The sequence below is a fragment of the Arthrobacter sp. EPSL27 genome (assembly GCF_001512305.1).
Taxonomy (GTDB): Bacteria; Actinomycetota; Actinomycetes; order Actinomycetales; family Micrococcaceae; genus Arthrobacter.
This window is the reverse complement of sequence record NZ_LNUT01000005.1, coordinates 347741-461006: the sequence shown is the minus strand read 5'-3', so window position 1 is coordinate 461006 and position 113266 is coordinate 347741. Positions and strand designations below refer to the sequence as shown.

The following is a 113266-nucleotide window of genomic DNA, read 5'->3' as shown; positions in this document are numbered from 1 at the left end:
CACCATCTGCCAATCCGCCTGCTCTGGCAATCAGATAGTCCCCAGCAGGCAGCTATTCGAATATATCTTCGAATAACTCCAGTCTACGACGGTGCCGGGCCAAAACCTAGATCAGGGGTGGACGGACGCAGGCACAGGTAGCAGGATTGAGCCATGAGCTCCCATAACGCACTCCTGAAGCACGTAAGCATCGCCGCCGAGGACGCATCCTTGGTGGCGAAGTTCGATATAGACGGAAATATCCCCGGCCAGGGTGCCTATGTGGTGGGGCTCGTCGCGGCAACCCCGGACCATTCCCACCAGCGGCGAATGGGGATCGAGTTCATGAACGGGGAGGCCGTCTCGTTCTACTGCTTCAGCCACGACGGCACGGAGGAGAACTTTGACCTCAAGGGCGTGGAGCACTCCGGCAACACCATTACCGGGTACTTCCCGCTCAGCACCGTCATGGGCCTGGCGAAGGGGCACCTCATGACAGCGTTCAGCGACTGCGACGGCCGCGAGTACCAGGCAAATGTCCCGGTGGAGGAAGCTCTCTAGGAGCTGGCTTTGTAGACTTCGAGTTCGAGCGTGATGAAAGCGTCAATCATCGCCCGGTAGGTCTTTTCCACGAGTTCGACGTCGATATCCTTCTGTTCCGCCGTGGCGCGGACGTGTTCGATGACCCGTTCGACGCGGCCCGGGGCGCGCACCTCGGCACTGTCCGCCTTAAGGGTTCCGGCGATTCGGATCAGGCGCTCGCGGCGTCCGATCAGGGACACGATCTGCTCGTCCACCTCGTCCACAGCCACCCGCACGGCGGCGAGCTGTTCACGGTCGGCCTTGGCCGCTTTATCGTCTTCGTGATTTGTGGACATGTCCATGACAGTATCGAAAGATGCAGCCACGAGTCGATTTAATTTCACTGGGTGTCCGCAGCGTTGACGCCTCCCGCAGTTTTTATGTCGACGGCCTGGGCTGGCCTGTCCACCGGGAAGTCCGGGGCGAGGTCCTCTTTATCCAGGCCAACCACGGCCTCGTCCTCTCCCTGTGGGATACCGGGCAGATGCAGGCCGAAGCCGCCACCGATCCCCCGGCCGGGGTCCCCTCCATCACCCTCAGCCACAACCTGGGCAGCGCGGCGGAGGTCGACTGGGTGATGGCGGAGGCCGAGTCAGCCGGAGCGCAGATCATCGCCGCCCCGAAGACCCAGCCCTGGGGCGGCTATACCGGCTACTTCGCCGACCCCGACGGCTACCGCTGGGAGGTGGCGTTCAATCCCAGCTGGGCGGTGGACGGCGCCGGCAAAGTCACGCTCTGACGGCTCACCAGCTCCGGACTACGGTGTTAGTGGAACTTTGGATCGTGACGAGCCGGCTCCCTTGAAGCCATGTTGATGGCCCAACTGCACGACGCCGAGAATCTGCGCTCGAGCAACGGCGGATCAAACCGGGCATCCTGCTTGGTCAGCCCGTCCGGGCACCAGCCATGCCGTTCGTAGAAGCGGATGGCGCGGCAGTTGCCGGCAGCGACCCAGAGATACGCACGTTCATAGCCCATGGTACGAAGTCCCTCCACCGATGCTTGGAATAGTGCCGGGCCCAGTCCGCGGGACCAATAGGCGGGCAGGACATTCAACGCATGCAGTTCCCCGGTTCCCCCAGGCACCTCATCTCGCGGCCTCCCAAATCCCGACCAGCCCACTGCTGTGCCGTCGACTGTCACGGCGAGACGACGGACATTCCGATCGGGATCCCCAAGAATCCGCGCCCAACCCGTGGTCAGCCGCTCGACATCCATCCCGGCGAGGTAGCCGGCATCAAGAATCCCTGCGTAGGCGGCACGCCAGGCCACAATCTGGGAGGTCGCAAAATCGGGAGCATCACCGGGAACGGCATCGCGAATCGCGAAATCGACATTCACTTCAAGATTCCCTGCCCTTGAGTCGGTCGGATAGTCGTGCCGCTCCTTCGCCAAGGGCACCATGGCCCTATTGCGGGTTTCGGCGCCGCAGCTAATGTGACAGAGAGTACACGGCGGCACGCAAATCGAGCCGGTGTGCAGTGAGCTGCGAAGCAGAAGTATGTCTAGCAGCTCTCCATGGTTTTCCCCTAGCCATCCGTCCGTAACCCAAGGCCAGGTCCGCGAGGACGTGCCCCGCCGATCGGCCTAGAACAGGCTTCCCACCGGCTTGATGAGCTCCGGGGAGTCGTTCTTCACGTTCCCGACGGCGGTGCCGACCGCATCAATGGTCCAGCCTTCCGCGACATCGTGCGCGCCGGCCCGGACCAGGTCCACCAGTCCGGCGGCGTCGTCAGCGTGGGGGTCCAGCCACGCCTGCATGGTGTCCCGGTCCATGGGCAGCGGCACCCTGTCGTGCAGGGCCGTGAGCTCGGCGAGCATCCCGCCGGCGTACCCCTCCGGCGGCGAGTCGGTGGTCAGGATGGACGTCGACAGCAGCCAGCGCTCCGGATCATCCTCGGCTTTGGAGTGGTCCCGCCACCATTCGTAGAGTCCGGCGAAGACGATCGGGCGGCCGTCCTTGGGGTGCACGTAATAGGGCTGCTTGCCGCGGCCCTCGCCCTTCCACTCGTAATAGCCGTCGGCGGGCACGGCGCAGCGCCGGGCGCGGGTGGCCTTCCGGAACGCGGGCTTCTCCAGCACGCTCTCGCTGCGGGCGTTGATCATCTTGGCGCCGATCCGCGGGTCCTTGGCCCAGGACGGCACCAGCCCCCACCGCGCCAGGTGCAGCTGCCGGACCTGCTCCCCGTCCACCAGCCGCTCCAGCAGGATCGGCACGTCCGCCGTCGGTGCCACATTCCACGACGGCGGAATCGCGACTTCTTCCTCGAGCCCGGCGTCGAACTCGGCCAGCAGGTCCCCGACGGCCCGGGCCATGACGTAGCGTCCACACATGGCACCAGCATGCCACCCGGCGCACCCGCGGGCCAGCGGCGGCCGTTCACCGGCCGCCGCTGCGGATCATGCGCCGTCGACCGAAACCACGATCTTGCCGCGCGTGTGCCCGTCCATGTTGAGCCGGAAGGCCTCCGCGGCCTGCTCCAGCGGGAAGGTCCGGGCGATCTCGACCCGGATGTTGTGCTCATCGACGAGCCCGGCGAGCGCCTGCAGGTCGGCGCCCACGGGGTTCACCCACATCCAGGTGCCCCCGTGCTCCTCCACTTCGCTGTCGGCAATGGAGGCATGCCTGCCGTCCGCGGCAAGGACGGCCAGGGTGGCTTCGAGGTTCCCGCCTGCGAAGTCCGCCACGACCTCGACGCCGCCGGGGCGCAGGGCGCGCACCCGCTCCGCGAGCCCGTCGCCGTAAGTAACAGGTTCGGCCCCGAGGGAGCGCAGGAAGTCGTGGTTCTTTTCCGACGAGGTTGCGATCACGCGGGCACCGAGCGCCGAGGCGATCTGAATCCCCAGGGAGCCCACACCGCCGGCGCCGCCATGGATCAGCACGGTTTCACCGGGCGCCACGCCCAGGCGGGTGAGCACCTGGTAGGCCGTCAGCCCGGCCAGGGGAAGGCCGGCGGCTTCGTCCCACCCCAGGGAGGCGGGTTTCCGGGCCAGCAGCCGCTCCGGCAGCGCAATGTATTCGGCGAAACTTCCGCCGTGGACGTAGTCCTTCCGGCCATAGGCGATGACCTCGTCGCCGGGGCTGAACTGCGGCGCGTCGATCCCGACGGATTCGACCACTCCGGCCACGTCCCACCCGGGGATGGCGGGGAACTGCAGGTCCGTGACCTGGTCCAGGTAGCCGGCCATGATTTTCCAGTCGACCGGGTTCACCGCAGCCGCCTTGACTTTCACCAGGACCATGCCCGGGCCGACCTTGGGCAGCGGCTGCTCCGTGACTTCCAGGACGTCGGGGCTGCCGTATTCGCTGTAGGTTATCGCTTTCATACAGGAAAGAACCGGGAGTTCCGGAGCGCTATTCCCGTGTGCCCGTACCGCAGGGATGGCTGCGCGGGAATAGCAGCCCGCGGGTTACGGTTATTGAGAGTGACGTATGAATTGTGCCGGCGGCTTCTGCCGGCAACGGCGCGGCACTGCGCGCCGCCGACCAGTTGAAGGAGAACTTCGTGGACTTCACCCCCGAATCCGGCACCATCACCATGTTTTCGACCACCTGGTGCGGCTACTGCAACCGCTTGAAGAAGCAGCTGGACGCCCAGGGCATCGGCTACACCGAGATCAACATCGAAGAAGTTGACGGCACCGCAGATCTCGTGGAGAAGCTCAACGGAGGCAACCGCACCGTCCCCACCGTCCTTTTCCCGGACGGCAGCGCGGCCACCAACCCCTCCGCAGCTGAGGTCAAGAGCCGCCTCGCGGCCTAGGGCCTTCCTGATAAACCGATAACGACGACGGCGCGGCCCACCTGAGGGGGCGGCGCCGTCGTCCGTTGTGCAAGCATGTTGTGGGGATACCCCGTGATCTAAGCAGAGGAGCTCTTTTCCATGGTCCATAAAGTCAAAGGCGCAGTAGTCCGCGCCAAGAATGCCGATGTCACCCTCGAAACCATCCTGGTTCCGGATCCCGGACCCGGCGAGGCCCTGGTGGACATCCTCACCTGCGGCGTCTGCCATACGGACCTGCACTACAAGCAGGGCGCCATCAACGACGATTTCCCGTTCCTGCTCGGCCACGAGGCCACCGGCGTGGTCAGCGCGGTGGGCCCGGACGTCACCGAGGTGGCCCCCGGGGACAGGGTGGTGCTGAACTGGCGCGCCGTCTGCGGTGAATGCCGCGCCTGCGCCAAGGGCCAGCCCCAGTACTGCTTCAACACCCACAACGCCACCCAGAAGATGACGCTGGAAGACGGCACGGAACTCACCGCCGCGCTGGGCATCGGCGCCTTCGCCGAGAAGACCCTGGTCGCCGCCGGCCAGTGCACCAAGGTGGACCCGGAGGCCGACCCGGCAGCCGTCGGCCTGCTCGGCTGCGGCGTGATGGCAGGCATCGGCGCCGCCATCAACACCGGCAACGTCAAGCGCGGCGATTCCGTCGCCGTGATCGGCTGCGGCGGCGTGGGCGTGGCCGCCGTTGCTGGCGCCGCGCTCGCCGGTGCCACCACGGTGATCGCCGTCGACATCGACCCGAAGAAGCTCGAGCGCGCCAAGGACCTCGGCGCCACGCACACCGTGGACTCCTCCGCCGTCGACCCGGTGGAGGCGATCCGCGAACTCACCGGCGGCTTCGGCGCCGACGTGGTGATCGACGCCGTCGGCCGTCCCGAAACGTACAAGCAGGCGTTCTACGCCCGCGACCTCGCCGGCACCGTGGTCCTGGTGGGTGTTCCCAGCCCCGAAATGACCCTGGAGCTGCCCCTGCTGGACGTCTTTGGCCGCGGCGGTTCGCTCAAGTCCTCGTGGTACGGCGACTGCCTGCCCTCGCGCGACTTCCCCATGCTGATCGACCTGTACCGGCAGGGCAAGCTGGACCTGGACGCCTTCGTCACGGAACGCATCACCATCGACCAGATCGAGGAGGCCTTCGGCAAGATGCACGCCGGCGCCGTCCTCCGCTCGGTGGTCGAGCTGTGACCGGCGGAGCTGTGGACAGCCTCCGGATCGACCGGCTGGTCACCTCGGGCACGTTTTCCCTCGACGGCGGCACCTGGGACGTCGACAACAACGTCTGGATCGTGGGCAACGACGCGGAATGCGTGGTGATCGACCCTGCGCACGATCCCGCCGCCGTCGAGGCAGCCGTCGCCGGCCGCAAGGTCACCTCGATCCTGCTGACACACGGCCACGATGACCACATCGCCGCCGTCGGCGACGTCCGCGGGCGCGTCAACGCCCCGGTGTACCTCAACCGTGCGGACTGGATGCTGTGGGAGAACGTCTTCCCGGGCACCGAGCCGGACCACGCCATTGAGGACGGGGACACGTTCGACGTCGGCGGCGCGCAGCTCGTGGCGCTGCACACGCCGGGCCACTCCCCCGGTTCCATGTGCTTCACACTGGCCAGCGAGGGCACCGTCTTCAGCGGCGACACCCTGTTCCAGGGCGGCCCCGGGGCCACCGGCCGGTCCTACAGCGACTTCCCCACCATCATCGAGTCGATCAAGACCCGGCTGCTGACGTTGCCGGCGGACACGGTGGTGCGGACCGGGCACGGCGATCCGACCACCATCGGCGCCGAGGCGCCGCAGCTCGATGAATGGATCGCCCGGGGGCACTAGCGGAGCAGGCTGCCGAAATCGCCGTAGTGCAGCGCGGCGTACCGGGCGTAGGTGTTGATCACGGCTGCTTCGATGGCGTCCACGTCCAGGTGCGGGACGAGGTCGTTGACGGCGCCCGCCGTCGCCGGGTCCCAGTCCAGGCCGAGGGCCGCGTAGCTGGCCTCCAGCACGGCACGGATCGGGGCCGAGTTCTCCACCACGATCACCGAGCTGAACAGCCAGCCGCCGGCCACCACACGCTGGGCGGTGCCGATCAGCTTGACCTGGTGCTGCGGAAACGCCGGATCCTGGCCGTGGACGCTGAATTCGCCGGGGCAGTACTCCCCGGGGATCTCCCCCACGGCGGCGTCGACGCCGGCGCTCCGCAGCGCCTCAGCCAGCAGTTCGCCGAAGAAGGAGAAGCGCCCCTTCGCCCCGGCGATCGCATCCCGGTCCGGTTCGAGGTGGTCGACCACCAGGGTGCCCTCATGGTACGCGGCGGCCCGGCCTCCGGCCTTGCGGACCAGGGGCTCGAAGCCCAGGTCGCGGCAGGCCTGCGCCGCGGCGTCGAAACCTGGCAGGTGCGTGTCCCGCTGCCCGAAGGCGACGGTGGGCGCCGGCCGGTAGAGCCGGAGCATGGGGCCGGTTTCGCCCGTCTTGACCTTGCGCAGCAGCTCCAGGGCAAAGTCAAGGTCTGCGGCGGCGCCCAGGGATTCCGTCTGCCGGAAAACCGTCAGCGTCCGCGGTGCGTCTGCGGCCTCCGGCATGTTGTTATGCTCCCTTATGGTCATCTTGCAGTTCCTCGTCGTAGCCGCCGCGTTCGCCGTAATCGATTCCGTCTGGCTCAAGTCGATGAGCAAGTTCTACCGGAGCCACCTCGGCCATCTCATGGCGGACAAGCCCCATCTAGGGTACGCCGTCGTCTTCTACGTCCTGTACATCGCAGGGATCGTCTTCTTCGCCCTGCAGCCGGCGCTCGACGGCGGCAGCTGGCTCACGGCGCTGGGCTACGGCGCAGCGCTGGGCACCTTCGCCTACGCCACGTATGACCTGACGAACGCCGCAACTCTGAAGAACTGGCCGCTGGCGATCGTCGTGGTGGACATCGCCTGGGGCGCTGTGCTGACGGGGCTCGCCACCGTGGTGGGGTGGCTGGTGTTCCACTAGCCCGCCGGCAGCCGCGCCCCGGCCGCTACGACTTGCGCAGGGTCAGGATCTGCTCGGCGCGGCCGAACGGGCCCGTGAGGTCGTGCAGCACGGTCGAGGTCAGGCCGATCCCGTCGGTGCCGAACGAGACTTCGTTATCCAGGCCCAGCCACTCCCCCTCGGGTCGCCGGTACATGTGGATCTGGAGGTCCAGGTTGGGGAAGGCGTAGCTGCCCTTGCCCGGCGGGACCCGCGCGGCGATGCCGTTGGCGGTGTCCACCAGGCCCACCAGCCGGGCGACGTCGCTGCTGTCCGCCTTGTCCGTCAGCGGGTGCTCGGTGTGCAGCCAGACCGTACCTGACCCGGCCCGGTGGCCCTCGGCAATGCGCATCTCCAGCGACGCGATATAGCCGCCCGGCCAGATGGTGGAGGCGTCGTAGGGTTTGCAGTCTTCAGGGGCGGGAATCCGCGGATCCTCGAAGGCCGCGATGGCGGTCGTATCGGAGGTGATCATCCGCCACGCCGTGGCGCGGATCGCGGTGCGCCCCTGCGCGGTCAGCTCGGCCTGGACCAGCTCGATAGTCCGGCCCGGGCGGAGGGTGGTGGTGACCACCTCGAATTCACCGCCCGGGATCAGTCCAAGGATCTCGTAGCTGAGGCGGGCCATCCGCATGTCGTCACGCGGCTCGTGCCGGTCCAGGCAGTCCGCCAGAATGCCCGACGCCGGCGCCATGTGCTGTTCGTGTTCGTTCCAGGCGCCCTGGGCGTGGATGGTGGAACGGAAGCGGCCGTCGCCCAGTGCCTCGTAGTAGAAGTTCCCCTCGGCAAGATCCGGCAGGTCAGCAGTCGTCATTGTCCGCCCTTTCACGTGGCTGGTAATCCCAGAACACCCTATCGCTTCACAGCGGCCGCAAAGGCCTGTCGTTGTTCCCCTCCGGCTGGCCGGACTGGGTAGACTCAGGATCAGACGTTCCGCGACTATCCACCGAAGAGGTGTTCCCCTGATTCGAGTCATCAGCTACAACCTGCGTAAGCACCATGCCAGCGGTGAGCTGGTTGATCTGGCCCGCAACTTTGAGATTGATGCCTTGTGCCTGCAGGAATGCGACACCAATGACCTTCCGGACACCATTGGCGACCTGCACCTTGCCGATTCCACGAAGGGCAACCGGCTGGGCCTGGCGATTTACTACCGCATGGACCGGTTCACGGCGTACGAAACGAAGACGTTCGCCCTGAAGAAGTCCCTCCACGACCGTGTGCTGACTCCTGCCCACGAGCGGCTGATCGGCACCCGGGTGGTGGACAACGAGACGGACCACGACCTGGTGATCGCGTCCTTCCACGCGGCTCCGCTGACGGCGTCGAACTCGCTGCGCCGCAACCAGATCCACGCCGCACACGCGGAGCTGATGAGCATGGGCGGCGGCCTGATGTCGCTCATGGTGGGCGACTTCAACTACCCGTTCTTCACCAAGAGCCTCACGGCGCAGATGAAGGATGCCGGCTACGACCTGACGCTCAGCGACCGGCGGACCTACACCCGCTACAAGGTGTTCAAGGGCCACTTCGACTTCGCCACCTCGCAGGGCCTCAACATCGAGAGTGTCGAAACCCTTCCGCGGGGCGCCTCGGACCACCTCCCCATCCTCATCTCGGCGGAGTACGGCCTGGACGCGCCGGCGGCCGGCGACGCCTCGTCCCCCGCCGCGTAGCCGGATAGCACCATGCGGGGAGCCCGGGCGTTGAAACTCCCCCCGGGCCTGACGATGGTGCGGGACTACCAGCGCCCGTGGCTCAAATCCGATCTGGCCGCGGGGGCTGCCCTCAGCGCGTTCCTCATCCCGGCCGGCATGGCGTATGCCGAGGCCGCCGGTCTCCCGGCCGTCACCGGCCTGTATGCGTCGGTCATCCCGCTCCTGGCCTACGCCGTGTTCGGGCCCTCCCGGGTGCTGATCATCGGCCCGGACTCCAGCCTGGCGCCCATGATTGCCGCCGCCGTCCTGCCCTTGGCCGGAACCGATCCGGACCGCGCCGTGGCCCTTGCCGGCGCCCTGGCCCTGGTGATCGGCAGTTTCCTGCTGGCGGGCAGGGTCTTCAGGCTGGGTTTTGTCACCGGGCTGCTGTCCAAACCCATCCGCGTCGGCTACCTCAACGGCATCGCCATCGTCATTATGATCAGCCAGCTGCCCAAGCTGCTGGGCATCTCCGGCCCCGGCGGCTCCCTGGTCAACACCGCCGCCGGCACCGCCCAGGCCATTGGCCAGGGCGGCGTCAATCCCCTCGCCCTGCTGTTTGGTGCCGGCAGCATCGCCGTGATTGTCGGGTGCCGTTTCCTGCCCGGGAAGCTCCCCGGTGTGCTGATCGCCGTCGTGGCCGCCACCGCGGTGACCGCCGCCCTGGACCTGACGGCGGCGCTGCCCACTGTGGGCGCCCTGCCCTCCGGCCTGCCCGCGCCGGCGCTCGACGGCGTCAGTCTGGCGGACGTCCTTGCCCTGCTCGCCCCGGCGGCCGGCATCGCCCTGATCGCCTTTGCCGACACGTCGGTCCTGTCCAAGAGCTTCGCGTCCCGGAGCGGGGTCCCTGTCGACGGGAACCAGGAAATGGGTGCCCTCGGCGCCGCGAACGTCGCCAGCGGCCTTTTCGGCGGCTTCCCGATTTCCGGCAGCACCTCACGCACCCCGATCGCCGTCGAGGCGGGGGCCAAGAGTCCGCTGGCGGGGGCTACCGCCGCCGTGCTGGTGGTGCTGTTTATGGTGCTGGCCCCCGGCCTGACCACGTTCCTGCCGTCCAGCGTCCTGGCCGGCGTGGTGATGGTGGCGGCGGCGTCCATCCTTGACGTGAAAACGCTCCGCCGCCTGCTCAGGATGAGCCGGACGGAGGCCGCCCTCCTGGTGACCACTTTCCTGGGCGTCGCTTTCGTGGGTGTCCTCGAGGGCATTGTGGTGGCGATCGGCCTGTCCCTGATCGCCTTTGTGCTCCGCGCCCTGGACCCCTACCGCACCGAGCTCGGCAGCGTGGGCGAGGTGCCCGGCTACCACGACCTGAGCCGCCATCCCGAGGGCCAGCGCATCCCCGGGCTGGTGATCGCCCGCTTCGACGCCCCGCTGTTCTTCGCCAACGGCGCTGTCTTCACCGACCACATCCGGAGACTTGTGGCGCGCGCGCCGGAACCCGTGCGGTGGGTGATTGTGGCGTCGGAGGCCATCACGGGCCTGGACACCACCGCGCTGGATGACCTGGTGGCACTCGACGACGAACTGGCCCGGCGCGGCATCAGCCTGGTCTTCGCGGAGATGAAGGGCCCCATCAAGGACCGCCTGATCCGGTTCGGCGTCAGCAGCCGCTTCGGCCCCGACCACTTCTTCCCCACCGTCACCAACGCGGTGCGGAGCTACAAGCGGGAGTTCGGACTGGAGTAGTGGCGACCCGGCCCGGTACAGCTAGCCCAGCAGCGGAATCACGTCGATGGTGCCGTCCGGGCTGACGGTTACCAGCACCCGGTTGCCGGTCACCCCCTCAAGCCGGCCGGCCAGTTCCCCGGCCAGCCGGCCGGCGTCGGGACCGGGACCCGTCCCGACGTCGGCCCGTCTCCACACCGTCACACCGGCGCCGGTGGCCTCCTCGATGGCCCGGTGCAGCGGAGCCGGATTCCCCCCGGTGACCAGGAGGACGTGCCCGATGCTGCTTTTCCGGACGGTGCCCGCCGCGGTGAGGACCGCGCGCTGGTGCCGCCACACCGCGAAGTGGTAGCCGGCCACCAGGCCCGTGGCCACCAGCAGGCCGAGCGGGGCGCGGATCCGCTCCACGAGGCTGCCGCCCGAGAGGTCGCCCAGGTAGTACTCGAACATCCGGAACCCGATCACCAGGAGGGTGATCACGGCAACCACGGCGCTCACTCCGAACACCACAATGAGGTAGACCCGCCGGGCGTTCAACCAGGCCGGGCCTCCTGCCGCGCCGGGTGCCGCCAGGGAGGTCCGGTCGAGCGGTTTCCACGTGAGCCACCAGACCGGGCCGCCCACCAGGAGTGAACTGATCCCGCCCAGCAGGAGGGTGCGCGCCCCGGAACCCGCCAGCGGGGTGGCGGCCATGGCCAGGGCGGCGTTCACGATCACGCCGATCCCGGAGGCGGCGGCCACCAGGGCCACCCCCGAGGTCACCAGCCGGCTGCCCTGGCGGATGGTCTCCGAACTGTCGCGCGCCAGACCGCGGTGGTACACCCACACGAGCGAGCCGACGGCGGCAGCGGCGACGGCCGGAGCCAGCGGCTCGAGCATTACATCCATCGCGTCGGTCCGGTCGAAGGCGAGCCGGAGCAGGACGAACAGCACAACGCCCGCACCTCCCAGCGTCAGGACCCCGGCGCCCAGCACCCCGACGGCGATGAGGGCCACATTGGCGAGTCCGCCGCGCAGCCGGCGGCCGCCGTCGTGCTTCCAGTGCCACCACCAGACCAGTGCGCCGCCGGCAGCCCAGATCAGGGACTGCAGGGCGGACACCCACCACGGTTTGCCCACTGTGGCGGCGGTTGTCGCCCCGCGGAGTGCGGCGTCGAACAGGGTGGACAGGGCCGCGATGGCGCCGCCGGCACCGATCACCAGCCCGAAGTATGCGCCCAGCAGCGTGGGCACCTCGGTCAGGTCGAGCGGCCGCTTGCGGGGATGCCGCCACATCCACCGGTGCCAGACCCAGACCCCGGCCCACACCACCCCGGCGGCCAGGGACGTGCGCCACTGCTGTGACTGGCCGGCGATCAGGGTGGACAGCGTGCTGAGCAGGTTGGTGGTCGCCACCACGAGGGAGACCACGTACGCGCCGGACACGTAGAGGCCCCAGCCGACGGAGGCCCGTTCCGTGTCATCGGCAAGGCGCCGCCAGACCACCCACCACAGGAGCGCGGCGAGGGGTCCGCCGATCAGGGCGAAGGCCAGCGAACGCGCCAGGCCGGCGACATCCGCCGTCGCCAGTTCGGTGCCCGCCACCAGCAGCCGTTCCAGCAACCCGCTCAGTCCGACGGCGGCGACCACCACCAGGGCGAAGAGCAGCAGGTACGTGATGAGCCGGCGCACTGTCCGCTGGGCCGATCCGGCAGCGGCGTCGGCTGTCATTACTTCGCCGCCGGAACCGGGCATACCGTCAACTGCCAGGGTGCGCTGTCGATGAGCCATTTGTCTCCCGTCTTGACCAGGTCAAAAACGTCTTCAATCTGGTATTCGGCGCTCCCGAACGGACCGCCGCCCTCGGAGACGGTGATAAGCACTCTGACGTCGGCGGAGGTGGGCCGTTCGGTGGTGGAGACGAGGGTGACACGGAGGTTGTCCCCGGGCATCCGCTCCATGTAGCCGCTGCAGCGGCTCTTTGCGGCATCCGTCAGGTAGGCCGCTGCGGCGGCCTCGTCCCCCTCGATGGCGGCGGCGGAGTACCGCTGGACCACCCCGGCCGGAGTGGCCTCGTCCACCGGTGCCGGCTCGCCGCGGGTGAACACAACGATCAGGGCAACCACCACCAGGACCGCGATGGCGGCGAGGATGGCGTAGAGGGTCCGGTCCGGCCGGTGGCGGGCGGGCTCCGTGGCTGCCGCCGGCTGGTTCGGCTGAGTCGGAGCGGGCTGTGGCGGCTGGTTCGACGCCGGCTCGGCCGGGTTTGGTCCGGGCTGGGCCGGTTCGGGTTCTCTCGCCTCTGGACTCATGCCGCCAGTATGCGGCAGGCAGGGCCCGCCGTCACGGTGTCTTTAGGCCCCAATCCGCCCTGACCTGCAGTTTCACCGCTGCGGGCCTCCGCTGACGGCGGTCCGGGCCGGGCGCATCGACGCCGACTCCGGCACGCACTACGCTCAAGAAATGGGAATCGTTCGGAAAGTCCTGGGTGCCGTCCTGCTGGTGGTGATCGGGCTTGCGGTCACCGGGCCGGCGGCCCTGGCCGTTCCGCCGGCCGCGATCGTCGTGGAGGACCGGGCCGGGGTGCTCGACCAGAACACGCTGCTGCCTGCCGTGCAGGCGATCGAGTTCTATGAACCCACCACGGTGGCCGTCTATACGTATAACGGCTCCGCCTCGGACAACCTCAACGAAGAGGTCCTGCGGTTTGCCCGTGCCGAACGCCCGGAGTGGATCAGCGCGGACGGGCAGAAATGGGCGGACGGGCTCTTCATCTTTGCCCTGGACCCCGTAGGCCGGCATGTGGGGACGTACATGGGCGAGGACCGCAAGGTCTCGCCCGAACAGCGGGAGGATATCCAGAACGCCTCCAAGGATCTCCTGCGCGATGCGCAGTGGACGGACGGCACCATAGCTGGCATCAAGCGCGGGGCGGAACTGATCAACCAGCCCTGGTACCGGTCCACGGCATTCCTGGTCACAGCGTGGACATCTGTGGCCCTTGCCGTGGGCGGCGCCGCCACCTGGCTGATTGTGCGCTGGCGGACCAGGGTGGACAGCCGAAGGGAACTGGCCCGCGGCGACGCCAGCTACGCCAACGTCAGCATGGATCTTCAGGTCACCGAGCTGAACGCGGGCACCATCCCGGCGGCCTCACGCTACGGCAGCACGGTGCTGGAGAAACACCGGACGTTCATGGCGAAGTACAACGCCGCCACCGCCCTCGCCAACCAGGTCCACGCCATGTCGCCGAAGGACCTCAGCAGGCGGGCAAACCTGAAGCTGGTCCGCAGCTACGCCGGCGCCGCCGCGGAGCTGGACGCACTGGACGACGTCATCGCCGACACCAATGCCCTGCTCAACCGCGGCTCCGCTTGGGCCCCCGCCTGGGACCGCCAGCTGGCCCCGTACCGCGCGGACCTGGCCGCCATCGAACAGATGCTGGCCCGGAAACATGCCGAGGGAGGCTCCGCGACGGCGGCAGCCCTGCGTGCCTTCCGGGACCAAAGCCACCGCGACCTGGAACGGTGGACCGCGGAACTGTCGGACGGGTCCATCACTCCGGAGACTGCCCTCGACCGGCTGCGGGATGCGCGCACCCACTTATCGGAGCTGCTCAAGAACCACGCCGACACGGTCATCGAGGGGTTCGCCAAAAACGAGAAGGAAGCCAAACTCATGCGCCGGGACATGGAGGACGCGCAGGCCGGCAGCAAGGACCGCTACGGGCGGACGTACGAACCCAGCATCCTGGGCACCGTCTACCCCGCGTACTACTTCTTCTCCGTGCCGACGTTCAACTCCGGCTTCAACACCGGCGTCGGCAGCGTCAGCAGCGCCCGCGGGGGCGGCGGCAGCACCACGGGCTACGGTGCCAGCGGCGGAAGCTTCTCCGGCTCCGGCAGTTCCTCGAGCTTCTAGCCCGGCCGGTCGATCGTGCCGGGCTAGCCTGCCGTGCCCTCGGCGGTACTGTGCTCTGCCGCGCTGTGCTGTCCCGCGCTGCGCTCGACGACGAAATCACCGCCGGGGAACAGAATGGTCTCGTGGCCGTCGTCGAACCGGACGTGGTAGGGCGGCGCTCCGTCCGCACCCCTAACCTCAAGGATTTCCCCGTGCCTGTCCGATGACTCCACCGTGGTGCCACGGATGATGATGCGGTCTCCCTGTGCTGCCTTCATGGCAATCACCTCCCTCCTTCAGACTACGAGCCGGGTCCTCTTTGGGGAACGGACCCGCTCGTCAAAAAGAGCTAAAAGAGTCCCGCGGTGACGGTGCTGGTGAGCTGGTGGATGACATTGGTCCGCGCAGCCATGTCGGACATGTCCCGGCCCTGTGTGTAGACCACAAAGACAAACGCCCGGTCCCCCTGCACCAGGATGCTGGCGTCGTGGAGGTTGCCGTTCAGCAGCCCGTATTTGTGGAAGACGTCCACTCCGGGGGGCGCGGCGGCCGGAATCAGGGTTTCGTAGTTGGTGTTCTGCATGTAGGACAGCAACTGGGCGGTGTTCTCGGCGTTGAGCAGCCGGCCGCTGTACAGCCCGGACAGGGTGGTCGCCATCTCGGCCGGAGTCAGGCCGTTAACGGTCCGGTCATAGGGGATGCCCATGGACGCGGCGTAGTTGGTGAGGCCTTTGTGGCCGACGGCGGCCAGGATGAGCGCCCACGAGTCGTTGTTGCTTTGCTGGACCATCTGCCGGATCTGCTGCCCGGCGGTGGACGCCCCCGTCTTGGCTCCCAGGGATGCCTTCCCCGTTTCCACCAAGTGGTAGTAGGCCTCCGCCGCGAGGATCTTGCCGGTGCTGGCGGCGACAAACTTGCTCTTGGTTCCGTACTCATGCACCTCCCCGTCACTCATGTCGACGAGGGCAACGCCCACCTTGTACACGCTGTTGGCCTGGATGACGGCGTTGATTTCGGCGTCGAGCGCCGGCCCGATGGCGGGCTTGGCCGGGGCTGGCGGCGCGGCGGCCGATGGGGAGACTTCCGCCGCCGGTGCGGCGTCGGTGGCGGTTGGGCCGGTGGCGGACAGCGGGCTGGCCTCCCCGCCCGCTCCCGGCGAGGCGGAGGCGGTAGCTGCGGCGCCGGCGTCGGCTGTACCCCTGGCCTGGATGGTGGCGTACACCGTCGCGGCAGAAATCAGCCCAAGGACGACAACCAGCACCAGCAGGACCTGCGGGCGGATCCCGCCAAGGCGCCAGGGCACGCCCCAGAGTCCACCGCTGGTGGCGTCACGTGCATGCCGGCTGCTGCTGTAGTGCCGGCCGGGCCCCCAGGACTTCATCCGACCTCATTCCCGGCGCTTCGTCGGGCGCGCAATAAGAGCTGCCGCAGACAAGTTCGCAGGCATTCTGTTCCTTGAAAAGTACAAAACCGCGGCGCGGCTTCAAATCTATCGCATTCTTCCCCGGGCGCCGCCCGAGTGCAAGGGGGCAAGCTTGTCGGTTCCCGCCGTATTCTGATAGCCCCGGCCGGAAGAACAGCAAAGGAGCTCCGATGCGCAAGGTCATTGTCATGATGCAGGTATCCCTTGACGGGTTCATCGAGGGCCCGGGCCATGACCTGAGCTGGCACCGGGTCGATGGCGAGCTGCACAGCCACTTCAACGAGGAGCTCCGGCAGATGGGGATGTTCCTGGATGGCCGCGTCACCTACGAACTGATGGCTGATTACTGGCCGACGGCGGACCAGGACCCGTCCAGTACGCCCACGGAGGCCGAGTTCGCCGCAATCTGGCGGGATATGCCCAAGATTGTCTACTCCTCGACCCTGCCGGCGGCGGGATGGAACACCGAGGTGGTGCGCGACGTCGTCGCCGAGGACATCGCGCTGCTCAAGGCCCAGCCCGGCGGGGACCTGGCCGTTAGCGGCGCGAACCTCGCGGCGTCCTTCCGTCGGCTTGACCTGATTGACGAGTACTGGATTTACGTTCATCCGGTACTTGTCGGACGCGGCACACCCATGTTTGCGGAGGCCGATGCCGCCACGCCGCTCCGGCTGCTGGAGACGCGGGCCTTCGGCAACGGCGTGGCGATGCTGCGGTACGCCGTGGAGCCGGTCACGGAACACGCAAAAGACCGGTGATCCGTTGCCCCCAAGGCAACCGATCCACCGGTCTTCTGCGTGCGGATGGCGGTAATGCTAGCCGGCTCGGACGAACGTCACGGGGCCGGTGGCGGTCAGCCAGGACAGCGGGTGGGTCATGGTGGCGTTGACGCCGTTCATGCCGCCGCTGATGGCCTGGCCGTTGCCGGCGTAGATGGCCACGTGGCCGGACTGGACAATGATGTCGCCGGGCTGCGGGGTGGAGACAACGGTGCCGTACTTCAGGAAGGCGGTGGGTCCAATGTCTCCGACCGGGATGCCGGCTGCGTTAAGGGCCTTCTCCACCATGGCGGTGCAGTCCTGGGTGATGCCGATCTGGCCGTATGCCATGGACAGCAGGGTGGCGTTGACTCCGCCGGCTGCCGGGGCAGCAGCGGCCGGGGCCGGCGCGGACTGGACCTTGACGGTGGCCTTGGCTGCGGGGGCCGGTGCCGCTGCGGGGGCAGGGGCTGCCGGGGCCTTCGGCGCGGCGACGGGCTTCGGAGCCTCGACCACGGGAGCCGGCGTCGTCTCGACGGCCGGGCGCTCGAAGCTGATCTGGACCGCGGAATCGGCCATGACCGGTGCTACCTGGCCCTGGACGTCTACGGTCGACGCCGGGGAGGCGTCGCGCTCGACCGGCGCGTCGGCTGCGTTGGCGGCCATGGCGCCGCTGAGCACCATGCCGGAAGCGGCGACGAGGACTGCGGCCTGGCGGCCGATGGTTCCGGCGGTACGGCGTTTGCTGCGAAGTTCGGCGCGTTTGGACGCACGGGTATTGCTAGAAGTCATTAAAAGAGCCTCTCCCAATGCCTGCGAGGTGAGCTGTCGGATTCGGATGGGAGGCACCCGGCCGCACTCGGGCCCGATCATGGCGGGCTGTGCGGCTTCACCCCAAGACCCCTGGAGAACAGCGGGTCAAATGTGGTTTCCCCGTCTCTGCCGGACGTTGCTGCGAGTTATCCCCTGGCCGCGGCAGAGTTAGGCAATCGGCTGGGGAGAGCCCGTCTCGGAAACAACAGGCACTTAACCACGGTAACGGAATGATCACGGAGTGTCACATCGAGGTAACGGCGGGGTGCCGGGCTGCCGGGTGATTTCCCCGTCGACGGAGGGGGCATCCGGCATAGGATGATGCCATCACCGTTCCCCCGAGGCGGAGGCCCGAACATGAACAATCCCGAGGTCAACAGGCATTGCGTCGCCCTGTGCCAGCTCCGCAGCGAGCCGCAGGAGGACTTCAGCGTCAACACCGAACTCCTGGTCCTGGAAAGTGGTGAAGTCCACGTTTCCACGTGGGACGCAGAGCCCCGCGACGGCGGATTCGACGCGCACGTGCTCAACGACCGGGTGGATGCGCTCGGCTTTATGGTGGTCACCGACTGGGAGTTCTTCGACGGGAAGGCCTACGCGGTGGTGGAGCGCCGGCCCGGAAGCTGAAGCGTTTCCTGGTCCGGCGTCGGGGCGCGAGGTTCAGAGCTGCAGCTCGGGCCGGCGTCGGGCCATTTCTTCGATCACAAGGGTGACCGCCTCCGCGGCGGCAGCACCGCCGTCGTCTTCCGCGTCCCGGACAAGCGGCGTCGCCAGCACCAGGCGCGCATGACGCGCGAACCGGGGCCAGTCCCCCGCCCCGGCACGCAGCGCGCGGAGCGGGGACAGCAGGGCGGCCCGGCGCAGCCAATCGTCAGGATCACGCGCCCACCGGTCCAGGACGCTGTCCGCGCGCACCCTCCGGACGACGTCGAGCCGCTCGACCAGGGGGCCCACGACGTCGGTGGACAGTGGGTCCACCAGCGCGGCCGTGTGTGCGCTCCGCACGAAGCCCTCGATCCGCGTCAGGTCCGTGTTGTTCAGGAGTCCGACGCTGGACTGCAGGAGGACGACGGCGGCGAGGCGGCGTTCGAAGACGGGCACCTCCCACAGTTCGGAACTGAGGGCAGTGATGTCGTCGTGCGTCAGGCCGGGGTGACGGCGGAGGGCATCGCGGACCGTGCCTCGGATTGCCCCGACAGAGGCTCCGTAATACCGGTGATTCCCGCCGTGCGTCGCCTCTAAGGCCTCCGCCCGCTCCCATGACGACTCGCGCTGGAGCGCTGTGTCTATGAAGTCGCCGGCATCGCTCATTTCTTCATTCTGTCGCATGCCGGCCGGCTTCCCGCGGTCTGGAGCCCGCCGGCTCGACGCCGGGTCGACTCCGGATCCCCGGCGGGCGGAGCTTGGGGCGTGATGCCTGTCTGGCCACGGTCTTGAGCATGCCGGCCCCTGTCGGCTCGACGCCGGATAGCGCCTGGGGCGTGTTGCCTGTCCGGCTTGGCTCGCCGCTAAATGTCGTAGGTCGAAAGTAGCCTTGAAACATGGAGAACAGGCGGGATCCAGAAGCACTTCTGCCGGCAGGCGGAACGGCCGCGGACGTGCCGCGGATTAGCCTCATCTATCCGGAAATGCTGGCGCCCCGCCATGCGGAACCTGTGGCCTCCTGCCTGTCTGTCTGGCTTGGTTCGCCGCTAAATGTCGTAGGTCGAAAGTAGCCTTCAATTATGGAGAACAGGCGGGATCCAGAGGCAGCTCGGCCGGCGGGCGGGACGTTCGCGGATGTACCGTCGGTGGGCGCCAGCCGCCGGGAAGTGCCGGGTCCGGGCGCGGGTGAGCCGGGCGGTGTCGGGCCGGAAAGCGCCCAGTCGACCGGCGCAAGGTTGATTGCTGAGATCCGGGCCCTGGAGGACGAGAAGTCTGCCCTGTCAGCCCGGCAGGCCCGCTTGTCCGTCGAGTTCGATCTGCTCCAGCGCCGGGAACAGGCCGCGGCCGGGGTGCCCGCGGCCGAACTCGGCACCGGGGTCGCGGCCCAGATTGCCCTGGCCCGGCGCGAATCCCCGGCCAAAGGCGGCCGGCTCCTGGGCCTGGCCAAAGCCCTCGTCACCGAGATGCCGCACACCCTGGCGGCGCTGGAGGCCGGGCAGGTCAACGAATGGCGCGCCACCCTAATCGTCCGCGAAACAGCCGCCCTGACCGCCGCGGACCGGACCGCCGTCGATGAGGAACTCGCCCCGGACACGGGCACGTTCGACGGCGCCGGGGACCGGGCCATCATCGCCGCGGCGCGGGCCGCGGCGTACCGGCGGGACCCCCGCACCGTCACCCAGCGCGCAGCCCACGCCGCGACCGAACGGACCGTCAGCCTCCGCCCGGCCCCGGACACCATGTGCTACCTCACTGCCCTGCTGCCTGCCTCCGCCGGGGTCGCCGTGTACGCAGCGCTGACCCGGCACGCCGACACCGCCCGCGCCGCCGGAGACCCCCGCACCCGCGGCCAGCTCAAAGCCGACGCCCTCGTCGAGGGGATTACCGGCACCCGCGGCGGGATCACCGGCATCGAAATCCAGCTCATCATGACCGACCGCACCCTCTTCCAGGGAGACGCGGAACCGGCCCGTCTCCCCGGCTACGGCGTTGTCCCCGCAGGCTGGACCCGAGAACTGATCAGCGGAGGAAAGGCAGCCGGCACCCGCCCCGGACCAGAAGTCACAGCAGGACCTGCCGGAGACCCAACAGCAACGACCGCCAGCACAGCAGAGGACCCGCACGCGGACCTGCGCCTCTGGCTCCGGCGGCTCTACACCGCGCCCGGGACCGGAGAACTGGTCGCGCTGGACTCCCGGGCCCGGCTGTTCCCGCCCGGGCTCCGCAGGTTCATCACCGCCCGGGACAACACCTGCCGCACCCCGTACTGCGACGCGCCCATCCGGCACCTGGACCACATCATCCCCTGGCATCACGGCGGACCAACCACCGCCGGCAACGGCGCCGGACTCTGCGAAGCCTGCAACCACACCAAAGAAACCCCCGGCTGGACCGTCAGGCCACGCCCCGGCCCCAGACACACCCTTCAAGTCACCACCCCCACCGGCCACACCTACCACTCCACCGCACCACCCCTCCCCGGCACACCCCTGACCGGCAATCCACGCACCGGCCCGGACCTCCCCGAAACACCACTGGCCGACATGCCACGAACCGGCACTTCTCGCTCCGGCCCATCCTTGCTCGACGCCGCCGCACCGGAATGCGGTGCCGCAAACACCCGTCGTATCCGCCGAAAACTCCGGCGGCGCGCCAAAACCCGCATGTTGGCCAGGTCCAGGCAAGGACAACCCGAACGATTGGTGCGGGCAGTGCCAGACTTCAGTTGGATCGCTAGTTTGCCCTCCAGCACTGAACTGAACTGACCTGAACGGAACTGACTTGGACGGAACTACGGTCCGCGCCCGGCCCACCGGCCTGCCCCCTTGTCCGGCACTGGACTCTGGCCAGCCCCGGACGCCATCCCACGATGGCCGCGAAATCCGGCACAAAGCCGGACCCGCAAACTTGATAGCCTCAGGCGGCCTTGGGCCGGACAACAAGGACGGGGCACGGTGCGTGGCCGATGACCTGGGTGGAGACCGAGCCCATGTGCAGCCCGTTGAACCCGCCGTGCCCCCTGGCCCCAACCACCACGAGATCTGCGTCCTTGGCCACGTCCAGCAGCGCCGACGCCGGAGAATCGCTGTGCACCACCTGTCCTGAGGCGGCCACCCCCGCATCCTCCGCTGCCTTGAGGGCTTCGGCCTGAACCGTCCCCGCCATCTTTTCGGGAGAATCCTCCGCCACGATTTCACCGGCGGCTGTTTCGAGCAGCGCCGGATACCAGGAAAGCGGCGGCTTGCTCCAGGCCGTGACCACGCGGAGCTGGCCGTTACGCTGGCGGGCTTCCTCCACAGCCCACGTCAGCGCAAGGTGCGAATTTTCGGAACCGTCAAAGCCAACCACAATCACAAATGAGCCTGTATCGGTCATTGTCTTTCCGTTCCCTTGCTTCGGTGAGCAGCCTGGACTTTTCAGTTTCCGCGCGGTCCAAAGTCAGTGTCAAGGCCGGGAGCAGCTGGCCAAACCTCTATGCCGTGGGGTCCGGAGCCTCTATTCTCTAGCCATGAGAGATGGGGGCGCGTTCTGGCGAGAGGAACCGTGCCGCCGCGCGCGGTGCTGCTGGTGAGTACCTCCAGCGCACAGCCTCCTGACAATTACGACACCTTCCTGTCGCGGCTGGACGCCGCCACCACCAGCCTCACCACCCGGGCTGCGTCGCTGGAGAAGGCCGTCGCGGCGGTCGGGCTGCTGCTGGCGCCCTATGAATCAGCTGTCCGGAAATGGGAACGACGGCGGCGCCTCGTCGGCGAGCACCTGGCCGGGCATACCGGGTCACCGCAGTCCCGCACTGCACTGACCGAGCTCCACGACGTGGCCGCAAAGATGGAATCGATGCTCCGCGGCCGAGTCCAGCTCATCCGGGACAGGCTGACGGTCATGCACGGCCGCCGCGAGGCCATCCACCATTCACTCCAGGAGCTGGAGTCCAGCAGGGCGAAATTGAACTCATCCCGCCTGCTCTCCCAGGACCGCGACAAGCTGAGCAGCATTTTTTCATCCCTCGCAGGCTCCACCCTTGCTGTTTCAGCCCTTCCGGACACCGGGCTGCTCAGCGATCTCCGGGAAGCCCGCGAGGCCATCATCCTGGCCGAGGCGCTTATGGAACTGAAGGGGAACTAGCCATGGAGAAATCACCGTCCAACCGGGTCCGTACCAGCACTGTCGCCCTGGTGCGGTGGTCCCGGAAGCCGGGTGAAAGCCCGGCAGTTAAGTTCGTGATGTTCAGTATCTTTGGGGTGGTCCTGTGCCTGGTCCTCATGATGTTCATCCCGAGCCTTCGGAGTGCCGGAGCTGTGGTGTTGTTCACGGTCTGCTTTGCGGCCCTCCTCACGGTCCCCACAGTCTCCGGCAGGAGGAAATTCATGCAGGGGCTGACCAAACGGGTGAACGGTACCCTCGCCGAGGTCACGCACAGCCCGGACGGCCAGCTGTCGGTAAAGGAATTCCAGCGCATGGTGAAGACCGGAGAGCGGCGATTGCTCCTGGTCAGCGGGGTGCCCGGACTGGGTCTCCATGTGGAACGGATGGCCACACAGGAGAAAGACGGCAACACCACGTGGGTGGCAGTGTTCTCCGTGCTCCCGCCGGAGAGCGGGACCGACAGCTTTGACCGCCTGGTGGCGGCGGCACTGCAGGAAGGTCGCGGCGCCGGCAACGCGTCCTAGCTACCCGGTCCGGCGACCAGTCCTTTGGCATACGCCGCCTGCCCCACGTGCTGCAGGCAATCGGCAATGGTGCTCACCAGCCGCACCCCAAGCGTGACGGGCGGGTCCCACCGGGTGTCCACAATCCGGTCAAAGTCCGCGCCGCCGAGGGTCTGCACGTAGTCCGCAGTCTGCCGGTGGACGGCGTCGTAGTAGTCGCGCAGGAGGTCCGCCGGGGCCTTCACGCTGTCCACCTGGCCGGTGGTGTGGCCGTAGCCGGTGTCGCGGCCCGAGAGTGGCAGATTGAAGCGGCCGGCAAACCCCTGCGCGGTCCAAACCTGTTCCAGGCCGGCGGCCGACGCGACCTGCGCGTCCTCCACCCGGCTGAGGTGCCAGATCAGCCACGCCATGGAATTTCCACTGCCGCCGGGCCGGCGTGCCAGATCGTCGTCGTTGACGCCGTCGAGGACGCGGGCCACGGTCTCATGGATCCTGCCAAAGGCGTCCAGCAGCAGTTCGTTGGATTGCATGGGGGTCCCTCACTGTTCACATCATCCGGTTATACAACCGGTGGGTTCCCATGCTGGCACGCGGACACGCCGGTGGAAAAGGGAAGGCGGGATTCAGCGTGACGGGGTGAGGACCATTGCCGAGCCCCCACCGCGCCGCACGGGTTCGGCCGCTGCGGTCATCCCTCCCCCGGGCAGGAACTCGATGGCGGTCGCCGCACCGATCTCTGCAGCTGAGGTGAATGCGTCGCCCGACGGGTTGAGCTTGTGTCCGTACCCCGTCAACTGCTCACCGAACGCATCGATGAACCCGGGCTCCGCGGTGACGGCGGCAGTGTTCCGCTGCGAGGCCCGCGGTGCTGCGATTGCCTCGGAGATGTCCATACCCAGGTCCACCCGGTTGAGGATGGTCTGGAGCACGGTGGTGATAATCGTCGACCCGCCGGGTGAACCGAGGGCCAGGAACGGCTTGTCGTCCTTGAGGATGATGGTCGGAGCCATGGACGAACGCGGACGCTTGCCCGGCTGGATCCGGTTCGGGTCTGAAGCGTCATACACGGTGGAGAAGTCGGTCAGTTCGTTGTTGAGCAGGAAACCGCGGCCCGGAACAACGATCCCCGAGCCGCCGGTCTGCTCGATGGTGAGCGTGTACTCAGCCACGTTCCCCCACTTGTCCGCGACGGTCAGGTTGGTTGTCGAGATGTTCTCGGTGTCCTTCTCGTCGGCGGCCGCTGCCGGGGCAGCCGGGCACACGCCGTCGTACGAGGACACATCCCCGGGCAGGACCGGCTTCGGGGCAGCCGTTGCCGGTTCGATCCGGCACGCGCGCTCCTTGCCGAACAGCGGATCCGTGAGCGCCTCGGTGGGGACGTCAACGAACGCGGGGTCGCCCACGTACTTGCCGCGGTCCGCGAAGGCCAGGGCGCTGGCCTCAAGGTAGTGGTGCAGGGCGGCGGGGCGGGACATATCGGAGAGGTTGAACGGCTCCAGGATGTTCAGCGCCTCGCCGGTGGTGGTGCCGCCGCTGCTGGACGGTGCCATGCCGTAGACATCCAGGCCGCGGTACTCCACGTGGGAGGGCGCCTGGTCCAGGGCCCGGTAGTCGGCCAGGTCCTTCGTTGTCAGATACCCGGCCGGGACAGGCAGGGCCGTGGCGGCCGCCTTGGGCGGAGCCTGGACAGTCGACGCGATCTCCCCCGCAAGCGGACCGCCGTAGAAGGCAGCCGTTCCCTCCTTCGCGAGGAGCCGGTATGTCGCGGCCAGGTCGTGGTTCTGGAAGACGCTGCCGACGGCGGGGGCGTCACCGCCGGGAAGGAAGAGGCTGCTGGTCGAGGTGAACGCGGCGAAGCGGGACTTGTTGTCCAAGGTCTGCTGGCGGAACGTCTGGTCCACTACGAAGCCGCGCGTCGCCACCTTGATGGCGGGCTTGAGGGCCTCGCCGAGGCTCAGGGAACCCCACCGGTCGAGGGCCCGCTCCCAGGTGGCGGGCGTGCCGGGAACGCCGACGGCGACGCCGCTTGTGACAAGGTCCGGAGTGAACCGGTAGGGCTGCCCGGTCGCCTTGTTGATGAAGGCATTGTTCGGCATCTTGGCCGGCGCCGTCTCCCGGCCGTCAATGGTGCCCACCTTGCCGGCCTCCGCGTCGTAGAAGACGAAGTAGCCTCCCCCGCCGATTCCTGCGCTGTACGGCTCGGTCACGCCGAGGGTGGCGGCGGCGGCGACCGCGGCGTCGGCGGCGTTGCCACCCTTACGGAGGACGTCGAGGGCAGCGGCGGAGGCCTCGGGATCCACCGTGCTGACAGCGCCGCCATAGCCGGTGGCGGTGGCTTCCTTCACCGTTTCGCGCGGGTCCGCGTGGGCGGGGCCGGCCACCGCGGCTCCTGTCACGCTGAGGGCCAGCGCTGCCGTGACGGACATCAATCGCCGCGTGACACATGTCATGATCGCTCCAGGGTGTTTGTATTGCGGATTGACATTTTCTGTCACGCTACTACGCGGCGGGTGGACACTCAATACGCACGCGGCCGGGATCGGGCTGTGAAGGACTTTCGCGAGACAAAGGTCAAGGGCCTGGTCACTCCGGCCAGCTGACCCCTTTGCGGCAGGCTGCCGCGAGGGCGTCGTGGTGCTCGTCCAGCCACGCGAGCCGCTGGTCCTCCAGCAGGATCTTGCCGTAGTCGTTGGCAGACAGGTTGTCCCCGTCCAGGGCGCGGTTCCGCCGGCCGAGGCCCCGCTTCAGCCGTTTTGCCTGCAGCAGCAGCGGCAGGGCTTCCAGCTCTCCCGCTGTGGGCTGCAGCTCCCTGCTGTAGGCGGCGAGCAGCTCGGTGACCCGGCCAAGGTCGAGCGCCACCTTGTTGTCCGGGTCGCCGGGGCGCGTGTAGACCTTGCCGACGTCGTGGACGGCCACGGCAAGGTCCAGGACCCGCACGTCAGCATGGGCGCTGTCGAAATCCAGGACGCCCACTACGTCGTCGCCGTCGAAGACGAGGCTCCCGCGCCGGGCGCCGCCGTGCACCACCACCCGCGGCAGCTCCGGCAGCAGGACCGCCAGCCGCTCGAGAATGAGTTCGGCCCGGGCCCGCAGCCCCGGATCCGTGTCCCGCGCAGCGACCCGGTTGCGCAGCTCGGTGAGCACCGCCGGCTCGGCCACTGCCGCGGGCTGGTCGGCCACCACCGAGTGGTAGCGGGCCAGCGTCCGGCCCAGGCCCCGCACGTGTGCCTGCGAGCCGCCGTCGAACGGCTTTCCCTCAATGCAGCGGGTGGCGATCCACCACCGGCCGGAGAGTTCAGCGTGGCCGGCGCCGGTGCGGCTGGGAACCACATCCGGCGCCGGGAAGCCCCGGTGTCGGAGCAGCCTCATGAGGCTCAGCTGCCTGAGCAGTTCGTCCCGCGGCTTGAGCCGGTGCGAGCGGCGCAGGTAGTAGATCCCGTCCGCCGCGGCCACGCGGAAATGCTCGTTCTTGCCGCCCGGCACCGGGCTCACGGAGGTCCAGCCGCCCAGTGGCCACTGGGCGGCGAGCTCAGCCAGCGGGAGTTCGTTTCCCGCCCGGTCCAGCAGCATGCCCGCCGGGATGGTCATGCCCCGGCCCGCCCCTCTGCCACCCGGTCGAACTCGTCCCGGTACAGCCGGAACTCGGCATCGCCGCCGTCCCGCCAGTCTGCCTCCCCGGACTTGATACTGCGGTTGACGCTGTGAAGGATGTAGCGCGCCCAGTGGAACCGCAGGTTCCGCAGCAGGTCCCCGCGCGTCGCCGCGTGGTAGGCGTCCAGGAAGGCGGCGCTCGGCGGGTCGGCGCGCCTGATGTCGCCGGTGGCGTCGTGCACACCGATGCGCAGGCGGTGTAGGAACTCGGCTGCATCGCGGGCGGGGTCGGCGGGCGCGCTGCGGTCGAGGTCGATGACGGTCACCGCGTCCTCGCCCAGGAAAACATGGATCGGCCGGTACTGACCGTGGCTCTGGGCCACGACGCCGTCGGCCGTGTCGTGCGTGAGGGCGTCGAGCCGTTCGAGCATGGCCAGCGCCGTGTCGACGTAGCCCGGGTTCCCGGCCGCCACCTTGGCCAGGCGCTTCGCCAGGCTGGTCAGCTCACCCGTGACTAGGAGGGACTGCGGCGCCCCGACCCGCAGGTCGGTACTGTGCAGGTGGGCCAGCCACCGCCCCGCGCGGGCGCAGGCTGCAGCGAGCTCGTCACCGTCCGCTGCGAGCAGGTCCGACAGCGCCCGGCCCGGCGCGCCCCGGCACAGGAGGACTTTTTCCTCCCCGTACCACGCCAGGGGTTCCACGGCCCGGTACGGGGAGCCCTCCCCCAGCCCGGCGCCGCGCAGGGCCTGCAGCTTCGCGTGCACAGCGGGGCCGTCCTCGAAGGGGAAAAGCTTCGCGAACACCGGAGGCCCGCCGTCGAGCTCCACCCGGACGGTGGCCGCCCCGGAGCCGTCGAGCTGGATCACCTGCGTTGTCCACGTCCCGCCGGCCGGGGCGTCCGGACCCATGTGGGGGCGGACGTAACGGTCGAGGAACTCCGGGGTCCTGACCCGTTCGGCACGGTCGGTCTGCTGCTCCATCACCCGGCGGAACTGGGAGTGGACCTGGACGCGGTTCATGCTTCCTCCTTCAAGGTGGCGAGGTGTTCGGGCAGTGATTCGCAGGAGCCGGCGGCGTGGCGGCCATAACCGGAGGTGCCGTTGAGGAATGCCAGCGGGCCGGTGATCCCCTGGAGAAGGCACATCTCGGTATAGAGGCCGCCTTCCGCGAGGAGGCTGCTGTGAGTGCCGTGTTCCACCACTCGCCCGGCGTCGAGCACCACAATCTGGTCCGCGGCCATGGCGGCCGCCATGCGGTGCGTAATGATCACCGTGGTCCGTCCGGAGGAGACTTCCCGCAGGGCGCGCAGGACGGCGTCCTCGGACCGGGCGTCAAGGCCGGTGGTGGGCTCGTCGAGCACCAGGATGGGGCACCCCTGCAGCACTGCGCGGGCCAGCGCAAGTCTCTGCCGCTGTCCGCCGGACAGGGTCGCCCCGCGCTCGGCCAGGACCGTCTCGTAGCCGTCCGGCAGCGCCTGTACGAACTCGTGGGCCTGCGCCGCGCGGGCGGCGCGCTCAATATCCGCCGCAGACGCGTCGGGACGCGCGTAGGCGATGTTTTCCCGCACCGACGCGCGGAACAGCAGGGCGTCCTGGGTCACCAGGCCCACCTGGGCGTGCAGGCTTGCGCCGGTCAGGTCGCGCAGGTCGGCGCCGTCCAGGAGCACGCGCCCGCTGGTGGGGTCCTGCAGCCGGCAGAGCAGGGCGGCAATGGTCGACTTGCCCGCGCCTGTGGGTCCGACGACGGCGAGGGTGCTGCCGACGGGCACGGTCAGGTCAACTTCCTGGAGGACGGGGCGGTCGGGCGTGTAGGAAAACCCGACGCCGTCGAGGCTCAGCTTCTCTTGTGGCCGGCCGGCGGGTTGCGCGTCGGGCTTGTCCTGAACTGCCGGGCGGCGGTGCAGGGTGTCGGCAATGCGTGCGGCCCGGACGCCGGCGCGGGTCAGCTGGGCGGGCAGTTTGGACAACGACCGCGTGGGTCCGAAGAAGTCACGCAGGTAGGACGTGAAGATCACCAAGTCGCCCGGCGTGAGGGCGCCCGCCAGCACCCGCTGGGCACCCAGCCAGACCAGGCCGGCGATGGCCACGGCCACCACGGCATCCACCGCGGCGCCGAACGCGCTGCTGGTGCGCGCGGAGCGCAGCACCGCCGCCACCGCGGCGTCCGAGCGGCTCCGGAAGCGGCGCGACTCCTGGTCTTCCCGTCCTGTGGCCTTGACCAGCTTCACGGCGACCAGCGACTCCTGCGCCAGCGCCGCCAGGTCCCCCTCGATGGCGCGGGAGTCCTCCTCCACCGCGCGGATGCGGGCGCGGAAGCTGGCCACCGTCAGCAGGAGCAGAGGCAGCACCAGCAGCAGCGCCACGCTGAGCTGCCAGTCCAGCACCAGCAGCACCCCTGCCATGCCGGCGAGCGTGAGCACGTTGGTGGCAGCGTCCACCAGCGTCACAGTGAGCAGCGCGCGCACCTTGTCGACGTCGCCGGTCAGGCGGGTGGTCAGCTCGCCGGTCGGCGTCCGCTCGTGGTAGCTGAGCGGCAGCCGCTGCAGGTGGTCGTACAGCTTGGTGCGGATCGCTCCGGCCACCCGCTCACCGACGACGGCCTGGGTGTAGCTGCGTGCTGCCCCGACCAGGGCGTCCAGGATGGCGATGCCGGCCAGCGCCAGGACCACCATGGCCAGGATGCGCTGCACGTCCTGGCCGCCCGAGCCGTCCGTGGGAAGCAGGACTTCATCGAAGAGGTACTTCAGCGGCCACGGCTTGAGGAGCGCCACCCCCGTCCCGGCAACGGCCAGCAACCCGGCCAGCAGGCAGCCTGGCCACTGCGGCCGCAGGAACGGCCCGAAGGTCCGCAGGATCACCCTGGCGCTCATGACGGGCAGGGCGGAAGCACCCGGCTGGTGCGCGGCAGCCGGGGCGCGCGGACGCCTGTACCGGGTGCCGCTCACCGGTACCCGCCCCCTGCCGCATCCGCAACCGCCGCTTCCCAACCGTCGAGCCAGTCCGGCACAAACGAGGGGTCTTTCACGGGGCGGACAACAAGCCGGTAGAAGAGGACCTCGGCGAAGGTGCGGGCCACATACGCCGGGGCTGCCCGGACGGCACCGGGGTCGCCGCCGGCGCCGGAGTAGCCGGCCAGGAACGCCTCCACCCAGGGCGCGGCGGCCGATAAGTCCCCATGCCGCGACGCGCCCATGGTCAGGGTCTGCCCGATGAAATGGCCAAGGTCCCGCGCGGCAGGGGCCAGGGCTGCACGGTCAAAGTCGATGACCACAATGCGGCGGGCGTCCAGGTGGATGTTCTTGGGCTGGAAGTCCCCGTGGGTCACCACGGTGCGCCCGGCGGTGCCGTCGCCTGCACGCTCCAGTGCCGCCAGGGTGGCGGCGGTGAGCTCGGCCAGCCGGCCGGCGTCGTGCTGCAGCAGCCGCGCCAGCGCCGCCGAGTACTCGCTGAGCTTGAGCCGCTCGAAGTCCGCAGCGAGGTCCGGTGCCTGCACGCCCCGGACAGCGTGCAGCCGGGCGAGCCAGCCTCCTGCCCGGCCGGCCTCGGGTGCGGCCGCGCGCAGGTCGCCGTCCAACAGCGAGTGGAGCGTGGCGGGCGGCGCTTCCTCCTGGGCAAGGAGCCGGCGGGCCGGATCAAAGCCGTAGGGAGCCGGGACCTGGTACCCGGGGTCATCGAAGCCGGCCCGGCGCAGGCTGTCCAGCAGCCGCCACGCCTGCTCGCCGCCGCCCGCCCGGTACCCCTTGCCGATCACCGCCAGCGGGGCCGGCGCCGGCGGGCCGCCGTCGAGCGCCACCGTCCACCTGACCACCGGGCGGCTGCGGGACGCGTGCACCACCGAGCGCGTGACCACGTGCACCGGGACCGATGGCACTGGGGCGGCCTCCCCCGGGTCCGCCTGCGGGTCGCTGGGCAGGCCATTGGGTAGGCCATTGTGCAGGCCGTTCAGCAGGTCTTCGAGCGGCGGCGGCGACGCCAGGAGGGACTCGGCGGCCGCGAGCCGCTCCGCCCGGGCAGCCCCGGAGGGTGTGGCGGCGACGGCACTCATTTCCGGCCTCCCACCCGGTCACGGGCGGCCGGGCCGGCCAGGCGTTCGCGGCCCGCGCGCAGGATCCGTGCCGCGTCGGCGTCGTCGACGTCCCCGACGCCAAGGAGCAGGTGGAAGGACCGGGCCCCGCCGCGCAGGCGCACCATGACACCGTGTCCGGGGTCGGGACCGGCGGAATCGCACCAGGCGGTCGCCTCGTCGTCGGCGAGTGCGATCCACACAGCGGCCCCGTGGTTGCGGGCGCCCCGCCACCACCGTCCGCCGTGGCGCTGCAGGCCGGCCGGGCCGTGCCGGAGCAGCCGGTAGTAGTCGGGTGACAGGCAGGTCTCCACGGTGATCCCGGATGCTGCCGCGGGGAGGTGGTAGGCCACCAGCAATGCGGGGCTGCCGGGCTCCAGGAGTATCTGCTTGCGGAGCCCCTGCAGCGGGCTGCCCATCTGGACGTTCGTCAGCTCCACCCGGACCTCGCCGTCCCCGCCAGAGATCCCCGCGACGTACCGGTCGTGGACGCCGCCGCAGTCGGCGAGCGCACCGGGATGGTTGCCGGGGACGTCCATGTAGCGGTTCATCTCCTCCTGCCGGTTCCAGTCGTCGGTGGGGTTCCCGATGACCAGCACGCCGCCGTCGGGACCGCGGCACGCCAGGTAGACCAGGCGCCCGCCGCAGTCCGGCGCCGCCACGGCAAACAGGTGCTCGTTGCGCAGGACCAGCTCCTCCGTGCCGTCGTCGTCGATGTCGGCCAGTTCCGCCCCGAGCAGGCGGTCGCGGCTGCCGAACCACCGGGCCGCGGCGGCAAGGACGCCGGCGGCGCGGCCGTGGCTCGCCACGGCCTTCGCCCAGGCGGCGGGCGGCCGCCCGGGGAGGTCCGTGTCGTGCCAGGCGGTTTCGTAGCCCGACGCCAGGAGGTGCTTCCAGGCCAGCGCGGTCAGCCGCGGCTCCGCGCCTGCCCTCTCCGCCACGGCCACGGCACGGCGGGCCCGGGCAAGGTAATCCTGGTACGGGCGCCAGGCCCGGTCCTGGTCCCAGCCCCGGTAGTCCTCCCCCGCGTGCCAGTCCTGGGCCAGCTCCACGAAGGTGCCTCGCTCCACCACCCGGACGCCGGGGACGCGCCTGCGCTGGCGCAGCCATGACGGGAGGTCCACCGGCACCAGCGTCGGCTGGGTGGCCAGCCAGCGCAGGAAGTCCTCGTACCGGCCGAGCGCGCTGGGGTGCCACGGGCCCACCCCGGCACTCTTTTCCATATCGTCGGCGTACACCAGCACAGTGTCATCGCCGGGGGCGGTGGGAAGTTCGGCCGCGCGGGACAGGCTCCGCCAGCGCTTCCGGTCGTCAGGGGGTATCCAGTACCGCAGCCGCGTGGACATCGGCACCACCTCCATGCCGTGGCCGCCCGCGATGCAGTACGGGCGCAGGGCGTCGGCCGGCGGCGGGCTGGCCGGGTCGGCACCGTCGAAATCGGCCCGGTCACCGCCGTGGTCGCCGTCGGTGGGATAAAGCAGCCGGTCATCGAGCAGGACGTACCGGTAGCCGCCGTTGGGAAGTGACGGGTCCGTGAGGATCCCAGCGAGCCGGTCGGTGTCCCACACGCGTTCGGGAATCCAGCAGATCTCCAGGTCCTGCGGCGCGCATCCCAGGTGGCGCTGGTAGAGCCAGAACAGCTCCTGCAGCTGCCGCCGGTTGTACTCCCGGTCGAAGGAGGTCAGGACATTCTCGGAGTAAGTCCCGCCGATCAGCGAAACGAGTCCGGCGTCGCGCAGGCGCCGGACTTCGGCGAGGAACCAAGGGTGGTGCCAGGCGGCCGCCTCGACCATGGTCCCGGACAGGTGCAGGGCAACCGGGGTGCGGTACTTTTCATGCAGTTTCAGCAGCTCCGCATAGCCGGCCACAATCGAGGTGAGGCCTTCCCTGTCCTGGTAACCGTCGGTGACAAGGTACTGGTTTGCGTGGTGGACGAGGGCCAGGGGAAGCGGCGCAGGACGCGGCCTGGAGCGGACCGGCTGGACGTCCGGCCGCGCGGAAGCGCCGACGTCGGGTTCCCGGCCGGCGTCGGGTTCCCGCCGCGAGCGCACGGCTTCCTCGTACAGGGCGGCGTACTCCCAGGCGGGGCCGCACCAGGAGAAGTCCGCCGCCATCACCCGCTGCTGTAGCCGGCGCCATTCGGGCACGCGCCGGTAGACCGCGAGCGCGCTGTCCACGGCCGACAGCAGCGACGCAACCCTGCGCTGGACGAAAACAAACCCCAGCCCCGACTCCGGATCCTCGGCATAGTCGCTCACCGTGTCCGCGAGGCCCCCGGTCCGGCGGACCACCGGAATGGTGCCGTACCGCAGGGCAATCAGTGGGGTCAGGCCGCAGGGCTCGAAAACGGAAGGGGCCAGGAAAAAATCGGCGCCGGCGTAGACCTGCCGGGCCAGGGATTCCCGGGACGTGGGGTGGTACGCCACGCTTCCGGGGAGGCGCGGTACCGCCGCCTGCAGCGCCCGCCGGTAGCGCGGCGCCCCCTCGCCCACCACCACCACCTGGGCTCCCCGAGCCACGATCTGGTCCAGCGCCGCGGACAGCAGGCCCACCCCTTTCTGCGATACTAGCCGGGCCACCATGCCGAACAACGGACGGTCCGGCACAGGCTCCAGGTTGCTGATCCGCTGCAGCACCTCCTTGTTCACGGCTTTCCCGGCGGCGTGGGAGCGGTCATAGCGGGTGGCGATCCACGGGTCCCGCCGGGGGTTGAACTCCTCGTAGTCGATGCCGTTGAGGATGCCCTTGGCGGTGTCCCCGCGGGCGCGCAGCAGATCATCCATCCCCGCCCCCAGGGCCGGGGTGCGGATCTCCTTCAGGTAGCTGGGGCTGACGGTGCTGACCCGGTCCGCGAAGGCAATGCCGCGCTCCAGCAGTGTGCCGGCCGGGGGCAGCCCGATCAGCCGCTCAGTGGCGGCTCCGACCCGCCCCTGGTAGGCGGCGTTGTGGATCGTGAAAACAATCCCGGTACGCGCCAGTTCCCGGCGGTACCGTCCCTCCCGGGCGTCCTGGGCCACCAGGCCGCAGTGCCAGTCGTTGCAGTGGATGACGTCGGGACGCCACGCATCCTGCACGGCAAGGGCCGTGACGGCCTTGGCGAACAGCACGAACGGCAGAACGTCGTCGTCCTGGTAGCTGTACGGGACATCCCGCTCGAACCAGCCTGGAATGCACAGGGCGAGGACTTCCACGCTGCCCAGCGGCTGCAGGCGCCGGACTTCGACGCGCTCCGCGACCGGGCCCAGCGGGACCTCGAAGGCCAGCACCGGGGTGCCACCCAGCCCGCGGTATCCCGGAATGACCAAACGGACATCGAAGCCGAGCTCGGCCAGCCGCTTGGGCAAGGCGCCGCTGACATCGGCCAGCCCGCCCACTTTGACGAACGGATACGCCTCGGCGCTGGCAAAAAGCACGCGCTGCGCCCGCCGCGGGCGGGAGCCGCCGGCTGGCGCGGTGTCCACGACAGGGGGCCGCAAGTATTCGAATGGAGCCGGAATCTGCATCGTCCCACCTCACTCCAAGGCGCTGGCAAAGGCCGCCGGAGTTTGTTGTGTGGAGCCAGTCTTGTCCTGCGCAAAGTGGGGTGTCAACAGACAATCCAAAGGTGATAGCGCCGTGTCCGCCGCCGGCCGGGACCATCCATTTCGGATGAGGCCCCGGCCGGCAGCACGCCCCTAGGGTCAGTGCATGGCTCGACCGCGACCTCCGCTGTCCAGGGCCCTTCGGGGGATACTGGCGTACGTCACTGTGAGCGTGGTCTGCGGGGTTCTTGCCGCCAGCCTGGTGGTGCCCGCCGTTGCCGGGGCCGGCGTCACCCTCCGGGAATCGGTGGGGTTCTTCAACGGCCTTCCCGGCGAACTGACCATCGAACCGCCGTCGCAGTCCACCACGGTCCTCACCGCGGACGGCAAGACCATCGCCACGTTTTACGCGGAGAACCGCGTGCGCGTCAGCCTGGCTGACATGTCGCCCTACATCAAGGATGCGATAGTCGCCATCGAGGACCGGCGCTTCTACGAGCACGCCGGCATTGACCCGCAGGGCATCCTGCGAGCGCTGGCGTCCAACATCACCAACGGCGGCAGGCAGGGTGCCTCCACCCTGACGCAGCAGTACGTCACCAACGTCCTCAACGAGTCCCTGGTGTCTGCGGACAAGGGCGACCGGATTGTCCTCAACGGGCAGAAGAGCATCGGGGACAAAGTCCGCGAGATGCGGCTGGCCATCGAGTTGGAGAAGAAATACACCAAGGCCCAGATCCTCGAGGGCTACCTCAACATCGTGTTCTTCAGCCGGGACGCCTACGGGATCGAAGCCGCGTCGCGCCACTTCTTCAACACCACGGCCAAGGACTTGACCCTGCCGCAGGCCGCCGTCCTGGCCGGGCTGGTGAAGAGCCCCAGCTTCTACAACCCCTCCCTGTATCCCGAGAACACCCTCCAGCGCCGCAACCAGGTCCTCGACGCCATGCTGGAACTGGGCCGGATTTCCCGGGCGGAGTACGACGCCGCTGTTGCCACCGGGATTGACCTGAACCTCAACCCGGGACGGCAGGGCTGTGCCGGCGCGGAAATGGCGCCGTACTTCTGCGACTACGTGTCCCATCTGATCCTGAATAACCCGGCGTACGGCGTCGACCTTCCCTCGCGCGTACGGAAGCTGTACCGGGGCGGCCTGACCATCACCACCACGCTGGACAGTCGGCTGCAGTCCGTGGCGCAGGCGCAGGTGGATGCCACGGCCGGGGCCAACCCGGACAAATGGGGCGCCTCGCTGGTGTCCGTCGCGCCGGGGACGGGGAAGATCCTGTCCATGGCGCAGAACACCGTCTTCCTCCCCGAGGAGGGGAAGTTCGACACCCAGTTGAACTTCAATGTCGATTCCAAGGACGCCAAAGGCAACGACCTGAACGGCGCCGGCGGGTTCCAGCCCGGGTCCACCATGAAACCGTTCACCCTGGCGGAATGGCTCCAGGAGGGCAGATCCCTGGCCGAGACGGTGGACGCTTCACGCCGGACGTACCCGCTCAACTTCAAGTGGCGGTCCAGCTGCGGCAAGGTGCTGGGCGCCTACAACTCAAGGGAGAAGAGCCTGGGCGCGGCGGACGACCTGCAGAACAACGACGCCGGCTACTACCGCCGGATGCGGGTGGACTACGGGCTGTACAACTCCATCAACACAGCGACATTCGCCGAAGCAGCCCAGCTGGACTTCTGCGGGATCCAGAAGATGGTGGACGCCGTCGGCATCCACAGCGGCCTGGACAACGCGCAGGTGAACATGCACCAGCTGGGCAACCTGCTGGGGGCGATCGGGGTGGCGCCGCTGGTTCTGGCCAACGCCTTTGCCACGTTCGCCAACGACGGCACCTACTGCGAGCCGATTGCCATCACGGAAGTGACCGACGCGGCCGGCCAGAACCTGGCGGCGCAGACCCCGTCCTGCCGGGAGGCCGTCAAGCCCAGCGTCGCCCGGGGCGTGAACTCCGTCCTGCAGGACGTCCTGAAGAAGGGCTCTGGCGTCTACATCAAGCCCAAGGTCCACAACAGCTTCCCGGTCGCGGCCAAGACGGGCACCTCGAACACCAACGGCGCCACCTGGGTGGTGGGATACACCACCGGCCTGGCCACCGCCTCGTTCTTTGGGGACGCCCTGGAAGGCCAGAAGCGGCCCGGCCAGAACATCACCGTCAACGGCAAGTTCTACAAAGCCATCGACGGCTACATGCTGGCCGGGCCGCAGTGGGCCAACTACATGCTCGAGGCGGGCGGGCTCTACCCGGCGGCAGCGTTCCCCCCGCCGCCGGAGCAGATGACCAAGGAACCGGGGAAGTCCGGGAAGTCCGGCACGTCCGGCACGTCCGATAAGGCGGACAAATCCGACAAGCCCGACAAGCCCGACAAGCCCGACAAGGGTGAGGACTGAACTGCCGACGCCGGCAGCCGCATGCCCCTGGACGTCACCGTCCTGGACACGAACCGCCGCGGGTGATGGCACAGGTCTCCGGACCGGTCCCTGGCGGCTCAAGCGCCAGCTGACTCGGCCCGGTGTTTGAGATTCGAGAACTGCCGGGTCTGCATGACCCAGTGGGCCGGCTCCAGCAACAAGATGCCCACAACAGGCTGCAGCCATGTCGGCCGGAGCGTCCAGTACCCGCTGACGATGACCCGGGTGCCGCCGCCCGCCGCATCTCTCAGCTGAAATCCCCACAGCGAGTCGGTGAAATACCGGGGACGCCGTCCGGCAGGATCGAACGGCCGGCCGCGCAAATCAAGCGACATGCGAAGGCCTAGGAACCGTTCCGGGTCCAGGGCCGCAACTTCCCACCACTGGCTGCCGTCCGGGGTGCCGGCCAGATGGTCCCCGACCGCAATGTCCTGCCAGCCGGGATGGATGGTCCGGGTGCTGGGGTGCCCGAAGTTGTCCAGCCGGTCCCAGCTGTACCATCCTCCCCGGTCGGTTCCCATCTGCACCAGCCACGGCCAGACCCGCGAGCGGGGCGCATCGATGGTCACCGCCATGGTCCCGCTGCGGACCCCGTCCGGGATAAGTCCGCCGCCGGGATAGGGCCCGTTCGCTTCCTCCGCAGTGGCCCCGGCCCGCAGCAGCCGCGGCCTTACCACGGCCAGATACGCGGCGACGGACCCGGCTGCAGCAATTGCGGCTCCGGCCCGGAACAGCCACCGTGGTCCGCGGATTGTCATAACGTCTCCCCCTCCGGGCTCGGATGGCGCCGAAAGAATGCTGGACGCGCCGGCGCGCGTCCTGCGTGACTTCCGGTGTAACAGCCCGGGCCCGGAGGCGGGTAGAGCCCTTGGCCCTCATCGCCGTCCTTGGCGGGTCCGGCTGCTGTTCCCGCTTCACAGCACCGGCCGCCCAGTACTTCCGGCACTGGTTCTTCGGCGGAGTCCCGGCGTATTCTGGGCATCCATTTGAGCGCAACAGCTGGACAGACCATGGCGCGGAAGACACGAAGTCGAACTCGACCGGCCGCGGCCCTCTGGAGGGTCCTCGGATTCGTGGCGGTGAGCGCGATCTGCGGTGTCCTGGTCGCCAGTCTGGCGATCCCCGGCGTCGCTGCCGGCGGCATGGCCGTCAGCAGGTCCATCTCCTACTTCAACAACCTGCCGGCCCAGCTGTCGGTGGAGCCGCCGTCGCAGTCAACCAGCGTGCTGAGCGCGGACGGAAAGCCGATTGCAACGTTCTTCGCGGAAAACCGCGTGAGGATCGCACTGGACCAGATGTCGCCCTTCATCAAGGACGCGATCGTCGCCATCGAAGACAGCCGCTTCTACGAGCACGCCGGCGTCGACCCGCAAGGGATCCTCCGGGCGCTCGCATCCAACCTGACCGGCGGCGGCAGGCAGGGCGCCTCCACGCTGACCCAGCAGTACGTTACGAATGTGATCAACGAGTCCCTGTTGTCGGCGGACCGGAGCGACCAGGTCATCCTGAGCGGGCAAAAGAGCCTCGGCTACAAGGTGCGGGAGATGAAGCTCGCCATCGAGCTGGAAAAGAAGTACACCAAGGACCAGATCCTGGAGGGCTACCTCAACATCGTCTTCTTCAACCGGGACGCGTACGGCATTGAGGCTGCGGCCCGGCATTTCTTCAGCACGTCCGCAAAAGACCTCACCCTGCCGCAGTCTGCCCTGCTCGCCGGACTGGTCAACAGCCCCAGCTTCTACGATCCCACCGTCCATCCGGACAACTCCATGAAACGGCGCAACCAGGTACTGGACGCGATGCTCCGGGAGGGGAAAATCCTCCCAGCCGAACATGCGGCCGCCGTCGCGAGCGGCGTGGACCTGAAGATTACTCCTGCAAAGCAGGGATGCTCCGCGGCTGACATGGCGCCGTACTTCTGCGATTACGTCTCGCACCTGATCCTCAACGACCCGGCCTACGGGATCGACGCCGCGGACCGTGAGCAGAAGCTGTACCGCGGCGGCCTGACCATCACCACCACGCTGGACAGCAGGCTGCAGGCGGCCGCGCAGGCACAGGTCGACGCCACAGCCGGGGCCAATCCGGACAAATGGGGTGCGGCGCTCGTCTCAGTCGGGCCAGGCACCGGCAAGGTCCTCGCCATGGCGCAAAACACTGTGTTTCTGCCCGCTCCCGGAAAATTCGATACCCAGTTGAACTTCAACGTGGATGCCAAGGACGCCAACGGCAACAACCTGAACGGCGCGGGCGGCTTCCAGCCCGGCTCCACCATGAAGCCGTTCGTTTTCGCCGAATGGCTGAACGAAGGCAAGTCCATGGCAGCCGAGGTGGATGCGGCCCGGCGGACATATCCGCTGGACTTCCCGTGGAAGTCCAGCTGCGGGAAAGTCCTCGGAGCCTACAACACGGCGGAAACGGCGCTCGGCGCAGCGGAGGACCTCCAGAACAACGACGAAGGCTACTACCGCACCATGCCCGTCGACTACGGGCTCTACAACTCCATTAACACGGCGACGTTCGCTGAAGCCGCCCAACTGGACTTCTGCGGCATCCAGGCAATGGTGGACGCCGTGGGACTGCACAGCGGCGTGGACTACGCCCAGGTGAACATGCACCAGCTCGGAAACCTCCTGGGCGCCATCGGCGTGGCGCCGCTGGTTCTGGCCAACGCGTTTGCGACGTTCGCCGCTGACGGCACGTACTGCGCCCCGATCGCCATCGCGGAGGTGATCGATGCGGCGGGGCGACGGCTGCCGGTCCAGCCCAGCGACTGCCGCAGCGCGGTGAAGCCCGACGTGGCCCGCGGCGTGAACTCCGTGCTCCAGGAGGTGCTGAAGCGGGGATCCGGCATCTACATCGAGCCCAAAGTCCAGGACCGGTTCCCGGCAGCGGCCAAGACCGGCACGTCCAACAACAACGGCGCCACCTGGGTGGTCGGTTACACCAGCGGCCTCGCCACCGCATCCTTTTTCGGCGACGCGCTGGAGGGCCAGAAGCGGCCCGGCCAGAACATCACCGTCAACGGCAAGTTCTACAAGAACATTGACGGCTACATGCTCGCCGGCCCGCAGTGGGCGAACTACATGCTCGACGTCGCCGGACTCTACCCAGCGGAGCCGTTCCCGGCGCCGCCGGAGTCGATGACACAGGCGTCCAAGGACGGCGGCTGAGGGACCTGCGTCCTGTCACGTCCCGGTGTTCTACGCGGACATTCTGCCCGGATCCGAGAGGCTGCCGGCGATACTGAAGATCAGCGCCATGTAGCCGACGAAGAACACCGTCCCCAGGATGAACAAGCCGATCCCCACCCAGCCGAGCACTTGCCCTTCAGGCGCAGGCACTCCGAACGCCGCAGCCTTCTTCGCCCGGCCGATCGCCAGCGGACCGAACAGGATCCCCAGGCTGAATATCGACAGGATGCCAAACACGGTCGCCAGCCGGGCGTGCCGCATACCCTCCATGTACCAGCGCAGCTCCCCCATGGTCACCGGCCGCTGATCCTGCTGCTGGAAAGCGTTGGCTGGTCCGTACTGGCTTGTCGACATCTGTCCCCCGGTTTTCGGTTGTGTTCCCCATGGTTGCTGTCACAGCATAAGGCGCGCCGGTCCCCAGGAGGGCGATCCCGTGCCGGGGAAACGGATTAGAGATCGGCCTGCTTGACCTCTGCTGCGGTCGCCACGGCGCAGGCCGGGTTGTTGGTCGCCGTCTGCGGCCCAATGGGCGGCGCCGACGGAGCGGTGAACGGGAGTTGTCGGGGTCCGCGCTGCTGCAGCCCTACTTTCCCGCGATGAAGTAGGCGTTGAACGGATCCGACTCGACATCCCGGGATTCCACATCCGCGAAGCCGGCGTCGGCGAGCATCGACAGCGCCAGCTGTTCGCCCCAGACGGTGCCCAGCCCGTCGCCGTCGAGCCCGAGCGAAACGCTCATGCAGTGGAAGGTCGAGATCGCATAGAGGTAACTGCCCCACGGAAGGCCGATGTTCTCCTCCACCTTGCTGGATGCCTTGATGTCCACCATCAGGAAGGTCCCGTCGGCCCGCAGTGACCGGTGGATGTTCCGCAGCACTGCCGCGGGGTGCGCCTGGTCGTGGATGGCGTCGAAGGCCGTCACAAGGTCGAAGCAGGCCTCGGCGTCCAGGGCGGCCACGTCAACCACCTCGAATCTGGCGTTCGCCAGCCCCCACCGTTCCGCCTCGTCGCGGGCGGCACGGATGGCCGCTTCGGAGAAGTCGTAGCCGGTGAAGCTGCTGGCAGGGAAGGCCCGGGCCATGAGGTTGACCGCATGGCCGCTGCCGCAGCCGACGTCGGCGACGTCGATTCCGGCGGCCAGCCGCTCCGGCAGGCCGGGCACCAACGGCAGGATCACGTCCAGCAGTGCCGCGTCATTGACCGCTGCGCTGGTCTCGGCCATGTTCCGGTGGAAGTGGGGGTAGTCCTCGTAGGACAGCCCGCTGCCGTGCCGGAACCGCTCGACAATCTTCTGTTCCACCTCGCCCATCATGGAGATGTGCTGCATCAGAATGGCCATGTTGTCCGGGCCCGCGGCGCTGGTCAGAACGGCAGCATGCTCGCGGGGCAGCCAGTACGTTCCCGACTCGGGGTCGTAGCAGACCACGCCCGCCGTGGTCATTCCGCCCAGCCATTCGCGCACATAGCGCTCGTTGAGGCCGCCGGCGTCGGCAATCTGCTCACTGGTGGCAGCAGGCAGGCCCGCCAGCGTCTCGAACAGGCCCGTCTGGTGCCCCAGACTGGTCAGCAGGGCGATCGAGGCGTCGTTCAGAATGCCCAAATAGCGTCCGGCGAAAGCCTGGGCTGCGTCCGTGTCGATCTCTGCCAGGGGTACTTCTTGGTCGATGGTCATTGTTGTTCCTCCGTTTGGTACAGGCGTCCTTGCCTGAGTGATTCCAGCGTAGGAATGAGGCGGTGGCGCCGGCATCGGGCGAATGATGCGTTCCGTTTCGGGGCCCATGGGGCAAATCATGCAGGCGCCGGTCCCGTGCGGCGCGGCCATGGTCCGCAGTACGTACGACGGCGGCACTCCCCCGGGCGCCCATGGACGACGGCGGCACTAGCGGCGGGGCTCCAAGCCGTGCTCATGCGCCCAGGCTGCCGCGGCGGTGCGCGAGGAGACACCGATCTTGGCAAAGATGTTCGCCAGGTGCCGGCCTACCGTTTTCTGGCTGATGAACAGTGCCTCGGCGGTTTGCTTGTTGCTGGCTCCTGCGGCGGTGAACGCCAGGACGTCCGCCTCGCGCTCGGTCAAGCCGCCGGGAAGACGGCCGGCGAGAGCGCCGCCGTCGAGCCGTTGGACATCCGGAAGGGCGCCGAGTTCGCGGTAAATCGCCAGTGCTGTCGCGGAATCCGCGGCGGCCACGCTGGACTGCCCCAGCCCGCGGTGGGCCTGGGCGAGCATCTCATAGGCCCTGGCCGTGTCGTGGCGGGCGTGCAGGCTCCGGTAATCGTGGACCACCGACTGCAGCACGGGCAGAGCCTCAGCATAGTGCGCCTGCGCGATCAGCATGGCGGCCCGAGCCTGTCCGGCCCAGGCACGGAAGCCGGCCGTTCCGAACTCGGCCGCGGTCTGCTCCAGCCGGACGCAGAGCCGCTCGGCCTCGTCGGAGTGTCCGAGGGCAAGGGCGATTTCGACGCCGGTCACCAGCAGCCGCGCACAGGCCAGCCGGTCCCGTCCGGCCAGGGCGGCGCAAAGTCCGGCCCACGCCTCTTCCTTCTTCCCGGCAGCGTGCCGTAGCAGCGACTCGCCCGGCTGCGGTTCGGTCCCCAGCGACCATGCCCGGGCGTAGGCCTCCTCGGCGCCCGCGCTGTCGCCGCGAAGCCGGCGCAGTTCGCCCAGCTGGTAATAGGCTTCCCCCGCCACCCAGTTGTTCCGGCCCACCAGCTCCGCCCCGGTCTGCTCGATCGCCCGTTCCGCCGCGTCCCAGCCGCCCTCGATGCTCTGCAGCTGCAGCCGGTGGATACGGCAGATGCCGGCATACACCACGTCGCCCACGAACTGGCCGCCCCACTGCTCGGTGGCGTCCGTCCAGGCGCGCATCCGGGGCAGGTCTGCCAGTTCGTGGCACGCATGGATCACCGTGCAGTAGATTTCCCCGGCCCATTCCGGCGGGAGCCTGCCGGCGAGGACCGGAAGCATGGCCTCGTCCAGCTGGGCGAATCCGGCGGCGGTGCTGCCGCTGCGCAGGTCAGCCAGGCCCGCGAGCACCAGGCTCAAGGAGGTCAGTGCGGGGACGCGCATGCTCCGGCCCATGTGCTGCAGTCTGGCTGCGGTCTCGCGCGCCGGGGCCAGGTCCGCGGCGCTGAGCGCGAGGCTCGCGTCCAGATAGAGCAGATAGCCGTGCTCCGGGCCCTCCGGCAGGCCCTGCAGCAGGCCCCGGGCACGGTTCACCCAGCCGGACGCGATCACCACGTCCCCGCGGATGAACCACAGCAGCCCCAGGTGCAGGGCCTTCATGGCTGCATCCGATGCGTCGCCGTCGTCCTGGAAGCGGTAGTAGACGTCCTCGGAAATCTCCAGCGATTCCTGGACCTGGCCGAGCCACCACGCGGCCCTGCCCAGGAGGCTCAGGTCCGCTGTGTCCAGTTCCGACAATGCCCTGGCCTGGCTGAGCGCCCGGTAGGCGGCGTGCCAGTCGCCGCGGGCGTACGCCGTCCGCGCTGTGGCCACCAACCCGTCGAAGTCGTCCATCCCAGACACCACTTCAACGGTAGCGCCGGGGTGGCGGCGGGTCGAGGTGCTCAGGCATGCAGCGGGATCACGGTGCGGTACTTTCCGCCGGTGGTTTGCTCCGGCGGCTCCGCTGCGGCTTCCACCGTGACATGGGCCAAGCCAAGGCCGGCAAGCAGGGTGGCGATGCCCTCCAAGACCGTTCTCCGGACCTGTTCGGCGTCTGCGTCCGGGTCCGGGCGCAGCCTCACCGACAGGCTGGCGGGTGCGGTCTGGACCATCTGGAACAGCACCACCCCCGGGGTCCGGTCGACAATGGTCCCCAGGGCCAGAGGCGGCACCGTCACCACGCCGCCGTCGGCTGCCGGGAAGGTGAGCACGTCCGAGGCCCGCCCCTGCACCCGGATGGCCGGGGCTGTGTCCCCGCAGGGGCAGGGATCGGGCCTGACCAGGACGCGGTCACCGACGTCGTACCGGATGATGGGCTGGACGCGGTTCGCAAGGTTCGTGAACAAGACAGTGTGGGAAACGGTCCCCGGCGGCACGGGCCGGTAGCCGTCGTCGACCGGTTCGACGATCACCCAGTCCTGGAGCAGGTGCAGCCAGCCTTCACCGCAGCCGTAGGCGGCGTATCCGGATTCGCTGCACCGCTGGGCGTTGGACCAGGCCTGCGACTTAGGTGCAGTCACCGACGTTGAGTACCCCGGGCCGTCCTGCAGCCGAGAAGGAAGAAGTACCTTGTAAGCCTGTTGCTAACCTAGGAGTGCCATGACCTTAGCGACGCGTGACCTAGCGAGAGCCTCGAAGTTTCTGGGTAGCGCCCACCTTCGAAAGGTGGCAAGGCATGGCCGACGGTTGGGTCCGGATGATGCATTGGAACTGCAAGGCCTAGGCATGATGGGCTCCGATGAGACGATCGCGGACGGGCTGAGCAGGCTCCACGCCACTTTGCAGAAGAACTACCGGGTAGAGACCGTGTATAAGAACGCGATCGCGCGCAAACTTCTGGTGGGACGCCATGGTCTCCGCTCTGCCACCCTCCTGCAGGAGCTGAGGGTAAACAACTCCATCGTGGATATGGTCCTGCTCAACGGCGTGTGTGATGCCTTCGAAATCAAGACGGAGTTCGACTCCCCCGACAAACTCCGCAAACAGCTCGACGACTATTACCGGGCGTTCACGAGGGTCACCGTCGTCTGTGACGAATTAAAGGCCTCCCAGTATCTCGATCACCTCGCAGACTCCCCCGCTGGGCTCATGGTCTACACACGGAAAGGAACACTCCGCCTCGTCAGGGAGCCTCAAGTGCACACAGCCGGGTTAAACGTCGAGACCATGATGGCCGTTCTGCGGCAGGCGGAGTACATGGACGTCGTCCACAGCACCCTTGGGCCTCAGCCTGAGCAGCCGAACACGCTGAGGTACCGACACTATTTGAGCCTGGCCGAAACAATAGCCCCGACCCATTACGCTGAGCTCATGGAGCAACGGCTCAAGGCTCGACGTCCCCGTGAAACGGACGCGCTCGGGAACCCGCAAGTCGCGCCCATCATCAGTTCATTCCTAAGAGTGAATCCGACACAGAGCCAGTACCAAAACATCGTAGATTGGCTCAATGAGGGGGGCCACAACGATGTACTTTCCGTACCTACGCGGCAAGCAGTTCGAACTGCTCGCCATCAAGGAACTGGCGCCCGCGATCAGAGCCTCGGGGGCGGTACATCCGATCATTGAGCCCGTCCGGGACATCGACGCCGGCCCCACGTTGCTTCGTAACCTCGCAGCCCTCGTAGAAAACCGCATAGCCTGCACGGTGATCATTAATCCTCAGGTGGGCGACATGAAGGGGGTCTCCAAGACCGTCAACATCCTGACGCAACTGGAGCCCCTATTTGCAGCGAGCAGCAGCATGCGCGTAGGCATCCTCCTGTCCAACGAGCAGGAAATGCGACGACTGCTGGAGATCCTGGAGGGCGCTGACCGCCGCTACCGCGCCGATCTGATATACGGAACCGGCGTGATCGGTGAGAACACCATGCAGCGCCTTTCGGATCTGTGTGAAATCGTGACGCACCTTGCCGAGGACAAAAACTCCGTAAGGCGCTATCGCCGGATCTTTCCGCGACCGACGACTGCAATACTCCGGGACAACTTCGCCAAGCAGGAACGGAACCAGGATTACTATCCGCTTGAAGAATCCATCTTCACGGAAGACAACATATTCTTTGCAGAAGACGGATACCAGGGATTTGGCGATTACCAGACGATTGGGGAGGTCTTCAAGGAAGGTGGTAGCCTTCCTCGCGTTGTGGCAATCCATTTGACATACCAACACGCCCGGAACGAAGCCATATTCATCCGACATTTCTGTTCCACGCCCAACGGGTCCTCCGCCGATACCGCAGGCAAATACCTCGAGGCCTTATCCAAATTGGTGGCCTTCGCCGATGCGGCAGAACTTTCCAATCCAGCACTAGACACGTTCCGATCCCATCTGCAAAAGCAATCCTTCCCCGGACTAGGTGTGATCAAGAAGCTCTCCATTCAAAATCACATCCACGTAGCCATTGGGGCGCTGCAGCATGCCTAGTTTCAACACCTGTGCCTCCTGTTTCGGCGATGCCAGCCCAATCGGCTATCAAACCGAGGAACCCCAGGTCGGCGCCTGCACCCTCTGCGCCAATGGCACGGACGACGTCTGGCCGGCGACCGCCTGGGCCGACCCGTTCCAGCAGGTAACAGACCTTTACCGGCCAACCGATCAATCCGGGTCGCCGCTGCATGTCAGGATTCAGGACGACTGGAGCCTGTTTGCGTCACACCGTACCCCTCAGCAAAACAGGTCCTTCCTGGAAGCTGTCTTTCCTGACGGACACCAACTCCTCGACGCCGTCGCCGTCGAGCCTGTGAACGGCACCAACGTCGACAACTACTCCAGGGTCTGGGACGACTTCGCCAATGACTTGGTTAAGCGGAATCGGTTCTTCCCCTCCGGGGCTATCGACCCCCTGGTTCTGGAACACGTCATCGGACGCAGCCTCCGCCGCATCCACGCCGGGACACGGTTCTACCGCGGCCGAATAAGCCCTGATGGAAGCGCCATCCCGCGCGGAAAAATGGGAATGCCTCCGGCAATTTGGGCCACAGGTGGACGAGCCAACCCTCCAGGGATCCCGCACCTCTACCTGGCCTTTCATGAAGACACCTGCATCGCGGAAATCCGCCCTTCCACGCACAGCACACTCACCTTGGCCGCTTTCGAAACCACTGACGAAGTTACGTTTCTGGACCTTTCTGCGATCCAGCCGCTGAATCCGTTTGGCCTGGAAGACGATGAGTTCAGTCAGCTGTACAGCTACAAGCTGCTCAAGCGGCTCGGCCTCGAACTCTCAAAGCCGGTGAGGCGTTCAGACAATGGTGTGGAGTACGCCGCGAGCCAGTACATCTGTGAATTCGTGAAATCCATCGGTATCGAGGGGATCAAGTACGCCAGTTCCGTACATCCGGGAGGGCAAAACCTTGTCCTGTTCAACGACAAAAAGGTCCAGGTCACGGGCAAGCTGACCACGTATGAAATTGTCGGAGCCACCTACGCCACCAAGGCGAAGACAACAACCAGATGACGTCGACCGGGACAGTCCCCCACGGTAACAGACACCGACGGTGCGAGCGATAAGTAGGGCGGGACTGGGTTGACAAAGTCAGCGCCGGTGCCGATCGTGGAACCGACGCACGGCCACCCGGATCAGTTCGGAAGTATCGTCACGTCCTGAGTATCTGTTGCAACCGCAACCCCATCCTTGACGATCCAGGCTTCCACCCAGTGCTCGCCATGAAAGTTGCTCGATTCGGTGATCTGCTCGCCGCGGTTTCTAATTTCTCCTCGGAACATCTTGCGGCGAGCAGCCTCCTCGCCGGCGTTACGCACTTTCCAAAAGACGTCGAAAGGTTTCTCAACCGTGCAGCCCTCGATGCTGAACTTAAGAGACCGGCTCAGGGGCACGTGATTGCCGCTGCCTGCGAGTGGGCGGTAGCGACCGGTTCCCTTGCGGTTTGGCGACATTCGACCTACGACCCGAACTCTTTGTGTTGGATCCAGGGCGATGCGGATTCCATGATCCTTCTGGAGGTCCTCCTCTCCCGGAGCGTAAGACTTTTCGTAGTGGGGTGATGCGGACGCAGTTAGCGCCTCACCTTCGCTGGCCTTACGGACGGATGAGCCGAATGATTCGCCGAAAAGCTTGCGCCACTTCTCCACACTTTCGTCAGGGTCGGCCTCCAAAGCTTCAGTCATGAGTTTCGACCAGGTCTTGAGCTGGCTCTTGAGGTTTTCAAATCCGCTCTGGGTCAGTCGGTCTGCGAGGTTCTGTCCGATACGGTCGTCCACCCAGGGAGGCGTAGCCGTGTGTTGGACGTACTCATGCAAACCTCTGACAAGGGACGTAAGTGTCGCTGCGACGTTGTCGTAATCGTTTACGCCAGCGAAGGACCTTACCCGCCCCGCCAGCAACGCGGACAGCACCACCGAGGGTATTTGAACCGAGCTGCGATCACGCAGGTACTTCATGAGGCGAACCACCCGAACCAAGTGCCCGTGCGTCGTCCGGTTGTTGTCCTCGAACCAAGCGGTGTAGGCGACCGGATCCTGACGGATAAACTCGTTCCTAGTTCGGTGAGTGATGTATGTGTTTCCGTCGTCCCTGGTCACAAATGGAACCAGGTCGATGTGAAAGTCGCCCGCGTAGTCCAACTTCACGCAACGTTTTCCGACCACGGCCTTGTCACGGTATCGGGCTGACGACTCAAGCGCTTTATGCAGTGCTTGGGTATATTGCTTAGGCTCCCACCCCTCCTGCTCGACCATGGGAACGAGGACATCCGCATCGAAGTCATTACCTGTGAAAGGGCGAATGATCGTCTTGTGAGCGAATGAGCCTTGTGGAATGACATCCCCCGAGACGATGCCACCAATGTCTACATGGTCAGCGATGAAGGTGTTCACGGCTGTGACGCGCGAATGCAAGGTTTTTGTGCGGGTTGCATCCAGGTTTACGTAGTCGCGCAGGAAGAAATTAAACTCCCTGATTCTTGCTGTCATCTGACTTCCATTACTGGTTCGTAGGAACCGTCGCTGTTTCGCTGGTACAGGACCAAATCCGGCTGGGCGACGCGCATATGATGCCGTCCCATCGCGACCGCCGCTGTATTTGGCACTGCGGCAATCAGGTGAACTTTCGAGGCGTTGGGATAGGTCGCTTCGAGCAGGCTTAGTGCCCCACGCCACGATTCGGCGAAGGCGCTGAGTGCGGCGCGACTGCCGATAAGGTCGGGACCTGGAGCAGGTGTTTCGGGGCGAAGCTCCCATACTGGCATTCCAGCAAGCGCGTTCGGTATCCGTTCAGGGTTCACCCTGGCGCTGACACTAACAAGAACAACTACCCCTTCAACAGCATCCGCAACGGACGCAACTCCCGGCATGGGCATTTCTTCGACTACAAAAGCGGGATGTGTCGCCATGGCGCCAGCCGGTGGCCAAGCCCACGTATCCACTGCGTCTTCGCGTCTACGGCGGTGCAGAACGGTCTCGGTCTTGTCATCCAGGCGAGAGCCCAGATAAATAAGAACAGGAACCGGAGCGATCGCAAACACACTCAGTACTGAGGTGTCCTCTGCTCCAATAGCTTCAAACACCCTGGCGACGGTCTTGTTTATGAGCTCCTCGGCGCGTGCCCACGACCACACGGCACTCTCGGGGTCAGGCAGAGGAATTTCGAAGTAGCCGTTCCGTGTGTCTTCCCCCATTCCCGTCAGACCCTCGTGGCGCAACGCCTCCGAAATCTGGGCCCCGGACACCGGGCTGTAGGTCCCCCGCACGCTCGCAACGAGCCGAAGTACCGTTGCCGGCCTCAGCGTCGCAAAGTCTGTTACCTGCCGTACCCGCTCCTCGTGTTCCTTTTTCTTGTACGCCAGAAACTCAACCGTGTAGCTGTCTCTGTGCTGTTTGGAGTCGATCTTCTTGTGGCAGGAGTGGCACAAGAGGAACAGGTTTGGTTCCTGGGCACGCTCGTCAGCCGTCAAGGTCGACTCGCCCCTGGGTGAGTCAGGCCCTGACGTAGCACCCACGTTGTGTGCTATTTCGCCTACGGGGACTGAATGCCAAAATTGCGTCGAATCAATCAACCACTCTGAGCAGAGGACACACCGGGCCGCTGCCCGCCCCCAAATACGCTCACGCACATTCACGGGGATGGTGCTACGAGCGATCTCAGTGCTGCGTTCCTCGGTCAAAATTTGATCCTCTTTAGTCTGGATGGAGCACGCCAGCCATGTTGTCATCGCTCTCGGTCGGGAAAGCACTCGTTGAGGAAAATGGGCGCCGAAAGCTCTGAAGATGGTCGGGCTCAGTTGGGAATCGCACGACTAAGCCCGACGCTTGCCCATCTCCACAAGTAAGGCTGACGGCAGGATCAAAACCAAGATCCGTAACACTCTCCGCCGCCAGATACCGCATCGCGAATCCAGTCGCGACCCTTCGTCCGGCAAGGTTCAACTAGCTTGAAACGATGGTTCGCCTAGAATGAAACAACCTCAAGTAGCGCGGAATCTCTAACCCACGCGTGCGGGGTCGTTTCGCTGGATCAGGAGGAACCTAGAAGTCCCAGTCCTCATCCTCAGTATTAACAGCCTTGCCGATCACGTAGCTCGAACCGGACCCCGAGAAGAAGTCGTGGTTCTCGTCCGCGTTCGGGGAGAGGGCCGAGAGGATCGCCGGGTTCACGTCGGTGACGGAGGCCGGGAACATGGCCTCGTAGCCCAGGTTCATCAGCGCCTTGTTGGCGTTGTAGTGCAGGAACTTCTTGACGTCCTCGGCCAGGCCGACGCCGTCGTACAGGTCGTGCGTGTACTGGACCTCGTTCTCGTACAGCTCGAAAAGCAGCTCGAAGGTGTAGTCCTTGATTTCCTGCTTGCGCTCCTCGGACAGGCCCTCCAGGCCCTTCTGGAACTTGTAGCCGATGTAGTAGCCGTGCACGGCCTCATCGCGGATGATCAGGCGGATCAGGTCGGCCGTGTTCGTCAGCTTGGCGCGCGAGGACCAGTACATCGGCAGGTAGAAGCCCGAGTAGAACAGGAAGCTCTCCAGCAGCGTCGAGGCCACCTTCCGCTTCAGGGGGTCGTCGCCCTGGTAGTAGTCCATGACGATCTGCGCCTTCTTCTGAAGGTTCTCGTTCTCGGTGGACCAGCGGAACGCCTCGTCGATCTCCTTCGTGGAGGCCAGCGTGGAGAAGATGGACGAGTAGCTCTTGGCGTGGACGGACTCCATGAACGCGATGTTCGTGTAGACAGCCTCTTCATGCGGGGTGAGCGCGTCCGGGATCAGCGAGACGGCGCCCACGGTGCCCTGGATGGTGTCCAGCAGGGTCAGGCCGGTGAACACGCGCATGGTGAGCTGCTGCTCGGCCGGCGTCAGGGTGTTCCACGACTGCACGTCGTTGGACAGCGGCACCTTCTCCGGCAGCCAGAAGTTGTTGACCAGGCGGTTCCAGACGTCCACGTCCTTGTCGTCCTGGATGCGGTTCCAGTTGATCGCCTCGACGTGGCTAAGCAGCTTTACTTTTTCTGTCATGACTCCGACTCGCTTTCTGAAGAGAGACTTGGTTTGGCCGAGTCCTCGACGCAGTATTTGCAGTCGGCTTTCTCGATGCCTTTATTCGTGTGATGTCTGGTGTGGGCGCTTCGCTGGCTGGAAGGCATTGGACGGCCCTTCCGTACTGCTGACATTTTCGCACGGGTTTCGTCGCTGGCCTTCTTCCCGAAGTTCGGGTTGCCTGCACCCTTCTTGGCTTCGGAAAGGAGCTGCCTGGTCTCGTCCGATACCGTGTGCCCGAAGCTGGGGTGGTCCGCTCCGAATTTACCGAAGTTGGGATTGTCCGCACCGGAGTACGTTCCCCTGCGATCCTCCGACCATTTGCTGCGTTGTTCGGGACTGTGCTTGCCGCCGTAGAACGGATTTGCAGGACCTGGCCGGCTAAGTCCCTTCCGGCCGGTGCCACGGATACTTGCGGCTTCCCGCATCTCATCCGTCCACACAACTCCCGTTGGACCAAGACCGCCGGCGGAGAGATTGAGAAGGCGGTCTCCCTCACGCCGCAGGTAGCTGATCCACTCGATCTCGGCCCGCCCGAGTTCCGGCAGGCCTTCGACCCAGTCCAACTCGTCCGCGATGAGGTCAGCTGGATCGTGCTTTCGCACCCAGTCATAGAACGGCGTCTTGCGGCCCTCAGCCGCCAAACGCAGGTGCTGATGGAAACGACGACTGGCCGTCTTGGTGGTGATACCGACATAGCGGTATTCGACCTCCCGCCGAAGCCGGATGCCGTAAACCAAGCCGCCCGCCGTCGTCGTTTCCATCATTTCATCCCCTAGTGCAAATCAACCCAGTTGATCACAGCATGCACGAAACACAATTTTCCACCTCGGTCCCTTCCAGCGCGAGCTGGCGGAGACGGATGTAGTAGATGGTCTTGATGCCCTTCTTCCAGGCGTAGATCTGGGCCTTGTTGATGTCGCGCGTGGTGGCGGTGTCCTTGAAGAACAGCGTCAGGGACAGGCCCTGGTCCACGTGCTGGGTGGCCGCGGCGTAGGTGTCGATGACCTTCTCGTAGCCGATCTCGTACGCGTCCTGGTAGTACTCCAGGTTGTCGTTCGTCAGGTACGGCGCCGGGTAGTACACGCGGCCCAGCTTGCCTTCCTTGCGGATCTCAATCTTGGACGCCACCGGGTGGATCGAGGAGGTGGAGTTGTTGATGTAGGAGATCGAGCCCGTGGGCGGGACGGCCTGCAGGTTCTGGTTGTAGATGCCGTGCTCCATGACGGAAGCCTTCAGCTCGCGCCAGTCATCCTGGGTGGGGATGTGGATGTTCTTGAACAGCTCCGCAACCTTCGCGGTCTGCGGGACCCATTCCCGCTCGGTGTACTTGTCGAAAAACTCGCCGGAGGCGTACTTGGACTTCTCGAAGCCGCCGAACGTCTGGCCGGTCTGGATGGCCAGCAGGTTGGAGGCACGGACCGCGTGGAACACCACCGAGTAGAAGTAGATGTTCGTGAAGTCCAGGCCCTCTTCGGAGCCGTAGTGGACCCGCTCGCGGGCCAGGTAGCCGTGCAGGTTCATCTGGCCAAGGCCGATCGCGTGGCTCTGGTCGTTGCCGCGGGCGATCGAGGGCACCGAGGTGATGTTGGACATGTCCGAGACGGCCGAGAGGGACCGGATGGCCGTCTCGATGGTCAGGCCGAAGTCCGGCGAATCCATGGTCTTGGCGATGTTCAGCGAGCCCAGGTTGCAGGAGATGTCCTTGCCGGTCTCATCGTAGGACAGGTCATCGTGGTACGTGGTGGGCTGTGAGACCTGGAGGATCTCGGAGCACAGGTTGGACATGATGATCTTGCCGTCGATCGGGTTTTCCCGGTTCACGGTGTCCTCGAACATGATGTACGGGTAGCCGGATTCGAACTGGATCTCGGCAAGGGTCTGGAAGAACTCGCGGGCCTTGATCTTGGTCTTCTTGATCCGGGAATCGTCCACCATCTCGTAGTACTTCTCGGTGACCGAGACGTCGGAGAACGGCATGCCGTAGACCTTTTCGACGTCGTACGGCGAGAACAGGTACATGTCCTCGTCCTTCTTGGCCAGCTCGAAGGTGATGTCCGGAATCACAACGCCCAGGGAGAGGGTCTTGATGCGGATCTTCTCGTCCGCGTTCTCGCGCTTGGTGTCGAGGAAGCGGTAGATGTCCGGGTGGTGCGCGTGCAGGTACACCGCTCCCGCACCCTGGCGGGCACCGAGCTGGTTGGCGTAGGAGAAGCTGTCCTCGAGGAGCTTCATCACGGGGATGACGCCGGAGGACTGGTTCTCGATCTGCTTGATCGGCGCGCCCACCTCGCGGATGTTGGTCAGCGCGAACGCCACGCCGCCGCCGCGCTTGGACAGCTGCAGGGCGGAGTTGATGGACCGGCCGATCGATTCCATGTTGTCTTCGATGCGGAGCAGGAAGCAGGAGACCAGCTCGCCGCGCTGCTTCTTGCCGGCGTTCAGGAACGTCGGGGTGGCCGGCTGGAAGCGGCCTTCGATGATCTCGTCCACCATCTGGGTGGCGAGCTTCTCGTCGCCGCGGGCCAGGTGCAGGGCCACCATGCAGACGCGGTCCTCGTATCGCTCCAGGAAGCGCTTTCCATCGAACGTCTTCAGCGTGTAGGAGGTGTAGAACTTGAACGCGCCCAGGAAGGTCTCGAAGCGGAACTTCTTCTTGTACGCGCGGTTGAACAGTTCGCGAATGAAGTTCATCGTGTACTGGTCGAGGGTCTCGCGCTCGTAGTACTCGTTCTTGACGAGGTAGTCGAGCTTTTCCTCGAGGTCGTGGAAGAACACGGTGTTGTTGTTCACGTGCTGCAGGAAGTACTGGTGGGCGGCCTCGCGGTCGGCTTCGAACTGGATCTCGCCGTTCGGGCCGTAGAGGTTCAGCATGGCATTGAGCTCGTGGTAGCCCAGGCCCTTGTAGGCAGCCGGCATCTCGGGCTTCGTCTTAAGTTCGACGGCGGCGTCCGGGCCGGTGTGCAAGGCTGCGCCTTCCGTTACTGCTTTGTCTGCGACAGTCGTGTCCAAAACTCTTCCAATCCTTGTTGTACGCGGTTGACGTCTTCCGGCGTCCCCATGAGTTCGAAGCGATAGAGGTGCGGGACCTTGCACTTCGCGGCGATGATGTCGCCGGCCATGCAGTAGTTGTCCCCGAAGTTGGTGTTTCCAGCGCCGATCACTCCGCGGATCAGCTTCCGGTTGCCCGGATCGTTCAAGAACCGGATGACCTGCTTTGGTACAGATCCTTCTCCCCCGGTGCCGCCGTACGTGGGAAGCACCAGCACGAACGGCTCCGTTGCCACGAGCGCCGGTTCCCTCGCGTGGAGGGGGATCCGGGCGGCGTCGAGGCCCAGCTTCCGGACGAAGCGTGCCGTGTTCTCGGAGGTGGACGAGAAGTAGATGAGGTGGCTGCCGGTGGTCCGGGTCCCTGTTGCCGGCGTGATGCCGGCGGTTGCCAGTGCCATGGGGGTCACCTCATCGATGAATGTTCTGTCGAAGCGGTTCAGGCGACGGCGACGGCGGACGCCTGCGCCAGCTCTTCGATCTTGTCGGGGCGGAAACCGGACCAGTGGTCCTGGTCCGTAACGACCACCGGGGCCTGCATGTAGCCCAGGGCCTTCAGGCGCTCGAGGGCATCCGCGTCCTGCGAGATGTCGACGCTCTGGTAGGTGATGCCCTTCTTGTCCAGCGCGCGGTAGGTCGCGTTGCACTGAACACAGGCCGGCTTCGTGTAAACCGTAACGGTCATGGTCCCTGTCCCCTTTTGTTGAAGTCTTTGGTACTGCGTGAATTCTGCTGTGTGAAAACCACTGCGTGGTGTTTCCTGCGATGAGCTGCGCCGGGTGAGCTGAGCCTCTGCTGCGCTTCGGAACTCTTCGTCTGGAACTGTATGTCGATACTACATGTAGTGCAAGAGTCCGGTGCGGACCCCAAGATGATGTATTACAAGTATGTCATTTAATGCACCCCCAGTCCACAGGCGGGGTGCCTCAAAATGTCCGAGAATCCGCCATTCCGGCGGACGAAATCCACAGGCTGTGGAGTACCTTTGCACAATTAATGCCCCTGCGTGTCGCGCCGGAGACGGCGTGTCGCGCATAGGGTCCGCACCCCTCCGGCGTGCCATTAAGCACTGGATGTAGTGGCCGGAAACACGCAAAAGGCGGGCACCCGGGGGTGCCCGCCTTTTGGCAGCGTGATGCGTCTGACAGCGTCCGGGCTAGAGGCCGGCCTCCGGCCTGCTGCACAGGATCTGCTCCACGCCCATCCGGCGCTCGGCGAAGCTGCGCAGCGCGCCCACCAGGTAGAGCCGCCACACCCGGGCCACTTCCTCGCCCATCATGGCGACGGCGGCATCGTGGTTCTCTTCGAACCGCGCGTACCAGGCTTCCAGGGTGCGGACGTAGTCCCGCCGCATCCCCTGCACACCCTCGACCTCCAGGCCCGCGGCCTCCAGGAAGCCGAGCGTCTCCCCCACCGGGCGCATGTGCATGTCCGGGGCGATGAAGGACTCGATGAACGCGCCGCCGCCGGGGTGCTTGCCGCGGCGGGACATCTGCTGGACCAGCACCCGGCCGCCGGGCACCACGTTGTTGAACAGCGCGGCCGCGTAGACCGGGTAGTTCCGCTGGCCGACGTGCTCGCCCATCTCCAGCGAGGCGACGGCGTCAAACGGCCCGTCCGGGATTTCCCGGTAGTCCTGGATCCGGATCTCCACCCGGTCCTCAAGCCCGCGTTCCCGGATCCGGGCGTCGATGAACGCCTTCTGTTCCCGGGACAGGGTGACACCCACCACCTCGGCGCCGTAATGCTGCGCGGCGTGCAGGCTGAGCGATCCCCACCCGCAGCCGATGTCCAGCAGGCGCATTCCGGGCCGGAGGCCGATCTTGCGGCACACCAAATCGAGCTTGTCCCGCTGCGCGTCCTCCAGCCCATGGCTCTCGGACGAATCCGTCCAGTATCCGCTGGAGTAGGCCATCTGCGGGTCCAGGATCAGGGCGTAGAAATCGTTGCTGAGGTCGTAGTGGTGGCTGATCGCGGCGCGGTCGCGGATCAGGCTGTGCAGCCGTCCCCGGACCCGGGCCTGGGTGGCCGGGGGCTGGGCCGGGGCACCGAGGGCGCCGGCGTCGCGGGCAATCCGGGCAACGCCCGCCAGCACGGCCGGGGTGGGCCGGATGCCGGTGAGGCCGCGGTCCCGCACCACCTTCCACAGGTGTTCCAGCGCCGAGTTGAGGTCGCCGTCGACGTCGAGTTCCCCGGTGACGTAGGCCTGGGCGGCGCCCAGTTCGCCCGGTGCCCACAGCAGGCGCCGGATGGCGTCCGGGGAGTTCAGCCGGACCACCGGGGCGCCGGCGGGCCCTGCCTCGCTGCCGTCCCACACCACCAGCCGGACCGGAAGGTCACCGCCGACGACGGGCCGCAGGACCTGCTCGATGGTTGACGCGAGCGGTGCCGTCATGCGGCTGCCCCCTTCGCTGCGGCGCCCTTCACGGAGGCATGGTCCAGCACGATCTGCTGCACGTCGAGGTAGCCGGTCTCGAAGCCTGCGCGGGAGTAGCAGAGGTAGAACAGCCACATCCGCTGGAAGATCGCGTCGAAGCCCAGCGCGTTGACCTCGTCGGCGCGGTCCATAAAGCGTTCCTCCCAGAGCCGCAGCGTCTGGGCGTAGTGCTCGCCCATGGCGAGGCGTTCACGGACCCGCAGTCCGGTCTGCTTGGCGGTGATGTCCTCGATGGCGCGCACCGAGGGGATCACGCCGCCCGGGAAGATGTACTTGTGCACCCACGTGTAGCTGGTGCGGGTGGCCATCAGCCGGTCATGGGCGATGGTGATGGCCTGGATGGCCACCTTGCCGCCGGGCGCCAGGACCCGTTCGATCGTCTGGAAGTACGTGGCCCAGTATTCGAAGCCCACGGCCTCGATCATCTCCACGGAGACGACGGCGTCGTACTCGCCTTCCACCGCACGGTAGTCCTTGAGCTCGATCGTGACGGCGTCCGTGTAGCCTGCGTCGGCCACGCGTTTGCGGGCCAGCTCCTGCTGCTCGCTGGAGAGCGTGACGGAGTAGACGGTGGCGCCGCGGGCGGCGGCCCGGAGTGCGAGCTCGCCCCAGCCGGTGCCGATTTCCAGCACCCGGGTGCCTTCCTTGACGCCGGCCTTGTCGAGGAGGCGGTCGATCTTGGCCTGCTGCGCGGCGGCGAGGCCGTCCCAGGCGACGCCCTGCAGCGCCTGGCCCGATTCCGGGAACAGGGCGCTGGAATAGGTCATGGTCGAATCCAGGAACGTGGCGAAGAGCTCGTTCGAGAGATCGTAGTGGCGGGAGATGTTGGAGCGGGTGTTCTGCTCCGTGTTGCGCTCCCTGCGCGGCTGGCGCGGGAGGTAGAGGGCGCGCAGCTTCTGCAGCGGTTCGGGCACCAGGGTCCCCACCCGGGCGGCGAAGACCTCCATGACGGCGGTCAGGTCATCCGCGTCCCAGTCCCCGGCCATAAAGGACTCCCCCAGGCCGATCAGCCCGCCGTCGCCGAGCCGGGCGGCGAACGCCTCGGGCCGGTTCATGGTCATGACGGGGTAGGTGACCCCGGGCTCGGGTGCCCGGCCCAGGACGGACCCGTCCGGGTACCGGACCTCGAGGGGCAGCCGGCGCACGGCGGCCTTGAAGATGGCGTCCGCTGCCCGGCCGGCGACCTTGGCCTTGAGGCCGGACGGGACCGTCGCAATGCTGGGCCAGATGGCGGCGTCGACGGCGGCAGGGGCCTGGGGAACGGTGTAGGGAACTGCGCTTGGGGGAACTGGGTTGCCGGGAACAGTGCCTGCGGGAACTGCGGCACCCGCGGGGACAGTGCCGGGCCGCGCAGCCGAGGTGGCCTCGTGGCCCCGCCCTGCGGCGGATCCGGTTGCTTCGGTCATTGTCACTGAACTGCCTCCTGTGAAGGGTGGTGGGGTCTTTTGATGATGGGCAGCCGGCGTGCCCACAGCTTAATTCCCTGCCAGCGGATCTGCGCGGTGACGCGCAGGGGTGCCAGCGGGACCGCGAACGCCGCGGCAAGGATGTTCGGCACGGTGGCCGGGCGGCGGTCCCCGTCCATGGTGGCGACGAACGGCTGCTGCCCCTCGCGCTCCAGGACGATCGAGACCGACAGGCGTTCGCCGGGTTCCGGGAGCTTCATCCGGTACCGGCCGTCGACGTCGTTGAAGGGCGAGACGTAGAACTCCTTGGGCACGGTGGCCCGGCCGGAGCCGTCCGTCTCGAGGACGTAGCAGTGCCGTTCGCCGTAGGTGTTGTGGACCTCGGCGAGGACGCAGCGCAGCTCCCCGGCGGCGGTGTGGCACCAGAAGAGGCTGATGGGGTTGAACACGTGCCCGAAGACGCGGGCGCTGGCCAGCATGGTGATCCGGCCGCCGTCGAGCGTGATCCCCCGCGTTGCGAGGAACCTTTCGACGTTGCCGCGCAGGGTTCCGTGCGGGTCCCCCAGGTGGTCGGCGGCGCGGAACCCGGCCAGCGGGCGGAGCAGGCCGGGCAGTGCGGGGAGCCGGTCGACGTCGACATACCAGCTGTAGCTCCGGTAGGTGAACGCATTCTTCAGCGGGGTGCGCCGCACATGCGCGATGGAGGTGCGGTAAATGGCGGCAGTGCTCATGATGCCTCCGCGGGGACAGTGTGCAGGTCCGGGTCCAGGGACACGGTGTTGACGGCGACGCCGCCGTCGTTCCACGTCCGGCCCAGCCGCTCCGCGGCCTTCACGCCGGAGAGGGCGCCGTCCTCGTGGAAACCCCAGCCGTGGTAGGCGCCGGCGAAGGCCAGCCGGCTGTCCCCGAGGGCCAGGATCCGCTGCTGGGCCTGCAAGGAATCGGGGGTGTACTGCGGGTGCTCGTAGACCATGCGCTCGAGCACCGTGCCGTCCGCAATCAGCTCGGATTCGCCCAGGCTGACGATGTAGCGGCCCAGGTCCGTGGGGGCCAGGCGCTGCAGGCGCGTCATGTCGTAGCTGACCAGGACCTTGTCCGGCCGGGCGTCGCAGGACGGCAGCCGGTAGTTCCAGGACGCCTTGGCGTTGTCGGAGGACGGCAGCACGGCGCTGTCGCGGTGGAAGACGGTGTGGTTGACCGAGTACGGCATGCCGACGAGCGCGCCCCGTTCGGCGGGCGAGGCATCGGTGAGCATGCCCAGCGCCTGGGCCGGGTGGGTGGCGATCACGACGGCGTCGAAGGTCTCGACGGCGTCCGTCCCGTTGCCGGTGCGGTAGGTCAGATCCACCCCGTGCTCGTGGCGGCGCACCCCGGTGACCGGGCTGGAGAGGCGGATGTCCGCCAGGGTGGCGGCCAGCTTGTCCACGTAGGTGCGCGAGCCGCCGGTGACGGTGCGCCATTGCGGCGAGCCCGTGACGCCGAGCAGGCCGTGGTGGCCCAGGAAGGTGAAGAGGTAGCGTGCCGGGTAGGCCAGCGCGGTGGAGGGGTCGCAGGACCACACGGCACTGACCACCGGGGTCATGAAGTGCGAGATGAAGTAGCTGCTGAATTTCTCCCGGGCCAGGAACTCCCCCAGGGTCAGCTCGTGCTGGCCGTTACCCGTTCCGTTGTTATCCGTCGAAGCCGGTACTGCCTCGGCGAGCAGGGCACGGGCCCGGCGGTAGAAGCGTGTCACCTCGAGCAGCATCAGCAGGTAGCGCCCGCGCAGCAGGGTGGACGGCCGCGGGAAGATGCCCCGGCCCTTCGCCCGGGCGCCGGCGTATTCCAGGCCGCAGCCGTCGCAGCGGACGGACATGCTCATTTCCGAGTCCTGCGTCTCGATGCCCAGCTCGGCGAAGAGCCGCAGCAGGGTGGGGTAGGTCCGCTCGTTGTGCACGATGAAGCCGGTGTCGATCTGCAGCGCCGGGCCGCCGTCCTGCGGCACGTCGTGGGTGTGGGCGTGGCCGCCCAGGCGTGCATCGGCCTCGAAGAGGGTCACGCGGTCTTCCTGGTTCAGGACATACGCGGCGGTGAGCCCCGCTACTCCGCTGCCAACCACGGCTACCCGTCGGCCCTGGGGGATCCCTGCTGCATCTGACACTGATCTGCTCCTGTTGGCTTCGCCTGGATCGTCCTGATGAATCGTCTTATGGGCAATTCGTCGCCGCGGTACCGGCGGATGAGTGCGACTTTCCAACATTTCGTTTCCCACCAATGTGCCAGAATGAAGCGGGATTTCGGTCCCGCCTCACCGGAACCTGTGAAGGGCAGCGCTGTGATCAATCCCGTCCACCTGCGGACCCTTGTCGAAGTGACCCGGCTGGGATCCTTCGCGGCGGCCGCTGCCCGGCTCGGCTACACGGCGTCGGCGGTCTCCCAGCAGATGTCCGCGCTGGAACGCGACACCGGCGTCGAGCTCTTCCAGCGCTCCGCCCGCAGCATCCACCCCACCGACGCCGCCCTGGTGATGACCCGGCACGCGGCCAAGGTCCTTACGGACATCGAGGCGCTGATGGCCGCGGCCTCACGCACCGGGGATCCGGCCCGGCAGGAGCTGCGGCTGGGCATCTTCCCCAGCCTGGCCACGTATGTGCTGCCACGCCTGTTGGAAAACCCGGCCTGGAAGAAGCTCGGCATCGACCTGCGGGTGTCCGTGGCGGAACCCGCCCAGACCATCCAGGGCCTGCGCACCGGCGGCGAGCTCGACGTCGCACTGGTGTACCAGGTGGGGCAGTCCGGGCTCGCGTGGCCGCACACCGTAAACCGGCAATGGATCGGCGACGACGACTTCCGGGTAGTGCTGCCCGCGGCCTGGGGCATCGGCACGGACTCCAAGGTGGCGGCGGACCATCTCTCCGACATGCCGTGGATTGTGCACCACCCCGGCACGTCGGACGCGACCGTGATCGAGCGGCTCTTCGCCAGCTGCAACCTGCACCCGCGGGTGGTGGCGTACAGCGATGACTTCCATGCCAGCCTCGAGATGGCCGCGGCCGGGCTGGGCGCAGCCCTGGTGCCCGAACTGGCGCTGCTGCACCGCCCGGCCGGCGTGGTGGTGCTGGACGTGCCCGAGATCCGGCTGGCCCGCAACGTCTTCGCCCTGCTCATCAACGAGAAGCAGACCGCGCAGGTGCAGCTGTTCGTTGAACTCCTGGCCGACACGTTCAACTCCTCGACCCTGAAGCCGGTGGTCCCCCGCAAGGGCTGAGCCGGCACGGGACTGCCGGCTCTGGACTGCGCCCGGCTCAGCGCGGAATCAGCGGCGCCGGAATACGTTTCCGAGCCGCGCCCGCAGCCCGGTCCCCATCCCGGAGAGCACCGTGGCTATCCGGTGTTTGGCCGGGCTGTACGGCGGGTAGATCAGCTCCAGGGTGTCCGGCCGCGTCGGCTTGGCCAGCGTGGACCGCTCATGTGAGAACGTCCGCAGCGAGTGTTCCCCGTGGTAGGCGCCCATCCCGCTGCCGCCGACCCCGCCGAAAGGCAGCCCCGGGACCATCAGGTGCGCCGCCGGGACATCGAAGCACAGCGCGCCCGAGGAGGTTTCCTCGGCGAACGCCTTCCGGGTGCCGGCGTCGTTGCTGAACACGTACAGCGCCAGCGGCTTGGCGCCGTCGTTGATCATCTGGATGGCCTCGTCGCGGCCGGCCACCGGGACCAGCGGAAGCAGCGGGCCGAAGATCTCCTCCCCCATCACCGCGTCCCCGGGGGCGGGACGGAGCAGGGTGGGGGCGAAGTGGCGGCTGGCGGCGTCGCGGCCGCCGCCGTGGACTACGGTGCTGCCGTCGGCGAGCGCCGCGATCCGGGCGAAGTGCCGGTCGTCGACGATCCGGCCGTAGGAGCCGCTGCGGGCGGAGTCCGCCCCGAAGAGCTCGCCGATCGCCTTGACCAGTTCGCGTTCCAGCGGCACCAGCACGTCCTCGGTGGCCAGGATGTAGTCCGGCGCCACGCACGTCTGCCCGGCGTTCATGAACCGGCCCCACGCGAGCCGCTTGGCGGCCCGGGCCAGGTCCGTGGTGGAGTCCACGTAGGCCGGGGACTTGCCGCCGAGTTCCAGGGTGACCGGGGTGAGGTGCTCCGCGGCGGCGCGCAGCACCACCTTGGCGGCGGCCTCGCCCCCGGTGAAGAAGATGTGGTCGAACTGCTGCTCCAGCAGGGCCGTGGTTTCCGGGATGCCGCCCTGGACCACCTCGGCCGCGCCGCCGAGGTACTCCGGAATCCAGCGGGCCAGTGCGGCGGAGGTGGCGGGTGCGTGTTCGCTGGGTTTGAGCACCGCGGTGTTGCCGGCGGCGAGGGCGCCGGCAAGCGGGGCAAGGAGCAGCTGCAGGGGGTAGTTCCACGGGCCGATCACCAGCACCACCCCAAGCGGGGTCAGCTCGGTCCATGCCTTGGCCGGCTGGACCGCCAGCGGCACGGGGACCGGGCGCGGCCGCAGCCACCCCTCAAGGTTCTTCTCCAGGTGCGCGGCTTCGGCGGTGACAAAGCCGATTTCCGTCAGCAGGGACTCGGTGGCGTGCTTGCCCAGGTCGCTTTCCAGCGCCTCGGCAAACTCCGTGCGGCGCTCGGCCAGCATACGGCGCAGGCTGCGCAGCTGCTCCAGCCGCCAAGCCAGCGGGCGGGTGGTGCCGCTGTTGTAGAGTTCACGGGCGCGGGCGACGGCGGGGGCTACGGTGTGCATCCGCCCAATGTACCGGCACCGGGCGTCCGGGAGGGGCCAGGGGCTCAAAATTCCCCTGCGCCGCCCGGGGCCGGAGCGTAGCCTTGAAAAATGTCCGAACAGTCGAAAACCCGCATCGTTGCACCCTGGGTATTCTGGCCTGCCGCCGTCACGGTGGCGCTGTTTGCGGCGTTTGCCCTCGTGGCACCCGCTACCGCCGAAGCGATGTTTGCCGCCGTCCAGGCGAACATCGTTAATTCCTTCAACTGGTACTACGTCCTGATTACCAGCTTCTTCGTCGCCTTCGGCCTGTTCCTCGGGTTCAGCCGGTTCGGGGACATCAAGCTGGGCCATGACGACGACGAACCCGAGTTCTCGCTGATGGCCTGGTTCGCGCTGCTGTTTGCCGCCGGCATGGGCATCGGGCTCGTGTTCTACGGCGTCGGCGAACCGCTCAGCCACTTCGCCACGCCGCGTCCCGGGGTCTCGGGGAGCCCGCCGGAGCTCGCCCAGCAGGCGCTGAGCCAGACTTACCTGCACTGGGGTGTGCATGCGTGGTCCATTTACGTGGTGATCGGGCTGGCCCTCGCCTACGCCATCCACCGGCGGAAACGGCCGGTGTCCATCCGCTGGGCCCTCGAGCCGCTCCTGGGCAGGCGCGTCCAGGGTGCGTGGGGCAACGTCATCGACGTCGTCGCGCTTGTGGGCACCCTGTTTGGCGTTGCCACGTCGCTGGGCCTGGGCGTCCTGCAGATCAGCGCCGGGCTGGAGAGCATTAACCTGCTCCAGCCCAGCCAGGGTTCGGAGATCATCATCATCCTGGTGATCTCCCTCTTCGTGCTGCTGTCAGTCCTCTCCGGCGTGGCCAAGGGCATGAAGTGGCTCTCCAGCATCAACCTTGTGCTCGCGGGGCTGCTGGTGCTGTACCTGCTGGTCTTCGGGCCGTCGACGTTCCTGCTCCGCGAATTTGTCCAGTCCATGGGTGCGTACATCCAGAACTTCGTGAGCCTGTCCTTCAACGTCAATGCCTTCACGGGCGAGGAAGGCGCTGCCTGGCAGGCCTCCTGGACATCGTTCTACTGGGGGTGGTGGATCTCCTGGGCGCCGTTTGTGGGCATCTTCATCGCGCGGATTTCCCGCGGGAGGACCGTCCGGCAGTTCGTCGCCGGGGTCATCCTGGTGCCCACCCTGATCGGCATCCTCTGGTTCAGTGTGCTCGGCGGAACCGCACTGTCGGTACAGCTCAGCGGAACCGGCAACCTCCTGGAACCCGACGGCAGCGTCAATGTCTCCAGCGCACTGTTCAGCATGCTCTCCTACGTTCCCGGCACTCCGATCCTGACCGTCGGGGTGATCATCCTGATCGCCGTCTTCTTCATCACGTCCTCGGATTCGGGGGCACTGGTGATGGGGATGATCGCCTCCGGCGGCCAGGTGAACCCCAAAAAGCGGGTGCGGACCTTCTTCACGGCCATCACCGCAGTGCTGGCCATTGCGCTGCTGATCTCCGGCGGCCTGGTGGCCCTGCAGACCGCGGCGATCATCATTGCCCTGCCGTTCAGCGTCATCATGCTGCTGATCTGCTGGGCCACGGTGATCGCCTTCACCAGGGAGCGCAGGGCCTACGAACGGGCCCGGCGCGCGCAGTTCGTCGACCACATCGGCGATTTCTACGGCCTGGAGGTGGAGGAACTCGCCGGCGAGGGCATCTTCGGCACCAGCCCGCGGTGGATGCAGATGCTCCGGCGCCGCGGCGCCCGGGCAGGGGCCGGTGTGCCGGAGGAGATCATGCCGAGCCCCGAGCCGTCCACCGCCGCCGTGGACACCGTCATGGCCGCCGTGCAGAAGCCCCGCCATGCCTCGGAGCGGGCGCTGCAGGTGGAGAACGCCGAAGCGGACGGTGTGCTGATCGCCGATGTGGACGACGTGGTGGACCACGATCCGCTGGCGTCCCGGGACGTCAAGGACGTGCCGGATCGCGGCGACGCGGCGCCAAGCCGGTGGTGACCTGCTCAGACAAAGGCCGCCGGAAGGCTGGAACGGGCCGGATTTGAGGACTATGTTGAAGATATGAACAAGGTAGCGAGCAAGCACTTCGGAGAGGTCGAGCTCAACCACGGCAGGGACCACAACCTCACCGCCAAGCATGAGCTGGCGGGACAGATCGTGGAACTTGACCTCAATGTCAATGCGCATGACCATTTCGACGAAGCGGCGATGCACAAGGTTGACTACCGGTTGCGCTTCCTGCCCGAACTCGTGGACCAGGTCCGCGAAATGATCGCTGATGAACTGGAACAGGACGGCACCAGCCCGCAGGAGTACCGGCACTTCCACTGCAACGCGATCAAGGACGAGCACCTCCGGACGGTCTTCGGCGTCGAGGACAAGAGCCAGCTCACCGACGCGGTCTTCCTCAAGGCGCTGAAGCTGGGGCACGTGGGCATCTACCCCGGCCAGCCGGAACGCTACTTTGTCCTGGACTTCACCCTCGGGTCGCACTTCACCGATGAGGTCCTGGTGGCCTCCGCGGACGAGGACGGTGTCGTGGATGACGAGATCCTCTGGGAGTCCTGAGAACGCACGACGGCGGCCGGTCACCTCTCGCAGGTGGCCGGCCGCCGTCGTCGTTAGGTCAGTCTGCTACTTGGCGGCTTCCAGCAGCCCGGCGCGGACCGTCCGGGTGGCCGTGACCAGGTTGCGCAGGGACTCTTCGGTCTCGGCGTAGCCGCGGGTCTTCAGGCCGCAGTCCGGGTTGACCCAGAGCTGGCGGGACGGGACGTGCTTGACGGCGGTGCTGAGCAGCTCGGTGACTTCCTGCTCGCCGGGGACGCGCGGCGAGTGGATGTCGTAGACGCCCGGGCCCACGCCGCGGCCGAAGCCGTGGGACTCAAGGTCGTGGACAACCTCCATGCGGGAGCGGGCGGCCTCGATCGAGGTGACGTCGGCATCCAGGCCGTCGATCGCATCGATGATGGCGCCGAACTCGGAGTAGCACAGGTGGGTGTGGACCTGGGTGGAGTCCGCGGCACCGGCGGTGGCGAGGCGGAAGGACTTCACGGACCAGTCCAGGTACGCGGCCTGGTCGGCCTTGCGCAGCGGCAGGAGCTCGCGCAGTGCGGGCTCGTCCACCTGGATAACCTTGATCCCGGCGGCTTCGAGGTCGGCGATTTCGTCGCGGAGGGCGAGGGCCACCTGGTTGGCGGTCTCGCCGAGCGGTTGGTCGTCGCGGACGAAGGACCACGCCAGGATGGTGACCGGACCGGTGAGCATGCCCTTCATCGGCTTGTTGGTCAGGGACTGCGCGTACCGGGCCCATTCCACCGTGATCGGGGCGCTGCGGGTGACGTCGCCCCACAGGATGGAGGGGCGGGTGCAGCGGGAGCCGTAGGACTGGACCCAGCCGTGCACCGTGACGTCGAAGCCCTCGAGGTTTTCCGCGAAGTACTGGACCATGTCGTTGCGCTCGGGCTCGCCGTGGACCAGGACGTCGAAGCCGAGGTCTTCCTGCAGCTCCACGACGCGCTTGATCTCGTCCTTCATGAGCTGTTCGTACTGCTCCGTGCTGAGGTCGCCCCTGGTGGCACGGGCCCGGGCGGTGCGGATCTCGCCGGTCTGCGGGAAGGAGCCGATGGTGGTGGTGGGCAGCGGCGGCAGGTGCAGCGCCTCAGCCTGCGCGGCTTCGCGGACCCCATAGGCGGAGCGGCTGAAGTCCGCGTCGGTCAGGGCCGCGGTGCGGTTCCGGACCTCGGCGCGGCGGACGCCGTCGGCCGCGGCGCGGTCGGCGATGATGCGGGTGGCCTCATCGACGGCCGGCTGGACATCCCTTGACTGGACACCCGTTGCCGGGTCGGTCAGCAGGCCGGCGAGGGTCACTACCTCGGCGGCCTTCTGGTCGGCGAACGCCAGCCAGCTGCGCAGCTGCGGGGAGAGCTGGACTTCCTCGTCGACGTCGTGCGGGACGTGCTGCGTGGAGGTGGAGGTACTGACGGCCAGCGTGGCGACGGACTTCTGCAGCTCGGCGATCTTCGCCGCCGAGGCGGCGAGATCGTTGCGCCAGATGTTGTGGCCGTCCACAACGCCGGCAACCAGGGTCTTGTTGCCCAGGGCGGCCAAGGCCGCGGCGGAGGGGACCCCGCCCTTGAAGACATCCAGGTGCAGGGCGTCGATGCCGGTTGCGGCGAGGGTGCCGAGCTGGCCGCCCAGCGCGCCGTACGGGGTGGACACGAACAGCTGCGGCCGGTTGGCGGCGGCGGCGAGCACCTCGTAGGAGCGGGCCACGGCGGCCTGGATCTCCACGGCCGGGGTGTCCTGGTCCACCACGAGGGCGGGCTCGTCGAGCTGGACCCAGCCGGCGCCGGCGGCGGCAAGCTTCTCCAGCAGGGCCGTGTAGACGAGGAGCACGTCCTCGAGGCGGGACAGCGGGCTGAAGCCGGCCGGGGCGTCGTCGGAGGCCTTGCTGAGCAGCAGGAAGGTGACCGGCCCCACGATGTACGGGCGGGTCTCCACACCGTTGGCGAGGGCGAATTCGAACTCCTCGACGATGCGGGCGGAGGTCAGGGCGAAGCTGGTCTCCGGGCCGATTTCCGGCACCAGGTAGTGGTAGTTGGTGTCGAACCACTTGGTCATTTCCAGCGGCTGCTGGTCCTTGTTGCCGCGGGCCAGGGTGAAGTAACCGTCGAGGTCCAGCTGGCCTTCGGCGTTGAGGAGGTTGCCGAAGCGGGCCGGCACGGCACCGAGGTGGGCGGCGGCGTCGAGCACCTGGTCGTAGTAGGAGAAGGTGCCGGGGATGGCGGCTGCTTCGGTCAGGCCCAGGCCCTGCAGGCGCTTGGCCGTGCCGAGCTGGATGTCCTTGGCGGCGGCATCGAGGGCTGCGGCGTCGATGGTGCCGGCCCAGTAGGCCTCGACGGCTTTCTTGAGTTCGCGGCGGCGGCCGATGCGCGGGTAGCCAAGGATGGAGGCGGCCGGGAAGGGGGTGTTGCGCAGTTCAGTGATGGGAAGTTCAGTCATGGGAAGGTCCTAAGTTGGTGGGGAGGTCAGCTGGCGAGCTGGCGGTGCTTGTTGCCGCTGTGCTTGTTGCCTCTGTGCTTGTTGCCTCTTCGAGGTCTGGCCAGGGCGAGCTTGTCCAGCACGTCCAAGGCGGCCGTGTGCTCGTTGAAGGTGTAGAGGTGGAGTCCGGGGGCGCCGGCGGCCAGGGCCGCGTTGGCCAGGTCCACGGTGGCTCTGACTCCGATCCGGGTGCGTTCGGCGTCGGTGTCGGCGGCGGCGAGCCGTTCGATCAGTTCCGGTGCCGGTTCGACGCCGGTCAGCTCGCGGAGGCGGGTGAGCCTGCGGATGCTGGTCAGCGGCATCACGCCGGGAATGATCGGGATGGTCACGCCGGCCCGGCGGGCCCGGGACAACAGGTCCGCGTACTGCTCGGTGTGGAAGAAGACCTGGGTGATGGCGAAGTCGGCGCCGGAGCGCTGCTTGGCCAGCAGCACCTCGACGTCGTGCGCCTCGCTCGGCGATTCCGGGTGCCGGGTGGGGTACGCGGCGACGCCGACGGCCACCTTGCCGGCGCAGAGCAGCGCCGAGCGGCGCTGTTCGACGCGGCGGATGAGCTCGATCAGGTCCTGGGCGTACTTGAGCGATCCCTCCGGCGGGGCCCCGCCGTCCTTGGGCTGGTCGCCCCGCAGGGCCAGGATGCCGCGCACGCCGACGTCGAGCAGTTCACCGATGATATCGGCGAGCTCCTGCGGGGAGTTGCCCACGCACGTCAGGTGCGCCAGCGGCCGCAGGGTGGTTTCCTGCACCAGGCGGTTGATGAGCTCGACGGCGGTGTCCCGGTTGGAACCGCTGGCACCGTAGGTCACGGACACGTAGTCCGGGTCCGTGCTTTCCAGTTCGCCGATGGTGGTCCAGAGCGATTCGGCAGCCGCGGGCGACCGCGGCGGGAACAGTTCGTAGGACAGGGCGACCGGCGCGGTGCCGGCAAGATTTGGGTGGGTGTCAATAAGGCTAGGTGGAGACATTTGCGTCCTTGGCTGTGAACACTGTCGGCTGCCCGGTAGACGGGGGCCGACGGTGGGTTGAGTTTGGGGAACACGGAGGGAACTCCAGCAGGACGCAGCCGCGACTGTTACGCCTGATACGAAGTTGTCCGTGAGCAAATGTCAGGCCCACATGGGGGCACCCACACCCTCCTGGACGGCTTTGGGGGCCGGCTTCAGCGGAGGATCGCTGACACGTTACTGAGGTAACTTGGTTAGAACTCTACGGCGATCCCCGGAACCGGTTCAAGTCGTCCGCCGAATTAAGACCCACTTTTACGGGATGTTTCCTCAGGGAACAGAATATTCTTCGCCGGAATCCTCACCAGGGCCGGTCGGTGAGCGGCGTGGCTCCGCTGCCGTTGAGGTAGTCCTCGCGCTCCAAACCGCGGTTCCGCTCCTGCTGCGCCGATTGTCCGGCCTCCCGGAGCTGCTCCAGCCGGTCCCCCGCCGGAGCCCCGGAGTCGGCATCCGGCTGTTCAGGGTCCTGCTGTTGGTCGTCCGGCTGGTCGGTGTTTTGCTGTTCGGGGCCGGCCCCGCTGCCCTGGTTCTGCCGGAGCCGCTCAATCTTCTCTCCAAGCCGCTGCCGGGACGACTCCAGGCTCTCGCCCGCTGCGGCGTCGGCCGGTGCCGCCCCGACGCAGCCGTCGGGTGCCGCGTCCACTACGGCCAGCGCCTCGAGGTACAGCCGCAGAGCCTCGTCCGGGCCGTCCTGGGCAGTGCCGCTCGCGTCGCCCAGCCGCTCGATGCTCAGCGCCAGGTTGGCCCGGACCCGGCATTCATCAGCGGGGGGCGCGGCGGCGAGGGCTGCCTCGAAGGCGCCGCGAGCGCCGCCGTAATCACCGCGGAGCGCCAGGGCGTCCCCCGCCGCGAACGGTGCTTTGTGCGGCTCCAGGATGTTGGCGAAACCCAGGGCCGAGGCAGCCGATTCCGCCGCCGGGACATCCGCCCGGGCAAAGGCATCGCCGGCCCGGCCGGCGAACCATGCGGCGCTGAGGAGTTTGACGGCGAGCAGCAGGGCCAGCAGGACGGGAAGGGCGGACCAGGCCAGCAGGTGCCGGCGCCGACGTCGGAGACTCATGTGCGCGGCCCCCGCCCCGCGGTGGCTTGCTGCCGGGCCGGCTTGAGGTCCCGGAGCTCCCGGGAGACGAGGAGCGTCTCGCGAAGGGCCAGCAGGAACGCGGCGAATGCCGGCAGCCAGTAGAGTTCCGTCCTGCCATTGAGGGATTCGCCGGTGCGCTCCAGGGTGCCGGGCGCGGCGTTCCGGAGCATGGGGGCGGGCCCGTCCCCCGCCAGCCGGTGCACATAGGGCACAGCGAGCTGTTGTGCGATCCCGCGCAGCCGGTCCTCGTCGAGGCGGGAGAGGGCATCCGTGCCGGTGGCCGGGTCCTGGATATAAGTCTGTGCCGGGCGGGTGACGTCCCCGCTGTTTTCCCGCATCCGCCCGCCGTCCCGTGTGCCGTAGCCAAGCACGGCCCCGCCGCTGACGAGGGATCCGTCCAGGCGCATGTCCCGGGGTGCCGCGGCGCTGGTCTGCTCGCCGTCGCCGAAGTAGAACACCAGCCGGGGCCGTTCCGGCTGGGTGTCCCGCGCGGCAGCCAGCCGTTCGGCGAGGACGGTGCGGGCGGCAGTGACACCGCTGCCCTGCGAGTAGCTCGTGACCTGGGGTGTCAGGACCGCCACTGCGGTCTCGAGTGCCGACGTGTCCGCCGTCAGGGGCATCCGCACGGCGGCGCCGGAATCGAACGTGATGAGGGAATACCGGGCGCCGCCCAGTTCGCGGGCCACCGCCAGGATGTCGGCCCGGACGCCGTCGAGCCGCGGCGCCCGGGGGCCGCCGCCGTCTGCGGAGACGTGGTCTTCCGCGGCGATGCTGCTGCTGGTGTCCACCACGAAGAACACGTTCAGGTTGGTGGCAGCGGCCTGGACTGCGCCGCCCGGAAGTCCCGGCCGGCTGGCGGCCAGGAGCAGGAGCAGCACCAGGGCTGCGCGGAAGAGCCAGGCCCTGTTTTCTTCCGGCTGCGCTGCTTCCGGCTGCGCCCGGGTACGGAACAGGATCCAGCAAAGACCCAGGACGGCGGCAGCTGCCAGCGGGCCCAGCAGCCACCAGGACAGGACGGGGTTGAAGGTCATCGCCGGGGCCTCCAGGAAGCTCCCGCGAGGACCAGCCCCGCGATCAGGGCGACAGCGAGGGGTATCTCGGCGCGGTCCGACACCACGGCCCGGGGTGCGCCCCGGAAGGCTGCGGCCTGGGTGGCCTCGATGCCGGCCACGATGCCGGGCACCGCGGCAGGACTGTCGAGGGCGTAGTACGCGCCGCCGCTGGCCTCGGCAACGCGGCGGAGGCCGGCGCCGGGCTGGGACTGGGACGGGCTGTTCTGGTCTGGGCCGTTCTGGTCTGGGCCGGTGTCGTAGTCGCCGGGGTTCAGCGCATAGATCCTGACGTCCCGGTCCTTGGCGAGCTGCCCGGCCTCCGCGAGGGTCACCAGCGGCGAGCCGGCCAGGAAGTTGTCCGTAGCCAGGATGACCGAGCGGGCGCGCCGGCGGTCCCCGTCGCTGGTGCCGCCGCTGCTGCCGGCGGTGCCGCCGGAATCCGGGAAGCCCTGGACGCAGGAGGCCAGGCCGTCTCCGATCAGCGAGGAGCCCTCGCCGTTCCAGGTCCCGTCGAGGAAGCTGCCGCTGCCGGTCCCGTCGAAAGCCAGCTTGGCCTGCTCCAGCTGTTCCTGCACGTACGCGTAGTCGTCGGTCAGGGGGAAAACCTGCACGGCGCTGCTGTCGAAAACCGTGAGGCCGATGCGCTCGCCGTCGAACTCCCGGGCGAGCCGGCCGAAGACGTCCACCACCGCTGCGTCGGCGGTGTTCATGGAGCCGGAGGCGTCCAGGCACAGCATGATGTCCCGCTGGTGCTGTTCGGGCCGGACGGTGCTGCGCTCCGCCGGGCGGGCGGCGGCCACGACGGCGGCCACCATCAGCACGGCGCCGGCCGCGGCGGCGAGGCGGAGCCGGTTGCGGTGCCTCGCGAGGGCCGCCTGGTATTCCGGCAGCGCGGTGAGGCGGTCGCTGTGCGCCACCGGACGGCGCCGGACGGCACGCGCCCGGCGCCGCAGGAGGCGCCAGGCCGCGGCGGCCAGCACGGCCGCGGCCGGCAGCATCCACCAGAACGTCAGTTCCACGAACGGACCACCTCCCGCGCGGCCCGGGCCGCGTCCGGGACGGCGGACGCCGGGGCGGCGGCGAACGCCCCTTGGTACAGTCCGGCGACGGCGTCCGCGGCGGCCCGGAAGTGGTGTTCCGGCGGGAAGTACTGCGCACCGGCCTGCCGGTGCGCAGCGCTTCCCGCCGCGCGGAGCTCGGCCAGGGTCATCCGCGGGGCGTCCACTCCGGACGCATCGCGGATGAAGCTGCGGATCAGCAGGCTCAGCTCCTGGTGCGCCGAGCGGTCCGAGCGGGTGCCGGCCGCGGCTTCCCGGTCCACGGCGTCGATCCGCCGCAGGTATTCGTCACGGAGGCGGGCCAGGTCCGGGGTGCCGGCCGGCGGAGCCGTGGGTGTTTGTGCCGTGGGTGTTGGTGCCGCCTCTCGGGCCGCGGGCCGCCGCCGTGTGCCCAGGAGGACGAAGGTGTACCAGGCCGCGACGAGGGCCAGCAGCCCCAGGCCCGCCCAAGGGAACCAGCCGCTGTACTGCAGCGGCGCGAGGAAGCCAGCGCCCGCCAGGTCGCCGTCCACCGGGGTCACCGGCGCCGCCGCTGCCGGGCGAGGAGCGTGAAGACGGCGGGGATCACGTCGTCGCTGCTGCCGGCGTCGGCCTCGGCAATCCCCAGCCGGCGCAGCATGGACTGCCGCGCGGCGTCCCGTTCGTCCCGGGCACGGGCATAGGCGGCGGCGATGGATGCGGATGCGGCCACCCCACCGGGCATCAACGCGGGCAGCAGGGCGGCCCCGCGGGCCGCCCGGGCGCCCGCGACGTCGTAGGAGTCGGCGGGGACGGCCAGGTCGGCGTCCCGCACCGTCAGCCACAGCACCTCGTGCTGGGCGCGGAGCCTGCGCAGCACACGCTCGGTATCGGCGTCCGGGGCGAACTCGTCGGCCACCACCAGGAGCAGCATCCGCCGGGAGAAGGTCCGGGCCACGTAGTCCAGCTGGGTCTGGAGCCGGCTCGGCGCGGCGTCCAGCGAGGCGCTGTCGTGGATTTCGCGGAGCAGCCGTTCCAGGTGCGCTTCGCCGGTCTTGCCCGGGAGCGCCCGGGTGCCGGCGGAGTCGCCGCACACCAGCCCCACGGCGTCGCCGTGGCGGTGCGCTAGGTAGCCCATCACCCCCAGGGCCAGCACGGCAACATCCTTCTTCGGCTCCCCGCCCCGGGACTCGGCGGCCATGTCCCGGCCGGTGTCGGTGACCAGCAGCAGGGTCTGCCGCCGGACCGGGAGGTACCGCCGCACCAGCGGCGACCCGTGCCGGGCGGTGGCCTTCCAGTCGATGTCGCGGACCTCGTCGCCGGGCACGTAGGCACGCAGGTCATCGAAGTCAAGGCTGCGGCCGGAGCCGGCAGAACCGTACTGGCCTTCCAACATGCCGCGGGCTCTGCGGTGCGCGAAGATCGACAGCTTCGACTTCACCCGGTGGAGGAGGCTGCCCATCCTCAGGGGGTCTGGACGGCGGCCAGGATGGCGTCGATGACAGCCTCCACCGGCACCTGCTCGGCGACCGCATCGAATCCGAGGATGAGGCGGTGGCGCAGGACGCGGTGCGCCAGCGACTTCACGTCCTCGGGGATCACGTGGTCCCGCCCGTCCAGCAGCGCCACCGCCCGCGCCGCCTGGCTGAAGGCGATGCTGGCCCGGGGGCTGGCGCCGAACTCGATGAAGCCGGCCAGCCGCGCGTCAATGTAGTCTGCGGCGTTCCGGGTGACGTAGCTGAGCCCCACAATGTAGCGGACGATGGCCGGGTCGATATAGACGCGGCGGACGATGTCCTGCAGCTCCCGGACAGCGTCAAGCGAGGCGGCCGCGGCGGGTTTCTGCCCGGGCGTGAACACGCCGGCGTCGATCCGCCGGATGATCTCTGCCTCCTCGGCCGGGGTGGGGTAGTCCAGCACGTCCTTGAGCATAAAGCGGTCCATCTGGGCCTCGGGCAGCAGGTAGGTGCCCTCCTGCTCGATGGGGTTCTGCGTGGCCAGCACCAGGAAGGGGGCCGGCAGCGGGTGCACCACTCCCCCGATGGAGGTCTGGCGTTCCTGCATGGCCTCCAGCATGGCGCTCTGGGTTTTCGCGCTGGAGCGGTTGATCTCGTCCAGCAGGACGATGTTGGCGTGCACCGGCCCCAGCTGGGTCACAAAGGTGCCCTGGGCGGCGTCGTACAGCTGGGTGCCGACGATGTCACTGGGGAGCAGGTCCGGGGTGCACTGGATCCGGCGGAACTCCGCGCTGACGGCGTCCGCCACGGCCTGCGCGGCGGTGGTCTTCGCCAGCCCTGGCACGCTTTCCAGCAGGATGTGGCCGCCCGTCATGAGACCGACCAGCAGGGTTTCGCGGAGCCGGGCCTGGCCCACCACCCGGGTATCGAAGCTGCGGGAGATGGCCGCGAGGGCCTGCCGGGCCCGGGCCAGTTCCGCCGGTTCAATCCGCGCGGCGGACATGGTCTGAAGCACTCTGTCTCCCCCTGGTGGATGATGGCTGTAGCTGGCCTATTTAGCTGGCCTGATTAGCTGGTTTGGGGCCGGGTGGCCGGGCGCCAGCCACCGGCCATCCTATCCAATCCTCCGCCGTGGATCCGGGCAATGGGGACCTCTCCCCATCACGCCCGCGCAGGTCTATCCTTTTGCCATGATCCAGCTTCCAGCCAGCTACCAGGAGTATCTCGCCGACAAAAGCGAGAGTTTCGTCAACACGGTCCGGCCCATTCTGATGCAGTCCGCCGCGGACAAGCTGCATGGTGTCCGGGTGCTGTACAACCCGGGTCCCACCGGACACCAGGCACACCTGGACGACACGATCCCGTTCGGCACCGTCGTCGAGGACATCGACTGAAACGGCCGGCCGGCCTGCCGTTCTAGCCCTCCAGCAGGAGGCGCTGCGAGCGGGGTGCCAGCGTGTGCTCCAGGACCAGGCATGCTGCGCCGACCGCACCGACGTCCTCGCCGACGCCGGTGCCCACCACCTCGATCTCGTGGATTTTCCGGGTGGCACTGCCCTCCCGTACCAGCTCCGGAATCCTTTCCAGGTAGCGCTGGGAGAGGCAGGTCCAGAACGGCCCGCCGAAGACCACACGGTCCACGTCGAGCGCGTTGGTCACAGTCGACACGGCGCGGGCCACCAGCACGGCGGAGTGGTCGATGATGGCCTGCGCCTTTGGGTCGCCGGAGCCCGCGGCGGCGCACAGTTCCATAAAGCTCTCCTGGATGGCGGGACCGGTGGCGGCCGCGACGGGACCTGCCAGCACTCCGGCGTCGACGGCCTGGGCCACCAGCACCTGCGGAATGCAGGTCGACTTGATGCAGCCGCGCATCCCGCAGTCGCAGGGTGCGCCGTCGGGATCCACAATGATGTGCCCGATTTCCCCGGCGTTGCCCGAGGTGCCGCGGACCACCTCGTCGTTGAGGACAATGCCGCAGCCGATTCCGGTGCCCATGTACATAAACACGAAGCTGCCGGCTCCGCTGGGACCGCCCGCCCAGGTCTCGGCCACGGCGGCACTGGTGACGTCCTTGTCCACGATGGTGGACAGTCCGGTGGCGGCGGAGAGGGCTTCGCGGAGCGGCACACGGTCCCAGCCGACCAGCAGCGGCGGGTCAACCACCGTCCCTTCCTCCAGGTCCACCGGCCCGGGCGAGGCGATCCCCAGGCCGGCGATCCGGGCCGGGTCGACGCCGGAATCCGAGACGAGCTGCTTGATTTCGGCGGCGATCGTGTCGATGACCGCGCCGGGATCGGTGCCGGCGGGGGTCTTGATCCGGGAGTGCTTGACGACGGCGCCCACCAGGTCCAGCACCACGAAGGTGGTCACGGCGGGGTCCAGGTGGACGCCCACGGCGTACATTCCGGAGGAGTTGAGCCGGAGCATGGTGCGCGGCTTGCCCGGTCCGGTGCCTTCCTTGCCGGCCTCGTAGATCAGGTTCTGGTCCAGCAGGCGGCGGGAGATGTTCGAGATAGTCTGCGGGGACAATCCCACCATCTGGGCCAGTTCCACCCGGCTCAGGCCGGACGGGGAGCGCCGGATGGCATCGAGGATCACCGTGAGGTTGAAGTCCCCCATCCGGGGCAGGTTGGTTCCGCGCCTGGGCGAGGGCTGGCGGATCTCAGTCACTGGTAACCCCTAAACGTCTTTGGCCACGCACTGCTTATCCCAGAATCGTACGTTACGCCGGTGTGACCGCCCACACGCCGGCTTCACACTCCGGCGGATTTCCGGATGCTTGCCGTCACCGTGAATTTCGGGTTCCTGCCGACCTCCCGGGTGGGGCCCACCAGCCGCTGCAGCGCCGGCTGGTAGTGGAGGTGGCTGTTGAACACCGTCCAAAGTTCCCCGCCCGGCGCGAGCACCCGGCCTGCAGCCTCGATGAGTTTGATGCCGGCGCCGGCGTGCACCGCCGCGCCGACATGGAAGGGCGGGTTGAGCAGGATCAGGTCCGCGCTGGCATCCGGCAGTGTGGCCATGGCATCGTCCTGGAGCGCCGTGACGCGGTCCGCGAGTCCGTTGGCGTCCGCCGTCGCACGGGCGGACTCGACGGCGGCCGCGGACTGGTCGGTGGCCGTCACCCGGGCGCCGGGGTTGGCGCGGGCGTACATGGCGGCGAGGATCCCGGTGCCGCAGCCCAGGTCGACCACACGCCGCGCCTGCGGCATGTCCGGCAGGAACTCCAGCAGGAACCGGGTGCCGATATCCAGCCCCGTGCCGGCAAACACGGCGCCCCGCGCACACACGGTGAGCCCCAGCTCGGCGTTGGCCTCGGCGACGGGGAAAGGCGGGGCATTCGTGGCGGGCCTGGGTCCGCGGGCCAGCAGGATCCGCGATTTCTGCCGGGCGAGCTGGGGCTGGACCTCGCCGAAGTACCGCTCCAGCACGGCGTTCATGCCCAGGCTCATGTGCTTGACCCGGCCGCCGGCCAGCAGCACCACGCCGGGGTCGGCGTGGCGGGCGACGGCGTCGGCAATCTCCTCCAGTTCCGCCAGGGATTTGGGCAGCTGGAGGAGGACCAGGGTGGCCCCGGCCAGGAGGCCTGCCCCCAGCTGGTGCTGTTCAAAGCCGCCGTCGACGCCGAGCGCCGAGGCGTTGCGGCGGAGGGCCTGTTCGCCGGTGATGAGGTCCTGGTGGACACGCACCGGGCCGTCCCCGCTGCCGGCCAGTGTGCTGCCGGCAGCGGTGCTGCGGGTGGCGGCGGTGAGCGCCAGGGCCCCGAGCGTCAGCGCGCCGTAGCGGTCCCCGATAATGGCGAGGCGGCCGGGCTGCACGGCTCCGGAGGCCAGGATGTCCGTTGCCGAGTCCAGCAGGAGCTTGTCCGTGGCGTCCCAGGCCTGCAGGTTGGCAGATTCCACATCAGGGAACCTGCCCAGCCGGGAGAAGAGGGAATCGAGGGGGTTGTCCGCCACGCGCGTGGTGCCGCCTTTTCGGAAGTGGGTCTGTGGGTCAGGGTGCTGGGACCGGGCGATGGCCGGCCTCTGCAAACTTATCCTGCCCGTCCAAGAATCGCAGGATGCCCGCCACCGCGGTCCGGCCGGCCCGGTTGGCGCCAATGGTGGATGAAGACGGCCCGTAGCCCACCAAGTGGACCCGCGGCTCGGCGGCGACCTGGGTGCCGTCCATGGCGATCCCGCCGCCCGGGCCCCGCAAGCGGAGCGGGGCGAGGTGTTCCAGCTCGGCCCGGAAGCCGGTGGCCCACAGGATCACGTCCGCGGCCAGGAAACTGCCGTCCGCCCGCCGCACTCCCCCGGGCTCGATCCGGATGAACATGGGCTGGCGCTCCAGCACACCCCGCGCTTCCGCCGCCCGCAGGGCGGGGGTCCAGATGAGGCCGGTGGCGGCAACAACGCTTTGCGGCGGGAGACCCTGCCGCACACGGTCCTCCACGAGGGCGACGGCGTCGTGCCCGGCCTGCCGGTCGAAGGCGGCCTCCCGCCAGACGGGCGGCCGGCGGGTGAACCAGCTGGTGGTGGTGACCCGGGAGATTTCGTCCAGCAGGCCCACCGCCGAGATGCCGCCGCCCACCACGATCACGTGCCGGCCGCGGAATTCCTCGGCGGAGACGTAGTCCGCGACGTGCAGCTGCCGTCCGCCGAACGTGGCCTGCCCCGGATAGATCGGCCAGAACGGCCGGGTCCAGGTGCCGGTCGCGTTGATGATGGCCCGCGCCGACCAGTCGCCGCGGGACGTGGTGATCCGCAGCCGGCCGTGGGGGCCGGTGTCCTCCCGGGACACGGATCCGACTTTGACCGGCCTCTCGATGGCCAGCGCAAGGTCCTGTTCGTACGCGGCGAAGTACCGTGTCAGGAAGCTGGAGCTGGCCTCGTCCGGGTCCACGGTGGGCTGCGGCACGCCGGGCAGGTCGCTGATGCCGTTCACGGTGGCCATGATGAGGCTCTTCCAGCGGTGGCGCCAGGCCCCGCCGGGGCCGTCCTCGGCGTCGAGGACGGTGTAGGTCCGGGACGGGGAGCCGGCCGGGCCCGCGCCCTGCGGAGCAGTCGCGGCCGGCAGGAAACCCCGGCGCTGCAGGTGGTAGGCGGCGGAAAGCCCGGCCTGGCCGGCGCCGATCACCACAACGTCGGCGGACCGGACGGGGGCGTTGCTCCCTGCGGGCATGGTGGCAGGTTCCCGGTCAGATTTTCTTGACCACGCTGGACTTCAGCTGCATGGGCCCGACGCCGTCCACCTTGCAGTCGATGTCGTGGTCGCCCACGCCGTTGACCAGCCGGATGCCGCGGACTTTGGTGCCCACCTTGATGACGGTGGAGCTGCCCTTGATTTTGAGGTCCTTGATGACCGTGACGGTGTCCCCGTCGGCGAGGACGTTGCCCACCGCGTCCTTGATTGGCTTCGGTTCGGGCTCTCCGGCCTCCGGTTCCGCGGCGGCCGGCCACTCATGCGCGCACTCCGGGCAGATCAGGAGTGCCCCCATCTCGTAGGTGTATTCGCTGGAGCATTCGGGGCACGGCGGCAGGGTCTGGGTCACTCCCCCATGGTAGTCGAGCGGGGCCCGGGCCTTCAGGCGTCACGCCCCAGGCCGGGGCGGTCGGCCCCGCGTGCAGTTACAACAAAAGAGGCCCTGCTCAGCGAGCAGGACCTCCTTTTTCGGTGGAGCTGAGGGGACTCGAACCCCTGACCCCCTGCATGCCATGCAGGTGCGCTACCAGCTGCGCCACAGCCCCGAAGTTGTCTGGAAACCGTCCCGCGAGGAACCGTTTTCCGTGAAGCAACCTGATTACCTTAGACCACAATTCCGGTTTCCGCTAATCGACATGACAGCCGTCCGGAAAAGGTCCGGAAAGCGGCAAACGACGGGCGGTGCCGGCGGCTCCAGCCCCTGCCGCCGATGAAAAACCCATAAAAAAATCCGCCGGAATCTTTCGATTCCGGCGGATCATCCGGTGGAGCTGAGGGGACTCGAACCCCTGACCCCCTGCATGCCATGCAGGTGCGCTACCAGCTGCGCCACAGCCCCGAATTTTCGTTGCTCCGACTCCGTCAGCATGCGCTTCGGGCTCCGGTTGTTTGTCCGGATCTCTCCGGAGCAACTCAAATATCTTAGAACAGCCTTTTGGAAAATTCCAAATCGGGCATATTCCGCTCCCGCGGTGCGGCCGCTACTCCGATTCGGAGGCTGCAGCCGCCTTCGCCGAGGCGTCGTCGGCGAGCTGGAGGTCCACGACGGGGCAGTCCTTCCAGAGCCGTTCCAGGGCGTAGAAGACGCGGTCTTCCTCGTGCTGGACGTGGATGACGACGTCGCCGTAGTCCAGCAGGACCCAGCGGCCGCCGGAGCGGCCTTCGCGGCGGATGGGCTTCAGGTCGAACTTGGACAGTTCGTCCTCGATGCCGTCAACGATGGCGTTGACCTGGCGCTCGGACGGCGCCGAGGCGATGAGGAAGACGTCCGCCAGGGCCAGCCGTTCGCTGACGTCCATGGCGACGATGTCCTCAGCGAGTTTTTCCGCGGCAGCTCGGGCTGCGTGGCGGGCTGTGGCGATGGATGAATCTGTTGCAGTCACGGGACTCCTTGTTGGGTGAAAATCTTGGGTTGTTATCAATGCGGAAGGCGGCCCGGGCAGCCGGGCCGGTGCGGGGTGTCTTAGCCGGAGAGCCCGGTGATGATCAGCGTGATTCCGGCGATGAGCGCAATGATGCCGAGGGCCAGCACCACCAGCTGCACAAGGCGCAGGCGGCGGGCCCTGCCGAGGCCGGCGGTGGCCGCGTCCAGGGGATCCAGGCCGTACGCGGCATTGGCGGCGACGGGCGTCCTGCCGGTGAAGTCCTCTTCGGGCCGGGCGGCTGCGGGGTCCCCCGCAGCGGGCCGTGACGCGTCCTGGGGCGCGGCGGCAGCCTTGGCGGCGGCTTCGGCGCGGGCCAGGACACCGCCGCGGGTGCCGGGGGCAGCTGCGGAACGCTGGCGGGAGGATGCCGGACGGCGCCCGCCCGGCTTGCGCGGCGGCTCCACCCGGGGGCTCGGGTTGGTGACCACCGGAACGTACGACGTGGCAGGGCGCTTGAGGACTGGCCGCTCCATGCCGGGGACTTCGACGAACTCCAGCGGGGTGACCATGGCCAGGTTGTTGGCCGTGGTGGGATCATTCCGGACGGGTTCGGGCTTGCTGTTCTGTTCAGCCAGCTTCTGCTTGGCCGCCGCCCGCCGGTTCAGCACAGCAGCCCGCTCGGCGAGGGCGATCTGTTCGGCCAGGACGGCAGGATCGACGGCGTCGGGGTCCGTGGCGTTGATGTGTTCCATCTTGGCCAGCTGGTTGTGGGCCTGCATTGCGAGGAGTTCGCGGGCAGCCAGCGCCTGTTCCACCGACATCCCGGCGGGACCCTGGCCGGCAGGTGTGCCCGGGGCGGGCTTGGTGTCCGCGGCGGACTCAGGGCCGCCGTCGGCCTTTTCCACGGGCGGGGTGCCGCCCGGACCGGGCTTGCTGCCCGGGGCGCCAGGCTTCGCTCCGGGCGCGCCGGGCTGCGGGACGACAGGGGTGGCCCGGGTGCGCGGCGAGGCGGGGACGATGAGGTTGGCGGAGGTGGCCGGGGCCGTTTCCGCGGCCAGCTGCAGCAGCCGGAGCTGGCGGCGGGTGGGCGGTCCGCCACCGGCGAGGTGGCCTTCCTTTTCCGCAAGTTCCTTGATGGTGCGCAGGGTGGCCCGGTCCCGGGCACGGACCTGGGAGGACCGCTCGGTGCCGGCGGGTGTGCGGACCGCGTCCGCGGGACCCGGGATGCGCCGGCGGCCGGTGATTTCCGCCTCGGAGGGCTCGCCGGGGCGGGCGTCGGCGGCAGCGCCGGTTGAGGCAGGGGGCACCGCGCCGGGACCCGGGGTTCCGGTATCCCGGCCCGTTTCCTGGCGTTCATCTCTGGCCTTCCGCAGTTCGCGGCGGCTGCGGATTGGTGGCTGTTCCTGACTCATTGCAAACTCATTCGGTGCTGGCGGGTTGGGCTATCTCGGTACTTCGGTCATAGCGTGCGGCGCCATTGCCGGCGGAGGTGTCACCGTACTCCGGGTCGCCGCCGTACAGGCTGTACTTGGCGATGTACTGGACCACGCCGTCCGGGACGAGGTACCAGACGGGACTCCCGGCCGCGACCCTGGAGCGGCAGTCCGTGGAGGAGATCGCCATGGCGGGCACTTCCAGGAGGCTGACGTCTTTGCGGCCCATCCCGTCCAGGACATGGCCGGGCCGGGTGACGCCGACGAAATGGGCCAGGGACCACAGCTCGTCGATGTCCTTCCAGGACAGGATCTGGGCCAGGGCGTCGGCTCCGGTGATGAAGAACAGGTCCGCGTCGGGGCGCAGGGTGTGCAGGTCGCGCAGGGTGTCGATCGTGTAGGTCGGCCCGGGCCGGTCCACGTCCACGCGGCTGACGGTAAACCGGGGGTTCGAGGCCGTGGCGATGACGGTCATGAGGTAGCGGTGCTCGGCCTCGCTGACCTTCTTGCTCATCTTCTGCCAGGGCTGTCCCGTGGGGACGAACACCACCTCGTCCAGGTCGAACTCCGCTGCGACCTCGCTCGCGGCGACAAGGTGCCCGTGGTGGATGGGATCAAACGTGCCACCCATCACACCCAGGCGCAGGCGGCGCGTGGCGCCGGCCTGCTTTCCGGGGGCGGAAATATTAGTGACCTTGGCCGTGATCGTGCTTGTTCGGGTGCTGGCGGTGCGGGTCCGCGTGCTCCTCGACGGCTTCGTGGCGGTTACCGAGGTTGGAGTAGGACAGTGTGACGAACAGCATGATCAGCATGATGGCGAACATGATGCCGCCGATGACGAACGGCGGCGCGATCAGCGGTGCGAGTTCCTCGTGGCCTGATTCGCCGGCGGCGGCGACGATGGTGGCGATCTGCTGCGAGAGCATGTTCTCCCCTAGTGAGTTCAAGAGTTGACGACGGCGGATATCCCCGCCGTTCCGGACTTCTGTTCCATGTTACAGCGTTGCTAGGCCCTGATCTGGCCTTCACCCTGGACGATCCACTTCGTGGTGGTCAGTTCCGTCAGCCCCATCGGACCGCGTGCGTGCAGCTTCTGGGTGGAGATGCCCACCTCGGCGCCCAGCCCCAGCTCTCCGCCGTCGGTGAAGCGGGTGGAGGCGTTCACAATTACGGCCGCCGAATCGACCTCGGCGATGAACCGCTCGGCGTTGCCCAGGTCGTTGGTCAGGATGGCCTCGGTGTGGCCGGTGGACCACGTGCGGATGTGCTTGACGGCGTCGTCCAGGCTGTCCACCATCGCCACGGCGAGGTCCAGGTCCATGTACTCCGTGGCCCAGTCCTCGTCGGTGGCGGGGACCGAGTCCACCGATGCCGGCAGGGCGGCCCGGATCCGGTCGTCGGCGTGCAGGGTGACGCCGGCGTTGCGCAGGGCGGCGGCGACTGCGGGCAGCACGGTCGAGCCGGAGTGGACCAGCAGGGTTTCCACGGTGTTGCAGACGCTGGGCCGCTGGGTCTTGGCGTTCAGCAGGATCTCCACGGCCATTTCCTCGTCCGCGGAGGCGTCCAGGAAGATGTGCACATTTCCTTCGCCGGTCTCGATCACCGGGACCTTCGCGTTGGTGACGACGGACTGGATCAGGTCCCGGCCGCCGCGGGGAATCAGCACGTCCACGCGTCCGCGGGCGCGCATCAGGGCGTTGGCACCGTCCCGGCCGTACTGGTCCACGCTCTGCACCGCGTCAGCGGGAAGGCCCACCGATTCGAGGGCGTCGCGCAGCACGGTGACCAGGGCGGCGTTGGTGGCCGCGGCGGCAGTCCCGCCGCGCAGGATCACGGCGTTGCCGCTCTTGAGGCCCAGCCCCGCGATGTCCACGGTGACATTGGGGCGCGCTTCGTAGATGGCGGCGACGACGCCCATGGGGACGTTGACCTGGCGCAGCCGCAGCCCGTTGGGCAGGGTCTGGCCGCGGACCACGTTGCCCACGGGGTCGGGCAGGTTGGCCAGGTTTTCGAGGGCGGCGGCGAGGCCTTGGATGCGGGCGTCGGTGAGGGTGAGCCGGTCCAGCATGGCCGCGGACGTGCCGTTGGCTTTGCCGGCCGCGACGTCCTTGGAGTTCGCGGCGAGGATCCGGTCCTTGTGCTCACCGAGCGCGGCCGCGATGGCGCGCAGCCCGCGGTCCTTCCACGCCCGGTTGGCGCGGGCCATCCGGCGGGCGGCGTGCCGGGAGCGGTCGGCGATGGCGTGGACGGCAGCCTCGACGTCGACTGACGACCCCTCAGCCGGGATCAGGCCTTCGGCGAACAGCTTGTCGGCGAGCACAGCGGAGCGGGGGGTGAGGGCCTCAGTCATGCTTCCAGTTTAGGCGAGCAGGAGGCTTAGACCAGCACCAGATCGTCAACATGAACAACAACGCGGTCATATCCGCGGCCCAGCGATTCGCCGAGTTCCCGCGTGGAGCGGCCCAGCATCTGCGGAAGCTCGGCGGCGCCGTAGTTGACCAGCCCGCGGGCGATCACCACGCCGTCGGTGGAGACCATTTCCACGGCGTCGCCGGCCTCGAAATGCCCGTGCACGGCGGAAATGCCGGCCGGCAGGAGCGAGGTGCGGCGGTCCCGGACGGCCCGGACGGCGCCGTCGTCGAGCACCAGGGTGCCTTCCACGGCGGCGAGGTGCGCCAGCCAGAGCAGCCGGACCGGCTTGCGGGAGCCGTTCACGGAGAACCAGGTTCCCACGTCGTGGCCCGCCAGCGCGGCGGCGGCGTTCCCGGTGGAGGTGACGATCGCGGGGATGCCGGAGCCTGCGGCGATGGTGGCCGCCTCAACCTTGGTGACCATTCCCCCGGTGCCGGTCCCTGCCTTGCCGGTGCGGCCGATGGTCACGCCGTCGAGGTCCTGCGGGCCCGTCACGTGGGAGATCCGCCGGGCGCCGTGGGCGGGCGGGCCGTCGTAGAGCGAGTCGACGTCGGAGAGCAGCACCAGAGCGTCGGCGCGGACCAGGTGCGCCACCAGCGCGGCGAGCCGGTCGTTGTCGCCGAAGCGGATCTCGTGCGTGGCCACGGTGTCGTTTTCGTTGACGACGGGCACCACGCCGAGGTTGAGCAGCCGGTCCAGGGCGCGCAGGGCGTTGGTGTGCTGGCTGCGGCGCATAAAGTCCTCAGCCGTGAGGAGCACCTGGCTGACGGTTACACCGTGGGCGCCGAAGGCGTGGGTGTAGCGGGCCATGAGCAGGCCCTGGCCCACGCTGGCGGCCGCCTGCTGGGTGGCAAGGTCGCGGGGGCGCTTCGCCAGCCCCAGCGGGGCGAGCCCCGCCGCGATCGCGCCCGAGGACACCAGGATGATCTCGGTGCCGGCGTTGCGCTGGTGCGCGAGGGCGTCGGCGAGATCCGTGAGGGCCTCCTCCGAGATGCCGCCCTTGATGGACGTCAGCGAGGACGACCCGACCTTGACCACGATCCGGCGCGCCCCGGAGAGAACCGACCGGTCAGGCGCCGGGGCGGAGACGGTTTTACTCGCCATCTGCTTCGCCCAGTCCACTCTCCTTGAGCGGCTTGGCGGCACGGCGTCCGCTGACGGACTCAGTCCAGATGCCGGCCTTGCGCTCGGCTTCGAGCTCGGCGCGGGCCGCGGCCTTGGCGTCGCGGCGCTCCTGCTGCTCCTCGCGCTTCTGCCCGCGGGTGGGGCGGTCGCCGATGTCGGCAAAGCGCACGTCGGTGCCGCGCGGGGAGGCCAGCAGTTCGGCTCCGGCCATCATGGTGGGCTCCCAGTCGAAGACGACGCCGTCGTCCTCGCCGATGACCACCATGTCGCCGGGCTTGGCGCCCTGCTTGAACAGTTCGGTTTCGACGCCGAGCTTGGCCAGGCGGTCGGCGAGGTAGCCGATGGCTTCCTCGTTGGTGAAGTCGGTCTGCTTGACCCAGCGCACCGGCTTCTCGCCCAGGACGCGGAACAGCGGCTCCAGGTTCTTCTCCTCGCGGCGGATCTTGAACCCGGACTCGTTGACGGCGCGGGGCTTGAGGACCGGGGCCTGCACCTTCGGCGGGGCCGCGGCGACCGAGTCGCGGGCGGCCTTGACGATCTCGGCCATGGCGAAGCCCAGCTGGCGAAGGCCCTCGTGGCTCGTCGCGGAGATCTCGAAGACCTTGTAGCCGCGGGATTCCAGTTCCGGGCGGACGAACTCCGCCATGTCCTTGCCGTCCGGCAGGTCCACCTTGTTCAGCGCCACCAGGCGGGGCCGGTGGTTCAGCGGGACCACTTCGCCGTCAGTGCCGGCGTAGCTCATGTCCACGGCGTACTTCTCAAGCTCGGCCTCAATGATCGCGAGGTCGGAGAGCGGGTCGCGGTCCGCTTCGAGGGTGCCGCAGTCCAGCACGTGCACCAGGGCGGCGCAGCGCTCCACGTGGCGCAGGAAGTTGTGGCCCAGGCCCTTGCCTTCGCTGGCGCCCTCGATGAGGCCGGGGACATCGGCAATGGTGAAGCGGACGTCGCCGGCCTGGACGACGCCCAGGTTGGGGATGAGGGTGGTGAAGGGGTAATCGGCGATCTTCGGCCGGGCGGCGGACATCGCGGCGATGAGGCTGGACTTGCCGGCGGACGGGAATCCGACCAGGGCGATGTCGGCGATGGACTTCAGTTCCAGGACGATGTCGCTGGACTCGCCTTCGATGCCGAGCAGGGCGAAGCCCGGCGCCCGCCGCTTCTGCGAGGAGAGGGCGGCGTTGCCGAGGCCGCCGATGCCGCCGGCCGCGGCGATGTATTCGGCGCCTTCGCCCACGAGGTCGGCGAGGACCTCGCCGGACTTGGACTTGACCACGGTGCCCTCGGGCACCGGAAGGATCAGGGTTTCGCCGTTCTTGCCGCCGCGCCAGTCGCCCATGCCGGGGCCGCCGTTGGTGGCGTGCCGGTGCGGGGCGTGGTGGTAATCCAGGAGCGTGGTGGTCTGCGGGTCCACCCGCAGGATGACGTCGCCGCCGTTGCCGCCGTTGCCGCCGTCGGGACCGCCGAGGGGCTTGAACTTCTCACGGTGGACGGAGACACAACCGTGGCCGCCGGTACCGCCGGATACGTGCAGTACTACCCGGTCTACAAAGCTGGCCACGTGGTTCTCCTCAGTGCTGTTCCTTGGGTCCCCACAGGGGCCCAAGATGATTGTAAGGCTGTTAAAACACCGGTGGAGCGGACCTATTGGCCCGCCCCACCGACTTAAGACTTGGTATTACTCTGCGGCTGCAGCAGCCACGATGTTCACGACGCGGCGTCCGCGGCGGGTGCCGAATTCGACAGCGCCCGGGGTGAGGGCGAACAGGGTGTCGTCGCCGCCACGGCCTACGCCGGCGCCCGGGTGGAAGTGGGTGCCACGCTGGCGGACGATGATCTCGCCTGCGGAAACTACCTGGCCGCCGAAGCGCTTGACGCCGAGGTACTGGGCGTTCGAGTCACGACCGTTGCGAGTGGAGCTCGCGCCTTTTTTATGTGCCATTTGGAAATGCCTGCCTTAAAATTCTGGGGAATCTGCTGAAAACCTGAACAGTAACGGTGAGTTACTTGATACCGGTGATCTTGACCTTGGTCAATTCCTGACGGTGACCCTGGCGCTTCTTGTAACCGGTCTTGTTCTTGAACTTCTGGATGACGATCTTGGGACCGCGGAGGTCCTCAAGGATCTCAGCCGTAACCTTTACCTTGGCCAGGTCCGAAGCTGCAGACGTGACCTTGTCACCGTCTACCAGGAGCAGTGCGGGCAGCTCAAAGGTGCTGCCGGCTCCACCGGGGACGCGGTTCAGGGTAACGAAGTCTCCAACAGAAACCTTCTCTTGGCGGCCGCCTGCGCGGACAATCGCGTACACCACTGGGGAACTCACTTCTCTCGACGTTTATTACTAGATTTGCGTGCGGAACCTGGGGCCAAAGTGTTTGGTCCGGCTCACGCTGTGCCTCTACGCCGGTGGATTCCCCGGGGGAACCCATGAGCTATCCCGAAGACAATCACATCCGTAGTCGGATGGAGCGTCCTCAAGGTCATAACCCAAGTGTTGGCGTAAGCACCGAAGATCTAGACTACGCTAATTTTGCCTTCGGCCGCAAATGAGGCTGGCTCCGGAGGGAGGTACGTGATAGGCGCCACCCCGCATGGACAGGGCGTGCCGCAACGACTTCCGGAACCGCGCCCACCCATCGTACAGGCTGCCCCGGGCGTGCACCGTCAGGCGTGCAGCCTCGGCGCGTCGAAGAAGTCCACCTCGTAGCGGCAGGACTGCCGGAAGGCCAGGACCATGGCGTCCCGCTCCCCCGCGGACGACGCCCGGGCCGCGGCGTCGGCATAGGCCACGGCTTGCCGGGTGGCGGCGGCGAATTCCTCATCGGCGTAGGTGCGCAGCCACTCCGCGTAAGGGTGCACCTCCGGTGCGCCGGCGGCGACGAACCGGGCGTGAAGCGCCTCCCCTACCTCGGCATAAAGCCAGAAACACGGCAGCACGGCAGCCACCAGCACCGGGTAGCTGCCGGAGGCCGAGGCGGCCAGCAGGTGGTCGACGTAGGACTTGGTGACCGGGCCCGGCTTGACTCCGGCGGCCCGGCCGTCCAGCCAGGACCGGTGCAGCTCGGATTCGACCTCCAGGCAGTTCTGCGCGGAGCGGGCCCAGAACAGCTGCTCGGCCTCGGTGGGGGCCATCGCGGCGGCACGGGCCAGCACCCGCGAATAGCCGTTGAGGTACAGGGCGTCCTGGGCGAGGTAGTACGCGAACTCCTTCTGCGCCAGGGTCCCGTCGGCGAGGCCCCTGATGAAGTCCAGGCCGTAGATCGCGTCAAGGTCACCGCCAGCCGCTTCCCGGAGCGCGGCGGCGAACTCACCCGCGGCGGGCCCGCGGGCGGCGGCGGCGGCACCGTGGTCCCGGGTGTGCGGCTGCACGTGGTGGAAGTGGTGGACCGGCCCGCTGCCGGTGCCGACGTCGAGCTCCCCGGACGTGCGCAGCGCCTCCTGCAGCCACGGCTTGACCACGCGGAGCGCCGCCTCCCAGTCCCCCGCCGCCGGCAGCGTGTTCCCGGCCTGGAGGATGGCCGCGGCCTGGACGGTGGCCAGGGCCGAGGACAGGGTGCATCCGGTGCCGTGGCTGTTGCGGGTGGGCACCCGCTCCCCCGGCACCACCACAACGTCCCGGGCCAGCAGCCCGGCGGTGTTGACCAGCGCGTCGGGGCACCCTCCGCCGGGGCCGGCCTCGCCGTAGCTGCTGGAACCGCCGGACCCGCCGGCGTCGAGGTGGCCGCCCTTCACCAGGACCGTGGTCCCCGTCAGGGCGGCGAGCCGCTTGCCCTGCTCCAGCGCGGCGGCCCAGTCCCGGGCGCACGGCTCACCGAGCAGCACCGCCAGCTCGGCGAGGTTGGGCGTGATCAGGTCCGCGTACGGCAGCAGGGCATGCAGCGCTGCCTCGCCGGACTCCTGCAGCAGCCGGTCGCCGCTGGTCGACACCATCACGGGATCCACCACGACGACGGCGGGGCGCGCCTTCCCGAGCCAGCTGCGGACGGCGTCAATCACCGCGGCATCGCCCAGCATCCCGATTTTGACGGCGTCGACGGTGATGTCCTCACTGATGGCGTCGAGCTGCGCGGTGAGGAAGCCTGCCGGGGGAACGTGGACGGCCGTGACGCCGCGGGTGTTCTGCGCGGTCAGGGCGGTGATGGCCGCCATGCCGTAGCCGCCGTGCGCGGCAATGCTCTTGAGGTCGGCCTGGATGCCTGCTCCGCCGGACGGGTCGGAGCCGGCGATGGACAGCACCCGAGGGATGGGGGCCGGCGCCTTGGCAGGGAAAACGGGCAGGAAAGAGGAAGTGGTCACAGCGAGACATCCCTTCGCCGGTGCTAACCGGACAGGTTCAACGGGTCTGGATCTCAGCCGGCTCGATGCGCGGCACCCCGTGTCAGGGTCCCAGCCTAGCCGCATCCCTTAACGAAGGAGCGGGCGCGGCCCGGACTTTTGCGTAGTGCTACGCGTCCGGGCCGCGCCCGCGGCCTTGCTGCTGGCCTGCTCCGGGCTACAGCTCCGAGGCGGGTACCCCGACGCCCAGGATGATGGGCTCGCTGGCGGCCGGCTTGGCCGCCGGTGCCGCGGCGGCCGGAGCCTTGGCCTCGTGCACTGCACCGGCAACGGCCTGCCGGGTTTCCTGGCGCTGCTCCACCGAGGTCTCATTCGCTGCACCCTGGGCACGGCTGGCGCTCCGGTTGCGGCGGCCGCGGCGGGACGTGCCGGCCGCCGGTTCCTGCGGTGCAGGCGCCTGGGGTGCCTGCTCCTTGACCGCTGGCGCCTGGGCAGCCTGTGGTGCCTGCTCCTTGGCGGCGGGTGCCTGGGCTGCGGGCTCCTGCTCCTTGGCCGCCGGCGCCTGGGCTGCGGGCTCCGACGCTCCCGGGGCTGCCTCGGCTGCACCCAGGTGTGCGAACGCCTCGGTGAGCAGGTCCAGGGTCAGGGCAGGCGCGGTGGCCTCGTCCGCGTGCTCCACGAACGGCAGGGCTACCTGCTCGCCGCCGAACGTCAGCACCGCGGCGGGGCGCCCGGCGGCTTCCTCGGTTTTAGCCAGCTCGACAGCGGCTTCCACAGCTGCTTCGCGGGTCTTGGCATCAGCGCCGGTGGCTGCCTCGCCGTCGTGCAGGTGTGCGGCGTGCGCTGCTGCGGCGATGTTCGCCAGGGCGGCGCGGGTGGCCTCGGCCTTCGCGTGACGCTCGGCCTCGGTGGGCTCGGCGTGGACGGCGGCCGGGGCGGACTGGGGCTCGGCGCCCTGGCCTCCCCTGCCGCGGCGGCGGCTCTTGCGTTCGGTCCGCGCGGCCGGCTGCTGCTGCTGCTCGGCCCGCGGCACGTGGTGCTCGGCGGCAACAACGTTGGCGCGGCGGTGTTCCACGGGCTCGTCGTGGGTGACGATGCCGCGGCCGGCGCAGGCTTCGCACTGCTCGCCGAAGACTTCCAGCAGGCCGGTGCCCATCCGTTTGCGCGTCATCTGGACGAGGCCCAGCGACGTCACCTCGGCCACCTGGTGCTTGGTCCGGTCCCGGCCCAGGCACTCCACCATGCGGCGCAGCACCAGGTCGCGGTTCGATTCGAGAACCATGTCGATGAAGTCGATCACGATGATGCCGCCGATGTCGCGGAGCCGCAGCTGCCGGACGACCTCCTCGGCCGCTTCCAGGTTGTTCTTGGTGACGGTTTCCTCGAGGTTGCCGCCGCTGCCGGTGAACTTGCCGGTGTTGACGTCCACCACGGTCATGGCTTCGGTGCGGTCGATCACCAGGGATCCGCCGGAGGGCAGGAAGACCTTGCGGTCCAGCGCCTTGTGGATCTGCTCGTCGATGCGCCAGGCCGAGAAGATGTCCGTGTCCTTGGTCCACTTCTCCAGCCGGCCCACCAGGTCCGGCGCCACGTAGGTGACGTACGCCTCGATGGTGTCCCATGCTTCCTCGCCGGAGACGATCAACTTGGAGAAGTCCTCGTTGAAGACGTCACGGACCACCTTGATGGTCAGGTCGGGTTCGCCGTAGAGCAGTTCCGGGGCAAGGATCTTGGTGGACGTCGACTGGCCCTCGATGCCTTCCCACTGGGCCCGGAGCCGGTTGATGTCGTGCGTCAGCTCTTCCTCGGACGCGCCCTCGGCGGCGGTGCGGACGATTACGCCGGCATCCTCCGGCAGTCGGTCCTTGAGGATGCGCTTGAGGCGGTTGCGTTCGACGTCGGGCAGCTTGCGGGAGATGCCGGTCATGGAACCGCCGGGAACGTACACGAGGTAGCGGCCGGGCAGCGAGATCTGGCTGGTCAGGCGGGCACCCTTGTGGCCGACCGGGTCCTTGGTGACCTGGACCAGAACGGAGTCGCCGGACTTCAGCGCGTTTTCGATCCGGCGCTGCTTGCCCTCAAGGTTGACGGAGTCCCAGTTGACCTCGCCGGCGTAGAGCACGGCGTTGCGGCCGCGTCCGATGTCGACGAAGGCGGCTTCCATGGAGGGCAGCACGTTCTGGACCTTGCCCAGGTACACGTTGCCGATCAGGGAGTCCTGCTGGGTCTTCGAGACGAAGTGCTCGGCCAGGACGCCGTCCTCCAGGACGCCGATCTGGATTCTGTCGTCGCGCTGGCGGACGATCATCTGGCGGTCGACGGATTCGCGCCGGGCCAGGAACTCGGCCTCGGTGATGACGGTGCGGCGGCGTCCGGTGTCGCGGGATTCACGGCGGCGCTGCTTCTTCGCTTCGAGACGGGTGGAGCCCTTGAGGGAGGTGACGCGGTTGCTGACGGGTGCCTCGGCGGCGGTGCGGGGCGCACGGACGCGGGTCACCGTGTTGGGCGGATCGTCGTCTCCCCCGCCGGTCAGTTCAAGGTCCTGGTCGCCACGGCGGCGGCGCCGGCGGCGGCGGGACGTCACGCCTTCGTCCAGTGAACCCTCGGACACCTCGTCGGCTTCGTCGTTGTTGTCCTCGGCGTCGTTCTCGGAGTCGGACTCGCCGCCGGCGCGGCCGCTGCGGCCGCGCCGTCCCCGGCTGCGGCGGCGGCGGCGGTTGCCGGCGTCGTCGTCGGACTCGGCTTCCGTCTCGTCGTCTTCGGTTTCCGCCGCGGCGGCGGGTGTCGGGCGCACGACGGCGGTCAGGTCGGGGGCCTGGAAAATCATCGAGGTCACAGCGCCGGGCTCCATAAAGAGCGAGGGGGCCGCGGCCGGCGTCTCGGCTGCTGCGGCGGGGGCCTCTTCTGCGACGGGTTCTGCAGCGGGCTCGACGGCGGCAGGCGCGGCGGCTTCGGCGGCGGGGGTTTCCGCGGTTTCGGCGGCGGCGGGCTCCGCGGCGGGCTCAACCACCGGAGCGGTGGCTTTGGCGCGGCTGGCGCGGCGGCGGACCGGCTTCTCCACCGGAGCGGCCGCAGCCACCTCAGCGGCTGCAGTGTCGGCATCCCCGGCGGGCTGGGAGACGGCTGCGGCATCGGTTGCGGCGTCTGCTGCGGCCGTGTCTGCGAAGGCCGGCAGGGGTTCGGCCGGTTCGGCGACCTTGCGGGCGCGGGAGCGGCGGGCGGGCGCCTTGGCCTTGGCCTCCGGTGCGGGAGCAGCCTCGATGGCCTCCGCGGGAGCCTGGTCGAGCTGCGCGGGAGCAGCTGCCACCGGCTCCGCTTCCTCAGCGGGGGTCCCTGCCTTGGGCAGGGGCTTGCGGCGGGTCCGAAGCGGGCGCTTCGGCGGGGTAACTACAGCCGCTTCGTCAGTTTCAGTGGGGACAACATTCTGGTCGTTATCCGTTGTTACCTGGTCATTATCCATATGTGGCGACACTCCTGCCCCTGATGCGCCGCCACATCCGGCACCCGTTGGGGCAAATATTTGTCAACACCCGCGGGCATTGACAGAAGTCAATTGGATACCCTCAGGTTCGCACCGGCAGTGGGGTGCGGCAGACCTGGAGGGCCGGCGGAATTGTTCTGAAACCCGTTGACCTCTACGCCACAACCAGGTGCCGTCCAATGGCATTGCGGGACAGCCTGGATCGATGGATCCGTGGCTCCCTGCTCTTCATTGGCGGTCTTGGGAACAAAGTCGCCGGACCGGGACCCGGATGTGGATCGGGTTCCAGCCACGATCATTGTCTCACAGGAGCCGTCAAAGCCTGCGTAAGGCGGTCATCCTGTCCGCCGTCCGGACCGAATCACTGGGGAAGGCACCGGGCTTCCCGGAATTCATTCAGCCTCCGGCGATAGAATCAACCCAGTTGCACCGACCTGCAGTTGCACCGATCTGAAGGACACCCATTCCATGCCCAGCATCTCCAGTGCCACCGGCGAGGCACCCGCGCAGCACAGCCCCAGCACACCGGCAGAGCAGCGGCCGCTGCCTCCGATGACCCGCGACCGGCCGTTCGCGTGGCTCCTGCTGATCACCGGCGTCGTCGGCTGGCTGGCATCGGGCGCCCTGGTGCTGGAAAAGCTCGAGGTCCTCAAGGATCCCAGCCACGTGACCGTGTGCGACGTAAACCCGTGGATCTCCTGCGGCCAGGTGATGCAGACCTGGCAGGGGTCGGTGTTCGGCTTCCCCAACATGTTCATGGGCATCGTGGCCTTCGCCGTCATCATCACCACCGCGATGGGCATGCTCGCGGGGGCAAAGTTTGCCCGGTGGTACTGGCTGGGCCTGCAGACCGGCGTGACCCTGGGCTTCGCCTTTGTGGTGTGGCTGTGGTCGCAGGCGCTGTACTCCATCCACATCCTGTGCCCGTTCTGCATGGTGGTCTGGGCCGCCATGATTCCGATGTTTGTCTGGGTCACCGTCCGCAACATCTCCCACGGCGTGATCCGGCTCCCCGAGGGCCCAACCCGGATCCTGGGCGACTCCGGCTGGATCATCACCGCCCTGCTCTACGTCGCCGTGGTCGCCACCATCTTCTTCGCCTTCATCCAGGTCTTCATCGGGACCTCCGGCTACTGAGCGGATGAACCCCGGTTAACCGCCGCGAGGTGACAGATAAGGCCAATGTTCATCGCGAACGTTGGCCTTATCTGTCACCTCGGCGGGGCCGGGTGTACGGTCCCGGAGCTTAGCCCTGGAACCAGATCTTGATCTCGCGCTCGGCGGATTCCGCCGAGTCCGAGCCGTGGACCAGGTTCTGCTGCACTGCCAGGCCCCAGTCGCGGCCGAAGTCGCCGCGGATGGTGCCGGGCGCCGCCGTCGTCGGGTCGGTGGTGCCGGCCAGCGAGCGGAAGCCCTCGATCACGCGGTGGCCCTCGAAGATCGCGGCGACAACGGGGCCGCTGAGCATGAACTCGACCAGCGGCTCGTAGAACGGCTTGCCCACGTGCTCCTCGTAGTGCTGCTCCAGCAGTTCCCGGCTCGCGTCGACCTTCTTGAGCTCGGCCAGGGTGTAACCCTTGGCTTCGATGCGGGCGATGATGCTGCCGGTCAGGTTGCGGGTGACGCCGTCGGGCTTGATCAGGACGAGGGTGCGCTCAATGCTCACAGCTGCTCCAATGTGTTGGGGTGGGATTCGGACACAAGTCTAGTTGCTTTGCTCTTCCGGGTGGGCCGCGTCCCAGGCGGCCTGCTCCCGTTCTCGCTGCGCGGACTCGCGGTCAATCCGGATGCCGGTGCGGATCCCGTACCACCAGGCCACCGCGAACAGCCCGCCGACCAGGTACATCGCAGGCTCAAAGATGCCGGTCAGGATCAGGACGATCTGCAGGACCCAGCCCAGCGCCACCCCCCACGGCTTGGTGAGCACCGCGCAGGTGAAGGCGTAGACGAGTGCCAGCCCGATCCCCACGGAGAAGATCAGGACCGGCGGGAACTCGTCCCGCCGCAGCCCGAAGACCGTGAGGGTGCCGAACAGCACCACAAAGGCTTCCAGCAGCAGCACCGTCGAGGCGAACATGACCTTGGTGGAGCGGCGCTTCTTCGGCATGCCCGGGCGCCACTCGCGCTGCGCTTTGGTGAGTTTCGCCATGGCTTACGCGTCCGCCTTTCCCAGCAGGATGCGGGCGTCGGCGACAAGTGTGATGGACCCGGTGACAAGCACGCCGCCGGCGAGGTCGTCGTTGGCTTCGGCGCGTTCCACCGCCCATTCGAGGGCGTCGTCCAGCTTCTCCGCGACGTGGATGTTGTCCTCGCCGAAGCCCAGTTCCAGGGCGAGTTCCGCGAGGTCCCCGGCCGGCACCGCACGGGGTGAGTTGGACTGGGTGAAGCAGTACTCGGCGGCCAGGTCGCCGAGGGACTCCTTGAGCTGGCGGAGGATCTCCTCGGCGTCCTTGTCCCGCAGGACACCGACGACGACCACCAGCTTGGTGAAGCTGAACGCCTCGTGGATGGCCTCGGCGGAGACCCGGATGCCGTCGGGGTTGTGCGCGGCGTCCACGATGATGGTCGGGGCGGTCCGGAGCACCTCGAGGCGCCCGGGCGAAGTGACCGAGGCGAACGCTTCCTGCAGCACCTCGGCGTCGAGCGCCTTGTCGCCGCCGAAGAAGGCTTCCAGCGCGGCAATCGCGACGGCGGCGTTCTCGGCCTGGTGCGCGCCGTGCAGCGGCACCAGCAGGTCCTCGTAGCGGCCCGCGATGCCCTGGACGGTCACCACCTGACCGCCGACGGCGACCGTGCGGGATTCGACGCCGAACTCGACGCCTTCGAACCGGAACGGGACGTTCGTCTCCCGGGCCTTTTCCAGCAGCACCTGGGCCGCGTCGCGGGGCTGCGCGGCGCTGACCAGGAAGCCGCCGGGCTTGATGATGCCGGCCTTCTCGTACGCGATGTCCTCCGTGGTGTCGCCCAGGAGGTCGGTGTGGTCCAGCGAGATCGGCGTGACGACGGAGACCTGGCCGTCGCCGACGTTGGTCGCGTCCGTGATGCCGCCCAGGCCCACCTCGATGACGGCGACGTTGACCGGCTGGTCCGCGAAGACCGCGAAGCCCAGGATGGTGAGGCACTCGAAGTACGTCAGGCGCGGCTGGCCCTCGGCTTCGAGTTCGGCGTCCACAATGGCCAGGTACGGGCGGATCTCGTCCCAGATCCGGACGAACGTCTCGTCCGGCACGGGGGCGCCGTCGATGCTGATCCGTTCGGTGACCTTGGACAGGTGCGGGCTGGTGTACCGGCCGGTGCTGAGGCCGTGGGCGCGCAGCCCGGCCTCGATCATGCGGGCGGTGGAGGTCTTGCCGTTGGTGCCGGTGACGTGGATGATCGGGAAGGCCTTGTTCGGCTCCCCCAGGATGTCCATGGCCCGGTACAGCGGCGCCAGCCGGGGCTCCATCTTGTTTTCCGGCGCACGGCCCAGGAGTTCGGCGTAGACGCTTTCCACGGAGAATTCGTCGGTCGGTTCAAAAGACATGGTTCAGGCCCCTACTTTTTCGACGGTGATCTGCAGTTCGGTGCCGTCTCCGTTGGAGGACAAACCAAGCTCCGTGGTGAGGGTCTCGGTGACCACAAGGCCTTCGTGGGCCTTCACCGCGTCGACAACATCCATCGTCGCGGTGACGTTGGTCCGGATCCGGTCGCTGACGTTCAACCCGGCGTCCTTGCGCGCCTGCTGGATGGCACGGACCATGTCGCGGGCGATGCCCTCGGCTTCTAGCTCCGGGGTGACTTCGGTGTTCAGGACCACGAACCCGCCGCCGGGCAGGACGGCCGCCGCGCGGGATCCGGCGCCCTCCGCGGCTTGAGCCACGACGGTTTCGAGGGTGTATTCCTGCGGTTCGAGCTCGAGCCCGCCGGCGGTGACCACACCGTCCTCGGACACGGACCAGTCGCCGGACTTGGACCCCTTGATGGCCTGCTGGACGTTCTTGCCCAGGCGCGGGCCGGCGGCGCGGGCGTTCACCACGAGCTTCTGCTCGATGCCGAATTCCTCCGGGGAGGCACCCTCGGCGTCGAGCAGGCGGACCGAGCGGATGTTCAGTTCGTCGGCGACGACGGCGGCGAAGCCGTCCAGCGCGGCCGCGCCGGGTGCCACCACGGTGAGTTCCTGCAGCGGCAGGCGCACGCGGAGGTTCGCTGCCTTGCGCAGCGAGGACCCCGTGGAGCAGATCTGCTGCACCCGGTCCATGGCCTCGACCAGGCCAGGGTTCGCGGGGAACAGGGCTGCGTCCGGCCAGTCGGCCAGGTGCACGGAGCGCCCGCCGGTGAGGCCGCGCCAGATCTCCTCGGAGATCAGCGGCAGCAGGGACGCGGAGACCCGGCAGACCGTCTCCAGCGCGGTGTAGAGCGCGTCGAACGCGTCCAGGTTCTCGTCGAAGAAGCGCTGGCGGCTGCGGCGGACGTACCAGTTGGTGAGCATGTCCAGGTAGCTGCGCAGTTCGTCGCAGGCCCCGGAGATGTCGTAGCTGTCCAGCTGCGCGGTCATGTTCCGGACCAGGTCGCAGGTGTTGGCCATCAGGTACTGGTCCAGGGTGTCGGCGTAGCCGTCGTAGCGGAGCTTCGCGTCGTAGCCGGAACCGCCCCCGGCGGCATTCGTGTACAGCGTGAAGAAGCTGTACACGTTCCACAGCGGCAGGATGACCTGGCGGACGCCGTCGCGGATGCCCTGTTCGGTGACCACCAGGTTGCCGCCGCGCAGGATGGGGCTGGACATCAGGAACCAGCGCATGGCGTCGGAGCCGTCGCGGTCCAGGACTTCGGAGACGTCCGGGTAGTTCCGCAGGCTCTTGGACATCTTCTGCCCGTCGGAGCCCAGGACGATGCCGTGGCTGATGACGTTGCGGAAGGCCGGCCGGTCGAACAGCGCGGTGGAGAGGATGTGCAGCATGTAGAACCAGCCGCGGGTCTGGCCGATGTACTCGACGATGAAGTCCGCCGGGTTGTGGGTGTCGAACCATTCCTCGTTTTGGAACGGGTAGTGCACCTGGCCGTAGGGCATGGAGCCGGAGTCGAACCAGACGTCCAGGACGTCCTCGACGCGGCGCATGACGGACTGGCCCTCTTCCGGGGTGCGCGGATCGTCCGGGTTGGGGCGGGTGAGTTCGTCGATGAACGGCCGGTGCAGGTCCACCTGGCCGTCCTTGTTCAGCGGCAGGCGGCCGAAGTCGGCTTCGATCTCGGCGAGCGAGCCGTAGACGTCCGTGCGCGGGTAGTCCGGGTCGCTGGACTGCCACACCGGGATGGGGCTGCCCCAGTACCGGTTGCGGCTGATGGACCAGTCGCGGGCGTTGGCGAGCCACTTGCCGAACTGGCCGTCCTTGACGTTGCCCGGGATCCAGTTGATCTCCTGGTTCAGCTCGGACATGCGGTCCTTGAACTTGGTGACCTCGACGTACCAGGAGGACACGGCGCGGTAGATCAGCGGGTTGCGGCAGCGCCAGCAGTGCGGGTAGCTGTGCTCGTAGCTGGCCTGGCGGACCAGGCGGCCCTGGGCGCGGAGTACCTGGGTGATGGGCTTGTTGGCCTCGAAGACCTGCAGGCCGGCGATCTCGGCGAGGGGGCCGTGGCCGAACAGCGGCAGGAACTTGGCGCCCTCGTCCACGGACAGGACGACGGGGATGCCGGCTTCCTCGCAGACCTTCTGGTCGTCTTCACCGTAGGCGGGGGCCTGGTGGACGATGCCGGTGCCGTCGGTGGTGGTGACATAGTCGGCCACGAGGAAGCGCCAGGCGTTCTCCGTGCCGTACTTTTCGGCGTCGGAGAAGTAGTCCCAGAGCGGTTCGTACTCCAGTCCCTCCAGTTCGGCACCGGTGTGGGTGGAGGTCACGGCGGCCTCGGCGGCGGCGGCACCCTCGGCGCCGTCACCGTAGCCGAGGTCCTTGGCGTAGGCGCCCAGCAGCTCGGCGGCGAGCAGGAAGCTCCCGGCCACCGGCGCGTCCGCAGCGGCAGCCTTGATGCCGTGGGGTCCCGCGGGCAGGACGACGTAGTCGATGGCGGGCCCGACGGCGAGCGCCGCGTTGGTGGGCAGTGTCCAGGGCGTGGTGGTCCAGGCGAGCGCCTGCACCCCGGCGAGCTGCTTCGACAGTTCCGACTCCCCCGCCGTGATGGGGAACGTGACCGTGACGGTCTGGTCCTGGCGGTTCTTGTAGACGTCGTCGTCCATGCGCAGTTCATGGTTGGACAGCGGAGTCTCGTCCTTCCAGCAGTAGGGCAGGACGCGGTAGCCGTTGTAGGTCAGGCCCTTCTCGTGCAGCTGCTTGAAGGCCCAGAGCACCGACTCCATGTACTCGACGTTGAGCGTCTTGTAGTCGTTCTCGAAATCGACCCAGCGTGCCTGCCGGGTGACGTAGCTCTTCCATTCGTCGGCGTACTTCATCACGGAGGCGCGGCATGCGTCGTTGAACTTGTCGATGCCCATGGCCTCGATCTGGGTCTTGTCCGTCATGCCCAGCTGCTTCATGGCTTCCAGCTCGGCGGGCAGGCCGTGGGTGTCCCAGCCGAAGCGGCGCTCCACCCGGCGGCCGCGCTGGGTCTGGTAGCGGCCCACCAGGTCCTTGGCGTAGCCGGTCAGCAGGTGGCCGTAGTGCGGCAGGCCGTTGGCGAAGGGCGGGCCGTCGTAGAAGACGAACTCGTTGGAGCCCGGCTTTCCGCCGGGAAGGTCGGAGTCGCGCTGGTCGATGCTGGCCTGGAAAGTGCCGTCCGCGTCCCAGTACTTGAGGATGCGTTCCTCGATCTCCGGAAACTTCACGGAGGCAGACACGCCTGCGGTGTTGGAAGTGGAGGCGCTGGACGCTGTGCCGGACTGTGCGGCGGAGGCCTTCGGGTAAAAAGTCATCTCGACATCCTGGGTTGAGCTGGTGATCACATGGATTCATTCAGGATGCGAGGACGGCCCCTGCACTGTCTGTTGACAAAAACTGTCTCGCGACAACTGTCTTGCGACAACACCGGCACCGCGGTACCACCTCACTTACCGGCACGGGAACCGCTTCCCCGGAACGGGGAAGCTGCGCCTGCACCGGCCGCTCATTACTGCTGTGACGGGCTTACCCGTCCGGTTCTACCGGCCCTGGCGTGCGACCTTGCGGGAAAGTCGTGGCGCCGGGGCGTTCTTCCGGAAGCTCACCGGTGATGGCCGGGTCAAAGCTGATACCAGAAGTCTAACAACTGGATCGGGGGTGCAGTGCCTACACTGGGTCCCATGATGTTCCGGGGACCCCGAATGGTCCGGGCCGGAGGCGGCGGCGCCCGGGCCACCCCGCGGGCGCACTCCGCCTGGCGGGCGCTGGCGGGGCTGGCAGCTGCCCCCGTTGTGGTGGTCTCCGTCTTCCGGGCCGTGCCGCGCGAATGGCCCACCACCGTGGTGCAGCTGGTGTCCTTCACCCCCTGGCTGGTGCTGCCCGCCGGCGTGTCGCTGGTGTTTGCCGTGCTGGGCCGCCGGCGCTGGATGGCAGGCGCCGCCGCGGGGCTGGTGGCCGTCCAGCTGTTCTGGCTGGTTCCCCTGGACTACGGCCGGGCGGAGGCCGAAGCCGCCGACGGCACCGGCGAGGATGCCGTGGAACTCCGCACCATGAGCCTGAACGCCAAACTCGGCAAGGCGGACGCGGACGAGATCGTCCGGCTGGTCCGGGAGAACGGCGTCACCGTGCTCACGCTGCAGGAATACACCCGGCCGCTGGAGCTCCGGCTTGAGGCCGCCGGGCTGACCGAGCTGCTTCCGAACCGGATCAACGACCCGGCAGCCCACGCCGCCGGCACCGCGGTGTATTCCGTCCACCGCCTGGTCCGCGAAGGTAAGGTGCCGGACTCGCATTTCCCGATGCCGGTCATCCGGCTCACTGCCGAGGACGGCGGGCGGACGGCCGACGTCCAGCTGACCAGCGTCCACACCCGCGCTCCTGTGGGCGTGGGCCTGCCGAAGTGGCGCAGCGATCTCGCCGCCCTCGGCCGGCTCTCGTCCCGGCCGGGGCACGTGGTGCTGGCCGGTGACTTCAACGCCAGCTACGACCACGCCGAATTCCGGCGGGTCCTGCAGGACGGGGACCGGACGATGGTGGACGCGGGCATGGCGCAGGGCTCACGTCTGGTTCCCACCTGGCCCATGGAGGACATGCCGCTTCCCGGCATCACGATCGACCACGTCGTGACCAGCCCCGCGGTGCGCAGCGCCGACTACTCGGTGCACCGGGTGGCCGGCACGGACCACGCCGCGATTGTGGTGACGCTGTCCGTCCCGGCCTCCGGCTGAGCCGGAGTCAGCCCTTGCGGATGAGCTTGTAGTTGGCGGCCTGCGCCACGGGGCGGATCACGATCTGGTCGAGGTTGACGTGGTGCGGCGCCGCCACGGCGTAGCGGACGACGTCGGCGACGTCCGCCGCGGTGAGGGGCTTCTCGACACCCTGGTAGACCTTGGCCGCGGCACCCTGGTCGCCGAGGCGGTTGAGGGCGAACTCCTCCGTCTGGACCAGCCCGGGAGCCACCTCGATCACCCGGACGTTGTGCTCGGCCTCTTCGAGGCGCAGGGCACCGGTGAGGGCGTGCTGGGCGAACTTCGCCGCGTTATAGCCCCCGCCGCCCTCGTAGGCGGCCAGCCCCGCCGTCGACGTCAGGTTCAGGACGGTGCCTTCGCCGCAGGCGCGCAGCATTGGCAGGAAGGCCCGGATGAGCTTCATGGTGCCCAGGACGTTGACCTCGAACATCCATTCCCAGTCCTCGGTGCGGGCCCCGGCCACGGTGTCCGCGCCGCGGGCGCCGCCGGCCACGTTGATCAGCGTGTCGATCCCGCCTCCGCGGGTCACCTCGTCGAGGAGCCGGGCCACGTCGTCGTCGGAGGTCACGTCCGCCGGCAGCGCGACGGCGCCGGTGTCCGCGGCGAGCGCCTCAAGCCGGTCCGCGCGGCGGGCGACGGCGTAGACGGTCCAGCCCTCGCTGCGGAGCGCACGCGCGGTGGCTTCCCCGATTCCGGTGCTGGCGCCCGTGACGAGTGCTGCTTTGGCTGTTGTTGCCGTGTTGGTGTTTCCCTCAGTCATGGCACCACCCTAGCGGCCCGCCCCGGGCAGACGCAGCGGGCCTCCCGGCAGGGCGCTGCGCCCGCCCGCGGCGGGCCGTGAAAGAATTGCCCCATGGCTGAAGACACTCAGGGTACAGACACGCCCACCACCGCCCCCATCAACGTTCCGGACAAGCCCGCCCTGGAGGGGCTGGAAGGCGCCCTCACGCGGCGCTGGCTTGACGAAGGGACCTACAAGTTCAACCCGGACACCACCCGGGAGCAGGTCTACTCGATCGACACTCCCCCGCCCACGGCGTCGGGCTCGCTGCACGTCGGACACATGTTCTCCTACACCCAGACCGACGTCCTGGCCCGCTACCAGCGCATGACCGGCAAAAACGTCTTCTACCCCATGGGCTGGGATGACAACGGCCTGCCCACCGAACGGCGCGTGCAGAACTACTACGGCGTGCGCTGCGACCCCGCCACCGCGTACGACCCCGGCTACCGGCCGCCGGCCGAGCCCGCCAAGAACCAGCGCGACTTCGACGTCGTATCGCGCCGCAACTTCATCGAACTCTGCGAGGAACTCGCCGTCGAGGACGAGAAGGTCTTCGAGCACTTGTTCCAGACGCTGGGCCTGTCCGTGGACTGGGACCTGACCTACCGCACCATCGACGACAAGTCCCGCGCCATCTCCCAGCGCGCCTTCCTGGCCAACCTCGCCGCCGGCGACGCGTACATGGCCGAGGCCCCCACCCTGTGGGACGTCACCTTCCGCACCGCAGTGGCCCAGGCCGAACTCGAGGACCGCGAAGTGGCGGGCGCCTACTACCGCTACCCGTTCTTCACCGAAGACGGCGACAAGATCTTCATCGAGACGACCCGCCCCGAACTGCTGGCCGCCTGCGCGGCCCTGGTGGCGAATCCCGACGACGAGCGGTACCAGCCGCTGTTCGGCAAGAAGGTCACCTCCCCGCTCTTCGGCGTCGAGGTGGAGGTCAAGGCCCACCCGCTGGCGAAGGCGGACAAGGGCTCCGGCATCGCCATGGTGTGCACCTTCGGCGACCTCACCGACGTCACCTGGTGGCGCGAACTGCAGCTGCCGACCCGCGCGATCGTGGGCCGCGACGGCCGCATCATCGGCGAGACCCCGGAGTGGATCACGACCGAGGAAGGCCGCACCAGCTTCGCGGCCATCGCCGGCAAGACGGTCTTCAGCGCCAAGGAAGGCGTGGTGGAACTCCTGGCCGCAGCGGACCTCCTGGACGGCGAGCCGAAGAAGATCATGCACCCGGTCAACTTCTTCGAAAAGGGCGACAAGCCCCTCGAAGTGGTCACCTCCCGGCAGTGGTACATCCGCAACGGCGGGCGCGACGAGGACCGCCGCGAACGCCTGATCGGCCGCGGCCACGACATCGAGTTCCACCCGTCGTTCATGCGCTCCCGCTACGAGAACTGGATCACCGGGCTCAACGGCGACTGGCTGGTCTCCCGCCAGCGCTTCTTCGGCGTGCCGGTACCGGTCTGGTACCCGCTGGACGCCGACGGCAACCCCGACTTCACGGCGCCGATCGTCCCGTCCGACGCGCAGCTGCCCGTGGACCCGGCCGCGGACGCGGCCCCCGGCTACGAGGAAGCCCAGCGCGACGTTCCCGGCGGCTTCACCGGGGACGCCGATGTGCTGGACACCTGGGCCACGTCGTCCCTGACCCCGCAAATCGTGGGCGGTTGGAGCACCGACGAGGCGCTCTTCGCCAAGGTCTTCCCGTTCGACGTGCGCCCGCAGGGCCACGACATCATCCGGACCTGGCTGTTCTCCTCCGCAGTGCGCGCCGACGCCCTGCAGGGCGCTGCGCCGTGGAAGCACGCGGCCATCTCCGGCTGGATCCTGGATCCGGACCGCAAGAAGATGTCGAAGTCCAAGGGCAACGTGATTGTCCCGACCGACGTGCTGGAGGAATACGGCTCCGACGCCGTCCGCTACTGGGCGGCCTCGGCCAAGCTCGGAGCGGACACGGCCTACGAGATCGCGCAGATGAAGATCGGCCGCCGCCTGGCCATCAAGCTGCTCAACGCGTCCAAGTTCGTGCTGAACCTCGGCGCCACCGAGGACTCTGTGGTCTCCACTGACCTGTCCGTGCTGAGCAACCCCCTGGACCGGGCGGTGCTGGCCCAGCTCGCCGACGTGGTCCGGCAGGCGACCAAGGCGTTCGAGAACTACGACTACGCCCGGGCGCTGCAGATCACCGAGAGCTTCTTCTGGAACTTCACCGATGACTACGTGGAGCTGATCAAGGACCGCGCCTACGGTGCCGCCGGCGAGGCCGAGCAGGCGTCCGTCCTGGCGGCGCTGGCCACCAGCCTGGACACCCTGCTGCGCCTCTTCGCCCCGTTCCTGCCCTTCGCCACGGAGGAAGTCTGGAGCTGGTGGCGCGCCGGTTCGGTGCACCGCGCCGCCTGGCCGTCCGCCGTGGAAGTCGACGGCGACACGACGCTGCTGGCCACCGTGGGGACCGCGCTCAGCGGCATCCGCAAGGCCAAGTCCGAGGCGAAGGTCAAACAGCGCACCGAGGTGCTGACTGCGGCGATCACGGCGCCGGAATCGCTCATCACGCAGTTGAAGGCCGGCCTGCCCGACCTCAAGGCTGCCGCCAACGCGCGGGAACTGACGCTGGTGGGCGGCGACGGGGAACTGTCCGTGAGCGACGTCGTCCTGGCACCGGCCGAGGCCTGACCGTAAGCCACAGCCCTGTTTCCGGGCAAAGGGGAAGCCCCATCAGCGTTTTGCCGTTGGTGGGGCTTCGACTTTTTCGATTGTCTCGTGACGTCTTAGACAATCTGGCGGGATCCTTGGAATCCAGGTCTTCCTACCTCGTCACTGGTAGCCATCATCTGACTTTGCCGAAGGCTGCGTCGGATGAGTGTCACTGAATCTTCGGTTCCTGCGTCCCGCTTCTTTCGAAGTGGGTAAATTCAATTGTTCTCCCGCCGTTCCGGAAGCACAAGAGCCCCGGAAGAACTACATCACAGTAATTCTTCCGGGGCTCTTTACTGCCGGGCTGTCAGGTGGGCACCGGGCCGTTAGCTGAAGACCGGGCTTTCGGTCCGGCTGCGCTTGAGCTCGAAGAAGGACGGGAACGACGCCAGGGTGACCGTGGCGTCCCACAGGCGTCCGGCCTCCTCGCCGCGGGGGATGCGGGTGATAACCGGTCCGAAGAACGCCGTTCCGTTGAACGCGACAACCGGGGTTCCGACATCCTGGCCGACCAGGGAAATGCCGGACTCATGGCTGGCCCGCAGCTCGGCGTCGAACGCGTCGTCTTCGCCGGCCGCAGCAAGTTCGGCCGGCAGGCCAACTTCGGCGAGCGACTTGGCGATGACCTCGCCAATGTCCTTATTGCCCTCATTGTGGATCTTGGTGCCCATGGTGTCGTAGAGCGGCTTGATGTATTCGCTGCCGTGCTTCTGGGCTGCGGCCACGATCACGCGGACAGGTGCCCAGGCCTTGACCAGGAACTCCTTGTACTCGGCCGGCAGTTCGTCGCGGCCCTCATTCAAGACGGCCAGGCTCATCACATGCCACTCGGTCGTGATGTCCCTGACCTCTTCAACCTCGGTGATCCAGCGGGACGTCACCCAGGCGAAGGGGCACATGGGGTCGAACCAGAAGTCGGCTTTATTCGTTTCAGGCACAGGTGAGCTCCTTGAATGTCTGCGGGAAAGGTGCGCTATCGGCGGCTCAGCGCCGGGCACCACGTAGGGAACAGCGGTCCTGACGGCCCTTTTATTCCGGATCAGGCGGACTTGCGGCGCTTGACGTCGTGGGCGATCATCGTGGGCGCGGCCTTGTTGGCCACCACATCCTCGGTGATGACCACCGTGGCAATGTCATCGCGGGACGGCAGGTCGAACATCACGGGAAGCAGGACTTCCTCCATGATGGCGCGGAGCCCGCGGGCCCCGGTGCCGCGCTCGAGCGCCTGGTCGGCGATGGTGTTGAGCGCCTCGTCGTCGAAGACCAGTTCGACGCCGTCGAGCTGGAACATCTTCTGGTACTGCTTCACGAGGGCGTTCTTGGGCGTCGACAGGATCTGGATAAGCGCGGCCCGGTCCAGGTTGGAGACCGTGGTGATGACCGGGAGGCGGCCGATGAACTCGGGGATGAGCCCGAACTTCAGCAGGTCCTCGGGCATGACCTCGCCGTAGGAATCGGTGGTGTTCTTGACCTCGTTGAGCGGGGCGCCGAAGCCGATGCCCTTGCGCCCTGAGCGCGACCCGATGATCTCCTCGAGCCCGGCAAAGGCGCCGGCCACGATGAAGAGCACGTTGGTGGTGTCGATCTGGATGAATTCCTGGTGCGGGTGCTTGCGGCCGCCCTGCGGCGGAACCGAGGCCACCGTGCCCTCGAGGATCTTCAGCAGGGCCTGCTGCACGCCCTCGCCGGAGACGTCCCGGGTAATGGACGGGTTCTCGCTCTTGCGCGAGATCTTGTCGATCTCGTCGATGTAGATGATGCCCTGTTCGGCCTTTTTGACGTCGTAGTCGGCGGCCTGGATCAGCTTGAGCAGGATGTTCTCTACGTCCTCGCCGACGTAGCCGGCCTCGGTCAGCGCGGTGGCGTCGGCGACGGCGAATGGAACGTTGAGGCGGCGGGCGAGGGTCTGGGCGAGGTAGGTCTTGCCGCAGCCGGTGGGCCCGATCAGGAGGATGTTGGACTTGGCGATCTCGACGTCGTCGTGGTGCATTCCCTCGGCGAGGCTGCCGCTCTTGGGGGCGTGGCCGGCCTGGATCCGCTTGTAGTGGTTGTAGACGGCGACAGCGAGGGAGCGTTTCGCGGGCTCCTGGCCGATGACGTATTCCTGCAGGAAGTCGAAGATCTCGCGGGGCTTGGGCAGCTCGAAGCTTCCCAGATCGGCCACCTCGGCGAGTTCCTCTTCAATGATCTCGTTGCAGAGTTCAATGCACTCGTCGCAGATGTAGACGCCGGGCCCGGCAATGAGCTTCCGGACCTGCTTCTGGCTCTTTCCGCAGAAAGAGCACTTGAGGAGATCCGTGCTCTCGCCAATCCGAGCCATATGTGAACCCCTTTTAGTATCTTGCTGCGGCCTGTGACATGTTCCACTCTAGGTCACTTTAGGCCGGTTGGGTGGAAAGCCGACACCGGTGCGGCCACTTAACATGGGCCGCACCGGCGTCGGAAACTGCTTGTGACGTACTTGGTGCGCTACTTGGAGATCGCCTGCGGCTTGATCTTGCGCGAATCCAGCACTTGGTCGATCAGGCCGTACTGCATGGCCTCGGCGGCGGTGAGGATCTTGTCGCGCTCGATGTCGTTGTTGACCTGCTCCGGCGTGCGGCCGGAGTGGTGGGCCAGGGTGTCTTCGAGCCACGAACGCATACGCATGACCTCGGCGGCCTGGATTTCCAGGTCGGAGGCCTGCCCGCCCTGGCCGCCGGAGAGCGACGGCTGGTGGATCAGCACGCGGGCGTTCGGCAGGGCCAGGCGCTTGCCCGGCGTGCCGGCCGCGAGGAGAACGGCGGCGGCACTGGCGGCCTGGCCGAGGCAGACGGTCTGGATCTCCGGGCGGATGTACGTCATGGTGTCGTAGATCGCCGTCATGGCGGTGAAGGACCCGCCCGGGGAGTTGATGTAGAGCGTGATGTCGCGGTCCGGGTCGGTGGACTCGAGCACCAGCAGCTGCGCCATGATGTCGTCGGCGGAGGCGTCGTCCACCTGGACCCCGAGGAAGATGATGCGGTCCTCAAAGAGCTTGGTGTAGGGATCCTGGCGTTTGAAGCCGTAAGGGGTACGCTCTTCGAACTGCGGCAGCACGTAGCGGCTGGCGGGCAGGTTGCCCGCCGTCGAACCGAAGTTGTAGTTCATGGTCATTGCTCCTGAATTCGTTGCTGTGCCGGGTCAGTTCTGGGTGGCGGTGTCGTCGCCAGTTTCATCGCCGTTGGCGTTGGTTCCGCCGCCGCCAGCCACGGAGCCCGCGTGCGCCGCGATCTTGTCGAAGAAGCCGTATTCCAGGGCTTCCTTGGCCGTGAACCACTTGTCCCGGTCGTTGTCCTTGAGGATGGTTTCCACCGTCTGGCCGGTCTGGTCTGCCGTGAGTTCGGCCATGACCTTCTTCATGTGCAGGATCAGCTCGGCCTGGATCTTGATGTCGGAGGCCGTGCCGCCGATTCCGCCGGAGGGCTGGTGCATCAGGATGCGGGCGTTGGGGGTGGCGTAGCGCTTGCCCTTGGTGCCGGAGGAGAGCAGGAACTGCCCCATCGAGGCGGCCAGGCCGGTGGCGACGGTGACGACGTCGTTCGGGATGAACTGCATGGTGTCGTAGATGGCCATGCCGGCGGTGACGGAGCCGCCCGGGGAGTTGATGTAGAGGTAGATGTCCTTCTCGGGATTCTCGGCCGAGAGCAGCAGCAGCTGGGAGCAGATCGCGTTGGCGTTTTCGTCGCGGACCTCGGAGCCGAGCCAGATGATGCGCTCTTTCAGCAGGCGGTTGTAAATGTAGTTATCCTGGGCTGCCGGATCGACAGTAGCCATCCGGGGGGCCCCTGCTTGCTGTGACATGTGTACTTACCTCTCGCTGGCGACGGTGACGCCCTGGGACGTCGTCCCAGAACTTTGGCCCTGAACTACGGCCTCACTGAACTTTCCTACATGGACACTAACCGTTTTCCCGCCTGCTTTGTGCTCAAGCGCGGGGCTGTTCGCTGACGGCGCACGTTTGCCCGGACGGGTTCATCGTGGGCTTAAAAGCGCCGCACCCCCGGATCATGGATCCGGGGGTGCGGGCAGGTAACGCGGGTGCGGGAAGTGCTAGAACTTCACTGCTGCCGGGTCATCGTTCTTGGGAGCTTCCTCGGAAGCGGCTTCCTCGACGTCGGACTCGACGGCGGTCTCAGCCTCGGCCGGTGCCTCTTCGCCGCCGGGGCGGACGAAGTCGCTGAGGTCAACCTTGTTGCCCTCGGAGTCGGTGACCTCGGCCTGGCCCAGGACGACGGCCAGGGCCTTGCGGCGGCGGACCTCGGAAACCATCATGGGGACCTGGCCGCTCTGATCGATGATCTGGGCGAACTGGTTCGGATCCATGCCGTACTGGCTGGCGGTGGTGACGATGTAGTCGATCAGCTCGTTCTGGCTGACGTTGACTTCTTCCTTTTCCGCGATGGCGTCAAGGATGATCTCGTTCTGGAAGGCACGCTCGGTGTTGGCCTTGACCTCGGCGCGGTGCTCCTCGGTGTCGTGCTCGCCTTCACCGTGGGCGTTCTCGGCGCTGAAGTGCTGTTCCAGCTGCTCTTCGACGACGGAGTCCGGAACCGGAACCTCGACCAGCTCAACCAGCTTGTCGAGGACCTTGTCGCGGGCTTCAACGCCCTGCTCGACAACCTTGGACTCTGCTGCCTGCTTGGCGAGGTCCTCGCGCAGTTCGGCCAGCGTGTCGAATTCGGAGGCCAGCTGGGCGAAGTCGTCGTCAGCCTCGGGCAGTTCGCGCTCCTTGACGGACTTCACAACGACCTTGACCTGGGCAGCCTCACCGGCGTGGTCGCCGCCCACGAGGGTGGTGTTGAAGATGGCGTCCTCGTCAGCGCTGAGGCCGGTAACGGCCTCGTCGAGCCCTTCGAGCATGGTGCCGGCGCCCACCTGGTAGGACAGGCCGCTGGCGGAGTCGACCTCGGCGCCGTCGATGGAGGCCGCGATGTCGATCGTGAGGAAGTCCTTATCGGCCGCGGGGCGGTCGACGGACTTGAGGGTGCCGAAGCGGCCGCGGAGTTCATCCAGGGCCTTGTCGACGTCGGCGTCGGTGGACTCGGCGGCGGCAACCTCAACCTTGATGCCGGCGTAGTCCGGCAGTTCGATCTCGGGGCGGACGTCAACCTCGGCGTGGAACTTGAGTTCGCCGTCGGTGGCGGACGGGTCCGGAACCTCGGTGATTTCAACCTCGGGGCGGCTCAGGGGGCGGATGCCGGTTTCCTGGACAGCAGCCTGGTACCAGCCGTTGAGGCCTTCGTTAATGGCCGTCTCCAGCACGTAGCCGCGGCCGACGCGCTGGTCGATCAGCTTGGAGGGGACCTTGCCCTTGCGGAAGCCGGGGACCTGGATCTGCGAAGCAACAGTCTTGTATGCCTCTGCGATGCTGGGCTTCAATTCCTCAAAGGGGACCTCAACATTGAGCTTGACCCGCGTGGGGGTGAGGTTCTCGACAGCGCTCTTCACAGTCTAAGTACTCCTGGTTTTAGGGGGTGGGGTTCTGCACCGCCAAGGCCTGGCGGTACCAGCAGAGTCGGGGTGACAGGATTTGAACCTGCGACTTCCTGCTCCCAAAGCAGGTGCTCTAGCCAAGCTGAGCTACACCCCGTAAGTGCACAGAACAGTCTACGGTCAAAATGTGCCGGTTTGCACATTTGACACCGGGGCCCTGAATTGGGTTTAGTTGTATCCGGCTTCAACAGCCGCCCGGAAGTTATGCAGGAAACATCCTGCAAATTCCCGGGGACGTAGCTTAATGGTAAAGCCTCAGTCTTCCAAACTGATTACGCGGGTTCGATTCCCGTCGTCCCCTCCGAGATATGACGAAAGCCCCTCCGCGGAGGGGCTTTTTTCGTTTCTGCACCATCGACTGCTCCGTATCTGCCCTTCCCGCGGGTCAAAGGGCGGCTACGGAGCAATCGATGGGATGGGCGGCACCTACATCCGGTCAGGGCGCCTGGCAGGCCGGGCACCAGTAGAGCTTCCGGGTGGCGAGTTCGGTGATTGCCACCGGCGTTCCGCAGACCCGGCAGTCCAGGCCGTGCCGCCGGTAGACGAAGTGGGCCTCCTCCGGCGCTGCCGTGGCGGGCCCCGCGGCGGTCGCGCCGGCGGACCAGTACTGCGAAGGCGTGGTGATGATCCGGCCGTCGCGGACGCCGTCGGACATCATGGCGACGGTATCGTCCCAGAGCCGCCGCGCATCCTCGTCGGGGAGCCGGTTTCCGGGCAGCCAGGGGTCGAGGCACTGCCGGAACAGCAGTTCGGCGCGGTACACGTTGCCGATCCCGGAAACGACTTTCTGGTCCATCAGGAGGGCAGCGAGGGGTGTGCGCCTGGCCAGGACGGCGTCCGTGAAGGAGTCCCGGTCGCCGGGAAGGTTCCGCAGCGGGTCCGGGCCAAGCCGGGCCACGACGGCGGCGGCCTCCGCTTCGGTGATCGCCGCACAGGTGGTTGCGCCGCGGAGGTCGGCCCAGCCGTGGGCGCCGGCGAGCCGGACGCGGACGGCTCCGAGCGGCGGGGGCGGGCCGGCGTATCCGGCGGGCCCGCCAGCGCCGTCCGCCCCGGCAGCATCCCCACCGACTGCGTCGTACTCCTCCCGCTCCCCCACCTTGCGGGGTGCACCGATGCTGGACGCGCCGCGGAAGCTCTCATCGCCGCCGAAGTCCCAGGCGCCGTAGAGGCCGAGGTGGACGTGCAGCACGAGCCCGTGTTCAAACTCCAGGAAGAGGTGCTTGCCGTGCGCCACGGCTCCGGTGAGCGTGTGGCCGTCCAGCAGCGCCGCGCCCTGGCTGAACCGGCCCTGCGGGCTGGAGACCGCCAGCCGCTCCCCCGCGAAGACGTCCCCGAACTGGCGGGCCAGCCGGTGGACGGAATGCCCCTCCGGCACTACTCGACGACCTCGCCGGTGCGCTCGTAGGTGGCGATTTTGCCGATCCGGCGGACGTGGCGCTCATCGTTGCTGAAGGGTTCGGCCAGGAACGCCTCGATGATTTCCGTGGCCTCCTCGACGCTGTGCTGGCGTCCGCCGACGGCCACCACATTGGCGTCGTTGTGCTCCCGGGCGAGCTTGGCGGTGGACAGGTTCCAGGCCAGCGCGGCGCGGACGCCCTTGACCTTGTTGGCGGCGATCTGTTCGCCGTTGCCCGAGCCGCCCAGCACGATCCCGAGGGCGCTGGTGCCGTTTTCCTGGTCGGCCACCACGGCGCGGGCGGCATTGATGCAGAACGAGGGGTAGTCATCCAGGGCGTCGTAGACCTTCGGCCCGTGGTCCACCACCTCGTAGCCTTTCGCGGTGAGGTGGCTGACGAGGTGGGCGCTCAGTTCCATGCCGGCGTGGTCGGTGGCGATGTGCACGCGCGGGAAGTCGGAAGGGGTCACGGCGTATCCGTTCGGTCGGGCAGCTGCCGGGGTCGCGGGGCTGCTGCTGCGGGTGTGGGGGCTGTTCCCAAGCCTACTAGGGCCGCGGCCGGGCGGCCTGCCCGGCTAACCTCCGGGACTTCACAATGTGGTGCCGTTGCCGGGCCGGTGCGCCCGCGCCGCGACGCGGGAGATCACCTGGGCGATGTTGTCCGCCGTCGTGGCGCTGCCGCCGCTGACCGTCAGGGTGCGGCCGTCGGAGCGGTCGACGACGACGGCGGGGCCGCTGCTGACCAGCAGCGCCGTTGCGGTTCCGTGGCTCCTGTAGCCCCAGCCTCCGTAGTCGGCTGCCTTGACGTCCTTGGGGGTCGCGGCCTCGATGGCGGCCGCGGGCACGTCCGCGACCCTGACGAACCCGGCGGCAAACACGCGCAGGCCGGCCCGGTCCACGCGGATGCGGGCAAACAGGCACGCGGCCGCAAGCAGGGCCAGGGCAGCGAGCAGGGCAGCGAGCCAGGGCACGGCAATCGTGAGGAGCGCGGCAGGCAGCAGGGTGGCGATCCCGAGCATCACAAAGACGGAGCTGCGGGCGTGCACCCACAGGCTGACGGAATCGCGGGCCAGGTCGGGATCAAGTTCGCGGGCCAGCGCCGCTTCCATGGCCCGGTCATCCTCCGTGGACCAGCGCTCGTCGGCTTTGAACACGAAGCCCATCACCACGCCCAGCCCCAGGGCCGCGCCGCTGCCCATGGCCAGCACCGCGACATCCACTTGGGCCTGGTCCGCGCCGTCGAGGCCGAGCTGGCCCACCAGCACCGCGGCCAGCACGGTGGTGATGAAAAGGCTCACGGACAGTCCCATGCCCATCATGATCCTGCGCATGATGGCGGGGCGGGACAGCGGCACGGCCTGGACCAGGACGGCCCAGCCGGCCAGCACGATCAGCGCCGCGCCCGCCGCAATAACGGACCCGAACGGCGCGAAGTCCACGGCCACGCCCCCGGACCAGCGCACCGCCAGCGGCTCGGGCAGGTCGGAGCGGATCAGGAAAGCACACACCACAAACCCGGCGGCGAGCATCAGCGGGAAACCCACCGCAAAGCGGAGCGCCCTGACGTCCGCGGAATCTCGAAGCTTTCCCATGCCTCCAACGCTACTCCGGGGCCCCGGCGTTCGATATCTTGGTGTGACCTGGGCAACTTGCCAAGCAGTGCAGAAGTGAAAGAATGGCTTCACAGTATCAAGTTCCCACCCTTATCCGTCCCTGGAGGCCCCACTTTGCCCGGAATGAACCTGACGCGCGCCGAAGCACGCGAGCGCGCCCAACTGATCGACGTCGACTCCTACGAGGTCGAGCTGGACCTCACCCGCGGGGAGCGGGTCTTCGGCTCCACTACGGCCGTGAAGTTCACGGCCACACCGGGGTCCTCGACGTTCATCGACGCCGTCACCGACACCGTGCAGAGCGTGACCCTGAACGGGCGCGAGCTTGATCCCGCCGAGGTCTCCGATGGCGTCCGGATCCAGCTTCCGGAGCTGGAGGAGGTCAACGAGCTGCTGGTGGTGGCCGAGGCCCCCTACATGAACACCGGCGAGGGGCTCCACCGCTTCGTGGACCCGGTGGACCACGAGGTGTACCTCTACACCCAGTTCGAGGTTCCGGATTCCCGGCGGATGTTCGCGGTGTTTGAACAGCCCGACCTCAAGGCCACTTTCACGTTCACGGTGATTGCGCCGTCGCACTGGGACGTCATCTCCAACTCCCCCACCCCGGCGCCCGTGGAAACCATCCCCGGCA

Annotated in this window: 100 protein-coding genes, 4 tRNA genes and 2 riboswitches (1 of these 106 only partly in view); of the genes, 28 read left to right on the top strand and 76 right to left on the bottom strand. The window is 67.8% G+C overall.

Features of this window, described 5'->3' with window-relative positions; all coding sequences use genetic code 11:
- Positions 1-153: 153 nt before the first annotated feature.
- Complete coding sequence (locus AR539_RS13065) at positions 154-540, top strand: hypothetical protein (RefSeq protein WP_066437579.1); 387 nt, start codon at positions 154-156, stop codon at positions 538-540.
- Here AR539_RS13065 and AR539_RS13060 read toward each other — a convergent pair.
- Positions 537-863, bottom strand: a complete 327-nt coding sequence (locus tag AR539_RS13060; protein WP_066437575.1) for a chorismate mutase — start codon at positions 861-863, stop codon at positions 537-539. The genes AR539_RS13065 and AR539_RS13060 overlap by 4 nt on opposite strands.
- Positions 864-877: 14 nt before the next feature.
- Here AR539_RS13060 and AR539_RS13055 point away from each other — a divergent pair, with 14 nt between their 5' ends.
- Positions 878-1300 (top strand): VOC family protein, encoded by a 423-nt coding sequence (locus AR539_RS13055; RefSeq protein ID WP_066437573.1) that lies wholly within the window; start codon positions 878-880, stop codon positions 1298-1300.
- A 26-nt stretch (positions 1301-1326) separates the two neighbouring features.
- On the opposite strand, the gene AR539_RS19080 is transcribed toward AR539_RS13055, so the two are convergent.
- The 3 genes from AR539_RS19080 to AR539_RS13045 all read right to left on the bottom strand — a co-directional run bounded on the left by AR539_RS19080 (position 1327) and on the right by AR539_RS13045 (position 3888).
- Positions 1327-1965: a GNAT family N-acetyltransferase gene (locus AR539_RS19080; RefSeq protein ID WP_082699363.1), complete on the bottom strand. Its 639-nt coding sequence runs from the start codon at positions 1963-1965 to the stop codon at positions 1327-1329.
- 183 nt (positions 1966-2148) lie between these two features.
- Positions 2149-2895 (bottom strand): SOS response-associated peptidase, encoded by a 747-nt coding sequence (locus AR539_RS13050; protein ID WP_082699362.1) that lies wholly within the window; start codon positions 2893-2895, stop codon positions 2149-2151.
- 66 nt (positions 2896-2961) lie between these two features.
- On the bottom strand, positions 2962-3888 hold the full coding sequence (locus tag AR539_RS13045; RefSeq protein ID WP_066437567.1) for an NADP-dependent oxidoreductase: 927 nt from the start codon (positions 3886-3888) through the stop codon (positions 2962-2964).
- Between the two features lie 179 nt (positions 3889-4067).
- Here AR539_RS13045 and AR539_RS13040 point away from each other — a divergent pair, with 179 nt between their 5' ends.
- The 3 genes from AR539_RS13040 to AR539_RS13030 all read left to right on the top strand — a co-directional run bounded on the left by AR539_RS13040 (position 4068) and on the right by AR539_RS13030 (position 6175).
- Positions 4068-4325, top strand: a complete 258-nt coding sequence (locus AR539_RS13040) for a mycoredoxin (protein ID WP_066439967.1) — start codon at positions 4068-4070, stop codon at positions 4323-4325.
- A 120-nt stretch (positions 4326-4445) separates the two neighbouring features.
- A complete protein-coding gene (locus AR539_RS13035; protein WP_066437565.1) occupies positions 4446-5531 on the top strand; it encodes an S-(hydroxymethyl)mycothiol dehydrogenase in 1086 nt (361 codons plus the stop codon).
- Positions 5528-6175 (top strand): MBL fold metallo-hydrolase, encoded by a 648-nt coding sequence (locus AR539_RS13030; RefSeq protein WP_066437563.1) that lies wholly within the window; start codon positions 5528-5530, stop codon positions 6173-6175. The genes AR539_RS13035 and AR539_RS13030 overlap by 4 nt, the downstream gene beginning before the upstream one ends.
- On the opposite strand, the gene AR539_RS13025 is transcribed toward AR539_RS13030, so the two are convergent.
- A complete protein-coding gene (locus AR539_RS13025; RefSeq protein WP_066437561.1) occupies positions 6172-6921 on the bottom strand; it encodes a lipoate--protein ligase family protein in 750 nt (249 codons plus the stop codon). The genes AR539_RS13030 and AR539_RS13025 overlap by 4 nt on opposite strands.
- Positions 6922-6937: 16 nt before the next feature.
- Here AR539_RS13025 and AR539_RS13020 point away from each other — a divergent pair, with 16 nt between their 5' ends.
- Positions 6938-7321 carry a DUF2177 family protein gene (locus AR539_RS13020; RefSeq protein WP_066437559.1) on the top strand — a complete coding sequence of 128 codons (384 nt, stop codon included), beginning with the start codon at positions 6938-6940 and terminating at the stop codon, positions 7319-7321.
- 25 nt (positions 7322-7346) lie between these two features.
- Here AR539_RS13020 and AR539_RS13015 read toward each other — a convergent pair whose 3' ends face one another.
- Positions 7347-8153 (bottom strand): thioesterase family protein, encoded by an 807-nt coding sequence (locus AR539_RS13015; RefSeq protein ID WP_066437556.1) that lies wholly within the window; start codon positions 8151-8153, stop codon positions 7347-7349.
- Between the two features lie 151 nt (positions 8154-8304).
- Here AR539_RS13015 and AR539_RS13010 point away from each other — a divergent pair, with 151 nt between their 5' ends.
- Both AR539_RS13010 and AR539_RS13005 read left to right on the top strand, forming a co-directional pair.
- Positions 8305-9015 (top strand): endonuclease/exonuclease/phosphatase family protein, encoded by a 711-nt coding sequence (locus tag AR539_RS13010; RefSeq protein WP_066437554.1) that lies wholly within the window; start codon positions 8305-8307, stop codon positions 9013-9015.
- 30 nt (positions 9016-9045) lie between these two features.
- The gene (locus tag AR539_RS13005) at positions 9046-10722 is read left to right on the top strand and encodes a SulP family inorganic anion transporter (protein ID WP_231728610.1); all 1677 of its coding nucleotides are present in this window, start codon (positions 9046-9048) and stop codon (positions 10720-10722) included.
- 21 nt (positions 10723-10743) lie between these two features.
- On the opposite strand, the gene AR539_RS13000 is transcribed toward AR539_RS13005, so the two are convergent.
- Both AR539_RS13000 and AR539_RS12995 read right to left on the bottom strand, forming a co-directional pair.
- Entirely contained in the window at positions 10744-12411 is a 1668-nt protein-coding gene (locus tag AR539_RS13000) for a DUF5671 domain-containing protein (RefSeq protein ID WP_066437549.1), read from the bottom strand.
- Positions 12411-12992 carry a hypothetical protein gene (locus AR539_RS12995; RefSeq protein ID WP_331457490.1) on the bottom strand — a complete coding sequence of 194 codons (582 nt, stop codon included), beginning with the start codon at positions 12990-12992 and terminating at the stop codon, positions 12411-12413. The genes AR539_RS13000 and AR539_RS12995 overlap by 1 nt, the downstream gene beginning before the upstream one ends.
- 151 nt (positions 12993-13143) lie before the next feature.
- Between AR539_RS12995 and AR539_RS12990 the strand changes: the two genes are divergently transcribed.
- Positions 13144-14601: a DUF5129 domain-containing protein gene (locus AR539_RS12990; protein ID WP_066437543.1), complete on the top strand. Its 1458-nt coding sequence runs from the start codon at positions 13144-13146 to the stop codon at positions 14599-14601.
- A 23-nt stretch (positions 14602-14624) separates the two neighbouring features.
- Here the strand turns inward: AR539_RS12990 and AR539_RS12985 are convergent, their stop codons facing one another.
- On the bottom strand, positions 14625-14858 hold the full coding sequence (locus tag AR539_RS12985) for a DUF1918 domain-containing protein (protein WP_066439965.1): 234 nt from the start codon (positions 14856-14858) through the stop codon (positions 14625-14627).
- A gap of 71 nt (positions 14859-14929) precedes the next feature.
- Positions 14930-15961, bottom strand: coding sequence for a serine hydrolase (locus AR539_RS12980; protein WP_082699361.1), 1032 nt, complete (start codon positions 15959-15961; stop codon positions 14930-14932).
- Between the two features lie 212 nt (positions 15962-16173).
- Between AR539_RS12980 and AR539_RS12975 the strand changes: the two genes are divergently transcribed.
- Positions 16174-16761, top strand: a complete 588-nt coding sequence (locus AR539_RS12975) for a dihydrofolate reductase family protein (RefSeq protein WP_066437541.1) — start codon at positions 16174-16176, stop codon at positions 16759-16761.
- 57 nt (positions 16762-16818) lie between these two features.
- Here AR539_RS12975 and AR539_RS12970 read toward each other — a convergent pair whose 3' ends face one another.
- Positions 16819-17553: an NlpC/P60 family protein gene (locus tag AR539_RS12970; RefSeq protein WP_066437538.1), complete on the bottom strand. Its 735-nt coding sequence runs from the start codon at positions 17551-17553 to the stop codon at positions 16819-16821.
- A gap of 4 nt (positions 17554-17557) precedes the next feature.
- A riboswitch (cyclic di-AMP (ydaO/yuaA leader) is annotated at positions 17558-17728 on the bottom strand.
- A 203-nt stretch (positions 17729-17931) separates the two neighbouring features.
- On the opposite strand from AR539_RS12970, the gene AR539_RS12965 reads away from it, so the two are divergent.
- The gene (locus tag AR539_RS12965) at positions 17932-18201 is read left to right on the top strand and encodes a hypothetical protein (protein ID WP_066437536.1); all 270 of its coding nucleotides are present in this window, start codon (positions 17932-17934) and stop codon (positions 18199-18201) included.
- A 33-nt stretch (positions 18202-18234) separates the two neighbouring features.
- Here the strand turns inward: AR539_RS12965 and AR539_RS12960 are convergent, their stop codons facing one another.
- Positions 18235-18885 carry a DNA alkylation repair protein gene (locus AR539_RS12960; protein ID WP_066437533.1) on the bottom strand — a complete coding sequence of 217 codons (651 nt, stop codon included), beginning with the start codon at positions 18883-18885 and terminating at the stop codon, positions 18235-18237.
- Positions 18886-19454: 569 nt separating this feature from the next.
- Between AR539_RS12960 and AR539_RS12955 the strand changes: the two genes are divergently transcribed.
- The gene (locus tag AR539_RS12955; RefSeq protein ID WP_442854409.1) at positions 19455-20984 is read left to right on the top strand and encodes a DUF222 domain-containing protein; all 1530 of its coding nucleotides are present in this window, start codon (positions 19455-19457) and stop codon (positions 20982-20984) included.
- Positions 20985-21135: 151 nt separating this feature from the next.
- On the opposite strand, the gene AR539_RS12950 is transcribed toward AR539_RS12955, so the two are convergent.
- Positions 21136-21594: a universal stress protein gene (locus AR539_RS12950; RefSeq protein ID WP_066437530.1), complete on the bottom strand. Its 459-nt coding sequence runs from the start codon at positions 21592-21594 to the stop codon at positions 21136-21138.
- A gap of 168 nt (positions 21595-21762) precedes the next feature.
- Between AR539_RS12950 and AR539_RS12945 the strand changes: the two genes are divergently transcribed.
- Together AR539_RS12945 and AR539_RS12940 are read left to right on the top strand one after the other, a co-directional pair.
- A complete protein-coding gene (locus AR539_RS12945; RefSeq protein WP_066437528.1) occupies positions 21763-22344 on the top strand; it encodes a hypothetical protein in 582 nt (193 codons plus the stop codon).
- A gap of 2 nt (positions 22345-22346) precedes the next feature.
- Positions 22347-22889 carry a hypothetical protein gene (locus AR539_RS12940; RefSeq protein WP_066437525.1) on the top strand — a complete coding sequence of 181 codons (543 nt, stop codon included), beginning with the start codon at positions 22347-22349 and terminating at the stop codon, positions 22887-22889.
- On the opposite strand, the gene AR539_RS12935 is transcribed toward AR539_RS12940, so the two are convergent.
- The 7 genes from AR539_RS12935 to AR539_RS12905 all read right to left on the bottom strand — a co-directional run bounded on the left by AR539_RS12935 (position 22886) and on the right by AR539_RS12905 (position 33982).
- Complete coding sequence (locus tag AR539_RS12935) at positions 22886-23398, bottom strand: mycothiol transferase (protein WP_066437524.1); 513 nt, start codon at positions 23396-23398, stop codon at positions 22886-22888. The two genes, AR539_RS12940 and AR539_RS12935, sit on opposite strands and share 4 nt — an antisense overlap.
- 93 nt (positions 23399-23491) lie before the next feature.
- A complete protein-coding gene (gene ggt / locus AR539_RS12930) occupies positions 23492-25318 on the bottom strand; it encodes a gamma-glutamyltransferase (protein ID WP_066437521.1) in 1827 nt (608 codons plus the stop codon).
- Between the two features lie 133 nt (positions 25319-25451).
- Positions 25452-26456, bottom strand: coding sequence for a phosphotransferase (locus AR539_RS12925; RefSeq protein ID WP_066437520.1), 1005 nt, complete (start codon positions 26454-26456; stop codon positions 25452-25454).
- Entirely contained in the window at positions 26453-27478 is a 1026-nt protein-coding gene (locus AR539_RS12920) for a hypothetical protein (RefSeq protein WP_066437519.1), read from the bottom strand. The genes AR539_RS12925 and AR539_RS12920 overlap by 4 nt, the downstream gene beginning before the upstream one ends.
- Positions 27475-29328, bottom strand: a complete 1854-nt coding sequence (locus tag AR539_RS12915) for an ABC transporter ATP-binding protein (RefSeq protein WP_157361014.1) — start codon at positions 29326-29328, stop codon at positions 27475-27477. Before AR539_RS12915 ends, AR539_RS12920 begins: the two co-directional genes overlap by 4 nt.
- Positions 29329-29399: 71 nt before the next feature.
- Positions 29400-30503, bottom strand: a complete 1104-nt coding sequence (locus AR539_RS12910; RefSeq protein WP_066437515.1) for a phosphotransferase — start codon at positions 30501-30503, stop codon at positions 29400-29402.
- Positions 30500-33982, bottom strand: a complete 3483-nt coding sequence (locus AR539_RS12905) for a glycogen/starch synthase (protein WP_197410637.1) — start codon at positions 33980-33982, stop codon at positions 30500-30502. The genes AR539_RS12910 and AR539_RS12905 overlap by 4 nt, the downstream gene beginning before the upstream one ends.
- Positions 33983-34208: 226 nt before the next feature.
- Between AR539_RS12905 and AR539_RS12900 the strand changes: the two genes are divergently transcribed.
- Positions 34209-36446, top strand: a complete 2238-nt coding sequence (locus AR539_RS12900; RefSeq protein WP_082699359.1) for a transglycosylase domain-containing protein — start codon at positions 34209-34211, stop codon at positions 36444-36446.
- A 98-nt stretch (positions 36447-36544) separates the two neighbouring features.
- Here AR539_RS12900 and AR539_RS12895 read toward each other — a convergent pair whose 3' ends face one another.
- Positions 36545-37225 carry a hypothetical protein gene (locus AR539_RS12895; protein ID WP_231728609.1) on the bottom strand — a complete coding sequence of 227 codons (681 nt, stop codon included), beginning with the start codon at positions 37223-37225 and terminating at the stop codon, positions 36545-36547.
- Between the two features lie 252 nt (positions 37226-37477).
- Here AR539_RS12895 and AR539_RS12890 point away from each other — a divergent pair, with 252 nt between their 5' ends.
- Entirely contained in the window at positions 37478-39640 is a 2163-nt protein-coding gene (locus AR539_RS12890; protein WP_066437512.1) for a transglycosylase domain-containing protein, read from the top strand.
- Positions 39641-39670: 30 nt separating this feature from the next.
- On the opposite strand, the gene AR539_RS12885 is transcribed toward AR539_RS12890, so the two are convergent.
- The 4 genes from AR539_RS12885 to AR539_RS12870 all read right to left on the bottom strand — a co-directional run bounded on the left by AR539_RS12885 (position 39671) and on the right by AR539_RS12870 (position 43843).
- Positions 39671-40015 (bottom strand): hypothetical protein, encoded by a 345-nt coding sequence (locus AR539_RS12885; protein WP_066437510.1) that lies wholly within the window; start codon positions 40013-40015, stop codon positions 39671-39673.
- 229 nt (positions 40016-40244) lie between these two features.
- Positions 40245-41333 carry a class I SAM-dependent methyltransferase gene (locus tag AR539_RS12880; RefSeq protein WP_066437507.1) on the bottom strand — a complete coding sequence of 363 codons (1089 nt, stop codon included), beginning with the start codon at positions 41331-41333 and terminating at the stop codon, positions 40245-40247.
- A 207-nt stretch (positions 41334-41540) separates the two neighbouring features.
- A complete protein-coding gene (locus tag AR539_RS12875; RefSeq protein ID WP_066437504.1) occupies positions 41541-43175 on the bottom strand; it encodes a LuxR family transcriptional regulator in 1635 nt (544 codons plus the stop codon).
- A 50-nt stretch (positions 43176-43225) separates the two neighbouring features.
- Complete coding sequence (locus AR539_RS12870; RefSeq protein WP_197410636.1) at positions 43226-43843, bottom strand: hypothetical protein; 618 nt, start codon at positions 43841-43843, stop codon at positions 43226-43228.
- A 205-nt stretch (positions 43844-44048) separates the two neighbouring features.
- Between AR539_RS12870 and AR539_RS12865 the strand changes: the two genes are divergently transcribed.
- From AR539_RS12865 to AR539_RS19075, 3 genes are read left to right on the top strand one after another with little or no spacing between them, the layout of a single operon-like run.
- Entirely contained in the window at positions 44049-44888 is an 840-nt protein-coding gene (locus AR539_RS12865) for a sce7726 family protein (protein ID WP_066437501.1), read from the top strand.
- On the top strand, positions 44770-45744 hold the full coding sequence (locus AR539_RS12860; RefSeq protein WP_157361011.1) for a sce7725 family protein: 975 nt from the start codon (positions 44770-44772) through the stop codon (positions 45742-45744). Before AR539_RS12865 ends, AR539_RS12860 begins: the two co-directional genes overlap by 119 nt.
- Positions 45737-46777, top strand: coding sequence for an RES family NAD+ phosphorylase (locus AR539_RS19075; protein ID WP_157361010.1), 1041 nt, complete (start codon positions 45737-45739; stop codon positions 46775-46777). The genes AR539_RS12860 and AR539_RS19075 overlap by 8 nt, the downstream gene beginning before the upstream one ends.
- A gap of 122 nt (positions 46778-46899) precedes the next feature.
- Here the strand turns inward: AR539_RS19075 and AR539_RS12845 are convergent, their stop codons facing one another.
- The 11 genes from AR539_RS12845 to AR539_RS12805 form a co-directional block, all read right to left on the bottom strand.
- Positions 46900-48252, bottom strand: a complete 1353-nt coding sequence (locus AR539_RS12845) for an SMODS domain-containing nucleotidyltransferase (RefSeq protein WP_066437488.1) — start codon at positions 48250-48252, stop codon at positions 46900-46902.
- Entirely contained in the window at positions 48249-49232 is a 984-nt protein-coding gene (locus AR539_RS19380; RefSeq protein ID WP_197410635.1) for an SAVED domain-containing protein, read from the bottom strand. Before AR539_RS19380 ends, AR539_RS12845 begins: the two co-directional genes overlap by 4 nt.
- Before the next feature lie 571 nt (positions 49233-49803).
- Complete coding sequence (gene nrdF, locus AR539_RS12840) at positions 49804-50778, bottom strand: class 1b ribonucleoside-diphosphate reductase subunit beta (RefSeq protein ID WP_066437486.1); 975 nt, start codon at positions 50776-50778, stop codon at positions 49804-49806.
- A complete protein-coding gene (locus tag AR539_RS19070; protein ID WP_231728608.1) occupies positions 50775-51566 on the bottom strand; it encodes an NUMOD3 domain-containing DNA-binding protein in 792 nt (263 codons plus the stop codon). The genes nrdF and AR539_RS19070 overlap by 4 nt, the downstream gene beginning before the upstream one ends.
- A gap of 31 nt (positions 51567-51597) precedes the next feature.
- Positions 51598-53718, bottom strand: a complete 2121-nt coding sequence (nrdE, locus tag AR539_RS12835; RefSeq protein ID WP_066439962.1) for a class 1b ribonucleoside-diphosphate reductase subunit alpha — start codon at positions 53716-53718, stop codon at positions 51598-51600.
- A 62-nt stretch (positions 53719-53780) separates the two neighbouring features.
- Positions 53781-54248, bottom strand: a complete 468-nt coding sequence (gene nrdI / locus AR539_RS12830) for a class Ib ribonucleoside-diphosphate reductase assembly flavoprotein NrdI (RefSeq protein ID WP_066437484.1) — start codon at positions 54246-54248, stop codon at positions 53781-53783.
- A gap of 38 nt (positions 54249-54286) precedes the next feature.
- Positions 54287-54532, bottom strand: coding sequence for a glutaredoxin-like protein NrdH (gene nrdH / locus AR539_RS12825; protein WP_056429759.1), 246 nt, complete (start codon positions 54530-54532; stop codon positions 54287-54289).
- Between the two features lie 471 nt (positions 54533-55003).
- Positions 55004-56242 carry an SAM-dependent methyltransferase gene (locus tag AR539_RS12820; RefSeq protein ID WP_066437479.1) on the bottom strand — a complete coding sequence of 413 codons (1239 nt, stop codon included), beginning with the start codon at positions 56240-56242 and terminating at the stop codon, positions 55004-55006.
- On the bottom strand, positions 56239-57696 hold the full coding sequence (locus AR539_RS12815) for a class I SAM-dependent methyltransferase (protein WP_442854408.1): 1458 nt from the start codon (positions 57694-57696) through the stop codon (positions 56239-56241). Before AR539_RS12815 ends, AR539_RS12820 begins: the two co-directional genes overlap by 4 nt.
- A complete protein-coding gene (locus tag AR539_RS12810; protein WP_066437476.1) occupies positions 57693-58421 on the bottom strand; it encodes a DUF1365 domain-containing protein in 729 nt (242 codons plus the stop codon). Before AR539_RS12810 ends, AR539_RS12815 begins: the two co-directional genes overlap by 4 nt.
- A complete protein-coding gene (locus AR539_RS12805; protein WP_066437471.1) occupies positions 58418-59830 on the bottom strand; it encodes an NAD(P)/FAD-dependent oxidoreductase in 1413 nt (470 codons plus the stop codon). Before AR539_RS12805 ends, AR539_RS12810 begins: the two co-directional genes overlap by 4 nt.
- Positions 59831-60004: 174 nt before the next feature.
- Between AR539_RS12805 and AR539_RS12800 the strand changes: the two genes are divergently transcribed.
- Positions 60005-60937, top strand: coding sequence for a LysR family transcriptional regulator (locus AR539_RS12800; RefSeq protein WP_066439959.1), 933 nt, complete (start codon positions 60005-60007; stop codon positions 60935-60937).
- 48 nt (positions 60938-60985) lie between these two features.
- On the opposite strand, the gene AR539_RS12795 is transcribed toward AR539_RS12800, so the two are convergent.
- Complete coding sequence (locus tag AR539_RS12795) at positions 60986-62404, bottom strand: aldehyde dehydrogenase family protein (protein ID WP_066437467.1); 1419 nt, start codon at positions 62402-62404, stop codon at positions 60986-60988.
- Positions 62405-62494: 90 nt separating this feature from the next.
- On the opposite strand from AR539_RS12795, the gene AR539_RS12790 reads away from it, so the two are divergent.
- Both AR539_RS12790 and AR539_RS12785 read left to right on the top strand, forming a co-directional pair.
- Positions 62495-64390, top strand: coding sequence for a BCCT family transporter (locus AR539_RS12790; RefSeq protein WP_082699353.1), 1896 nt, complete (start codon positions 62495-62497; stop codon positions 64388-64390).
- A 63-nt stretch (positions 64391-64453) separates the two neighbouring features.
- On the top strand, positions 64454-64960 hold the full coding sequence (locus AR539_RS12785) for a DUF2004 domain-containing protein (protein ID WP_066437465.1): 507 nt from the start codon (positions 64454-64456) through the stop codon (positions 64958-64960).
- Positions 64961-65026: 66 nt separating this feature from the next.
- On the opposite strand, the gene metE is transcribed toward AR539_RS12785, so the two are convergent.
- From metE to AR539_RS12745, 8 genes are all read right to left on the bottom strand, one after another.
- Positions 65027-67393, bottom strand: coding sequence for a 5-methyltetrahydropteroyltriglutamate--homocysteine S-methyltransferase (gene metE / locus AR539_RS12780; RefSeq protein WP_066437463.1), 2367 nt, complete (start codon positions 67391-67393; stop codon positions 65027-65029).
- A gap of 26 nt (positions 67394-67419) precedes the next feature.
- Entirely contained in the window at positions 67420-68397 is a 978-nt protein-coding gene (locus AR539_RS12775; RefSeq protein ID WP_066437460.1) for a methylenetetrahydrofolate reductase, read from the bottom strand.
- Between the two features lie 340 nt (positions 68398-68737).
- The gene (locus AR539_RS12770; RefSeq protein WP_066437457.1) at positions 68738-69496 is read right to left on the bottom strand and encodes a hypothetical protein; all 759 of its coding nucleotides are present in this window, start codon (positions 69494-69496) and stop codon (positions 68738-68740) included.
- A complete protein-coding gene (locus AR539_RS12765) occupies positions 69493-70548 on the bottom strand; it encodes a vWA domain-containing protein (RefSeq protein ID WP_066437454.1) in 1056 nt (351 codons plus the stop codon). Before AR539_RS12765 ends, AR539_RS12770 begins: the two co-directional genes overlap by 4 nt.
- A complete protein-coding gene (locus AR539_RS12760; protein ID WP_066437451.1) occupies positions 70545-71588 on the bottom strand; it encodes a VWA domain-containing protein in 1044 nt (347 codons plus the stop codon). The genes AR539_RS12765 and AR539_RS12760 overlap by 4 nt, the downstream gene beginning before the upstream one ends.
- Positions 71579-72148, bottom strand: a complete 570-nt coding sequence (locus AR539_RS12755; RefSeq protein WP_066437448.1) for a hypothetical protein — start codon at positions 72146-72148, stop codon at positions 71579-71581. The genes AR539_RS12760 and AR539_RS12755 overlap by 10 nt, the downstream gene beginning before the upstream one ends.
- Positions 72145-73047 (bottom strand): DUF58 domain-containing protein, encoded by a 903-nt coding sequence (locus AR539_RS12750; RefSeq protein WP_066437446.1) that lies wholly within the window; start codon positions 73045-73047, stop codon positions 72145-72147. The genes AR539_RS12755 and AR539_RS12750 overlap by 4 nt, the downstream gene beginning before the upstream one ends.
- Positions 73048-73049: 2 nt before the next feature.
- The gene (locus tag AR539_RS12745; RefSeq protein ID WP_197410673.1) at positions 73050-74045 is read right to left on the bottom strand and encodes an AAA family ATPase; all 996 of its coding nucleotides are present in this window, start codon (positions 74043-74045) and stop codon (positions 73050-73052) included.
- Positions 74046-74232: 187 nt separating this feature from the next.
- On the opposite strand from AR539_RS12745, the gene AR539_RS12740 reads away from it, so the two are divergent.
- A complete protein-coding gene (locus AR539_RS12740) occupies positions 74233-74436 on the top strand; it encodes a hypothetical protein (RefSeq protein ID WP_066437441.1) in 204 nt (67 codons plus the stop codon).
- A 22-nt stretch (positions 74437-74458) separates the two neighbouring features.
- Here AR539_RS12740 and AR539_RS12735 read toward each other — a convergent pair whose 3' ends face one another.
- The 17 genes from AR539_RS12735 to AR539_RS12655 form a co-directional block, all read right to left on the bottom strand.
- Positions 74459-75661: an ROK family transcriptional regulator gene (locus AR539_RS12735; protein WP_066437438.1), complete on the bottom strand. Its 1203-nt coding sequence runs from the start codon at positions 75659-75661 to the stop codon at positions 74459-74461.
- 134 nt (positions 75662-75795) lie between these two features.
- Complete coding sequence (locus AR539_RS12730) at positions 75796-76995, bottom strand: class I SAM-dependent methyltransferase (protein ID WP_066439958.1); 1200 nt, start codon at positions 76993-76995, stop codon at positions 75796-75798.
- 37 nt (positions 76996-77032) lie between these two features.
- Positions 77033-78202: an NAD(P)-binding domain-containing protein gene (locus AR539_RS12725; protein ID WP_066437436.1), complete on the bottom strand. Its 1170-nt coding sequence runs from the start codon at positions 78200-78202 to the stop codon at positions 77033-77035.
- Positions 78203-78218: 16 nt separating this feature from the next.
- Entirely contained in the window at positions 78219-78572 is a 354-nt protein-coding gene (locus tag AR539_RS12720) for a zinc ribbon domain-containing protein YjdM (protein WP_082699352.1), read from the bottom strand.
- A 123-nt stretch (positions 78573-78695) separates the two neighbouring features.
- Positions 78696-78768, bottom strand: a tRNA-Ala gene (locus AR539_RS12715).
- Positions 78769-78988: 220 nt separating this feature from the next.
- A tRNA-Ala gene (locus AR539_RS12710) sits at positions 78989-79061 on the bottom strand.
- Between the two features lie 142 nt (positions 79062-79203).
- Positions 79204-79605, bottom strand: a complete 402-nt coding sequence (rsfS, locus tag AR539_RS12705) for a ribosome silencing factor (protein WP_066437432.1) — start codon at positions 79603-79605, stop codon at positions 79204-79206.
- An 80-nt stretch (positions 79606-79685) separates the two neighbouring features.
- Positions 79686-80999, bottom strand: coding sequence for a hypothetical protein (locus tag AR539_RS12700; RefSeq protein ID WP_066437429.1), 1314 nt, complete (start codon positions 80997-80999; stop codon positions 79686-79688).
- Between the two features lie 7 nt (positions 81000-81006).
- A complete protein-coding gene (nadD, locus tag AR539_RS12695) occupies positions 81007-81651 on the bottom strand; it encodes a nicotinate-nucleotide adenylyltransferase (RefSeq protein ID WP_066439955.1) in 645 nt (214 codons plus the stop codon).
- A 55-nt stretch (positions 81652-81706) separates the two neighbouring features.
- A complete protein-coding gene (locus AR539_RS12690) occupies positions 81707-81946 on the bottom strand; it encodes a hypothetical protein (protein WP_066437427.1) in 240 nt (79 codons plus the stop codon).
- Between the two features lie 80 nt (positions 81947-82026).
- Positions 82027-83370, bottom strand: a complete 1344-nt coding sequence (locus AR539_RS12685; RefSeq protein WP_066437422.1) for a glutamate-5-semialdehyde dehydrogenase — start codon at positions 83368-83370, stop codon at positions 82027-82029.
- A 26-nt stretch (positions 83371-83396) separates the two neighbouring features.
- Positions 83397-84536, bottom strand: coding sequence for a glutamate 5-kinase (proB, locus tag AR539_RS12680; protein ID WP_066439954.1), 1140 nt, complete (start codon positions 84534-84536; stop codon positions 83397-83399).
- Complete coding sequence (obgE, locus tag AR539_RS12675) at positions 84526-86115, bottom strand: GTPase ObgE (protein ID WP_066437420.1); 1590 nt, start codon at positions 86113-86115, stop codon at positions 84526-84528. The genes proB and obgE overlap by 11 nt, the downstream gene beginning before the upstream one ends.
- Before the next feature lie 117 nt (positions 86116-86232).
- On the bottom strand, positions 86233-86496 hold the full coding sequence (rpmA, locus tag AR539_RS12670) for a 50S ribosomal protein L27 (RefSeq protein WP_009372867.1): 264 nt from the start codon (positions 86494-86496) through the stop codon (positions 86233-86235).
- Between the two features lie 61 nt (positions 86497-86557).
- Positions 86558-86866, bottom strand: a complete 309-nt coding sequence (gene rplU, locus AR539_RS12665; RefSeq protein ID WP_024368343.1) for a 50S ribosomal protein L21 — start codon at positions 86864-86866, stop codon at positions 86558-86560.
- A 353-nt stretch (positions 86867-87219) separates the two neighbouring features.
- Positions 87220-88851: a bifunctional hydroxymethylpyrimidine kinase/phosphomethylpyrimidine kinase gene (locus tag AR539_RS12660; RefSeq protein ID WP_066437417.1), complete on the bottom strand. Its 1632-nt coding sequence runs from the start codon at positions 88849-88851 to the stop codon at positions 87220-87222.
- A riboswitch (TPP riboswitch) is annotated at positions 88844-88941 on the bottom strand. Its footprint overlaps the gene before it by 8 nt.
- 106 nt (positions 88942-89047) lie before the next feature.
- Positions 89048-92290 (bottom strand): Rne/Rng family ribonuclease, encoded by a 3243-nt coding sequence (locus AR539_RS12655; RefSeq protein WP_066437414.1) that lies wholly within the window; start codon positions 92288-92290, stop codon positions 89048-89050.
- 489 nt (positions 92291-92779) lie between these two features.
- On the opposite strand from AR539_RS12655, the gene AR539_RS12650 reads away from it, so the two are divergent.
- Complete coding sequence (locus AR539_RS12650) at positions 92780-93448, top strand: vitamin K epoxide reductase family protein (protein ID WP_066437411.1); 669 nt, start codon at positions 92780-92782, stop codon at positions 93446-93448.
- Positions 93449-93557: 109 nt separating this feature from the next.
- Here the strand turns inward: AR539_RS12650 and ndk are convergent, their stop codons facing one another.
- From ndk to ileS, 4 genes are read right to left on the bottom strand one after another with little or no spacing between them, the layout of a single operon-like run.
- Entirely contained in the window at positions 93558-93977 is a 420-nt protein-coding gene (gene ndk / locus AR539_RS12645; protein WP_066437408.1) for a nucleoside-diphosphate kinase, read from the bottom strand.
- Positions 93978-94016: 39 nt separating this feature from the next.
- The gene (locus AR539_RS12640) at positions 94017-94460 is read right to left on the bottom strand and encodes a DUF4233 domain-containing protein (protein ID WP_066437405.1); all 444 of its coding nucleotides are present in this window, start codon (positions 94458-94460) and stop codon (positions 94017-94019) included.
- Between the two features lie 3 nt (positions 94461-94463).
- On the bottom strand, positions 94464-95834 hold the full coding sequence (locus AR539_RS12635; protein WP_066437398.1) for a bifunctional folylpolyglutamate synthase/dihydrofolate synthase: 1371 nt from the start codon (positions 95832-95834) through the stop codon (positions 94464-94466).
- 3 nt (positions 95835-95837) lie between these two features.
- Positions 95838-99194 carry an isoleucine--tRNA ligase gene (gene ileS / locus AR539_RS12630; RefSeq protein ID WP_066439952.1) on the bottom strand — a complete coding sequence of 1119 codons (3357 nt, stop codon included), beginning with the start codon at positions 99192-99194 and terminating at the stop codon, positions 95838-95840.
- 366 nt (positions 99195-99560) lie between these two features.
- Between ileS and AR539_RS12625 the strand changes: the two genes are divergently transcribed.
- Positions 99561-100607: an endonuclease/exonuclease/phosphatase family protein gene (locus AR539_RS12625; protein ID WP_231728607.1), complete on the top strand. Its 1047-nt coding sequence runs from the start codon at positions 99561-99563 to the stop codon at positions 100605-100607.
- 7 nt (positions 100608-100614) lie between these two features.
- Here AR539_RS12625 and AR539_RS12620 read toward each other — a convergent pair whose 3' ends face one another.
- Positions 100615-101388, bottom strand: coding sequence for an SDR family oxidoreductase (locus AR539_RS12620; protein WP_066437393.1), 774 nt, complete (start codon positions 101386-101388; stop codon positions 100615-100617).
- 93 nt (positions 101389-101481) lie between these two features.
- On the opposite strand from AR539_RS12620, the gene valS reads away from it, so the two are divergent.
- The gene (valS, locus tag AR539_RS12615; RefSeq protein WP_066437390.1) at positions 101482-104088 is read left to right on the top strand and encodes a valine--tRNA ligase; all 2607 of its coding nucleotides are present in this window, start codon (positions 101482-101484) and stop codon (positions 104086-104088) included.
- Positions 104089-104435: 347 nt separating this feature from the next.
- Here the strand turns inward: valS and AR539_RS12610 are convergent, their stop codons facing one another.
- The 6 genes from AR539_RS12610 to AR539_RS12585 all read right to left on the bottom strand — a co-directional run bounded on the left by AR539_RS12610 (position 104436) and on the right by AR539_RS12585 (position 109720).
- Positions 104436-105047, bottom strand: coding sequence for a mycothiol-dependent nitroreductase Rv2466c family protein (locus AR539_RS12610; protein ID WP_066437388.1), 612 nt, complete (start codon positions 105045-105047; stop codon positions 104436-104438).
- A gap of 101 nt (positions 105048-105148) precedes the next feature.
- The gene (gene clpX, locus AR539_RS12605; protein WP_066437387.1) at positions 105149-106429 is read right to left on the bottom strand and encodes an ATP-dependent Clp protease ATP-binding subunit ClpX; all 1281 of its coding nucleotides are present in this window, start codon (positions 106427-106429) and stop codon (positions 105149-105151) included.
- 149 nt (positions 106430-106578) lie between these two features.
- Positions 106579-107238, bottom strand: a complete 660-nt coding sequence (locus AR539_RS12600) for an ATP-dependent Clp protease proteolytic subunit (protein WP_066439950.1) — start codon at positions 107236-107238, stop codon at positions 106579-106581.
- A 33-nt stretch (positions 107239-107271) separates the two neighbouring features.
- Positions 107272-107904 (bottom strand): ATP-dependent Clp protease proteolytic subunit, encoded by a 633-nt coding sequence (locus AR539_RS12595; RefSeq protein WP_066437384.1) that lies wholly within the window; start codon positions 107902-107904, stop codon positions 107272-107274.
- A 276-nt stretch (positions 107905-108180) separates the two neighbouring features.
- Positions 108181-109578: a trigger factor gene (gene tig, locus AR539_RS12590; protein ID WP_066437382.1), complete on the bottom strand. Its 1398-nt coding sequence runs from the start codon at positions 109576-109578 to the stop codon at positions 108181-108183.
- 67 nt (positions 109579-109645) lie between these two features.
- Positions 109646-109720, bottom strand: a tRNA-Pro gene (locus tag AR539_RS12585).
- 133 nt (positions 109721-109853) lie between these two features.
- Here AR539_RS12585 and AR539_RS12580 point away from each other — a divergent pair.
- Positions 109854-109924 (top strand) — tRNA-Gly (locus tag AR539_RS12580).
- Between the two features lie 135 nt (positions 109925-110059).
- Here the strand turns inward: AR539_RS12580 and AR539_RS12575 are convergent.
- The 3 genes from AR539_RS12575 to AR539_RS12565 form a co-directional block, all read right to left on the bottom strand.
- A complete protein-coding gene (locus AR539_RS12575) occupies positions 110060-110998 on the bottom strand; it encodes an Fpg/Nei family DNA glycosylase (protein ID WP_066437380.1) in 939 nt (312 codons plus the stop codon).
- Positions 110998-111489 carry a ribose-5-phosphate isomerase gene (locus AR539_RS12570; protein WP_082699350.1) on the bottom strand — a complete coding sequence of 164 codons (492 nt, stop codon included), beginning with the start codon at positions 111487-111489 and terminating at the stop codon, positions 110998-111000. Before AR539_RS12570 ends, AR539_RS12575 begins: the two co-directional genes overlap by 1 nt.
- Positions 111490-111609: 120 nt before the next feature.
- On the bottom strand, positions 111610-112611 hold the full coding sequence (locus AR539_RS12565) for a hypothetical protein (protein WP_066437378.1): 1002 nt from the start codon (positions 112609-112611) through the stop codon (positions 111610-111612).
- Between the two features lie 144 nt (positions 112612-112755).
- On the opposite strand from AR539_RS12565, the gene pepN reads away from it, so the two are divergent.
- Positions 112756-113266, top strand: partial view of an aminopeptidase N gene (pepN, locus tag AR539_RS12560; RefSeq protein WP_066437373.1) — the start only. The gene runs 2042 nt beyond the window's last position; only the first 511 of its 2553 coding nucleotides appear in the window; its start codon is at positions 112756-112758; its stop codon lies off the right edge, out of view.

What these genes read in the sequence shown, in the direction of transcription:
- AR539_RS12690 (WP_066437427.1), bottom strand. Translation starts at nt 81,946, where the DNA reads ATGCTCTCGCAGCAGATCGCCACCATCGTCGCCGCCGCCGGCGAATCA.
- AR539_RS12990 (WP_066437543.1), top strand. Translation starts at nt 13,144, where the DNA reads ATGGGAATCGTTCGGAAAGTCCTGGGTGCCGTCCTGCTGGTGGTGATC.
- AR539_RS12880 (WP_066437507.1), bottom strand. Translation starts at nt 41,333, where the DNA reads ATGACCATCGACCAAGAAGTACCCCTGGCAGAGATCGACACGGACGCA.
- AR539_RS12910 (WP_066437515.1), bottom strand. Translation starts at nt 30,503, where the DNA reads ATGAGTGCCGTCGCCGCCACACCCTCCGGGGCTGCCCGGGCGGAGCGG.
- AR539_RS12625 (WP_231728607.1), top strand. Translation starts at nt 99,561, where the DNA reads ATGATGTTCCGGGGACCCCGAATGGTCCGGGCCGGAGGCGGCGGCGCC.
- AR539_RS13050 (WP_082699362.1), bottom strand. Translation starts at nt 2,895, where the DNA reads ATGTGTGGACGCTACGTCATGGCCCGGGCCGTCGGGGACCTGCTGGCC.
- AR539_RS12685 (WP_066437422.1), bottom strand. Translation starts at nt 83,370, where the DNA reads ATGACTGAGGCCCTCACCCCCCGCTCCGCTGTGCTCGCCGACAAGCTG.
- AR539_RS12735 (WP_066437438.1), bottom strand. Translation starts at nt 75,661, where the DNA reads ATGGGGGACTTCAACCTCACGGTGATCCTCGATGCCATCCGGCGCTCC.
- AR539_RS12750 (WP_066437446.1), bottom strand. Translation starts at nt 73,047, where the DNA reads ATGGGCAGCCTCCTCCACCGGGTGAAGTCGAAGCTGTCGATCTTCGCG.
- AR539_RS12920 (WP_066437519.1), bottom strand. Translation starts at nt 27,478, where the DNA reads ATGAACCGCGTCCAGGTCCACTCCCAGTTCCGCCGGGTGATGGAGCAG.
- AR539_RS12860 (WP_157361011.1), top strand. Translation starts at nt 44,770, where the DNA reads ATGAGGGGGGCCACAACGATGTACTTTCCGTACCTACGCGGCAAGCAG.
- AR539_RS12600 (WP_066439950.1), bottom strand. Translation starts at nt 107,238, where the DNA reads ATGAACTACAACTTCGGTTCGACGGCGGGCAACCTGCCCGCCAGCCGC.
- AR539_RS13055 (WP_066437573.1), top strand. Translation starts at nt 878, where the DNA reads ATGCAGCCACGAGTCGATTTAATTTCACTGGGTGTCCGCAGCGTTGAC.
- AR539_RS12865 (WP_066437501.1), top strand. Translation starts at nt 44,049, where the DNA reads ATGATGGGCTCCGATGAGACGATCGCGGACGGGCTGAGCAGGCTCCAC.
- ileS (WP_066439952.1), bottom strand. Translation starts at nt 99,194, where the DNA reads ATGACTTTTTACCCGAAGGCCTCCGCCGCACAGTCCGGCACAGCGTCC.
- AR539_RS13000 (WP_066437549.1), bottom strand. Translation starts at nt 12,411, where the DNA reads ATGACAGCCGACGCCGCTGCCGGATCGGCCCAGCGGACAGTGCGCCGG.
- AR539_RS13015 (WP_066437556.1), bottom strand. Translation starts at nt 8,153, where the DNA reads ATGACGACTGCTGACCTGCCGGATCTTGCCGAGGGGAACTTCTACTAC.
- AR539_RS12640 (WP_066437405.1), bottom strand. Translation starts at nt 94,460, where the DNA reads ATGGCGAAACTCACCAAAGCGCAGCGCGAGTGGCGCCCGGGCATGCCG.
- AR539_RS12650 (WP_066437411.1), top strand. Translation starts at nt 92,780, where the DNA reads ATGCCCAGCATCTCCAGTGCCACCGGCGAGGCACCCGCGCAGCACAGC.
- AR539_RS12925 (WP_066437520.1), bottom strand. Translation starts at nt 26,456, where the DNA reads ATGACCATCCCGGCGGGCATGCTGCTGGACCGGGCGGGAAACGAACTC.
- AR539_RS12785 (WP_066437465.1), top strand. Translation starts at nt 64,454, where the DNA reads ATGAACAAGGTAGCGAGCAAGCACTTCGGAGAGGTCGAGCTCAACCAC.
- nrdI (WP_066437484.1), bottom strand. Translation starts at nt 54,248, where the DNA reads ATGGCACTGGCAACCGCCGGCATCACGCCGGCAACAGGGACCCGGACC.
- AR539_RS12595 (WP_066437384.1), bottom strand. Translation starts at nt 107,904, where the DNA reads ATGGCTACTGTCGATCCGGCAGCCCAGGATAACTACATTTACAACCGC.
- clpX (WP_066437387.1), bottom strand. Translation starts at nt 106,429, where the DNA reads ATGGCTCGGATTGGCGAGAGCACGGATCTCCTCAAGTGCTCTTTCTGC.
- AR539_RS12915 (WP_157361014.1), bottom strand. Translation starts at nt 29,328, where the DNA reads ATGAGCGCCAGGGTGATCCTGCGGACCTTCGGGCCGTTCCTGCGGCCG.
- AR539_RS13035 (WP_066437565.1), top strand. Translation starts at nt 4,446, where the DNA reads ATGGTCCATAAAGTCAAAGGCGCAGTAGTCCGCGCCAAGAATGCCGAT.
- AR539_RS12820 (WP_066437479.1), bottom strand. Translation starts at nt 56,242, where the DNA reads ATGACGGCACCGCTCGCGTCAACCATCGAGCAGGTCCTGCGGCCCGTC.
- AR539_RS12810 (WP_066437476.1), bottom strand. Translation starts at nt 58,421, where the DNA reads ATGAGCACTGCCGCCATTTACCGCACCTCCATCGCGCATGTGCGGCGC.
- AR539_RS12935 (WP_066437524.1), bottom strand. Translation starts at nt 23,398, where the DNA reads ATGCAATCCAACGAACTGCTGCTGGACGCCTTTGGCAGGATCCATGAG.
- rpmA (WP_009372867.1), bottom strand. Translation starts at nt 86,496, where the DNA reads ATGGCACATAAAAAAGGCGCGAGCTCCACTCGCAACGGTCGTGACTCG.
- AR539_RS19075 (WP_157361010.1), top strand. Translation starts at nt 45,737, where the DNA reads ATGCCTAGTTTCAACACCTGTGCCTCCTGTTTCGGCGATGCCAGCCCA.
- metE (WP_066437463.1), bottom strand. Translation starts at nt 67,393, where the DNA reads ATGACTGAACTTCCCATCACTGAACTGCGCAACACCCCCTTCCCGGCC.
- AR539_RS12845 (WP_066437488.1), bottom strand. Translation starts at nt 48,252, where the DNA reads ATGACAGCAAGAATCAGGGAGTTTAATTTCTTCCTGCGCGACTACGTA.
- AR539_RS13060 (WP_066437575.1), bottom strand. Translation starts at nt 863, where the DNA reads ATGGACATGTCCACAAATCACGAAGACGATAAAGCGGCCAAGGCCGAC.
- nadD (WP_066439955.1), bottom strand. Translation starts at nt 81,651, where the DNA reads ATGGGTGGCACGTTTGATCCCATCCACCACGGGCACCTTGTCGCCGCG.
- AR539_RS12740 (WP_066437441.1), top strand. Translation starts at nt 74,233, where the DNA reads ATGATCCAGCTTCCAGCCAGCTACCAGGAGTATCTCGCCGACAAAAGC.
- AR539_RS13045 (WP_066437567.1), bottom strand. Translation starts at nt 3,888, where the DNA reads ATGAAAGCGATAACCTACAGCGAATACGGCAGCCCCGACGTCCTGGAA.
- AR539_RS12965 (WP_066437536.1), top strand. Translation starts at nt 17,932, where the DNA reads ATGAACAATCCCGAGGTCAACAGGCATTGCGTCGCCCTGTGCCAGCTC.
- AR539_RS12895 (WP_231728609.1), bottom strand. Translation starts at nt 37,225, where the DNA reads ATGACAATCCGCGGACCACGGTGGCTGTTCCGGGCCGGAGCCGCAATT.
- AR539_RS12725 (WP_066437436.1), bottom strand. Translation starts at nt 78,202, where the DNA reads ATGCCCGCAGGGAGCAACGCCCCCGTCCGGTCCGCCGACGTTGTGGTG.
- AR539_RS12975 (WP_066437541.1), top strand. Translation starts at nt 16,174, where the DNA reads ATGCGCAAGGTCATTGTCATGATGCAGGTATCCCTTGACGGGTTCATC.
- AR539_RS12745 (WP_197410673.1), bottom strand. Translation starts at nt 74,045, where the DNA reads ATGTCCGCCGCGCGGATTGAACCGGCGGAACTGGCCCGGGCCCGGCAG.
- nrdF (WP_066437486.1), bottom strand. Translation starts at nt 50,778, where the DNA reads ATGACAGAAAAAGTAAAGCTGCTTAGCCACGTCGAGGCGATCAACTGG.
- AR539_RS19080 (WP_082699363.1), bottom strand. Translation starts at nt 1,965, where the DNA reads ATGGTGCCCTTGGCGAAGGAGCGGCACGACTATCCGACCGACTCAAGG.
- AR539_RS12995 (WP_331457490.1), bottom strand. Translation starts at nt 12,992, where the DNA reads ATGAGTCCAGAGGCGAGAGAACCCGAACCGGCCCAGCCCGGACCAAAC.
- valS (WP_066437390.1), top strand. Translation starts at nt 101,482, where the DNA reads ATGGCTGAAGACACTCAGGGTACAGACACGCCCACCACCGCCCCCATC.
- AR539_RS12565 (WP_066437378.1), bottom strand. Translation starts at nt 112,611, where the DNA reads ATGGGAAAGCTTCGAGATTCCGCGGACGTCAGGGCGCTCCGCTTTGCG.
- AR539_RS12620 (WP_066437393.1), bottom strand. Translation starts at nt 101,388, where the DNA reads ATGACTGAGGGAAACACCAACACGGCAACAACAGCCAAAGCAGCACTC.
- nrdE (WP_066439962.1), bottom strand. Translation starts at nt 53,718, where the DNA reads ATGCCGGCTGCCTACAAGGGCCTGGGCTACCACGAGCTCAATGCCATG.
- AR539_RS12635 (WP_066437398.1), bottom strand. Translation starts at nt 95,834, where the DNA reads ATGTCTTTTGAACCGACCGACGAATTCTCCGTGGAAAGCGTCTACGCC.
- AR539_RS12700 (WP_066437429.1), bottom strand. Translation starts at nt 80,999, where the DNA reads ATGAGTCAGGAACAGCCACCAATCCGCAGCCGCCGCGAACTGCGGAAG.
- AR539_RS12770 (WP_066437457.1), bottom strand. Translation starts at nt 69,496, where the DNA reads ATGAGTCTCCGACGTCGGCGCCGGCACCTGCTGGCCTGGTCCGCCCTT.
- AR539_RS12795 (WP_066437467.1), bottom strand. Translation starts at nt 62,404, where the DNA reads ATGCACACCGTAGCCCCCGCCGTCGCCCGCGCCCGTGAACTCTACAAC.
- AR539_RS12875 (WP_066437504.1), bottom strand. Translation starts at nt 43,175, where the DNA reads ATGGACGACTTCGACGGGTTGGTGGCCACAGCGCGGACGGCGTACGCC.
- AR539_RS19070 (WP_231728608.1), bottom strand. Translation starts at nt 51,566, where the DNA reads ATGATGGAAACGACGACGGCGGGCGGCTTGGTTTACGGCATCCGGCTT.
- AR539_RS12775 (WP_066437460.1), bottom strand. Translation starts at nt 68,397, where the DNA reads ATGTCTCCACCTAGCCTTATTGACACCCACCCAAATCTTGCCGGCACC.
- AR539_RS12970 (WP_066437538.1), bottom strand. Translation starts at nt 17,553, where the DNA reads ATGACTTCTAGCAATACCCGTGCGTCCAAACGCGCCGAACTTCGCAGC.
- AR539_RS12790 (WP_082699353.1), top strand. Translation starts at nt 62,495, where the DNA reads ATGTCCGAACAGTCGAAAACCCGCATCGTTGCACCCTGGGTATTCTGG.
- AR539_RS13020 (WP_066437559.1), top strand. Translation starts at nt 6,938, where the DNA reads ATGGTCATCTTGCAGTTCCTCGTCGTAGCCGCCGCGTTCGCCGTAATC.
- AR539_RS12890 (WP_066437512.1), top strand. Translation starts at nt 37,478, where the DNA reads ATGGCGCGGAAGACACGAAGTCGAACTCGACCGGCCGCGGCCCTCTGG.
- AR539_RS12900 (WP_082699359.1), top strand. Translation starts at nt 34,209, where the DNA reads ATGGCTCGACCGCGACCTCCGCTGTCCAGGGCCCTTCGGGGGATACTG.
- ggt (WP_066437521.1), bottom strand. Translation starts at nt 25,318, where the DNA reads ATGACATGTGTCACGCGGCGATTGATGTCCGTCACGGCAGCGCTGGCC.
- AR539_RS12765 (WP_066437454.1), bottom strand. Translation starts at nt 70,548, where the DNA reads ATGACCTTCAACCCCGTCCTGTCCTGGTGGCTGCTGGGCCCGCTGGCA.
- AR539_RS12885 (WP_066437510.1), bottom strand. Translation starts at nt 40,015, where the DNA reads ATGTCGACAAGCCAGTACGGACCAGCCAACGCTTTCCAGCAGCAGGAT.
- AR539_RS13025 (WP_066437561.1), bottom strand. Translation starts at nt 6,921, where the DNA reads ATGCCGGAGGCCGCAGACGCACCGCGGACGCTGACGGTTTTCCGGCAG.
- AR539_RS12655 (WP_066437414.1), bottom strand. Translation starts at nt 92,290, where the DNA reads ATGGATAATGACCAGGTAACAACGGATAACGACCAGAATGTTGTCCCC.
- AR539_RS12950 (WP_066437530.1), bottom strand. Translation starts at nt 21,594, where the DNA reads ATGACCGATACAGGCTCATTTGTGATTGTGGTTGGCTTTGACGGTTCC.
- AR539_RS12940 (WP_066437525.1), top strand. Translation starts at nt 22,347, where the DNA reads ATGGAGAAATCACCGTCCAACCGGGTCCGTACCAGCACTGTCGCCCTG.
- AR539_RS12960 (WP_066437533.1), bottom strand. Translation starts at nt 18,885, where the DNA reads ATGAGCGATGCCGGCGACTTCATAGACACAGCGCTCCAGCGCGAGTCG.
- nrdH (WP_056429759.1), bottom strand. Translation starts at nt 54,532, where the DNA reads ATGACCGTTACGGTTTACACGAAGCCGGCCTGTGTTCAGTGCAACGCG.
- proB (WP_066439954.1), bottom strand. Translation starts at nt 84,536, where the DNA reads ATGGCGAGTAAAACCGTCTCCGCCCCGGCGCCTGACCGGTCGGTTCTC.
- AR539_RS12985 (WP_066439965.1), bottom strand. Translation starts at nt 14,858, where the DNA reads ATGAAGGCAGCACAGGGAGACCGCATCATCATCCGTGGCACCACGGTG.
- AR539_RS12980 (WP_082699361.1), bottom strand. Translation starts at nt 15,961, where the DNA reads ATGAAGTCCTGGGGGCCCGGCCGGCACTACAGCAGCAGCCGGCATGCA.
- AR539_RS13065 (WP_066437579.1), top strand. Translation starts at nt 154, where the DNA reads ATGAGCTCCCATAACGCACTCCTGAAGCACGTAAGCATCGCCGCCGAG.